The sequence below is a fragment of the Lelliottia sp. 7254-16 genome (assembly GCF_002922995.1).
In the GTDB taxonomy this organism is placed as follows: domain Bacteria; phylum Pseudomonadota; class Gammaproteobacteria; order Enterobacterales; family Enterobacteriaceae; genus Enterobacter; species Enterobacter jeotgali.
Genome location: NZ_PQVS01000012.1, coordinates 57,672 through 160,720, shown reverse-complemented (window position 1 = coordinate 160,720; position 103,049 = coordinate 57,672). Strand labels below are relative to the sequence as shown.

The window sequence follows — 103,049 nt, the reverse complement described above, 5'->3', positions numbered from 1 at the left end:
GCAGGCAGGGTGCGAATGGCAGGTCAGTTAAGCGTTAGCGGGTCGGTACCGGCGATGGCCGGTCATGGAATACAGAAAGGTTACGGTTGCGCAGGGGCGCCGGAGGGACGAAAACACACGGGACAAGGTTTGATACCACAGTACCGTCGCTGGCAGCGGGGGCACGTCCAGCGTGGAGGAATTGTCCATGGCTGAGTACGGCGTCGTTTTTCCATTCAGATATCCCCTCTGCTCAGGCGCCACGGGAATCCGCAACGCGCTGCTGCATCCAGGTTTCGACTTCGCTCTTGCGCCAGCGACTGCTGCGCCCCAGCTTTATCGGTTTAGGGAACTGTCCCTGCTGGATAAGTTTGTAGAACCACTTGTCGGTCATACCGGTGCAGGTGGTGATAAAGGTCATGTCGATGAGCGGGTCGCCTGCGCAAAGCAGCGTGGTAGTGGTGGTGCCGGCATTGTTCGTATTCGGTGTGGTCATGGTCGTTATCTCCCTCTGAGGAATGGTTGTCGGGAGGCGTCCGGTGTCGTTGAATCTCCAACGAGCCGGTTCTCCTCAAAGGATAGGGATTGCCTGTTAAAAATTACCGGCCCATCGCATCAGGCCGGTAGAGTTTGAGCGTGCGGATACGCTCAGCCCCGGCTGCAGCCGAAGTTACGCTCACTGTCGCCGGTGACTTTGGTCTCCAGTTTGGCTAGATAGGCCGCCTGGGACAGCGCCAGTTGAAGCTCTGTGGTATTGCCGCGCGTCAGCCAGGACACCGGGCTTTTGGGGAATCGTGCCAGAACGGCATGCGCCTGTGCATCCACCTGCAGGGCGCTACACCATGCCTGTTTAATCATCCCGGCTAACGTTTCCGGGTCCTTGTAATCCCCCGGCCCACGCCAGGTATCCCGGTTCAGCAGCAACACCACGTGGTAATGCTTCTTCCCTTTGATTTCACCAAACTCTCGTGCCCAGACAAAACGCAGCGTGGTCGGCCAGACGCGTTTGCCCTCGCGACGTTGACGCGTCTGAAGGGCAGCAATGCGGGCTTTCAGGGCATCGGTGAAGCGGGAGATAACAGCGCCATCAGAGGCTGCAGGCGTATCAGGCAGCCTGAGGTCAACGCGCAGTGCCAGTACGCGGGTGTAAGCGTTAAGTGCGCAATTGAAGGTATCGGCGATGCGTTGCTGCCAGTAAGGGTCGTAGGTGTAACTCATTGAAATGGACTCCGGTGGGTTATCGTTCATAACCATTACCGGTGCTGTAAAAAAGTACTTTTCGGGAGGCCTGTCATCACAATACCGGACCAGATTGCCGGGTATCGCACGAAGATATCGGAAGCCTTCATGGCGTTATCCATTCAAGTCCCGCGATAAATCAAACCACCATCAACAAAAATCTTCAGCCGCCAGGTAAGATAATAAACAGGTCATTTGACCGGTTCATCAAAAAGGGAAAAGACATGCTTCTGAAGAGTGTGGCAGTAAAGAATTTCCGCTGTTATGCAGATGAAGTAAGCGTTGAGTTCGATGACCTGACAACCTTTGTCGGACGCAACGATATTGGTAAATTGTAGTGGCACAGTAAATTTGGCCACCTGATTAAAGGTGATATTCTCACCACAACATAAAACAGGTGACTTAATGAACAAGAAAACTAAGCGTACTTTCACCCCTGAGTTCAGGCTGGAATGTGCACAGCTGATTGTTGATAAGGGCTACTCGTATCGGCAAGCCAGTGAAGCGATGAATGTCGGCTCTACCACGCTTGAGAGCTGGGTGCGCCAGCTCAGGCGAGAGCGGCAGGGGATTACGCCCTCTGCAACTCCCATTACTGCAGAGCAGCAACGTATTCGCGAGCTGGAAAAGCAGGTTCGCCGTCTGGAGGAACAGAATACGATATTAAAAAAGGCTACCGCGCTCTTGATGTCCGACTCGCTGAACGGTTCACGATAGCAGCCAGACTGAGTGACAGCCACACGGTTGTCAGCCTCTGCTCCGCTCTGGAAATACATCGCAGCAGTTACCGGTACTGGCGAAAACGACGCGATACTGTCAATCCGGCGCGAGTCAGGTTGTACAGCGAAATACGCCGGGCGTGGAACCAGAGCCAGCATTTCAGCAGGCGCACGCACGCTTGCTGAAATGCTGGCTCAAAATGGCGTTCCGATGACCCGTTACCGTGCCGGGCGTCTGATGAAATACCTAAGCCTGAGCAGTTGCCAGCCCGGAAAACATCAGTACAAAAATGCCCGTCAGGAGCATACCTGCCTGCCGAATCTGCTCGAGCGTCAGTTCGCTGTACCGGAGCCAGACCGGGTATGGTGCGGAGATATTACGTATATCTGGGCAGGAAATCGCTGGTGCTATCTGGCGGTTGTTATGGATCTTTTTGCCCGCAGAATTATCGGCTGGAGTCTGTCAGCGAATGCCGATACCGCACTGGTAAGCAGTGCCCTGCGGATGGCCTGTGAGACGCGTGGTCAACCGCGTGATGTCATGTTCCATAGCGACCAGGGAAGCCAGTATACCGGCCTTAAATATCAACAAGTTCTCTGGCGTTACAGGATAAAGCAAAGCGTCAGTCGGCGGGGGAACTGCTGGGATAATAGCCCCATGGAACGCTTCTTCCGTAGTCTGAAAACAGAATGGGTGCCGACGAATGGTTACGCAGGTAAGGATGAGGCCCGGCGACAAATCGGCGGTTATATCCTGAATTACTACAATAGCGTCAGACCCCATCATTACAACGGGGGGTTAACGCCGGAAGAATCAGAGAACAGATACCGTTCTTACTGTAAAACCGTGGCCAGTATTACTTGACCACTACATTCACATATGCCCTGAATCAGTGGGATGCGCTGTGCTACTACTGTGATGATGGCTTGGCAGAGCATGATAACAACGCCGCAGAGCGTGCACTACGAGCAATCTGCCTTGGGAAAAAGAATTACATCTTCTTCGGTAGCGATCACGGAGGCGAACGCGGCGCTCTGTTGTACGGTCTGATCGGTACGTGCAAACTCAATGGTATCGACCCGGAGGCTTACCTTCGTCATATCCTGAGCGTGCTGCCGGAGTGGCCTTCCAACAAAGTAGCGGATCTCCTGCCGTGGAATGTGGATCTTCCTGCCAAATAAGTGTCAATACGGCGCTGACTTTACGCTTACACACATTTTATCTCCCCGCCCAATATATGCGTACTGTTACGCGCTTGCGTTACGTTAGTAACCAAAGCCCTGCTGGAAAGGCCGCTAACCGGACCAGCACAAAAAAACCGCCAAATATTGGCGGTTTTTTTGTTTATACGTTACATGCACACGGACTAATGTGCTCGTTTGCTCTCAGGATGAGACTTTGCACGCTGATGGGCAGATATTTCAGGACGGGGCACCACCAAGTAACTCCTAGTCCGGCTGTCATCATGGCTTCCATGAGCGCTCTCCCGGGCAGTGATTGTCATTGTCTTCGGTTCAGAGCCCGTCTCCGGCCCCGATGCTAAAGAAGCCTGACATGACCAGTCCGGATAATCTATTTTCATCTCCGCCGATGAACATATAGTGTATGTGAACATCTGGTTTGTGTTTGGATCCTTTGCAGTCATTACTACTGAGAAACCAATACCGAAGGTGTTGGTTGCATTGATTTTCCCGGAGATGGTGTATTCAGGGGTCGTGATAACCCCCCCCTCTTCAGGCTGAACAATACTCATCACCGACGGGTTCACCTTTTCAGGTGCAACGGTAAAAGTAGCGGGTTCACTTTCATACTTCACACTTTCCTCCTCAATCGAGGAAGCCGTAATCGTATATTCACCGTCAGACTTGCTCACTTTGCAGCTCCAGAAACTTTTAACAACATCCGATTCACACAGTGTCAGTCCAGACGTGTCATCTTTAACAATGACATGCCCTGTCGGATTAATAGTGTGTCCACTCACCATAAAGTCGTTCGCATTTACTGTCGTATTTTCTTTCGGCCAGATAATACTGACTGGTTTAACTTCGTCGCTGTTCACAGCAAAATTGCGTGATATCTTCGCGTTAACCTTCCCGTCAGCACCAATATTACTCACTATGCTATGATAGACATTCTTTACCGCCGGGTAATGTTTATCACCACCCGGGCATGACCAGTTTCCGGTCTTACTATCTGCTGTTGTCTGGCACTCAACGACATAACCAAGGCCGCCAACAGAGACTGCGCTCCCGGCTGGCGCACGGCCACTGATAGCGTATTCACTGGTGATAACTTCATTTTCTTTCGGTGAATCAACCGTAAAGGCAGGGGTAATGGTATAGCTGCGTGAAATACTTTCCGATGTTTCGCTGTCAGACACCGTGATTTTTGCAGCATCCTCCGCCGTAACTTCATACGGTCCACACAACCAGTCACCCGCCCGGGTGTCTGCGAAAGTATGACACTCACCCGCTACTGGGATATCGGTCACATCAATACTGTGTCCCGGCTTACCCTTGCCGATAATGCTGTAGGTGTTGCTGGTTACCTTTTCACCTTCTGACGGCGAATCCACTGACAGCGGGGTTGTCACCAGCGGGGAGACTGTATACGTGACGCTCTGGGTATCAGACGCAGCTTTGACGCCTGGCGTCATAACAGCCTGAATCGTATATTTACCCGGTACAGACGTTTGCGCCGGGAAGGACCAGGTGCCATTCTTATCCACAGTAGTCTGGCATGATTTTCCGCAGGTAACATCACCTTTGATTTCAACCTTCGCATCAGGCTGCCCTGTCCCTGTCAGAGGGTATGAGGTATTGATAACCATTTCCCCCATCGCCGGACTGTATATGCTCAGTGGCTTAACGGACACCGTATAGTGGCGCACGGTGGTGACGCCGGGCAGTTCCTCCTGCACGGCGGAAAGTGTGACAGCGCCGGTGACGGCGGGATCCGTACAGGTCCAACTACCATACTCATCAGCGCCTGTACAGTTTAATTTTCCATAGCCCTCTGCAGTGACGGTCACAGCCTTATTCCGTACACCACTTCCATTAATGGGATACGACTGACCCCAGGGAATAACCTGCTGCTCCACAGGCTCATCAATTATGACGGGATGGGTGACAGACAGAGTCCTGCTTCCAAGTTCATGCCCGTCTTTATCTTTATTCACAACTTTCAGCACGTAGCTTTCCGTCGGGTCCGTAATAAGCCCAGCCAAATCCAGCGCCCACTTCCCGTGGTCTGTCCAGTCAGGGGTTATATCATCAATAACCTTCCCCGCAACGGTAATGCCGACGGTTGCAATGGCCCCAGTGGCTGCCCCGGCAGCTCCCGTAATACTGGTAAGACCGGCTGCAGTAGCACCTCCCGCAGCGACAGCTGAACTCAGCAGGGCCCCGTCCGCAGCTGTAGCAGGGAAAATAATATAAGGAGGAGCCATGCCTGCCCCGGTACCTGATTCACCGCCGCCGGTCTTCCCATTCATTCCCCCGCCGTTACCATCGCCACCATTACCCCCCTCCTCTAACTTTTCATCCTTTTGTTGTACAATAAAATGAATGGTATCCCTCAAAATACTGCCGCTAGTTGTGGTTTGAGTGGCAGTTAACATGTAAGGCTGACTGGTTTCAGGAGGCGTTTTCTGTAAACCACAATTCCACGTACCATCATCCAAAACTGTAGTCTTACAGTCAGGATTTCCCTGGATGGGAACCTCGATAGTCGCCTTCGGCGTACCAGTCCCTTTAACCATAAATTCGGGTGCGATGACAACCCAGTACGGACCATTACTTTGGGGGGGGGCTGACTTCAGGTCGAGAAGTTCATACGGTTCTTCGAAAGCGGGCGGTTGCGTATATGTTGCATAAAACAAGCTCATGGCTGAACCAGTAACAAAAGGGTGTGCCGGTGTGGGTATCTGATGTAGGACCTTTACCCCCATCGGTACTGCAGGTACATCCCTCATTTCGTTCTCGAATGCTGGATTGTCTTTGTAGTAATAGCTCAATGTATTGGAAATATTACACGACCAGTTCACATCGCTATCAAAATAAGCTGACACGGTTTGCAGAACATGCGAATTTCCCGACCGATCCCAGTAGAGTACTTCGCACATAATAACGGCATCGTTGCGTAAGGCATGTAGATGTCCGTAAAATGGAATGGCGACCCGATCATCATAAGTAGGAGGTGTCGATTGAGACGAGTCGTTCTCATTTACAATTTTTTTTGGTTCTTCAATAACAAGTCCGGGGCTCAATACAGTATATGAACGCGTAGTGGTTGCACTTTCAATATTACTTCCATTAAGAAATAAAGACACTGTTGAATTATACAACTTATCAGTATTACGTGCATCCGTAAAATCAGTACCCCAATAATCATATGTGATTGGGCCCCATCGACCATTATTATCCTGAGAGCTTAACATGCCCGACACACCTACATTATCAGATGTTAGTTTGATTTTTTTAGTGATACCATTGAGGTACCCCGCATTACTAATAATATTATCCCAACCAAAAATATTAAAGGGGTACATTACGTTATCAGTGCCACCAGGATATTTGGTATTACCAAAATCATAGATTTCAACCTCTGGTTTTTTTGCGTATTTAAAGAGGTATTCAGCCTCAGTCGCCATATCTGGGTTGTCTGTCTGATCGTCGTATAGGGCCATATAGTGAGCAATAAAGGCTTTCCCATCGTTGTCGCTAGGTGGAATGGGCACAGGGATTCTGCACCTCAGATACCCACTTTCAGGTATTGTTGGGTAAGGAACAATGGTCAAATTACGATCATTTACACAACGGCGAATATAAGTTTTTTTCTTCTCTTGATCTATTTCAACCACATTTACTGTCCTACCAGGAAGCCCCTGAATAGTTACCTCAAAAAAACTGCCTGTATGGACATATATAGTTTCATTAGGAAGATTTTCTTCATCATATTCATCCGAATCTAGGGGGGGGGGGGATACCAGACTAAGAGAATGTTTTCCGACGGAATAGGAAAAAAACACGCAATCATATTTATTTTCCCCTGGCGTACAGGATGGTTCATCTGTAACAGTGGTCTGAGCCGTGGCAGCCAGTAATAAGTAATCATCTCCATTATCAGCTTTTACCGCCTCGGTGCGCGACATATCTACGTCGCAATACCACTCATCGCCCTGGCGTTCAATCGTAATCCGGGTGCATATGATCTCCGGGTTTGCTCCCCACCGATCGTTTTTCATGTCCCGCGTAAATAATTTTACAGAAAAAGGTGAATTACCCCAACCACTAAACCTGTAAGTCGAAGTATTTATCACGCTGCCATCAAACGGCGTATTAAAAAGGGAAACGCCACTTTTAATCGCCATTTCTTTCCTTATTTCAGGGTTTATTTCACTAAAAGTGGAGTCGTCCCCGCCGCCGCCTAACAGAACACCAATCATTTTTTGTTTTGTGAGTTTATTTTCAACGGTTTCCCCCATTTGGGGGGTGTCAATCGCACTTAGCAACATCAATGGACCACCAGAGTCTCCGCCGCGCGTTATCCCTGTGCCTCGCTTAACACTGATACCTGTATTTGTAACGCCTGGCGGGTCTTCCCCCAAATTTACTTTCATTATAGTCGCTACTTCGGCCATACCCAGCATTGAGTATGGGTTATTCGGATAAGGGAGTGTGCTGTTTCCGATATCGAAAGACCCATAACCCATAACTGTTGCCTTTTCATCGTGAAAAAAACGAAAGTCATGCATGAGGGGAACCATTGTTGTATTCTGCATTGGAGTATGCAATCGGAGTAATGCTATATCTCCCCACTTCCCCACACGCGTAGCGGGAATGTAGTCTTGACCCACATTCAGTACGTCTTGGCTGCCGCCCCGACCCGGTCCAACCAGCAAAGGATCGTCAGGATTCGTTGTGCAATGTGCCGCTGTTATAACAAAAGAAGGGGACAAAAATTCGCCTGTACATATACTGTACATCCGAGAAAATTCCAGCGTATCCCTCTTTACTTTAGCCATCCACGCTGGCGCGTTCCCGTTATATATATGAGGTTCACTGTCAGATGAAGTAGCAATAGCATGTCCTGCCACAGAAGGTGTCGCCGAAAAAGCAGGAAAATAGCTCCCGGAGATGAGTAAACTCAATCCCATTAATCCGGGAAGGTAACCTTTATTTAATTTGTATTTTTTCATTTATCCTCCTTCTTCATTCCTGTGGCTTCAGAACAAAAATCAGTAAATGTATTTTGTTTATATGAGTGTGGACTGATTACCTTAATAGTGCGGCATGCCGTATTATTGACGTCTGTACCGTATTTGCTTTCTGTCGCGGTATACACGTACGCTCCCCGGCTACTACGGGGTCCATAGATAGACCAATGCCCTGACGCATTTACAGTGGTATGCCAGGTAGCATAAAAATTCATCACCACCTGCACATCAAACCCCGGCTCACCTTCACCCTTAATAGGAAATTGAGTGTTCTCATGGACACTTCCACCTTCAACAGGATCGGTTATAGTGAGCGCTCTGGTAACATAAAAATCATGCCTGTCCTGCCCGAAGGGCTGACCATTAAACTTTTGCGCAACCGTGACGGAATGCTTCCCTGTAACGCCTTTAATATTTAAAGGACAGGAAAAATTCCCTTCTTTAGTTACCAGGTAAGATAAGTCCGTCGGGGTTTCATCCATCTGGCAAACAATTGTCGCCGAAGGGGAAGCTTTTCCGGTAACGGTCAGCGTGTCGGCAAACGGGAGCCACTGATTATTCGCAGGGAATTCAATAACAACAGGGGCCGGATCCACCATAAAGTGTCGGGTTATAACCTCATGAAGAGAGGATCCCGGTTTAGTCGTTAACTGGGCTGTAATAGTGTGATTACCTGGCGGATATTGCGCGGGGTTACCTGCCCACTTATTATCGCTCACTGTGGTTTTAAAAAAAGTATTATCACCATCAATCTGGTATTGAACCGTACTCCCGTTGTTCACCTGACCAGAAGGGGTTATATAATCCGAAGCTGCGTAATGCGCCCCCTCTTTAGGGGTATCGAAAGTAAATAATGAAGTGGTGGGTATCTCTGAGGGAACCACACTGAAACCGGCAGAGGCGCTGTCAATGGAGTTACCGGAATAAGACTGCTGAGCCTGCAGTTTCAGGTCACCCGGGTGCGTCAGGGTGATGTCGTCACCATACCAGTCGCCTGAGCTGTTAACGCTGACAGCGGTGGGCTGGCACCAGGCGTTATCCTCCGGGGTGCACCCGCTGAAACTGTAAGTCACCGTTGCGTCGGGCTGCCCTGTTCCTGATGGTGTCAGAATTTCACTCACATGGTAAACGTTGTTATTTACCGGGGTCGCTATCGTCAGCTTCCGGGCTTGCTGAGTCCCCCGCAGTGATATTTTTATGGAAGGAACTTTCTCATGAGTCGGAACGAAAATATTGAGGCAATTGACATTATCACAGGATGCGGAGTCCACTAAAGAAGACGAAGTGTTAATTATTGTTCCCCAGACACCCTCTCCCGTTCGTCGGTGATGGTCAAATTCAATCGTCGGGTTTCCTTTATTTTGTATAACCCACTTCACTTTTTTTGGTTTGTCCAGGCAGTGATAGAACAAATTATCATTGTCTTTCAGGGAAAAAATATGTGTTTTATGGGGATTAATGGTGAATGGAGCGTCCCCAGGATTTTTCATACATGTATTGTCCAGCGGCTCAATGGTCACTGGGAGATAGTTGCTGGCATTGTAAAATTCAACATTATAATCTGCTTCAAAATTCTGGCGGGGAATATGGGGCGCTTTCCCGTCGGGATGAAGTGTGGATGCGCTGACTCCCCCCGACACGATCAGTAGCAGACCCGCTAAATACTTGTAATACTGACTCATGATTTCATCCTGTGACTGACTGTCCGTTAATGTTTTTGTTTGTCTTCATGTGTTTTCCTGCTGTGGTATACCTCGATGTTTTTTCTGCAGTATCACCGCCCTTCATTAGGGCGCGGAGAATAACCTGCGGCATACATAAACCGGGTGGAATATCTGTTCCCGGGCCAGTTATGGTTTTTTCTGTTAATACCGCAAGATCGCGAGTTTCCGAACGAAAGAGGATGGGGGTCACCGGTAGGTGGATTATTTGTGACAAGGGCGCGCCTTTTTATCTTAATGAAATGTTTCAGACACTATTGCAAAAATCTGGAGGTGATAAACTTATTGCCGCCTCTTGCTGACGGAGCAGCGCATGAATCCATTCAAAGGCCGGCATTTTCAGCGTGACATCATCCTATGGGCGGTACGCTGGTACTGCAAATACGGCATCAGCTACCGTGAACTGCAGGAGATGCTGGCTGAGCGTGGGGTGAATGTCGATCACTCCACTATTTACCGCTGGGTTCATCGTTATGCGCCTGAAATTGAGAAGCGACTGCGCTGGTACTGGCGTAACCGGAGAGCATGAAAAAACGTGGGGCAGTTGTGAGCTAGGCTACCATTGCGGATACCTTCTCGCCCCTCTGATCGCCCATCGAGGGCCCCGGAGATGGGTGGTATTTTAACGTTGTAGTATCTGCTGCCCCATGGTTTTTCATGCTCTCCGTACAGTGGATATCCATTGTACCGGGTGACTTACAGCTTCGGATTGCGCTTCAGGATAGTGAGAATGTAATCCCCGTTCTCTTTTTCAACCGAATACTCCAGAAACCTGATGTCCTTCAACTGCTGCAGGGCTTTTTTGACCGTGGCGTTCTGGTTTCCCAGATGCGAGGTTAACTGCAGGCGTTCCCGCAGGCGGTCAAAGCCAATCCGGTAAAAGGTGCTCGGTAATTCCGCCAGAAACAGATACAAAGCCTGCGATGACTCCTTGCGGGCCAGCTTCTGCAGTGACTTCAGATACAGTCTTGCCATCCACCCGGTACAGTGGTAAGCGTCAAGTGAGTGCCGTATTGACGGCTATTTATAGGTGAGATCTACGTTCCATGGCAGGAGTGCGTATTCCGCTCTGAGCGATCATGGATTGGCATCGAAGTTCGATCAGTGTTTCGCATCTATTCGATCAACCGGGATGCGTTAACTTTTTCTACTGCTTTTTAACCTGTTTTTTCCTCGCTTTCCACTACCAGCGAGTTTTTCCTCATCGACTCACCCTGCAGAACCACCCTGTGCGCGTTATGCGTAACGTTGCGGTGAACTCATCTTGACGCGTTTTTTTTAGTGTGCTCCAGCAGGCGAATGAGCACAGCCAGGCGATAGGGTTTTGTTTCATTGCATTGCGCCGTGGCGATCGCCAGGATGGCAGGTGCTGACGTCAGGCGCCGAAGTACTGAGTTGGGTGATCACGTCAGGTCGCGAAGTACTGACAAGGGTAATGGCACCCGGGGGATTCAGGTACTGACTCTTTGCCAGCCCTCGTGGTTACTGGCTTCCGGTTTCACGTACGGGCAGTACTGTCGCCCGTTACCCGTCAGCATGGCAGTCTGGTGTTCAAACCACGGACGTTCCGTCTGGTATTCAGGATAGTATTGCAGTGCACTGCCGCACAGATGGCAGGTATAGCGGTCATACGGTGCGGCCTGCGCGGTTCTGGCCCCCGTAAGGCGACCGTTGCCATCGAGGGCCATAAAGGATTTTGCATACATCGTGGTGTTCCTCACAACCAGACGACACGCAGGCGTCAGCCGTCCCGGTGCGGGCAGCGCAGGCAGGGTGCGAATGGCAGGTCAGTTAAGCGTTAGCGGGTCGGTACCGGCGATGGCCGGTCATGGAATACAGAAAGGTTACGGTTGCGCAGGGGCGCCGGAGGGACGAAAACACACGGGACAAGGTTTGATACCACAGTACCGTCGCTGGCAGCGGGGGCACGTCCAGCGTGGAGGAATTGTCCATGGCTGAGTACGGCGTCGTTTTTCCATTCAGATATCCCCTCTGCTCAGGCGCCACGGGAATCCGCAACGCGCTGCTGCATCCAGGTTTCGACTTCGCTCTTGCGCCAGCGACTGCTGCGCCCCAGCTTTATCGGTTTAGGGAACTGTCCCTGCTGGATAAGTTTGTAGAACCACTTGTCGGTCATACCGGTGCAGGTGGTGATAAAGGTCATGTCGATGAGCGGGTCGCCTGCGCAAAGCAGCGTGGTAGTGGTGGTGCCGGCATTGTTCGTATTCGGTGTGGTCATGGTCGTTATCTCCCTCTGAGGAATGGTTGTCGGGAGGCGTCCGGTGTCGTTGAATCTCCAACGAGCCGGTTCTCCTCAAAGGATAGGGATTGCCTGTTAAAAATTACCGGCCCATCGCATCAGGCCGGTAGAGTTTGAGCGTGCGGATACGCTCAGCCCCGGCTGCAGCCGAAGTTACGCTCACTGTCGCCGGTGACTTTGGTCTCCAGTTTGGCTAGATAGGCCGCCTGGGACAGCGCCAGTTGAAGCTCTGTGGTATTGCCGCGCGTCAGCCAGGACACCGGGCTTTTGGGGAATCGTGCCAGAACGGCATGCGCCTGTGCATCCACCTGCAGGGCGCTACACCATGCCTGTTTAATCATCCCGGCTAACGTTTCCGGGTCCTTGTAATCCCCCGGCCCACGCCAGGTATCCCGGTTCAGCAGCAACACCACGTGGTAATGCTTCTTCCCTTTGATTTCACCAAACTCTCGTGCCCAGACAAAACGCAGCGTGGTCGGCCAGACGCGTTTGCCCTCGCGACGTTGACGCGTCTGAAGGGCAGCAATGCGGGCTTTCAGGGCATCGGTGAAGCGGGAGATAACAGCGCCATCAGAGGCTGCAGGCGTATCAGGCAGCCTGAGGTCAACGCGCAGTGCCAGTACGCGGGTGTAAGCGTTAAGTGCGCAATTGAAGGTATCGGCGATGCGTTGCTGCCAGTAAGGGTCGTAGGTGTAACTCATTGAAATGGACTCCGGTGGGTTATCGTTCATAACCATTACCGGTGCTGTAAAAAAGTACTTTTCGGGAGGCCTGTCATCACAATACCGGACCAGATTGCCGGGTATCGCACGAAGATATCGGAAGCCTTCATGGCGTTATCCATTCAAGTCCCGCGATAAATCAAACCACCATCAACAAAAATCTTCAGCCGCCAGGTAAGATAATAAACAGGTCATTTGACCGGTTCATCAAAAAGGGAAAAGACATGCTTCTGAAGAGTGTGGCAGTAAAGAATTTCCGCTGTTATGCAGATGAAGTAAGCGTTGAGTTCGATGACCTGACAACCTTTGTCGGACGCAACGATATTGGTAAATCGACGATCCTGGAAGCGCTGGAGATCTTCTTCAATAACAGCGTGGTATCCATTGAAAAAGGAGATGCCTGTATTCACAGTGGCCTGGATAATGTTGAGATCACCTGTGAGTTTACCGAACTACCTCCTTCCCTGACGCTGGACTCCGGCGCTGAAACGGCACTGGCAGAAGAATTTTTACTAAGCAGCACCGGCTCACTTCAAATTCGCAAGATCTACAACTGCAGTAACAAAAAACCCACCGCTGAGGTTTTCGTGATTGCAAACCATCCTGCTGCAGCGGGTTTTCAGAATCTCCTCGAGCTTAAGGAAAAAGAGCTGCAGGCCAGGGTGAAAGAGCTGGGACTCGATGTTTCGCTTAAGGGGAATCCCGGGATGCGGAAAGCCATATGGGCGGCCTCAGCGGATCTGCAACTGACGGAAACGCTACTTCCTGTAAGCAAAGCCAAAGAAGACACAAAGCGTATCTGGGAGCAAATCGAGAGCTGGTTGCCGATGTTTGCACTGTTCCAGAGCGACAGAAGCAGCCGGGATTCCGACGATGAAGTACAAAGCCCGATGAAGGCCGCCATCACGGCCGCACTGGCGGAAGTCCAGGACGACATTGCCAGGATCCAGCTGAAGGTCCAGCAAAAGGCAGAGGAGATTGCCCGAAATACCCATGAGGCGCTGAAAACTATTGAACCCGGTCTGGCGAGAGAACTCACCCCTGAATTTACGCCCCCCACTCCGGCAAAATGGCAAGGGCTGTTCTCCGTCGGGCTCAATACTGATGGGGGGATCCCGCTGAATAAACGCGGGAGCGGCGTCCGTCGTCTCGTGCTGGTGAGTTTTTTTAAGGCCGAAGCGGAACGACGACTTAAGTCCAGCAATCGCCGCAGTATCATCTACGCCATTGAAGAACCCGAAACCTCTCAACATCCTAACTATCAGCGCATATTAATTGAATCGTTTAAATCTCTGTCACTGGAAGCAGGATGCCAGGTCATACTGACGACCCACAGCCCCGGATTTGCCTCAGAGCTACCCGTTGACAGCATTCGCTTTGTTTCCCGGGATGCCGCTACCGGGCGACCCACCATCCAGGCCGGTGCTGACGTTTTCGGCATCGTCACGGATACGCTGGGGGTCACACCGGATAACCGGGTCAGACTGCTGTTCTGTGTCGAGGGTCCGACGGATGTCGTCGCCTTCAAAGCGCTCAGTAAAGCACTGCATGCTGAAGATAATACTCTCCCCGACCTTGATAACGACGAGCGAGTGGCATTTATCGTACTGGGGGGAGGAACGCTCAAGCACTGGGTGAATGAAAATTATCTTCGTGCTCTGAACCGCAGGGAGATACACATTTACGATCGTGACGTTCCTGCCTATGCTGAAGCGGTGAATGCCGTCAACGCCCGGGGTAACGGCTGCTGGGCGGCACAGACGCTGAAACATGAAGTCGAAAGCTATCTTCATCCTGATGCCATTCACGACGCCTTTGGTGTGACAATCGCCGTTACCGACCATCCTGTCGCAGGTAAAGCTACGCCAAAAGTGTTTGCGGAAGCGTATTCACTGGCTCAGCACTTTGATGGCGTGATGAAAGATAATGCCGCCAAGGCCCGACTGGCCGAGCGGGCTTTTCCGTTGATGACTGCGGCCCTGATCCATCAACGCGATCCAGAGGGTGAAGTCGTCGGCTGGATGCGCAGAATACGGGACATGCTTCAGTGACGCAGAGGAGTCCCTGTAGCCTCACCCAGATACATCTGCTGGCAGGTTAGCTGGCAACGTGAAGCCAAAGAGGCACACGGGTTATCCCGGATTAATCGGTATGATGCCGCGTGCCTCTGAAAGCGAAGAGTTATCACCAGTGACTGACAGAATGAAACCTTGCGCCATTGGTTATTTCACTCTGACGCATCTTCTGGCTCCCGGTACAAACTCCCTTGCCCGGCGGCTACGCACGCCCACAGCTCCTCATCGCTGAGAGAGGTTTCAATCAGTTCAATCGGCACGCCACAGTCATCAATAACGGCCACCCGGTAATCATCGATAGGTTCATAGGGCCCCAGGATCACTTTCTCACCCGCTATTGCCTCAGCCAGGCTGCTGACCTTAAACGCCACATGCGGAGCGGTTTTCAGCAACGGATGAAGCGGTGAGTCATCGGTGAAACGATGCCACTGTACCCAAAACTTGCCAGGAGTATCGGTGGTATACATCCCCGCGCTGGCACTGAACTTGCCTGTGGTATCCCCGTCCGGCAGCGGGATACCAAAATAATGAAACGCGTACTGTACGTCTGCTTTTATGGATAACACCTGCCTCCGTTGGATTAAACGCTCGATACATTACCCGGTCAACCGATAACAATGCAGAAACGGATATTAACTTTCTGGTAAACCAACGGGCAGTTTATATGCTCTTCTGAAACGCGCTGTAACGCATCAGGTTCAACGCAATCTATTTGTTCATTGATTTCCATCAATATTAACTCAAACACGGTTTTACGGGCTTACAGAAAGGTTCGGAGATATACAGTATTACAATGTTCACCCCCTGTTTAAATAATATAGGCTTAATGTGATAAGCATCCCTTGCATACTGATTCTGAATATACATTTTGAATCTCCAGTTCTGTATTCAACTTAGCGGGTTATCCTGATGACGGCATATACCCTGACTATCCCCCCGGCCACCCGCCATGACGCCTACCGTTCCCTCAAAATCACTTATCGTGACATTTAATCCACACTCTTTCTGACGTGAGTAAAGCCCAGGTAAATACATACACAAATGGCTTCAGGCCATTCAGTCGTTATTGGGCAAAGAATTACCAGAGATAGTTAGCAATCGTTATAACAAGCCTTAATGGGACGGGGTAATGCCAATATACTCACGACGCATTGCGATCGTACTTACCACGCCACGTTAGCTTTCTCTCTGCCTGATATTTATCACGCTCTCAGCACTGTCGTCAGTCGTATAACATTTACGCATAACTTGCCTGACGTATCCCCCCCTTAACACATCATTATTGACAGTTTAATGCCTTCAGTCTTATCCACTAACGTAATTTTATCTGTAGTAACGACTCACTACTGCAGTCATCAGGGCAATAAATAATAACTCACTCAGAAAACCATCTCACTCTGTCGAACACTCGTTGGTGACGAGTACTTACGGGTTATAACCCTCGATAATGATTGTTTACTGACAATCTCAACTGAGTAATAACTACGAATGGTAATAACTCCGGTTAGTAATAATCACGATTAGTAACACCCTTCTTTATTATATTAATACCAATCCAACATATCCAGCCTGATAGTAACACCAGCCAAAGCAACACCAGACAGTCGTTACATGCAATAAGAACCATAAACACTCACTCTGGAATTATCTTTTTCAATAACCTGAAGAAAAGACACCTCATCATCTTAAATAACCCCAACCAGAATAATCCCCGCATCATAACTGCCCATAGAAGGCCTTAATACTGATTCTGAGCAACGAAACAAAAATATGAAGGGGTGATCCTGTTTGATGCCCGAAATGCATCCAGAAGCGAACCCGGCGCCATGGCGGGGGCAACACAGCGAGCGTGCAGGGGGCTAACGCGAGGGTACAGTGAGTGCATAAAGAGACTGTACTAAAGGTAAAGAACAGGATAATAATGAGAAGTAAAGTGATAAAACACTAAAAATAACGACTGCACAACCATGATAAAACCCAGTAAAAACTGCAATACAACCACAATCCTACCTCAAGATAACTACCAGATGTGTTTTTAACTGACGTAAAAACCATCATCATGGTACGGTGTAACCACGGCAATCACTACAACCACCACTACTGTGTAGTTTAGTAATTTGAGGATTAAATAATGGCAATACACTATAATGACGGAAGAAAAACACCCATTAAAAGTCGTGACATCAGGATATGCAGTTTTTATCTTGACTGGTTAGGTATAAATAAAAACATCAGAACAGAAGGCGTTAATCGTCAGGATGCAGACAGCTGCCATCAGGCAGTGAATCAGCTCATCAATCAGTACTATCCCGATAGAGAACAGCAAGACAGACTTCTGGCAGAAATAAATGCTGCCTGTGACGAAAATATTTTACCGGCTGATCGCTTTGACTGGCTTGAACGCGATGAACGGGCCGCATTCTGGCTGTGGGGTTATCTCTGTGAAGCGAGTGACTATCAACTTGGCATTTCTCAATCAAGAGATGCTCCTTTCGGTCAGAACTGGTATCAGTTCCTTCAGCTCAATAAATCGCCGACAAGTCATCAGGAAAGAATGCAACTTATCTTCAATTTCTTTGACTGGATAATTATCCCTGCTCCACCGGTTAATCGCCTGAAGAGTCAGGTGATGGACAGGCTCAAAGACCAGTGGAAAAATATTTACAACAAACCCGTCCCGCTAAAATGGTTACCTGATGAGGAAGAAGCGGTACTGTGGGCGTGGAATAGCCTTAAATCGCTACAGGAAGAAAAGAACACGCCCAATGGTGGGTTCTCATTCAGTCTGTCATCACCGGGGTTGAGCACCTGGTTTACGCCACTGAGTCATTCTGAACGCTGCCTTGCTCTGCGTGGTGCAATTGATTTATGGGATGATACACCGGATACCAGACGGCTATTTCTGCTGAATCTGAACAAAGCCTGGAACCAGCAAAAACTGCGGCAGTCACGTACCGATAAAAAAGCCCTTAACACCTACCTGAAGAATGAAACCAAAATGCGGCTGGATTTACTGGCTGCCCATCACGATATTCGCATCAGTGATATGCTCGAAAAACTGATTAACGCCCACTACCTGAAAACCTTTTCAGGGGAATAATACCGTTGTGATGTGGCCGGGGAATGAATCCGGCATCGAAAACGCAGCCAGAACTGCATTCAAAAAAATCTCAGACCTATATTACCTCCATGAGAACGGCAGCCACTATCGCTGCCGTTTTGTTATTTTACTCATGGAGGTTAATGTGTCTTTTAAGAACAAACAGGGTTCTGATGCCCTGCCGCTACCTTTGTTCCTTCTCCCCGGTGAACTGCCCTGCAAAATACCCGCGTGCATGTTTCCCCCGTTCCGGCACTACCATCGCCACATTCCCTGCTCCGGTATCAGGGCCGTTTTTATACACGGCCCGCCTGTTTATTCAGGAGGCTTTTATTGCCAGTAATAAGGGAGAAAGAAATGCATTGTCCGAATTGCGGTTCGCAACACATCCAGATGCGCCATATGGGTAAAAAAACAGGAGGGGTGACCGGAGCCATTGCCGGAGGGCTTGCCGGTCTTGAAGGGGCGGCGGCCGGTGCGCTGACAGGTTCAGTCATTCCTGTTGTCGGAACGATAGCCGGAGGGCTCATTGGTTTTCTGTCCGGTGCATGTGCTGGCGCGGTGGCAGGCTCTCTGGCCGGAGAACAACTGGACGGTACCGTCTTTGATGAATACAGCTGCACGCAATGTGAGCATATCTTCAGTGCACCGTAACGTTAACAAGGTCAAGCCCCTTCCAGCACAAAGCCTGAGCTGCTGACCGTACTCGCTACGGCACGACTGATGACAGGGCGTGTCAGCGTGCTGTCATAATTTCAGCGACCAGGCACTAACCCTTTGTTAATTCTTCTGTTTACTGAAAGATGAATTTTACTTTTTCTTTTCCGCCATTACGGGGGATGGACATAACGTGTCCATCCCCTCCCACATAATAACCGCATGAAATATCAACCTATTTATCGCACACGGAGCGTCCATGCAACGACCCGATGAAGAGGCCCGCTACGACCGGCTGGCCGTCAGATTGTCGGTCATTATCAGCCGGTTAATGGCCGGAGAAACGCTGACCCTTCAGACACTGTCCGGTGAGTTTGGTGTATCGATACGCACCCTGCGTCGTGACCTCCATCAGCGTCTGGTCCACCTCGACATTATCGGGGAGAACGGCACATATCGGCTCAGTGAGAGCGCCACGCGTGATCACTCTCCGGGGGCCATTTCCTTTGCCCGCAGTACCGGTATCGCACGCATTATCCCGTCGCAGAACCGGCAACTGATGCACCTGCTGATGAATGAAACGGGCACCTCACCCTGCTTTATCTGGCACGACTTACCGTCAGCATGGACACAGGCTGACAGTTTTCATCGCCTGGCCGAAGCCATTTGTCATCACCGGATGGTCAGTCTGCTGGTCGGCGATGTCCGTCACGATGAGCAGGAACCTTACCGTCTGATTTACCGGCATCAGCACTGGTATCTGGTCGTCTGCTGCCGGGGGAGCCTCCGGGTGTTCCGGCTGGAAGACATTATCTCCGCCTCACTCTCAGAGCAAACCTTCCGTCGCCGGAGCGAAATCAGTTCACTCATTACTGAAGAGGGATTTATCAGCGCACTGCCCCACTTTCGCTTTATCAGTGATGTTATTCACACCTTCAGGGAACAACACCCTGAACATCCATCCAGACCCAAAGGAGTCAAATCGTGAAACCTGTCGCAGCCCCTCTGCTGCTCTTCACCCTGCTGTTGTCTGCCGCAACCCTGAGCGGCTGTGGCGACAAAAATGAACGCAAGTTTATCCAGGGATGCAAGTCCGCCGGTGGTACTACCGCCGTCTGCAGATGTATCTGGGATGACCTCAAAACGAAATACACGCACGGGGAGCTGGAGAAAATGAACCAGCAGTACGGTTATGTTCCTCCACGTTTCATGGACAACATGCTGAGTGCCGCTCGGCAGTGCAGAAAATAAGGACAGAAGGAAAAATGGTACTTGTTATTAAATATTTCGCGATTGCCTTCGCCATCGCGCTTGTGGTCGTGCTGTTTAACGTGTTCGGGAGCACCGGCGAGATACGCAGTTTTGGGCAGGGGATTGGGTACTTGTTCTGGATGACCCTGGGCCCGGGTGCAGGGATGACCATTGGCGCAGCGTTGCGTCTCTGGCTGATGCCGGATGCAGTTTATACCCGTGAAGGCATGACCGGATTGCTGAAAGCCCGTCTGTTCTGGCTTGTGGGACCACAGTGTATCGGCTGGCTGGCCGGACTTATCGCCGTGGGTAAACAACTCATGTAACACGGCTGACCCTCAACAACATTTTTGACTCAGAAGGAAAAACACCATGCGATTCATGCACGCCATCCTGTCAGCAGGATTACTGGCCTTTGCCATCACAGCACAGGCGGTCCCCAATATGTGGAACAGTGGCTTCGGTATGGGCGTCACCGAGTACATCATCACCAGCCCGGAAAACGTCATGCTGAATCTCAACTGCACCGGCACCCCTGACGAACAGAACATCCTGCAGCATCACGTCATGCTCACCCTGCCTGACGGCAGCGGTGCCGATTCGCAGGATGAGAAAACCGCCATCACCGTCGTCACCGATGACAAGCCGTTCCCGCTGCCGTCCTCTCTCGGCTGGCGTAACGGCGACAACACCTGGCTGTCGTTTATTGATGCCATCAGAAAGGCAACGTCGTTTGAGATTTACGTCAACGACAAAAAGGTGGGGCATTTTTCCCCTTCTGCCGGAAACGTTCACAAGGTTCTGGCTGATATGCCCGAATGCACGACACTCACCGCCGGGTAACCCCGCCCCCCCCTGTTTACAGCAAAATCAATCAAGGACAATGCAATATGACCGACATCTCGACACTCAGCCAGCGACTGGCAACACCAACGCTCACTTTTGTGCTGCTCACCATCGCCACCTGCGGCATCTGGCCGTTACTGTGGTTGTATAAAAAGCAGGACATTATCAGCGACACCTCCGGGTATCCGGTTTGCGGCAACCTGTTTATCATCTGGCTGGCCGTCTGTTTTGGCCTCAGTCGACAGTTTGGGGTGATGGCCTCACCGGACCTCGCCGGCTACGACACGGGCAGTGACACGCTGCTGGTACTGAGCGCCATACTGTCGTTCGCCACCAGCGTGATGTATATCGTCTGGGCTTTTAAGGCCAGAGCTGCACTGCGCCACTATGCGCTGAACACCTTCCGCTTCGACCTCAGAATGAATGCGTTCTACACCGTACTGTTCAACGTCTTCTACATTACGTACTGCATCAATGACATGCCACAGGCACTGGCGAAACACCAGATTATTCATGGTCAGGTCCCCGTGCCGCCGGAGTCTCCGTCACCGCAGTAACTCAGTTCTCCTCTATTTATCCGGCAGGGGCATCCGTGAATGCCCCCATTCGTCCGGGTCCCCTCTGAGATTTAACTCAATGACATTACTCAACATACTGGTCTCTGCACTGGGCCAGATACTGACATGGTGCGCCAGCAGCCGGGCACAGCAGTTTGTGGAAGACCACTTTCGCGAAGAAGGCTACGACGAAGACAGCATTTATATTGTCAGACAGACGGCAGCCCTGCTGGCAGGTACCTTAATCGCAGCGCTGATAGAGCAGATACTGCAGTTTATCGCCACACCAGGATCCTCCCATTGATGCCCTGCTCACTGAGCGGGGCATTTTGTTTTATGTCATTAATCAGGAGATGACGATGCACAACACCGACGATACCCCACTACCGTCCGGCCCGTTTACCCGCAGGCATGCGGTTGCTGTGGTAGCGGCATACCAGAACGTCGCCATAGAAGATGACCAGGGGACGCATTTTCGGCTGGTCATTCCCGACCACGAGGGACAATTACTCTGGCGGGCGTGGAATTTTGAAGCCGGTGCCGGGGAATGGCTTAACCGTTATCTGGTGAGCCACGGGATCCCCCCAACACTAACTCGCCACAAGCCCTGACCACCAGCAACCACACCAACAGGCCATGTTCCCTCCGGGGCACATGGCCTTTTGTTTATGCCGTTAAATCAGCCAACGAAGGAAATTAACCATGCGTTTAGCCAGCCGCTTCGGACGTATAAACCAGATACGCCGCGACAGACCGTTGACCCGTGAAGAACTGATGCAGGTCGTTCCAAGCGTCTTCAGTGAAGAGCGCCACGAATCCAGAAGCGAAAAATACGCTTATATCCCCACCATCACTCTGCTCGAAAATCTTCAGCGCGAAGGCTTTGAACCCTTCTTCGCCTGCCAGTCATGCGTTCGAGACCCGGGCCGCCGGGAGCACACCAAACACCTGTTGCGCCTGCGTCGTACCGGCCAGATAACCGGCCAGCAGGTACCGGAGATCATTTTGCTCAACTCGCATGATGGCTCCAGCTCATACCAGATGCTGCCTGGGCTGTTCAGAGCCATCTGCACCAACGGGCTCGTCTGCGGGCAGTCGTTCGGTGAAATTCGCGTACCGCATCGTGGCGATGTGGCCGGGAAAGTGATTGAGGGGGCGTATGAAGTGCTCGGCATTTTTGACCGAGTGGAAGAGAAACGCGATGCCATGCAGTCGTTACACCTGCCGCCACCGGCACAACATGCCCTGGCGAACGCTGCGTTGACGTACCGCTTTGGGGAAGAGCACCATCCTGTCACAGCAACACAGATACTGGTGCCGCGACGGTATGAGGACCGTCAGAACGACCTGTGGACCGTTTATAACCGCATTCAGGAGTCCTTGCTCAAAGGTGGCCTGCCGGGGCGCACTGCACAGGGTAAACGTACCCGTGCGGTTAACGGCATCGACGGCGACGTAAAGCTCAACAGAGCACTTTGGGTCATGGCCGAAGAGCTGCAGCAGGCTCTGAGCTGATGCAGCATGTTCCGGATGATGCCCGACAGGCAGAAGTTTATCCGCTTTCCCTGAATGAGGTGCCGGGTTGCCACTCCCTCTCTGATGACGACCTGTACGCCTGGTGCACGCATCTGCTCTACCGCCCCGGCGAGTTCAGTCTCAGCCCATTAAGCCTGGTTGACGGTATATGGTCCTCACACTGCGATGAGAACGGCTATGCGCAGCCCTGCCCGTCACTTCGGTTGAAACAGCATCACCAACCCCATAAATAAACAAGGAAAAACTAACATGACCGACATTATCAACCTTAACGATACCCTCCCGTTACAACCACAACCTGCCGGTACCGGTTCTGCACCCGCACTGACCGCCACCCTCGTACAGGACGAGCAGCGCATCGGCTTCTGGCTGCAGCACTTCGGGCTCATACCGCAGTGGATAATCCTTGAGCCAACTGTCTTCGCCTGGATGGACCGCTTCTGTGCAGACTACTGCGGGGGCATCTGGAACTTTTACACGCTGAGTAACGGGGGCGCGTTTATAGCACCGGAAGGTGAGAACAATGAACCCTGGTCGCTGTTCAATACCATGAGCGGCAATGGCGGTGAACTCAGCAGCGAGGCCGCCGGGATTGCCGTCTGTCTGATGACTTACAGCCACCACGCCATGCGCACCGAATGCGACGCCATGACCGAACACTATTATCGCCTGCGGGATTACGCGCTCAGTCGCCCGGAATGTAACGCCATTATGCACATCATCGACTGAGGCCAACGTTATGGAACAACAGTTACCGCTGTTTGCTGCCGAGTTACCGGCATCCGCACAGCACACCATCCGGGAGGCGTTAACCCTGCTGAAGCGCCAGTTACGCGAACCCGGCGCGTCATTTACCTCCAGCCATGCCGTCCGTGACTGGCTGCGTCTTCAGCTCGCTTCACTGGAGCGCGAAGAATTTACCGCACTCTTCCTCGATAACCAGCATCGCCTCATAGCCCACGAAACGCTCTTCACCGGCACCATCAACCATACGCAGGTCCATCCCCGTGAAGTGGTGAAAGCGGGGCTGAAGCATAATTGTGCCGCCGTGATTGTGGCGCACTGCCATCCGTCAGGGGTTGCCGAACCCAGCAATGCCGACCGTCAGGTCACTACGCGTATTCAGCAGGCACTGGGACTGGTTGATATTCGTCTGCTGGACCACCTGGTGGTTGGCGGCATGGAAATCGTCTCCTTTTCTGAGAGAGGCTGGCTTTGAAAATCATCAGTAAACGCCAGGCAATGACGATTTACCGCCAGCATCCACAGTCCCGGTTGTTTCGCTACTGTACCGGGAAAGACAAATGGTCCGGCAGCGTCTGCCACTACGCCGGTCGGGAAGTACAGGATATCAGCGGTGTGCTCGCTGTCTTCGCAGAACGCCGGCAGGACCGCAACGGTCCGTATGTCGTATTGCGCAGCGTCACAATCATTTAACACCTGTTTAAGGAGTGCTTCAATTGTCGAATAAAACACCCACAACAACGCACGATATCGCTGAGCCCTGGTGGGGGCTTAAATGCAACAACACGCCCTGTTTTGGCGCGAAACTGGTACAGGAGGGCAACCGGCTGCATTACCTGAACGACCGCGCAGCATCACCGGGACCTTCAGCGAAGCAGATTTACGCCATCTGGACCAGGCATTTCCGCTGCTGTTGAAGCAACTTGAACTGATGCTCACCAGTGATGAACTCACTCCACGCCATCAGCACGGCGTCACGCTCTACGCAAAAGGGTTGACCTGCAACGCGGATACACTCGGCAGTTGCGGATATGTCTATATTGCGATTTACCCGACACCTGCAACAACCGAATAAACCTCCCGACATTTTTGCTTCATTTAACTAGCCAATAAAGGTTTCCATTATGCAAACACAACCTGTTCCCCCGACACGGGAGGTTTCACCACGCCCGTCACCCGTGGAAATCTGGCAGCGCCTCCTGAGCCACCTGCTGGACCGTCACTACGGTCTGGCGCTCAACGACACGCCGTTCGGCAACGATGGCGTGATTCAGGAGCATATCGACGCTGGTATATCACTGTGCGACGCCGTGAATTTTATCGTGGAAAAGTACGATCTGGTACGTACCGATCGCCGTGGTTTTAACGCAGAAACACAGTCGCCGCTTCTCACTAGTATCGATATTCTCCGCGCCCGGAAAGCTACCGGGTTGATGGCTCGCAACGGTTACAAAGTGGTGACCGATATCACCACCGGAAAATACCGAGAGGTGCAACCATGAAGCTATCCCTGACGGTAGAAACCGATACCGTCAATATACTGGCCCTCAACATGGGCCGGATCGCCGTGGATATTGACGGCATTGAACTGGCCGAACTGATTGATGTGGTGAACCAGAACGGTTATTCGCTTCATGTTGCTGACGAGCCCGGAAAACTGGTTGTTGAAGATCCGCTCCCTCCTAATACCCGCCCGTCACCCGCCTTAACGGCATCCAGTGTAGTACCACCCATATCTCCGAAGCTGACAACAACCTGCTATTCGCTCTTTCGCATCAGCATGAAGACTTTGGTGACAGCGAGTGGATAAGCTATACCAGCTCAGGATATATGATATATCTTGATGTGTGGCAGTACCCGGTGCTTCAGTTTAAGAAGCGGGGCCTGTCAAAAGCCTGTCGTCACCTAGTGGTAACACTTATGTGTCGTTATTCCGCCAGCATAATCCATTTTGATGCTTCAGGTGAACTGCTGCCCGGCTTTGCCAATTTTGACTGGTAACTCATACCACCAATCCTCACAAGTATTCGCATGCCTAAATTCACCACGGAAACAGCCCTCAATATTCTGATTGACTGGCTGCTGGACGTTCGCGATCTGCAGCTTCTGCTACACCCCAGAACAAATTAGCCACCGAACCCCACTCATCACACTCGCATAAGCGCCAGTCCTCACCGGCTGGCGAGTTGCTTTATATAAAGGAAAGAAATGATGTCGGAACTTACCCTCACCAAACCCGAAGTTTTAACCGGCCACACCGATGTGATTTGCTCGACCAGTATTGAACGTATCGTCACAGGACGTAACGCCGCACTGACGCAGATTGAAGCGCTGATCCGCCAGCTTGACGATATTTCGACACTGACCCGCAGTATCGGCGGCAAAACCGCCCTGGACTGGGCCATGAAGCAGGACTTCCGCTGCGGCTGCTGGCTAATGGAAAAAAGAGAAGCGGCGATGAAAGCCATTAACCGCAATCTCGATCGCAGTATATGGCGGGATTTGATGAAGAAGTCGGGGATGCTGAGCCTGATGGACGCTCAGGCGCGTGACCAGTGGTACTACAGCCTGGAAAAGGAGGATATTCCGGCTGTCAGTGAAGAGAATATCCTGAGCACCTTTGAGCAACTGCATCAAAGTAAAGGTGACGTGTTTGAACGGGGCGTCATTAACGTCTTCAAAAGCTTATCGTGGGATTTTAAGACGAACTCGCCCTGCAAATTTGGCAGGAAAATCATCGTGACAGGGCTGGTAAAATGTGACCGATGGGGATTTGGGCTTAACTGGGGCCGGCAACGTGACCGGTTAGCGGACCTTGAGCGCATGCTGATGATTCTCAATGGTAAGCCGGTTCCCGACAACCGTGCTGACGTTACCCGTCGATTAGGGGACCATATCCATGAGAACAGGCACAGCAACCGGTATGAGGATGAGATGTTTGCGATTAAGTACTTTCAGAAGGGAACAGCACACATTACGTTCAAACGTCCAGAACTAGTTGATAAGTTGAATGGGATCATTGCCCGGCACTATCCTGGAATGTTATCTGCAAGAAAATGAAATATGCTAAAAGACAGTTGATTATTTCTGTTCAGATTTCCAAATCTAGGGTAATGCATTCGGGGGCCCTTTTGGGGGCCCAATTAAATATTGAACAGTAAAATAATCATATTTTACAATAAACATACACACCAAGTGCGATTTCTGCAGGGGACACTTTACACCTCTTCACCACTCTTACTCGTCACAAAATAAAGCCATCACCCCTCTTCTTTTATTCCATAATATAAATGGTCCCAGAGCGGCATAATTTCATGAAAAACAAGTCATAGCACAGATTGTATAAGGGTGCTACTCTACGCAACCCGCCTTATCTCGGCAGTGGTCTGGCAACGCCGTAAAGTTGGGTAAGGCCTGAAACCATCACCCTAAACTACGGTCTAAATCAGTATGTTGTAACGCAACGTTTGCGCTACCTTCTCAGGTTTTATATAGGTCCACTATTTTGTCTCAATGCAAATTTGAACGTGCATTTCTTCACCCACGTTACTGGCTCACATGGTTCGGTCTTGGTCTGCTCTGGTTGCTCGTTCAATTGCCCTATCCCGCTATACAAGTGCTTGGCTCAAGTTTAGGCAGCGCTTCACGTTACTTTTTGAAACGCCGTGAATCCATCGCCCGCAGAAATCTGGAATTATGTTTTCCTCAATATACTGCTGAGCAGCGTGACAAACTGATCGCCGAGAATTTCAAATCCATTGGCATGGCGCTGCTGGAGACCGGCATGGCCTGGTTCTGGCCGGACGCGCGCGTGCGCAAATGGTTTGATGTCGAAGGCCTGGAAAACCTGCAGCAGGTGCAGGCACAGAATCGTGGCGTGATGGTCATCGGCGTACATTTTATGTCACTCGAATTGGGCGGCCGCGTCATGGGGCTGTGTCAGCCGATGATGGCAACCTACCGTCCGCATAACAATCGGCTGATGGAATGGGTGCAAACACGTGGCCGTATGCGCTCGAATAAAGCGATGATCAGCCGCAACAATCTGCGCGGTCTGGTCAATGCCCTGAAGAAAGGTGAAGCGGTGTGGTTCGCGCCCGATCAAGATTACGGACGCAAAGGCAGCAGTTTTGCGCCCTTCTTCGCGGTGAAAGATGTCGCCACCACCAACGGCACGTTTGTGATTTCACGCCTGTCCGGATCGCCAATGCTCACGGTCACCATGATCAGAAAAGCGGATAAGTCGGGCTATCGTTTGTTTATCTCGCCAGAACTGCATAATTACCCGCAGGATGAGCAAGCCGCAGCGACCTACATTAACAAAGTTATCGAAAACGAAATCATGCGCGCACCCGAACAATATCTCTGGGTACATCGCCGCTTTAAGACTCGCCCTGTGGGTGAAACCTCGCTCTACATCTAGCCTCTTCGAACGGTTAGTTTCGCTAAGAAACTAACCTTTTCAGTCACCTGTAATCACCTGCCGAAATTGTCTTATTACCCCTTCGCTCAACGTTATTTATTCCGCTGTGAAATTATACTGTCGCCGTTCCACGACAGTCGTAAGCTACGGAAATAATGAGAAAAAATGCCCCTTGCTCCCCCCTGTATTTAGGCGTACATTAGCGCCGTCTGGCAACGGGAACGCACAGAATTCTGAGCTGGAGTCATCGACGTTACGGGATAATTCTTATTTCCGGTTTGGTCTGATTTCAACTCTCTATACTCAGTTGGACTTTGTTTTTAAGGCGTATCTTTTGATGCGCGGAGCGATGAACGTGAAATATTTCTTTATGGGCATTTCGGTGATTGTTTTAGTCTGGGCCGGAACCTTTGCCCTGATGATCTGAGCGAAGAAAATACAGTTAAAAAAACAGGAGCCATTAGGCTCCTGTTTTTTTATGCACACATTTTTACGGGCACATTGCCTATTCCGATTTTCTCTCTACCGGCAACAACCCGTCTGCGCGGAACATCCCTTTAATGCCTCTTATCGCCTGGCGAATGCGATCGCTGTTTTCGATCAGCGCAAAGCGTACGTGGGTATCACCATAGTCACCGAAACCGATGCCCGGAGAGACGCACACTTTTGCATCCTGCAGCAGCTTTTTGGCAAACTCCAGAGACCCCATTGCAGCGTAGTGCTCAGGAATTTTGGCCCAGACGTACATCGAGGCTTTCGGCATCTCAACCATCCAGCCCGCCTCGTGCAAGCCTTTTACCAGCACATCGCGGCGACGTTTGTACTGCGCTGCGATGTCATGTACGCATTGCTGATCGCCTTCCAGCGCGGCAATTGCGGCGACCTGGAGCGGCGTAAAGGTGCCGTAATCGTGGTAACTCTTGATTCTCGCCAGGGCGTTTACCAGCGTTTTATTACCGACCATAAATCCGATACGCCAGCCCGCCATGTTGTAGCTTTTTGATAGCGTAAAGAACTCAACGGCGACGTCGCGCGCACCCGGCACCTGCATAATAGACGGCGCTTTCCAGCCGTCATACACGATATCGGCATACGCCAGATCGTGCACCACCAGCACGTCGTAGCGCTTCGCCAGCGCCACGACTTTCTCGAAGAACTCCAGCTCGACGCACTGCGCCGTAGGGTTCGACGGGAATCCGAGGATCATCATTTTCGGTTTTGGATAGCTTTCACGAATTGCGCGTTCGAGTTCGTTGAAAAAGTCGACGCCCTCCACCAGCGGGACGGAGCGAACCTGCGCCCCGGCGATCACCGCGCCATAGATATGGATCGGGTAGCTCGGGTTTGGCACCAGCACCGTGTCACCGTGATCCAGCGTCGCCAGCATCAGGTGCGCCAGCCCTTCTTTCGAACCGATGGTCACGATGGCTTCGCTTTCTGGGTCGATTTCTACGTGATAGCGATCCTGATACCAGCGAGAGATCGCCCGACGTAAACGCGGAATACCGCGCGACGTGGAGTAACCGTGAGTATCCGGGCGCTGCGCCACAGTGCAGAGCTTTTCAACAATATGCGGCGGCGTGGGGCCATCAGGATTACCCATGCTGAAATCGATAATGTCTTCGCCGCGCCGACGCGCAGCCATTTTCAGTTCAGCAGTGATATTAAAAACATAAGGGGGGAGACGATCGATACGCGTAAAACGGCGTTCAGGACTGGATTCAGCCATAGATTCCTCAGATTCACGTGAGCGCCCGGACCGTCCGAGCGACGCTGCCACGATTGTGGCATGCTTAGAAAATAGCCTGATTGAAAAGCCGCTGTCGAGAGGGTAACGAAAAAATATTTATCCCGCTAAAACCGGAAGCGTGCTGGTATGAAAAGCGGAAGTCATCTCTCCAGAACATTTATATGACGCCATTTTTTTAACGCCGCGATATCAATGAAGTAACACCCAAAGAGAGCATAAAGGCTAAATAGTCGGTATTAAGGTCATCAAAAATCAATCCCCTTTGAAGGAAGTGGTTTTTCCTCATTTGATAATTAAGCCAGATGTCTGGTCATTGTGCGCCAGGTTTCCTATCATAGATTTTTCCCGTTTTCCCAGGTTTACTCGTGCACGAAATATTCAATATGCTGCTGGCGGTCTTTGATCGTGCGGCATTAATGCTGATTTGTCTGTTCTTCCTGATCCGCATCCGGCTCTTTCGCGAACTTCTGCATAAATCCGCACACTCGCCAAAAGAACTTCTGGCCGTCACTGCCATCTTCTCGTTGTTTGCCCTGTTCAGCACCTGGTCCGGCGTGCACGTTGAAGGCTCGCTGGTCAACGTGCGTATTATCGCAGTGATGTCTGGCGGTATTTTGTTCGGTCCGTGGGTGGGCATTATCACCGGGATTATTGCCGGGACACATCGCTACTTGATTGATATCGGTGGCGTTACGGCGATCCCCTGTTTCATCACCAGTATTATCGCGGGTATTTTGTCCGGCTGGATTAACCGTAAAATTCCAAAAAAACAGCACTGGAGAGCGGGTATCGCCGCCGGAATGGTGTGCGAAACGCTGACCATGATTCTTGTGGTGGCCTGGGCGCCAAGCATTGAGCTTGGGCTGGATATCGTATCCAAAATCGGTATTCCGATGATCCTCGGCAGCGTCTGTATCGGCTTTATCGTGCTGCTGGTGCAAAGCGTTGAGGGTGAAAAAGAGGCCAGCGCCGCGCGTCAGGCGAAGCTGGCTCTAGATATTGCCAATAAAACCCTGCCGCTGTTCCGCCATGTGAACGCCGAATCCCTGCGCCAGGTTTGCGATATTATTCGTCGCGATATTCACGCCGATGCAGTTGCCATCACCAACATCGACCACGTGCTGGCGTATGTCGGCGTGGGCGAACATAATTATCGCGACAATGATGATACCGTCAGCCCAACAACTCGCCAGGCCATTAATTACGGTAAAATCATCATTAAAAACAATGATGAGGCCTATCGTACGCCCGAGATCCACTCGATGCTGGTGATCCCGCTGTGGGAGAAAGGCATCGTTACAGGCACCCTGAAAATCTATTATTGTCACGCACACCAGATAACCTCATCGCTGCAAGAGATGGCCATTGGATTGTCGCAAATCATCTCTACTCAACTGGAGGTTTCTCGCGCTGAGCAATTGCGTGAGATGGCAAATAAGGCAGAACTGCGCGCCCTGCAAAGTAAGATCAATCCCCATTTCCTGTTTAACGCTCTGAACGCTATTTCATCGTCGATTCGCATGAATCCAGACACCGCTCGCCAGCTGATTTTTAATCTGTCGCGCTATCTGCGCTACAACATTGAATTGAAGGACGACGAGCAGATCGACATCAAAAAAGAGCTGTATCAGATTAAAGATTACATTGCGATTGAGCAGGCGCGCTTCGGCGATAAGCTCACGGTTATTTATGATATTGACGAAGAGGTTCACTGCGTGATCCCGAGTCTGTTGATCCAGCCGCTGGTCGAGAACGCTATCGTCCACGGCATCCAGCCGTGCAAGGGCAAAGGCGTGGTGACCATCAGCGTGGCAGAGTGTGGGAATCGCGTGCGGGTGGCAGTACGGGACACCGGGAATGGCATCGATCCCAGCGTGATTTCACGGGTGGAATCAAACGAGATGCCAGGCAATAAAATCGGCCTGCTGAATGTCCACCACCGCGTAAAATTGCTATATGGCGAAGGGCTGCATATCCGCCGCCTGGAGCCTGGCACTGAAATCGCTTTTTATGTCCCCAATGAACGGCTGCCCGTTCATACGCAGACGCTGTTGTTGCCTTGAGTCGGAGTGACGCATGAAAGTCATCATTGTGGAAGATGAGATCCTCGCCCAACAGGAATTAAGCTGGCTGATTAAAGAGCACAGCGAGATGGAGATTGTGGGCACGTTTGAAGACGGGCTGGATGTGCTGAAATTTTTGCAGCATAACCGGGTCGATGCCATTTTTCTGGATATCAATATCCCGTCGCTGGACGGTGTGTTGCTGGCGCAAAACATTAACCAGTTCGCCCACAAGCCGTTTATTGTGTTTGTCACCGCATGGAAAGAACACGCTGCTGAAGCTTTTGAACTGGAAGCCTTCGACTACATTCTGAAACCTTATCAGGAATCGCGCATCATCAGTATGTTGCAGAAGCTGGAACTGGCCTTCCGACAGCAAAACAGCTCGGCAGTCGCGCCTGCGCCCACTGCCACGCGCGAGAATGACACCCTGAATCTCATCAAAGATGAGCGGATCATCGTGACAAAGATGGACGATATTTATTATGCCGAAGCGCACGAGAAAATGACGTTTGTCTATACCCGTCGCGATTCGTTTGTGATGCCGATGAATATTACCGAGTTTTGCGCCAAGCTTCCGGCGTCTCACTTCTTCCGCTGCCACCGCTCGTTTTGCGTCAATCTGAATAAGATCCGCGAAATAGAGCCGTGGTTTAACAACACCTATATTTTACGGCTGAAAGATCTGGAGTTTCAGGTGCCGGTGAGTCGCAGCAAAGTGAAAGAGTTCAGGCAGTTGATGCATTTCTAATGCCCTCTTCGGATGAAGAGGGCGGTGTGGAATCAGAGATATTGTCCCAGGGTTTGGCGCAGATGTGCGCCAGCCCCGAGCAGGCCAGGATTGTCATGCACGATCAGGTAAACCGGAATATCCTGCACGTAGGATTTGAAGCGTCCTTTGTCTTCAAAACCACCACGGAAACCGGATGCTTTGAAGAATTCAAGGAATCGCGGCACAATTCCGCCGGCGATATAAACGCCGCCAAAGGTGCCTAAATTCAACGCCAGGTTGCCGCCAAAACGTCCCATGATCACGCAGAACAGCGACAGGGCGCGACGGCAGTCGGTGCAGCTATCCGCCAGCGCACGCTCGGTGACGTCTTTCGGTTGCAGGTTTTCAGGCAGGCGACCGTCTGATTTCACAATCGCGCGATACAAATAGACCAGCCCAGGACCGGACAGCACGCGCTCTGCCGAAACGTGCCCCAGTTCGGCGCGAAGCTCCTGCAGAATAATGCCCTCTTCTTCGCTGTTCGGTGCGAAATCAACGTGACCGCCTTCGCCCGGCAGACTGACCCAACGTTTATCCACGTGAACCAGATGTGAAACCCCGAGCCCAGTGCCTGCACCGTAAACGGCAATCGGTTTGCCCTCGACCGGTTTATCCCCGCCAAACTGAATCAGATGTTCCGGTTTGAGCATCGGGATCGCCATCGAGACCGCCGTAAAGTCGTTAATAATTTCCAGATGCGCGAAACCGAGGTTCTTTTTCATTTCGGCAATCGAAAATGCCCAGGTGTGGTTGGTCATCGCCACCCAGTCGCCGGTTATCGGACAGGCAATGGCGATACAACCATCCTCTACGCTGACCTTATGCTCATCCAAATAGACGCGCACTACCGCCTCAAGACTTGGGAAATCCAGCCCTGAGTAAGCTTTTGCCTGAGAGATTTCACCGGTATTAATATCACATAGCGCCAGTCGGGCGTTGGTGCCGCCCACATCGCCTACTAAAGCATACTTTGTCATTCTTCTACTGCTCCGCTAAAGTCAGAATAAATCTTTGGGACACTGTAAGTTTAAGGCGGGATAACAACAACGACCCGAATGCGTGTGGCCCAGGATAATCGATCTACGTCACAGAATAACTTTACCGTTTCAGCAGCTTTTGCACTATTGCCGTCAAACTGATTGTGCAAAACCACGCTTACTATTTTTGTACAAGGAAATCATCATGCTTCATCCGCGCGCCCGAACCATGCTGCTGTTAGCGACGCCTGCGCTAATCATCGGTATTGCGTCAAGCCTGGTGTTAATCGTGGTGATGAAAGTCGCCTCGGTGCTGCAAACGTTATTATGGACCTCTCTTCCGGGAAAATTCGGTATCGATGCGGCCTCTCCGGTCTGGATTATCCTGATGTTAACGCTAACCGGTATTGCGGTGGGTCTGGTGATTCGCTTTAGTCCAGGTCACGCAGGCCCCGACCCTGCACTTGAGCCACTGATTGGCGCCCCCGTTAACCCGGCGGCCCTTCCGGGGCTGATTCTGGCTCTGGTAATTGGCCTGGCGGGTGGTGTGAGCCTCGGGCCAGAACATCCGATTATGGCGGTGAATATTGCCCTCGCGGTGTATCTCGGGTCGCGCGTTTTACCACGAGTGGGTGCACTCGACTGGACCATTCTGGCGTCGGCAGGCACGATTGGCGCGTTGTTTGGCACGCCCGTCGCCGCCGCGCTGATCTTTTCTCAAACGCTCAGTTCCGATAACGACGTTCCGCTGTGGGATCGGTTGTTCGCCCCGCTGATGGCAGCGGCTGCCGGTGCGCTGACCACCAGCCTGTTCTTCCAGCCGCATTTTTCGCTACCTATCCCGCACTATGGACACATGCAGCTGGCGGATATTTTCAGCGGAGCCATTGTCGCCGCTATCGCCATTGCACTCGGTATGGTTGCTGTGTGGTGCTTACCGCGCCTGCACCTGTTGATTCATAAGCTAAAACACCCGGTATTGATTCTGGGCGTCGGCGGATTTTTGCTCGGTATTTTGGGCGCCATTGGCGGGCCAATCACCCTCTTCAAAGGCCTGGATGAGATGCAGCAGATGTCGTTTAGTCAGGTCTTTAGCGTGTCGGACTATTTCATGTTCGCGGTAGTAAAACTGGCTGCCGTAGTGGTGGCAGCGGCGTGCGGTTTTCGTGGCGGGCGTATCTTCCCGGCGGTGTTCATTGCCGTGGCGCTGGGCCTGATGTTGCATGAACACGTCGATGCGGTTCCGGCGGCCATTACCGTTTCTTGTTCAATTCTGGGACTGGTACTGGTGGTGACGCGTGATGCCTGGCTGAGCCTGTTTATGGCCGTGGTGGTGGTCCCGGATACTAATCTGCTGCCGTTGCTGTGTATTGTGATGTTGCCCGCCTGGCTCCTGCTGGCGGGCAAACCGATGCTGATGGCCTGGCGACCAAAGAAATAGTCAGGCGTTATTTCGCGCTTCCAGCGCCTGGGTGATGGCGCTCAACAGCGGAGGGATGTCCTCTTTGGGCAGCATCACCTCAATCAACGACAGCTTTTCGCTGTGCGCGACTTTCTCCAGAACCTCTGCGAGCTGCACCGTTTCGCTCACTCGCCAGCACTCTGCCTGATTATTCTGGCTCAGCGCCTGCGGGATTTGCGTCCAGTTCCACAGGGCGATGTCATTGTAGCGCTGCTTCGGCCCATGAATCGCCCGCTCAACCGTGTAGCCTTCGTTATTCAGTACCAGAATCACCGGATGCTGTTTATCCCGCAGCATCGACCCCATTTCCTGGATCGTTAGCTGCGCTGCTCCGTCGCCTGTCAGGACAATCACCCGTCGCTCAGGACAGGCGGTTTGCGCACCAAATGCCGCCGCCAGGGTGAAACCAATTGAACCCCACAGCGGCTGAACGATAAAGTTCACATCGGTTGGCAGGCGCAATGCAGCTGCGCCAAAAGCGGAGGTTCCCTGATCGGCAAGAATGATATCGCCGGGGCGGATAAAGGGTTGCAGGGTATGCCAGAAATTATCCTGGGTAAGGGTTTCATCGTGATGCTGATGGGTAAGCGGTGCCTGCCGGGCCGGAGTTGTCTGGCTCACGAGATGCTGCTGACATAGCGAAGAGAGAATATCGACGGCTTTAGCCATCGGTACCCCGGTGAACCAGCGGTCCCCAACACGCGTCGCGTGTGGCTGGACTTCAATCGTTTTTCCAGCAGGGAGTTTATGCGTAAAACCGGCGGTGAGCGTATCGGTGAAACGCGTGCCGACACAAATGACAGTATCCGCCTCTTCTATGGCTTCTCTGACTTGCTCTGCGCTGGCCGCGCCGCTGTAGGTGCCGTAAAAACCGGGCTGGCGCTCATCAAAGATCCCTTTGCCCATCAGCATCGTCGCATGAGCCATCGGTGAATCATTAACCCATTTCTGCAATTGATCTTTCAACCCATAACGCAGAACCAAAAAATCAGCCAACAGCGCGGTACGTTTGCTGATGACGAGGCGTGATTCCGCGGCATCGCGAAACGCTTTCAGGCAAGCGCTGTCGGCGTGAGATGTACGTTCTGTGAGAGCGTTTACAGGCGGTATCGCCGGTTTTTTTGCCACATCTGCGGGTAACATCAAATACCCCGGACGCCGCTCTCGCAGCATGACCGACAACACCCGATCGATTTCATAGCAGGCATTTTGTTCGGTGAGAATAGCCTGTGCCACCGTCACGGGTTCACTCATGCGGTAAAAATGATGAAACTCACCGTCTCCCAGCGTGTGGTGCAAAAGCTCGCCTTTCTGTTGAGCGGCACTCCCCGGCGCCCCGACGATATGCAGCACTGGAACGTACTCTGCAAAGCTGCCAGCGATGCCGTTCATTGCGCTTAACTCCCCGACCCCAAAGGTCGTCAACAGCGCGGAAAAGCCCTTGCAGCGGGCATATCCATCAGCAGCATAGGCCGCGTTCAGTTCGTTTGCACAGCCCACCCAGCGAATGTCGGGACTGTCGATAACATGGTCGAGAAACTGCAAATTATAGTCGCCCGGCACGCCGAACAAATGTTCAGCGCCACAGTGTTTTAGTCGTTCAAGCAGATAATCAGCGACGCAGTATGGGGTTCGCATAGCAGGTGTCCTTCTGACGTTGACCTCACCTTGAGTATTAAAGAAGCGTGATGGCTGTCCAGAAACGGCGACAAGATGGCTCTGGAAAGAATGCTTTACGAAAAATGGCGGTGTAATCTGATTTACAGCGCCACGGTGTAAACGTATACACTGCTGGAATATTTCAGGTCAGAGGGGTTAAGCAATGGTTTTTCAGGCGGATAAAATGCGTTATCAGTCAATGCAGTATCGTCGTTGTGGCCAGAGTGGTTTAAAGCTGCCCGCCATTTCACTGGGTTTATGGCACAACTTTGGTGATACCACGCTCATTGACACCAGTCGCCAACTTTTACAGCGGGCATTTGAACTGGGGATTACCCATTTCGATTTGGCCAACAACTATGGTCCGCCTCCAGGCTCGGCGGAAAGTAATTTTGGCCGTATTTTCCGGGAAGATTTTCATCCCTATCGCGATGAACTGATTATCTCGACCAAAGCGGGCTATACCATGTGGGAGGGTCCCTATGGCGACTGGGGTTCGCGTAAATACCTGATCTCAAGCCTCGATCAAAGTCTCAAACGTATGGGACTGGAATACGTTGATATCTTCTATCATCACCGCCCGGACCCGGAAACGCCGCTGCGCGAGACAATGAAAGCGCTCGACCACGTGGTGCGTCAGGGGAAAGCCCTGTACGTCGGGTTGTCGAATTACCCGGCCGAGCTGGCGCGCCAGGCGATTGAGATCCTGGAAGATTTGGGTACGCCGTGTCTTATCCATCAGCCTAAATATTCCATGTTTGAACGTGCGCCGGAGCAAGGGTTGCTGTCTGTTTTGCAGGAGAAAGGCGTCGGCTGTATTCCGTTCTCTCCGCTGGCCGGGGGCCAACTGACCGACCGTTATCTGAACGGAATTCCGGCGGATTCTCGCGCAGCCAGCGGGAGCCGCTTCCTCAATCCGGATCAAATTACGGAAGAAAAAATCAGCCAGGTGCGCGCGCTAAACGCGCTGGCTGAAGGTCGTGGTCAAAAACTCTCACAGATGGCGCTGGCGTGGGTATTGCGCCATGACGCGGTCACTACGGTGCTAATTGGTGCCAGTAAGACCGCACAAATTGAAGACGCCGTGGGTACGTTAACTAACCTTTATTTCAGCGCCGATGAGCTCAGTGCCATTGACGCGATCCTGAATCGGACAAAATAAATGCACTTTTAGCAAAACGTGCTCCCCTTGACGAATTAGGAGTTGAGGCGATTAAACGGGGCTTTACGGCCCCGTAATATTGCGTTAACAGGCCGTCTAAGGCCCCGATCGTGAAGGAGAAGAACAATGTTCAGGTCACTGATTCTTGCAGCAGTACTCTTGGCTTCAGCCCCGCTGATCGCTAATGCTGGCGAAATCACCCTGTTGCCATCAGTAAAATTACAAATTGGCGATCGTGACAATTATGGTAACTACTGGGACGGCGGTGGCTGGCGCGACCGTGATTACTGGCACCGCAACTATGAATGGCGAAAAGACCGCTGGTGGAGGCATGATAATGGCCGCCATCGTGGCTGGGATAATCGCAAAGCGTACGAGCGTGGCTACCGTGAAGGCTGGAGTGACCGGGACGATCGTCGCGGACCACACGGTCATGGACGCGGCCACGGACACGGCGGTCATCGCCACTAAATACAAAAAGGAGCCAAATGGCTCCTTTTTTCATGCATGGGCTCTTAAAGACCCAGCGCCGTCCCGATCAACAGCCATAGGTTCAACGCCACCACCAGCACCACGATAATCCACCCGATGCGTCTGACCAGCGTAGTGTTCACCAAATCGCCCATCAGGGTTTTATTGCTGGTAAAGATCAGCAGTGGAACCAACGCCAGCGCGATACCAAAGCTCAATAAAACCTGGCTCATCACCAGAATGCGCGTCGGATCCAGCCCCATCAGAATGACAATAAACGAAGGCAGCATCGTGACGGAGCGGCGCACCCACAGAGGAATGTGGAAACGCACGAATCCCTGCATGACCACCTGCCCTGCCAGCGTCCCGACGACCGTTGACGACAACCCTGCCGCCACCAGACTCAGGCCAAAAATGGTTGCCGCCGCGTGGCTCAGAAGAGGTTCCAGCGTCAGGTAAGCCTGATCGAGATCGGCAATCCCCGTGTGACCGTTAAAGTGGAACGCAGCCGCCGCCGTCGCCATCATCGCCAGATTAACGAACCCGGCGATGGTCATGGCGATCCCGACATCCCATTTGGTGGCCGAATAACGCTCCTGGCGCGAACCTTCATGGGCGTGCTGCGTCAGGGAAGAGTGAAGATAAATGACGTGCGGCATGATGGTCGCACCCAGCACACCAGCCGCCAGGAATACCGCTTCCGACGTCGGCAAGCTTGGGATAATCATTCCTTTACTGAGCTGCACCAGATTCGGTTGAGAGAAAATCAGCTCGACAATGTAAGCCGCCGCGACAAACAGCAGCAGACCGCCAATCACCAGCTCAAGAGGCTTTTGCCCTCGCCGTTGCAGCATCAAAATCAGGAAAGTGGCAATCCCGGTCAGCACGGCGCCTTGCAGGAGCGACACGCCCAGGATCAGCTTGAAGCCGATAGCCGCGCCGATAAACTCCGCCAGGTCGGTCGCCATCGCAATGATCTCTGCCTGCACCCAATAAAACCAAACCACCGGACGCGGATAGTGATCGCGAATCTGTTCTGCGAGATTTTTCCCCGTCGCGATGCCGAGCTTTGCAGACAGCACCTGAATGAGCATCGCCATGAAATTGGCCCACACCACGACCCACAGTAATTTATAGCCAAAGCTGGCCCCGGCCTGAATGTTGGTCGCAAAATTGCCCGGATCGATATAGCCGATGGCGGCAATGAACGCAGGTCCCATTAATGCAAACCTCAGCTTGCGCGCTGCTCTGCCACTGCTACCCTCTACGCGACTGTTAGTCATTTCTGCCTCTGGAAATATAGCCTTTGCTATGTTTCATGCTATCAAAATGAGAATGATTATCAAGATCATTTAAGATGTTTATAGTGATTTCTCTGATAGCAAAGAACGATAGCTGGGGCGGGTGCAATGAAACGATCTCACAGGAGATGAAATCGACAGTCATTTGTGAAGCGTAGCACACAAACGTAACTTTTCACTCATTTACATAACATAACAGAAGTGTATGGTTGATCACTATTTTTGAGACTCGTCACAGGATGTAACTATAGTGTGGTCTTGATCTCGTTTTCTTTGTGCTTGTTACATAGAATGTGCACGGAAATTAAACCTGCCTCATATTTGGAGCAAATATGGACCGCGTCCTTCATTTTGTCCTGGCACTTGTTGTCGTTACTGCACTTGCATTGCTGGTCAGCACAGACCGCAAAAACATTCGTATTCGTTATGTTGTACAGCTGCTCGTCATTGAAGTTTTACTTGCGTGGTTCTTCCTGAACTCCAACGTAGGCCTGGGCTTCGTGAAAGGCTTCTCCGAAATGTTCGAAAAACTGCTCGGATTTGCTAACGAAGGGACGAACTTTGTCTTCGGCAGCATGAACGATCAAGGCCTGGCATTCTTCTTCCTGAAAGTGCTTTGCCCAATCGTCTTTATCTCTGCGCTGATTGGTATCCTGCAGCACATCCGCGTTCTGCCGGTTGTGATTCGCGCGATCGGTTTCCTGTTATCCAAAGTGAACGGCATGGGTAAACTGGAATCTTTCAACGCAGTCAGCTCCCTGATTCTGGGTCAGTCTGAGAACTTTATCGCGTATAAAGATATCCTCGGCAAAATGTCCCGTAACCGCATGTACACCATGGCGGCTACCGCAATGTCTACTGTTTCCATGTCTATCGTGGGCGCATACATGACAATGCTGGAACCAAAATACGTGGTCGCCGCGCTGGTTCTGAACATGTTCAGCACCTTTATCGTTCTGTCGCTGATCAACCCTTATCGTGTTGACGCCAGCGAAGAAAACATTCAGATGTCTAACCTGCACGAAGGCCAGAGCTTCTTCGAAATGCTGGGTGAATACATTCTGGCAGGCTTCAAAGTGGCGATCATCGTTGCTGCGATGCTGATCGGCTTCATCGCCCTGATCGCTGCGCTGAACGCACTGTTCGCTGCGGTGCTGGGTATCTCCTTCCAGGGCATCCTGGGCTACATCTTCTATCCAATTGCCTGGGTGATGGGTGTTCCTGCTCACGAAGCGCTGCAAGTGGGCAGCATCATGGCCACCAAACTGGTTTCCAACGAATTCGTTGCAATGATGGATCTGCAGAAAATTGCCAGCACGCTTTCTCCGCGCGCAGAAGGCATTCTGTCTGTGTTCCTGGTTTCCTTCGCTAACTTCTCTTCCATCGGTATCATCGCCGGTGCGATTAAAGGTCTGAACGAAGAACAAGGCAACGTGGTTTCTCGCTTCGGCCTGAAACTGGTTTACGGTTCTACTCTGGTGAGCGTACTGTCCGCGTCTATCGCTGCGCTGGTACTGTAATCCAAATAAAAAACCGGGGGTTTGCGCCCCCGGTTTTTTTACGCCTGCAGTTCGTCAAGCGGCTGAGGTTTTCCCAACAAATAACCCTGCAAATAATCCACGCCGATATCCAGTAACATCTGTCGCTGCTCAGGCGTTTCGACAAATTCCGCCACCACACACAACGATTTAGTCTTCGCCAGATTACAAATCGACTTCACAATCGTCGCATCCATGCTGTCCGTACAGATATCTTTCACGAAGCAACCATCGATTTTAATGATGTCAGCCTGCAGTCGTTTAAGCCGCTCATAGTTGGCGTATCCCGTACCAAAATCATCGATCGCAATTTTGAAACCATACTCACGCAGCTGCTGGATATTCTGAATACTGGACTCTGAATCTGAAAAAGCCTGTTCTTCAGTGACTTCAATGATGACCGCCTGAGGGACAACCGCGTAGCGTTTAAACAGTCCCACAATTTCAGCGGCCACCTCTTTTTGATTGAGCGTCATCGGCATCAGATTGACGGAGAAACGGGCTCCGCAATTCGTCGTGGGGTGATCGCGGAGCCACTTAAGCAGGTTCTCGAGTACACACAGATCGAAACGGTGGCTGAGGTTAAACTGTGCAATCAGAGGGATGAACCGATCCGGGGTAATGATTTCACCATCGCTCTCCAGACGGGTTAGAATTTCATGGTAGCCCTCACCTGCTGCGTTCTGAATTGGTTGAGCATATAAACGCACGCCTCCCTCATCAAGGGCCCGTTTTACACGGCTGAGCATTAATACCCGATCGGTTGTTTGCCCCGCGACCGTCTCAATGCTGTTAGTCAGCGCCAGCACTCTGTGCGTTACGCAAGATTGCTCAGAAAGCCAGCTCAGTTGCCCCAGCGTGTGGTGAAGGTTTTCGCCATCATGCCCTTCCAGCTCTCCCCAGGACGCCCCAAATTCGATGTCCAGCCCGGTATTGTTCCAGTAGATTTTACGGCTGTTCAACCGATCGACGATGTGCTGTAAACGCTCACCGGTATCTGGCCCTGAGAGTACTAAAATCAATTCGCTGCCCGGCAGCTGGAAGAATTTTTCATTCGCCTGCAATAAAGGCTGCACCGCCGACGTGATGGCGCGCTTGCAGTGGATGCGCATCAACATGCCGTAATGGCGGCTGAGAAAGCCCAGATTCCCCATGCGCAGACAGCAGATTTTGGCATCCGGGTGCCGCAGCAAATAGTCTTCCAGCGCCCGCATATTAGCGAGGCCCGTGAGCGGGTCGGTCAATGCCCTTTCATGCCAGCCCTTCTTTAGCCATTCGCTGCGGTGGTAAATCCGCGACATGTACATCAGGCAGATGGCAAAGGAAATCAGCACCGACAGGACGAACGCCAGCGCATAGCCCGTCTGTACACCGTTGAGGAAATTTTTGTTGTAAGACAGGAGCAGAAAAGCGGAAATCGCCCAGCTCAGAGAAACAAGGGCGTAGCTCAAGCGACTTATAGCAACCGTGAAAAGGATAAAGATTACCGGAACCAGATAGCCGGCGATAAAACTGGCCTCAATCGGTGAGCATAAAACCACTAACCCCAGCGTCAGACATATCAGCCAGCCGAATGTAAATACGGAATGTTTATGAATAAGATAGGGCTTAACGCTGCGTAACCAGAAGGTTCTGGCATAGCGCGGATTAATTATCATTCTTAACGGATAATAGAACATCATCGTAAATATCAGGCTGGCACAAATCAGGCTCTGAATATCAACAATATTATAAATCGCGGTGCCATCGCCAAAGAAGTTAGAAATTGAAAGCGGGAAATCAAAGAAATATCCAGCCAGATACATCGACAACTTTATACCCAGGGGAATGACAAATCCCAGCCAGAAAATGCGTAATCCGATCTGCCGGTTCGGCAGCCCATAGCGCCAGCGCTTACCCATCGTGAAGCCAAGGATCGCGCAGACCGCAAAGACAGAAAACGTCTGGCAAAAAAGCACAACAGCGTGCTGCAGAGGAGTGAGCTGGAAGTAATATAAATTGGTTAAGGCAAAACTCAAGACAACAGGAAGAACCGCGCGGCGACCAAACAATAACATCATTGCCAGCATCACGCTTAAGGGAAGCCAGGCTAAATAGACGTAATGGCCGTCAAGAATGGAGCGAGGGGAAATAAAACGAGAGAAAGGCACCGCCAGCAGACATAAAATGAATGCCAGCATAAATATTCGTAAATTATTTGTAAGGTGACTTTTTGCTCGCAACAAGGGGCTATTTCCCAGTCGAATCATTGGTTGAAGAAATGGTAAGTTTATTAATTGAGCGAATCAAGTTCCCGGTTTTTAAATGAATGCTTTTCTTGATTTCGATTGAGGTCAGATTGATAAACATACACGGATGGCAACAAAAAAGGCAGGAGATGATAACAAATGCATAAAAAAACCCCCGCCTTTCGGCGAGGGTCTGAATTTTGGTGGAGCTAAGCGGGATCGAACCGCTGACCTCTTGCATGCCATGCAAGCGCTCTCCCAGCTGAGCTATAGCCCCACAGTGTTTTACGTTCCAAACTCTCCTGGATAAGAATTTGGTGGAGCTAAGCGGGATCGAACCGCTGACCTCTTGCATGCCATGCAAGCGCTCTCCCAGCTGAGCTATAGCCCCAACGTAAAGCTGTCGTGTTGACGGGCGGCATAATATGAATTCCATTGCAGAGTGTCAACGGCAAAATCAACGCAGCCCTTTCAATCGTCGAAAAATCATGCAAATGAATCACAATGCGAAGCTGCTCGCAGCCAGTAGTTAAACCTGTCACATTTTCGCATAAAAGGGTGCTATAACATGAACCACTCATTAACCCTACTGATATTCAGGTAATTGCATGATCAAGGAACGAATGACGCCAGAGGAGTTGTCGCGACTCACTGGCTATAGCCGACAGACCATCAATAAATGGGTACGCAAGGAGGGTTGGAAAACATCTCCAAGACCAGGTGTTCAGGGTGGTAAGGCGCGTCTGGTTCACGTTAACGAAAAAGTGCGAGAGTTTATCCGCAGCGCATCCAGGATGACGGATGAACCTCAGCTCATTGAAAGCACAGCCAATAATAGCTCACTTAACGCTCTACTTCTGACACTGGCAAATGAAATGACCCCGGATGAGCAAAAACAGCTGACGACGTTGTTACTGCGGGAAGGGATTACCGGATTGTTACAACGTTTAGGGATACGCGAACAGAGCTGATATGAAAAAATTACGGAGCAAAATGACCACGGAAGAGTTGTCCGATAGCCTTGGCGTCGCCAAACAAACGATTAACCGCTGGGTGCGTAAGCAAGGGTGGAAAACCGAAAGTTTGCATGGTGTAAAAGGCGGACGAGCACGATTGATCCATATCGACGCCCGCGTGCGCGAACACATTATGAATATCCCCGCGATACGTAACCGACAGGCTATTTATCAGCTTGCAGAAACGTCCGCCGAATATGAGGGGGCGAACACCACCAGCTTGTTACGCCAGGTGACCGGCGCACTGGAAAGTATGACACTCATTGAGCAAGAAAAACTTGCCGTGCTGCTGGCCCGCGAAGGTATTCAGGGCTTCCTCGCCCGCCTCGGTATTGCTGAAGAACAGGCATAAAAAAACGGCAGGATAGCCTGCCGTTTTTGCTCTTCGTCTGCCCGACGTATTTACTGTTGGCTTTCGCGCTCAGTAATAAAATCCAGAGCTTTGTTAATGCGCGCAACGCTGCGCGTTTTGCCAATTGCATGAACGGTGACATCAAGTCCTGGGGATTGCCCAGCACCAGTCACGGCAACACGCAGTGGCATACCAACTTTCCCCATACCGACTTCCAGTTCGTCTGCCGTGGCCTGAATCGCGTTGTGAACATTTTCCGCAGTCCAGTCAGTCAGTGCAGACAGTTTATCACGCACGACTTCGAGCGGCTGACGAGCAACCGGACGCAGGTGTTTTTTCGCTGCGTCAGGATCAAACGCCTCGAACTCTTCGTAGAAATAACGGCAGCTTTCCGCAATCTCTTTAAGCGTTTTGCAGCGTTCACCCAGCAGTTTCACCAGATCCGCCAGCTCTGGGCCAGTGCGGGTATCGATGTTCGCCTGCTCAATGTGCCATTGCAGGTAGGTTGCAACGTATTCCGGCGGCATGGTGTTGATGTAGTGATGGTTCAACCACAGCAGTTTATCGGTGTTAAATGCACTGGCGGATTTGCTCACTGCATTCAGGGAGAACAGTTTGATCATCTCTTCGCGGCTGAAGATCTCCTGGTCACCGCTGGACCAGCCCAGACGGACTAAATAGTTCAGCAACGCTTCCGGCAGATAACCGTCATCGCGGTATTGCATCACGCTGACAGCGCCGTGACGTTTAGACAGTTTTTTACCGTCATCGCCATTAATCATCGATACGTGCGCATAAATAGGCACCGGCGCATTCAGCGCTTTCAGGATATTAATCTGACGTGGTGTGTTGTTGATATGATCTTCACCGCGAATAACATGGGTGATTTCCATGTCCCAGTCATCAACCACAACGCAGAAGTTGTAGGTCGGTGAACCGTCAGTACGACGAATGATCAGATCGTCCAGTTCCTGGTTGCTGAACTCAATCGGGCCACGGATCTGGTCGTCGAAGATAACAGAACCTTCCTGCGGGTTAGCGAAACGCACAACGCAGGGTTCGTCATCGGCATGGTGCTCGTGGCTGTGGCGGCAGCGGCCATCGTAACGAGGCTTATCACCGTTCGCCATTTGCTCTTCACGCAGAGCTTCCAGACGCTCTTTGGAGCAGTAGCATTTATACGCGGTACCCGCGACCAGCATGTCGTCGATGACGGCGTTGTAACGGTCAAAACGTTTCGTCTGGAAGTACGGGCCTTCATCCCACTCCAGATTCAGCCAGTTCATCCCATCCATAATGGCTTCGATTGCTTCCGGTGTGGAACGTTCGAGATCGGTGTCTTCAATACGCAGCACGAACTCACCGTCGTGGTTACGTGCAAAAAGCCAGGAATAGAGAGCAGTACGTGCACCACCGACGTGCAGATAGCCTGTCGGGCTGGGCGCGAAGCGAGTTTTGATTTTCATGAAATGGCCTTACGTTATAAAGATGCCGACGACCGGCAAATGCTGGGATAAAAACAATGGGCAATATTCTATCACTGTGGGCCGATTCCTCAATGATGTTGCCTTATTGACGTGCAGGTTTACTAAATTTGTTTAGAAATCATGCTGCGCGGGCCATTTTGTGATCCGTTTGTTTAATTTTACGACGAACAAACAAAATCTTTAGAAAAGGCGTTGACTCATTTTCAACTCTCCCTATAATGCGACTCCACACAGCGGGGGTGATTAGCTCAGTTGGTAGAGCACCTCCTTTACACGGAGGGGGTCGGCGGTTCGAGCCCGTCATCACCCACCATTCATTTGTGAGTGATACCGCAGTGTAGCAAGAGATAAGATTTGGGTGATTAGCTCAGTTGGTAGAGCACCTCCTTTACACGGAGGGGGTCGGCGGTTCGAGCCCGTCATCACCCACCATTATCTTCTCTTGTAATAGCAGTACCGAAGTTTGGGTGATTAGCTCAGTTGGTAGAGCACCTCCTTTACACGGAGGGGGTCGGCGGTTCGAGCCCGTCATCACCCACCATTCGGGGCGTTAGCTCAGTTGGTAGAGCAGTTGACTTTTAATCAATTGGTCGCAGGTTCGAATCCTGCACGCCCCACCAATGTAAAAAAGCGCCCTAAAGGCGCTTTTTTGCTATCTGCGATATTCAAGATTCGAACCTGGAGCAGGTTCGAGCCGAACGCAGTGAGGCAACGGAGCCGTAAGGCGACGGCCCGAAGGGCGAGCGAAGCGAGTCATCCTGCACGCCCCACCAATGTAAAAAAGCGCCCTAAAGGCGCTTTTTTGCTATCTGCGATATTCAAGATTCGAACCTGCAGCAGGTTCGAGCCGAACGCAGTGAGGCAACGGAGCCGTAAGGCGACGGCCCGAAGGGCGAGCGAAGCGAGTTATCCTGCACGCCCCACCAATGTAAAAAAGCGCCCTAAAGGCGCTTTTTTGCTATCTGCGATTCCTGAATTTTCTCCCTCCCAGATCTGGCAGGTCCCCTCAAGCTATGGGTTTATTTGCCGATATGCTTGTTTTATGGCGAGAGGATTTAAAATGACAACAATACAGACATCAACTCCTTCAGTGCAGACCGGCAGCAGCGGTGGCAGCAGTTCCGGTGCAAGCGGTATCGCTTCGCAGATTAGCCGCCTGACATCGCAAATCACTAAGCTGACTCAGCAACTTAAGGATGTCGCGAACGGTAGCGGCAGCACCGAGGATAAGAAAAAACAGCAGGAGCTGCTTCAGGCTCAGATCAAAATGCTGCAAGCCCAACTGGCACAATTACAGCGCCAGCAGGCTGAAGAAGCCCAGCAAAAACAAGATCAAAAACAGGGCAAAATAGAAGGCGTTAATTCACCTTCCGCCGATCACCAGATTGATATCTACATCTAATCCTCTGGAGCATTAAATAACGGATCGCGTATGCGGGCCTCCATCAATCGCTGTGCCTGCATACGTACTACCTCCCAAAGCGCATGAGCCGCACCAGAAAGCGAGCGATTTTTACGCCGCGCCAGCATCAGTTTACGTTCTATGCACGGCGTGAAACGCCTGACAACAAGCCTACTCCCCTGCGGCAACGGCAGCGCCAGCGCGGGTAACACGCTGATGCCAATCCCGGCCTCCACCATTGGGAAAAGCGTCGCGGGATGTCCAATCTCCTGCACAATTGTCGCGTTCACCCTCTGCTGAGCAAGTGCCGCATCTATCAGCGGTCGGCTTCCCGATGCATAATCCTGTAATACCAGATTTGCGCCCTGCAACGACTGCCATGTCACCTGAGACACCGATGCAAGAGGATCATCTTCGCGGCACAAGAGTAAAAATGGTTCTGACAGCACGACTTCACATTCGAGATCTGTCACTGGACCGGGATCGATAACAATGCCGAAATCAACGTCACCTTGCCTGATACTCTCCAGAACCCACTGCTGCGGCCTGTCGTGTAGTACAAAATCAATATCGGGATAGCGGCGATTACTTTCGGCAATGCATTGCGGAATCAAATGTGCAGAAATCGTCTGACTGGCCGCAACGCGGACTGTCCCGGAAAGCTGCTTCCCCACCCTGCCCACGTCACGCAGCGTACTGTTGAGTTCATCCAGCAGGCGCTCCAGACGCGCAGCCAGCTGCTGCCCCGCCTCGGTGAGTACCACTTCACGCGTGGTACGATCCAACAGGCGCACGCCGGTCTGTAATTCCAGTTCTTTTACGCTATGACTCACTGCCGACTGGCTCAGTCCGATCATCTCCCCGGCACGGCTAAAGCTGCGGGCCTGGGCGACGGTGACAAAAACACGAAGCTGACGAAGGGAATAATTCATCTGTTTTATTCATGAATGGATGCAATAAATCGATTTTATTTCTCAAACGGAACAAAGCACAATAGCGAAATCTGATTTCAGGAGCGTTTATGAAACTGTTTCGTGTTCTCGATCCCTTTACCCTTACGCTGATTGCCGTTGTCCTGCTGGCCTCTTTCTTCCCGGCGCGCGGTAGTTTTGTTCCGTTTATCGAAGGCCTGACAACGGCAGCTATTGCCCTGCTGTTCTTCATGCACGGGGCGAAGCTGTCTCGTGAAGCGATCATCGCCGGGGGCTGCCACTGGCGACTTCACCTGTGGGTAATGTGCAGCACCTTCATTCTGTTCCCGATCCTCGGCGTGCTCTTCGCCTGGTGGGCACCGGTGAACGTCGATCCGGCGTTGTATACCGGCTTCCTGTACCTGTGCATTTTGCCCGCGACCGTCCAGTCGGCCATCGCGTTTACGTCACTGGCAGGCGGCAACGTTGCGGCAGCAGTCTGCTCTGCATCAGCCTCCAGCCTGTTGGGGATTTTTGTCTCGCCGCTGTTGGTTGGCCTGCTGATGAATATGCATGGCGCAGAGGGTAACCTTGAGCAAGTTGGTAAAATCTGCCTGCAACTGTTGCTGCCGTTCGTGCTTGGGCATCTTTCTCGTCCGTGGACCGGGGATTTCGTCGCGCGAAACAAAAAGTGGATTGGCAAAACCGACCAGACCTCGATTCTGTTAGTGGTTTACTCCGCCTTTGGCGAAGCCGTAGTGAATGGGATCTGGCACAAGGTCGGGATTGGTTCGCTGCTGTTTATCGCGCTGGTGAGCATCGTGTTACTGGCGATTGTGATCGCAGTGAATACTTTTGCCGCCCGTAAATTTGGCTTCAATAAAGCGGATGAAATCACCATTGTGTTCTGCGGCTCGAAAAAGAGTCTCGCCAACGGTATCCCGATGGCCAATATTCTCTTCCCGACGTCGGTGATTGGCATGATGGTGCTGCCGCTGATGATCTTCCACCAGATTCAGCTGATGGTCTGTGCGGTGATGGCGCGTCGTTACAAGCGCGAGACAGAGAAGCTGGCGCAGGAAGAGACCCGCGCCGCGAAAGCTTAAGGACGCTTGAGGGGCTGAACCAGATGGCTCAGCCCTTCGCTTTTAATGAGCAGTGTGATAGCCATCAGCTCGCCGAGTCGCCCGGCAGGGAATTGATCCTTACGCGCAAACCACAGAAAATACTCTTCCGGCACGTCAATCAATCGACGTCCCTTGTATTTTCCGAATGGCATTTCGGTATTGGCAATCTCGATGAGCTGTTCTTTCTCCACATTACTCTCCCAGTAGCCTAATCATTTCGGCTTCGTCGATAACTTCAATGCCCAGCTCCTGCGCTTTCGCCAGTTTCGAGCCTGCCGCTTCACCGGCAATCACCAGATCGGTTTTCTTCGATACGCTGCCCGCCACTTTTGCACCCAGCGCCACCAGACGCGCTTTGGCGTCGTCACGGGACAACTGACTCAGGCTGCCGGTGAGTACCACGGTTTTGCCCGCAAACGGGCTGTCGATCTCTTCGACGTTGACGACAACCGGTGCGGGCCAGTGAATGCCCTCTTCCAGCAATTTACCGATCACTTCGCGGTTGCTCTCTTCCGCAAAGAAGTTAAAGACGTGAGTGGCAACGACGATACCGACGTCCGGCACTTTTTGCAGATCGTCAATCGAGGCCTTTTCGAGCAGCTCAAGCGTACCGAAATGAGCAGCCAGTCCGGCAGCGGTCGCCTCACCGACTTCACGAATACCCAGAGCATACAAGAACCGTGCGAAGGTCGTTTCTTTGGCTTTCTCCAGCGCATTCACCACGTTTTGCGCGGATTTTGGCCCCATGCGATCCAGTCCTGTCAGCTTTCCAGCCGTCAAGTGGAACAGATCAGCAGGCGTGTGGACATACTCTTTCTCGACCAACTGATCGATAATTTTATCGCCCATCCCGTCGACATCCATCGCCCGACGGGAGACGAAGTGTTTGAGCGCTTCTTTGCGCTGCGCCCCGCAGATTAACCCGCCAGTGCAGCGCGTCACGACCTCGCCCTCTACGCGCTCAACGTCGGAACCACATACCGGACAGTGGGTCGGAAATTCAATGGCACGAGTGTCATCAGGGCGTTCAGATTCGACAACGTTCACCACTTGGGGGATCACATCACCCGCGCGACGAACAACGACTTTATCGCCAATCCGCAGGCCCAGACGTGCAATTTCATCAGCGTTATGCAGAGTCGCATTGCTGACCAATACACCCGCGACCTGAACAGGTTCCAGACGTGCGACCGGGGTAATCGCCCCGGTACGGCCTACCTGAAATTCCACGTCGCGCACGAAGGTCATCTGTTCCTGAGCGGGGAATTTAAAGGCCACCGCCCAACGCGGTGCACGCGCCACAAAACCTAACTGTTCCTGAAGCGCCAGCGAGTTCACTTTGATGACCACGCCATCGATATCAAACCCGAGTGACGGACGGTCCGCTTCGACCTGATGATAAAATGCCAGCACCGCTTCCGGTGAGTCGCAAAGTTTCACCCGATTACTGACCGGCAGTCCCCACTCTTTAAATTGCAGCAGGCGACCCAGATGGGTATCAGGCAGTTCTCCGCCCTCAAGAATACCCACGCCGTAGCAGAAGAACGTCAGTGGGCGCTTCGCCGTTATCCGTGGATCAAGCTGACGCAGCGATCCTGCCGCAGCATTACGCGGGTTAGCAAACAGCTTTCCACCGGTGCGACGCGCTTCATCGTTAATCTTTTCAAAGCCAGCCTGCGGGAGGAACACTTCACCGCGCACTTCGAGGCGTGCGGGAATGTTCTCGCCGCGCAGCTTCAGTGGTATTGCGCGGATGGTCCGCACGTTGGTGGTGATGTCTTCACCAGTTGTGCCATCGCCGCGCGTGGCGGCGCGCACCAGCACGCCATTTTCATACAGGATACTCACCGCCAGACCGTCGAGCTTCAGCTCACAGCACCATGTCAGCGTTTCAGCGCTTTTCAGTCGGTCCTGGACACGCTTGTTAAACGCGAGAAAACTGTCTTCGTCGAAAACGTTATCCAGTGACAGCATCGGCACTTCATGACGCACCTGGCTGAAAGAGGCCAGCGGAGCCGCACCCACGCGCTGCGTCGGCGAATCCGGGGTGATGAGATCGGGGTGTTGTGTTTCCAGCTCGCGCAGTTCGCGCATCAGGCGGTCATACTCCGCATCCGGGATTTCCGGTGCATCCATCACGTGATACAAATATTCATGATGGCGAAGTGTGGTTCGTAGCTGTGTGAGTTGTTGTTCGATTGAGTCCATATCGCACCATCAATGAGAAAAACCCCCGACAGGCGGGGGTTGAGGAGGAGTGGAAGAGAACGTAGCGTTTACGCGTTAGCTTCCTTTACTTCGCGGATGCGATCCTGATACTCGCGCAGTTTCTGCGGCGTCATCATGCGACGCTGATCGTCGAGTACCACACCACCGACTTCATCGGCGATATGCTGGGCGGATTGCAGCATCAGCTTAAAGTTTTGCAGTTCATCGCCGTAAGAAGGCACCTGCATAAAGATAGTGATACCAGGCGTGGTGAAATCACCGCTCATTTCCGGGTCGAAAGTCCCCGGATTGACCATATTGGCCAGGCTAAACAGCGCGGGGCCGCTGCCGTCCGGGCTCAGATGGCGGTGGAAAATGTTCATGTCGCCAAACTTGAAACCCGCCTGCTGGATGCTGTTAAGCAACACTTCACCGTTGAGCTGAGTGCCATGATGAGCAGCCACGTTCATGATGATCACCGTTTCTTTACGCTGCGGCTTTTCAGTCACTGGCGCTTCTTCAACAACCGGCTCCGGCTCAAAGACCGGCTCAGGCTGCGGGGCTGGCTGCGTGTGAACAGGCTGCGGCGGTGTTTCTGGCGGCAGTGGCTGAACAGGACGCGGCGCTTGCGGCGCGGGCTGTGGCACAGGTTGCTGTTGCACAGGCGGCTGCTGTGGCTGGCGCACCGGCTCTTCAACCGGCTGCGGAGCAACAGGCTGGCGCGGCTGTGCAGACGCGTAAGGCGGCTGGTACTGGTGCTGTGGAGGCTGACGAGGCGCTTCATGCTCCCCATGACCTGCAGCAGGCGCAGTTGTATTGACCCGATGAACGCGGACTTCACCCACGCCTTCGTCGTCGGTATCTTCGATGTCGTCATCACCGTCATCGTCGTTACGACTGGACTTCATGCGCTTCAGTGGGCGATCGCGAAACATCGAGGAGCGTTCTTTACGGCTGGTCCAGAAACCATGTACCAGTAAAGCGAGTATGGCGATCGCGCCAACAATGATTAATATCAGACGCAAATCCTGCATCATTATATTCTCTGTTGTTCTAACACCTTGCCACCACGGCAAACATTTACTCACTAAGAGTATTTGCCGATTACGTCAAGTGCAAGTGTGTGCAGAGCATTCAAAGCATAAAGATGAACGAAATCGTGCTTTTTGCTGTTTTTTCGAACATTTCCGAACTGGTCATTGGTCCATAACTCGATAATATAGGCGTGCAATTCCACTGGTTGTGAAAAAAGGAGTACAGCCTGGTTATGGTTTCAACATCAACAACGACTCCGCGCAGCGGTATCTGGTACTTTTCTCAGGGATGGAAACTGGTCTCCCTGCCAGGCATTCGCCGTTTTGTGATCCTGCCCCTGCTGATCAACATTCTGCTGATGGGTGGTGCTTTCTGGTGGCTGTTTACGCAACTCGAAAGCTGGGTACCGGCCATCATGAGCCACGTCCCCGACTGGCTGCAATGGCTGAGCTATTTGCTGTGGCCGATTGTGGTCATCTCCGTCCTGTTAGTTTTTGGCTATTTCTTCTCAACGATAGCCAACTGGATCGCCGCCCCGTTTAATGGGCTGTTGGCAGAACAACTCGAAGCACGACTGACGGGGGCCACACCGCCTGATACCGGCGTACTCGGCATAATGAAAGATGTGCCGCGCATCATGAAGCGCGAATGGCAAAAGTTTGCATGGTACCTGCCACGCGCGATTGTCCTGCTGATCCTCTATTTTATCCCCGGCATTGGCCAGACCGTTGCGCCGGTGCTGTGGTTCCTGTTTAGCGCCTGGATGCTGGCGATTCAGTATTGCGACTATCCATTCGACAACCATAAAGTGCCGTTTAAAGAGATGCGCACGGCGCTGCGCTCGCAAAAGGTCATCAATATGCAGTTTGGTGCCCTGACCAGCCTGTTCACAATGATCCCTTTCCTTAACCTGTTCATCATGCCGGTCGCCGTCTGCGGCGCGACCGCGATGTGGGTGGATTGCTACCGTGCTAAGCACGCGTTATGGAAGTAATGCAAAACTGTGTAAATGGGGGGCGGCTTATGCCCTCCTTATTCCATACTGATAGCCATTATTTCCTTGCAGCATATAGATATGCGATTTCCTTACTTCCGCATACTTATCCAACGGGTATGCTGGGACGGTATCCCAATTTCATACAGTTAAGGACAGGCCATGAGTAAGATTTACGAAGACAACTCGCTGACTATCGGTCATACGCCACTGGTTCGACTGAACCGTATCGGTAATGGACGCATTCTGGCGAAGGTAGAATCACGTAACCCGAGCTTCAGCGTAAAATGCCGTATCGGTGCAAACATGATTTGGGATGCCGAAAAACGTGGCGTTCTGAAGCCTGGCGTTGAACTGGTTGAACCGACCAGCGGCAACACCGGTATCGCTCTGGCCTACGTTGCCGCTGCGCGTGGCTACAAATTAACGCTGACGATGCCAGAAACCATGAGCATTGAGCGTCGCAAGCTGCTGAAAGCACTGGGCGCGAATCTGGTTCTGACCGAAGGCGCGAAAGGCATGAAAGGTGCCATTCAGAAAGCAGAAGAAATTGTCGCCAGCGACCCGGCCAAATACCTGCTGCTGCAGCAGTTCAGCAACCCGGCAAACCCGGAAATCCACGAAAAAACCACCGGCCCTGAAATCTGGGAAGATACGGATGGCCAGGTTGACGTGTTTATCTCCGGCGTCGGCACTGGCGGGACGCTGACCGGCGTGAGCCGCTATATTAAAGGCACGAAAGGCAAAAAGGATCTCATCACCGTTGCCGTTGAGCCAACCGACTCCCCTGTCATCGCCCAGGCGCTGGCTGGCGAAGAGATAAAACCAGGCCCGCACAAAATTCAGGGCATCGGCGCAGGCTTTATTCCGGGCAACCTCGATCTCAAGCTGATTGATAAAGTGGTCGCCATTACCAATGAAGAAGCCATCTCTACGGCGCGTCGTCTGATGGACGAAGAAGGTATTCTGGCCGGTATCTCTTCCGGTGCAGCAGTGGCTGCTGCGCTTAAGCTTCAGGAAGATGAAACCTTTACCAATAAGAATATTGTGGTTATCCTACCGTCCTCGGGTGAGCGTTATTTAAGCACTGCACTGTTTGCCGATCTGTTCACGGAAAAAGAACTGCAACAGTAATGCCAGCATGTTAAGAACGCGTAAAAAAGCACCCAAAAGGGTGCTTTTTTGTGGCCTGCATCAAACTTTTACTCCTCCTGGCATTGATTCACCCCGTCGGGTCTGGTATTTAACCTGACAATTATTTTGAAGCGCGAAATTAATCAATGTCGGAAATAGCGAAGCTGAATCGATTTTATGATTTGGTTCAAGTCTTGCTTTCACTGCATAATGTTTAATGACGAGCGAAACGTCAGCGCTAACAAGACAGGCTAAAGTTAAGCCGCCAGGCTAGACTTTAGTTCCACAACACTAAACCTATAAGTTGGGGAAATACAATGTTCCAGCAAGAAGTTACCATTACTGCTCCAAACGGTCTGCACACCCGCCCTGCTGCTCAGTTTGTTAAAGAAGCAAAAGGCTTCACTTCTGAGATCACTGTGACCTCCAACGGCAAAAGCGCTAGCGCAAAAAGCCTGTTTAAGCTGCAAACTCTGGGCCTGACTCAGGGTACCGTTGTCACCATCTCTGCGGAAGGTGAAGACGAGCAGAAAGCAGTTGAGCATCTGGTTAAACTGATGGCTGAGCTCGAGTAAGTTCCGGGTTCTTTTTAATATCAGTCACAAGTAAGGTAGGGTTATGATTTCAGGCATTTTAGCATCCCCGGGTATCGCTTTCGGCAAAGCACTTCTGCTGAAAGAAGACGAGATCGTCATCGACCGGAAAAAAATTTCTGCCGACAAGGTTGATCAGGAAGTTGAGCGTTTTCTGAGCGGTCGTGCCAAGGCATCAGCGCAGCTGGAAGCGATCAAAACTAAAGCTGGCGAAACTTTCGGTGAAGAAAAAGAAGCCATCTTCGAAGGGCACATCATGCTGCTCGAAGATGAGGAGCTGGAGCAGGAAATCATAGCCCTGATTAAAGATAAGGGCATGACGGCCGACGCGGCTGCACATGAAATTATCGAAGGCCAGGCTACTGCCCTCGAAGAACTGGATGATGAATACCTGAAAGAACGTGCGGCTGACGTACGTGATATCGGTAAGCGCCTGCTGCGCAACATCCTGGGTCTGGCGATTATCGACCTCAGCTCTATCCAGGACGAAGTTATCCTGGTTGCCGCTGACCTGACGCCGTCTGAAACCGCACAGCTGAACCTCAAAAAGGTGCTGGGTTTCATCACCGACGCCGGTGGCCGTACTTCCCACACCTCAATCATGGCGCGTTCTCTGGAATTGCCAGCCATCGTGGGTACCGGTAGCGTCACCTCTCAGGTGAAAAACGACGACTATCTGATTCTGGATGCCGTAAACAATCTGGTTTACGTCAACCCAACCAACGAAGAAATCGAACAACTGCGTGCCGTTCAGGAGCAAGTCGCTTCTGAAAAAGCGGAACTGGCCAAACTGAAAGATCTGCCAGCCATTACGCTGGACGGTCATCAGGTGGAAGTTTGCGCGAACATCGGTACCGTCCGTGACGTTGACGGCGCTGAGCGCAACGGCGCGGAAGGCGTGGGTCTGTATCGTACTGAGTTCCTGTTCATGGACCGTGACTCACTGCCAACTGAAGATGAGCAGTTTGCGGCGTACAAAGCGGTTGCTGAAGCCTGTGGCTCACAAGCGGTTATCGTACGTACTATGGATATCGGTGGCGACAAAGAGCTGCCGTACATGAACTTCCCGAAAGAAGAAAACCCATTCCTGGGCTGGCGTGCAGTGCGTATCGCGATGGATCGTAAAGAGATCCTGTACGCGCAGGTACGTGCAATCCTGCGTGCTTCTGTATTCGGTAAATTGCGCATCATGTTCCCAATGATCATCTCTGTTGAAGAAGTGCGTGCACTGAAAGCTGAGATCGAAATCATGAAGGCGCAGCTGCGTGAAGAAGGTAAAGCCTTTGATGAAACTATCGAAGTGGGCGTGATGGTGGAAACACCAGCGGCAGCAACGATTGCTCGTCATTTGGCCAAAGAAGTCGACTTCTTTAGTATTGGCACCAATGATTTAACGCAGTACACCCTGGCAGTTGACCGTGGTAATGATATGATTTCACATCTCTACCAACCAATGTCACCGTCCGTACTCACGCTAATCAAGCAAGTTATTGATGCTTCTCATGCTGAAGGTAAATGGACAGGCATGTGTGGTGAGCTTGCAGGCGACGAACGTGCTACACTTCTGTTGCTGGGTATGGGTCTGGACGAATTCTCTATGAGCGCCATTTCCATCCCGCGCATTAAGAAGATTATCCGTAACACGAACTTCGAAGATGCGAAGGTGTTAGCAGAGCAGGCTCTTGCTCAACCGACAACGGACGAGTTAATGACGCTGGTTAACAAGTTCATTGAAGAAAAAACAATCTGCTAATCCACGAGATGCGGCCCAAATTACTGCTTAGGAGAAGATCATGGGTTTGTTCGATAAACTGAAATCTCTGGTTTCTGATGATAAGAAAGACACCGGAACTATTGAGATTATTGCTCCGCTGTCTGGCGAAATCGTCAATATCGAAGACGTGCCGGATGTAGTATTTGCCGAAAAAATCGTTGGTGATGGTATTGCTATCAAACCAACTGGTAACAAAATGGTTGCGCCAGTTGACGGCACCATCGGTAAAATTTTTGAAACCAACCATGCGTTCTCTATCGAATCTGATAGCGGTATCGAACTGTTCGTACACTTCGGTATCGACACCGTTGAGCTGAAAGGCGAAGGCTTCAAGCGTATCGCTGAAGAAGGCCAGCGTGTGAAAGTTGGCGACCCGGTGATCGAATTCGATCTGGCGCTGCTGGAAGAGAAAGCCAAGTCTACCCTGACTCCGGTTGTTATCTCCAACATGGACGAAATCAAAGAACTGATCAAACTGTCTGGCAGCGTGACCGTGGGCGAAACCCCGGTGATCCGCATCAAGAAGTAATTCTTGCCGCACAGAAAAATGGCGCCTTCGGGCGCCATTTTTGTTTATGCGGGGAGGATTAGCTCGTCAAAGCCCTTTTCCTGGGTGTACTTCATCACCTCAGTGACCCGATCGCCTGCACAGCGGATTGCATCGGCCACGTCCTTGCCCTGCACAATGCCGCTTACCAGCTCTGAACAGAACAGATCGCCGGTTCCTTTCAGGTCAGTCGCAACACGCGGATGATCCGTTACCGTCACAGCGTCTTTCGTCACCAGAACCACGTGAATGTTCTCCGGGTCAGACTCCACCGGCGCGCTAGTAATCGCTACCCATTTCAGCGTGTCGGACAGCAAACTTTTTGCCGCAGCCACAGCGCTCTCCGGGGTGCGGCACGGTTGATCGCTTAGCACTTCCAGCTCAAAAACATTCGGCGTAATTCCCTGCGCCAGCGGCAGTAAATGCTGGCGATAGGCTTCAGGAATTTCAGGCTTCACGTAGATACCGCTGTCGATATCGCCAATCACCGGGTCGACCAGTACCAGCAAATCCGGGTGTTTTGCTTTGATCGCGACAAGCCACTGGGCCAGGATTTTAATCTGGCTGGCGCTGCCCATATAGCCGGTGGTCACCGCTTTAAGCTCGCGCAACACATCGCGTTCTTCCAGCGCTTGCAGGTAGCCGCTGAACCAGTCGTCGGGGATCACGCCGCCGTAAAACGTGTCGTAATGCGGGGTATTGCTGAACAGCACCGTTGGAACTGCCGTAACGGTCAACTGATGTTGTCTGATATTCGGCACCGCAATGCTGTTGCCCACGCTGCCGTAAACCACCTGCGACTGCACAGCCACGATATCCGTCTGCTGCGCACGGGTTTTATCCCGAAATAAAATCATCTCCATGACGCTTAAATCCCCGCCCCCTGCGAATAACTCTCTTCACCAAAGACCCCGGTAGACAGATAACGATCGCCGCGATCGCAGATAATTGCGACCACCACCGCGCCCGGATTCGCCTGCGCCACGCGCAACGCTCCAGCTACCGCGCCACCCGAACTGACGCCACAGAAAATGCCTTCACGCACCGCCAGTTCACGCATGGTATTTTCCGCCTCACGCTGATGAATATCCAGCACCTGGTCCACAAGCTGGGCATTAAAAATCCCCGGCATGTATTCCGCAGGCCAGCGCCGAATACCCGGAATGCTGCTCCCCTCTTCCGGTTGCAGGCCAACAATCGTCACCTTGCTTTGCTGTTCGCGCAAAAAACGCGACACGCCAGTAATGGTTCCGGTAGTCCCCATGCTGGAGACGAAATGACTGATGCGTCCGTCAGTTTGACGCCAGATTTCGGGGCCAGTGGTGGTGTAGTGCGCGTAAGGGTTATCGGGATTATTGAACTGATCCAGCAGTTTTCCTTCGCCGCGCTGGGCCATTTCGAGTGCCAGATCGCGCGCCCCTTCCATCCCCTGCTCTTTGGTCACGAGAATCAGTTCCGCACCGTAAGCACGCATCGCAGCACGACGCTCCTGGCTCATGTTGTCCGGCATCAGCAGCTTCATGCGATAGCCTTTCAGCGCCGCAATCATCGCCAGCGCAATGCCGGTGTTGCCGCTGGTCGCTTCGATCAGCACGTCGCCGGGTTTGATTTCCCCGCGCTTTTCAGCTTCTACAATCATCGACAGCGCCGCCCTGTCTTTAACAGAACCCGCAGGATTATTGCCTTCCAGTTTGACCCAAATTTCGCTGCCGTTACCGGGATGCATACGCTGTAGTTTGACCAGAGGGGTGTTGCCGATGGTGTGTTCTAATGTGTTCACGAATTCTGTCCAATAAAAAGCCCGGTGGCGCTTTCGCTTACCGGGCCTACAGGGATCGTTTTGTAGGCCGGGTAAGCGCTGCGCCACCCGGCAAATACCACGTCTAATTAACCTATCAGGCCGACTCCGCCAGAGCAAGACTCTCGCGCGACTCGATACGCTCGTTGCCGTGATAGATTCGGGCATGTTGTAAGCCGACAAACAGACGATCGCCGCGTGACGGAGCCTCTTCATCACGCATCACCACCGTCAACGGCTCGGTATACCAGCCCAACGGTTGTACCACCAGATGGGTGTAGTGACCTTTAGGGCTCGCTTCCAGTACTTGTACCGGCAGCGGGGAATCGAGGCTGGTGCGGCGGCTAACGTCCACTTCCCACGGGCGCAGGAACAGATCGACCGGTCCCTGATGGGCAGGCGTGTAGCCCAGCGGCCAGCGGTGCGCGCCGACATGGAACTGTCCGCCGCGAATGTTACCCTGCATGCGGTTAACTTCGCCCATAAACTCCAGCACGAAGCGGGTCGCTGGCTCGCGCCACAGCTGTTCAGGCTCATCAACCTGTTCGATATTCCCCTGGCTCATCACGACCACGCGATCGGCGACTTCCATCGCCTCTTCCTGATCGTGGGTCACGAAGACGCTGGTGAATTTCAGCTCTTCATGCAGCTGACGCAGCCAGCGCCTAAGCTCTTTACGCACCTGGGCGTCCAGCGCACCAAAAGGTTCGTCGAGCAGCAGAATTTGCGGCTCAACAGCCAGGGCACGCGCCAGCGCCACGCGCTGTTTCTGCCCACCGGAAAGCTGCGCCGGGTAGCGATCAGCGAGATGGGCCAGCTGCACCATTTCCAGCAGTTTGGTCACTTTCGCTTTGATGGTCGCGGCATTTGGGCGCTCGCGGCGCGGCAATACGGTCAGGCCAAAGGCGATGTTATCGAACACCGTCATATGGCGGAACAGGGCGTAATGCTGGAACACAAAACCGACTTTACGATCGCGAGCATGCAGGCGGCTGACATCGGTTCCGTGGAAACGAATGTGCCCGCTGGTCTGATGCTCGAGACCGGCAATAATACGCAGCAGCGTGGTTTTACCGGAACCGGATGGCCCAAGCAGCGCCACCATCTGTCCGGAAGGGATATCCAGCGAGATATCGTTCAGCACCTGGGTGCGACCAAAAGACTTCTTAATATTGGCAATCTCAATGCTCATGATTTCCCTCCTGCTGCAGGCGTTTTTCCTGATTCTCTAAACGCCACTGCACCACACTCTTTAAAAACAAGGTCAAAATAGCCATCAGCGTCAGCAGGGCTGCGGCGGTAAAGGAACCGACGGTGTTATAATCCTGCTCCAGCAATTCAATTTGTAGCGGTAGCGACAGGGTTTCGCCGCGAATCGAGCCGGACACCACCGACACCGCGCCAAACTCACCGATCGCGCGCGCGTTGGTCAGCACCACGCCGTACAGCAGTGCCCAGCGGATGTTCGGCAGCGTCACACGCCTGAACATCTGCCAGCCGGATGCGCCCAGCAGGATCGCCGCTTCGTCTTCGTGGCTGCCCTGGCTTAACATCACCGGCACCAGCTCACGCACCACAAACGGACAGGTCACGAATACCGTCACCAGCACCATGCCCGGCCAGGCGAACATAATTTGCAGGTTGTGCTCGTCGAGCCAGCCGCCGAGCGGCCCGTTGGAGCCGTAAAACAGCAGATAAATCAGACCGGCAACCACCGGTGAGACCGCAAACGGAATATCCAGCAGGGTCAGCAACAGCTGACGGCCCGGAAAGTCAAAGCGCGTCACCAGCCACGCCAGCAAAATCCCGAACACCAGATTCACCGGCACGGAAATCAGGGCGATCATCACCGTCAGCCAAATCGCGTGCAGCATGTCCGGGTCGGCCAGGTTTTGCAGCGCGGGCATAATCCCCTTGCTGAACGCCTGCACGAAGATGTAAACCATCGGCACCACGAGAATAAAGGCGGATACCAGTATTCCGGTGCCAATCAGAAACCATTTTCCCCAGTTGATGCGGGGGGCGTCGTAGCGCTTCAATTGAGTAACTTCCGCCATCAGTGACCTACCACACGCCGACCAAAGCGACTTTGCAGAGTGTTAATCGAGAACAGCAGCAGCAGTGACGCGGCGAGGATCACCGAGGCAATCGCGCTTGCCGCAGGATAGTCAAACTCCTGCAAGCGCACAAAAATCATCAGCGAGGTGACTTCGGTTTTCCACGCAATATTCCCGGCGATAAAAATGACCGCGCCAAACTCGCCGAGGCTACGGGTGAACGACAGCGCCACGCCGGCCAGCAGCGCCGGAGAGAGCTCCGGTAATACCACTTTGCAGAAGCTCTGAATGCGCGTCGCACCCAGCGTTTCGGCGGCTTCTTCGTATTCCGGTCCTAACTCTTCGAGAACGGGCTGCACGGTACGTACCACAAACGGGATGCTGGTGAAAGCCATCGCCACCGCGATCCCAAGCCAGGTATAGGTCACTTTGATGTCGAACTGCGCCAGCCACTGGCCGTAAAATCCGTTCACCGAAAACAGCGACGCCAGAGTCAAACCGGCGACCGCCGTCGGCAGCGCGAAAGGTAAATCCATCAGCGCGTCGAGCAGTGTGCGGCCCGGAAAGCGATAGCGGGTTAAGATCCACGCCATCAGCAGGCCGAATACGCCGTTGAAAATCGATGCCACAAACGCCGACAGCAGCGTCACTTTATAGGCCGCCACCACCTGCGGGTTGGTGATGACTTCCCAGTACTGCGCCCAGCTCATCTGCGCCAGCTGCATCACCAGCGCACTTAACGGCAACAACAAAATCAGACAGACGAACAGCAGGCTGGTCCCGAGGCTTAAGGTAAAGCCCGGCAGCACACGTCTGGAGGAGACGGCTAACATTACTTACGCCCCGCCGCCAGCAGTTTGTCCAGCTCACCGCCGGTGGTGAAGTGGGTTTTCATCACTTCAGGCCAGGAGCCAAACTGGTCTTCCACGCGGAACAGCTCGGTCTGCGGGAATTTGTCTTTCAGCTTGTCCATCACGTCCGGATTCGCCACGCGATAGTAATAGTCGGTGATGATGGTTTGCGCCTGTGGGCTGTAGAGATAGTTCAGGTACGCTTTCGCCGCTTTCTCGGTGCCGTTGGATTTGACGTTTTTATCCACCCACGCCACCGGGAATTCCGCAAAGATATTGACCTTCGGCACCACCACTTCGAAGCCCTGCGCTTCATACTGTTTACGGATGTTGTTCACTTCCGATTCGAAGCTTATCAGCACATCCCCCAGACCGCGCTCCACGAAGGTGGTGGTCGCCCCGCGACCGCCGGTATCGAACACTTCGACGTTTCTCAGGAACTGGGTCATGAACTGTTCGGTTTTGGCTTTATCGCCGCCGTCGGCTTTATCGGCTGCACCCCAGGCCGCGAGATAGGTATAACGCGCGTTACCGGAGGTTTTTGGATTCGGGAAGATCAGCTTCACGTCAGAACGCACCAGATCGTTCCAGTCGTGGATGTTCTTCGGGTTACCCTTACGCACCAGGAACGCCATTGTGGAGTAGAACGGCGAGCTGTTGTTCGGCAGACGGCTCTGCCAGTCCGCCGGGATCAGGTTGCCTTTGTCATGCAGGATCTGCACGTCGGTAATCTGGTTGTAGGTCACCACATCGGCTTTCAGGCCCTGCAAAATCGCCAGCGCCTGCTTGGAAGAGCCCGCGTGAGATTGCTTGATGGTCAGCTTGTCGCCGTTATTGTCTTTCGCCCACTGCTGTTCAAACGGCGGGTTCAGGGCGGCAAACAGTTCGCGGGAAACATCATAGGAACTGTTGAGCAGCTCAGTCGCCTGCGCCTGTGCAACCAGCAGCACGGAAGCTGCCAGCGCCAGATATCCTTTTTTCAGTACAGTAACGGCCATTGCGCACCCTTATAAATGTGATGACTAACTTATTGCCATAATATTTATAACGGGTACGAAAGGAGTAACGGTTTTATATACCGTTTGGTGATTTAGCAGCAGAAAAGGGAATAAGGGTACCAGGCGGGGTGCGGCCTGATGCCCTCACCCCGGCCCTCTCCCACAGGAAGAGGGAGAAAAACAATTACAGAGCCATTAGACGCTCAACGGACGGCGCGAAGTAGTAGCCGCCGGTCACCGGTTTGGTGAAGCGCAGCATGGCGTCGCGTTTACCGTCGGTGTCACCGAACATGCTCAGCAGCTGCTGTTCGATGTTGTACAGACGCGCACAGTAGGCGCAGAAATACAGACCGTGGGTGCCGCTCGCCGTGCCGTACGGCAGGCTCTGGCGGACAATCTTCAGACCTTTGCCATCTTCTTTCAGATCGACACGGGTCAGGTGAGACGTTGCCGGACGCTCGTCGCCGTCGATCTCTTCGTTGGCTTCTTTGGTACGACCGATCATCATCTCCTGATCGTGCACGCTCATGCGGTTCAGCTGCTTGAGGTTGTGCTCCCAGCGCTGCACAAACACGTAGCTGCCGCCCGCGTCCACGCCATCTTTGATAACAGCCACATCGCGACGGGTTTCTTCGCCTGCCGGGTTCTCGGTACCGTCGACGAAGCCGCTCAGGTCACGTTCTTCCACCCAGCGGAAACCGTGAACTTCTTCCTGCACTTCAATGCTGTCGCCAAAGGCTTCAATTGCCGCCTGAGCAACCGAGAAATTCACGTCATGACGCAGAGAGAGGATATGGATCAGCACGTCGTACTGAGTCGCCGGGGCCAGGCCTTTACCGTAAGGGATAAAGTCTTTCAGCTCGGTTGCGCCTTCGCCACCGCTCAGCTGGCGCCAGACGTTGTTGCCAAAAGCCACCACTGCGCCAAGATGGGCATCCGGGAATTTGGCCTCGAAGGTCGCCAGTTTATCGATAAATACTTTGCTGGCCGCACGCAGGGCATCCACATCCCCTTTTACATTGGCTTCAATCCAAATCGCCGCGCGGCAATGTTCTGGCAAAATGCCACTCTGAACCTGAGACATCGCTCCTCCTGAAAAAAAGATGCCACGCGTTCGTGGCATTGATGGCGGCTATTATACCTGGATTTCAGCGAGGCGGTTTGTTCAGGCGCAAATTACTGCGTCCAGATAATCTTGCTGACTTTCCAGTTTTTGAGGGTGTCATCAGCAGGCATCAACCCTTCCGGACCGCTCCATTCGCCGGTGAAAACATAGCGAATATGCTGGCTGTCTTTGGCTTTACACTCCACGGCGACTTTATCGTCCGCCACCGCGCTTTCGCAGTTGCCGAATGCTTTCTGATACAGGTCGCTAAACGGCGTGCCCACTTTGACGCCGCTGTCGGTTTCCACATCGCTGTCCAGCACCTCAACGCGGTTCACGGTGCCTTTATCGCCGGTGATAATCAGCGCCAGTTTGTCGTCTTTCAGCGCTTCGAAGTAATGCACGATGGTGCCGTTCTCGGTTTTCATACCGCTGCGCAGGCGGTAGTCGCTGCTGAGCTCTGACTGGATGGCATCCTGGTCCAGGGCGGTTGTCGCGTTGATATTCCCGACGCCCTTTTCGGTCACTTCAAATGAGGAACCAAACCAGTTCCACGGATAAGCCGCCGACCAGTTGATGGAGGAGATTGACGAGAGCGTTGAACACCCGGTTAATACCAGCGGCAAAGCGCATAAAACTAAACGCAGCGATTTCATTGAAACGTCCTTTCTTGTTAATTCAACGCTTGTTGGAGTGCAGCATCGATAAAAAGTGCCTTTAATCTTTTTCGATGGCGAAACTGGCGCGCAGACGCGGATGGGTCAGCAGCCACAGCAGTGCAACAATATCCGCCACCACCAGCGCAATGCCAATACCGCTCATTGGCTCACCGTAAAACCACAGCAGCGGTTGCCAGCATAACAGCACCACTTGGGCCAGAATCAGCAGCCAGCGCAGGCTGTACCACAGGCGTGGAAAAAGTTGCCTACGACCGCTGAGTAAAAACGCCAGCACTGCCGGGACGCCAGGCAACAGTCCGAGCCAGAAGTTATCGTGGTCGGGATAGAACAGATTCAGCAGCGTACTGCCCTGATCGCGGGATGCTCCCGCTACCACAAACAGTACCCAGGTTCGTGCCTGTAAGAGCAAAACGCACCAGAACAACAACGGCAATTTGACGCGGCCCTGGCTGTCATAGTGGGCCGGGTGAAACTCAATATTCTTCATCTTCGATCAGGCGCTTACCGAGGTTCAGGACATCAGCATGTTCATAGCCCAGACGCTCGTACATGCCGAGCACCACGTCGTTGTCTTCGCGCACCATTATCTGAATTTTCGGACAGCCGCGCGCGATCAGCTTCTTTTCCAGACGATTGAGTAGCGCGTTGGCAATGCCGCGCGCGCGATATTCCGGGTGTACGCCCAGATAATACGCCGAGCCGCGATGTCCGTCGTAACCGCCCATCACCGTGCCCACGACTTCGCCGTTCACTTCAGCAACCAGGAACAGGCTCACGTCGTGATTCACCTTACGTTCGATATCCATTTCCGGATCGTTCCACGGACGCAGCAGATCGCAGCGTTCCCAAAGGGTAATCACCTCTTCGAAATCTTCCTGGCGAAAAACGCGTATCTCCATGGTATTAACCGCCTTTTTGGGTTTAAAAACAGTGATTATGGCGCGAACGCCGCCATTAGCCAATAAGCGGCGAAAAATGTGCAAAAATTTGGCATAATGTCACTCTGTCACGTATTGAAATGAAAAGTAAAACAATTCTCAACAAGGACTGTCGTCACGCGAAACGCGATACGATATAACACCAGGACCCCCAATTTTTTACAATTCAGGCCGCATGAGCACATTCAAACCTTTAAAAACACTCACATCGCGTCGTCAGGTTCTCAAAGCGGGGCTGGCGGCCTTGACGTTAACGGGCATCGCTCAGGCGCAGGCTAAAGACGATAGCACCCTGAAAACCAGTAACGGCCACAGCAAACCGAAAGCCAAAAAAGCGGGTGCTAAACGCGTGGTGATGCTCGATCCGGGCCACGGCGGGATTGACACCGGCGCGATTGGTCGCAACGGCTCGAAAGAGAAACATGTGGTGCTGGCGATTGCCAAAAACGTGCGCTCGATTTTACGCGCCAACGGAATCGACGCGCGCCTGACGCGCAGCGGCGACACCTTTATCCCGCTGTACGATCGCGTGGAAATCGCTCATCAGCACGGCGCAGATCTGTTTATGTCGATCCACGCCGACGGCTTTACCAACCCAAGCGCCGCGGGTGCATCAGTCTTTGCCCTCTCCAACCGTGGCGCAAGTAGCGCGATGGCAAAATACCTGTCCGATCGTGAAAACCGCGCGGACGAAGTGGCCGGTAAAAAAACCACCGATAAAGACCATCTGCTGCAACAGGTGCTGTTCGATCTGGTTCAGACCGACACCATCAAAAACAGCCTGACGCTCGGCTCGCACATCTTAAAGAAGATTAAGCCGGTGCATCGTTTGCACAGCAAAGGCACAGAACAGGCGGCGTTTGTGGTACTCAAGTCGCCGTCGATTCCGTCTGTGCTGGTCGAAACGTCATTCATTACCAACCCGGACGAAGAGCGCCTGCTCGGCACTACGGCATTTCGCCAGAAAATCGCCAATGCCATCGCTTCCGGGGTGATCAGTTACTTCAACTGGTTTGATAATCAAAAAGCGCATTCGTCGAGACGTAAATGAAACCGAATACTGAGCAGGTCAAAGCGTTTCTGCTGCAATTACAGGACACAATTTGCCAGCAACTGGCTGCCGTTGACGGCGGTGAGTTTCAGGAAGATAACTGGCAGCGCGAGGCCGGCGGCGGCGGACGTAGCCGCGTTCTGCGTAACGGCGGCGTGTTTGAGCAAGCGGGCGTCAATTTCTCTCACGTCCACGGCGACGCAATGCCTGCGTCTGCCACCGCGCATCGCCCGGAACTTGCCGGACGTAGCTTTGAAGCGATGGGCGTGTCACTGGTGGTGCATCCGCACAGCCCGTTTGTGCCGACCAGCCACGCCAACGTGCGCTTTTTCATCGCCGAGAAGCCGGGTGCCGATCCGGTGTGGTGGTTTGGCGGCGGATTCGATTTAACGCCTTATTACGGTTTCGAAGAAGACGCCATTCACTGGCACCGCACCGCGCGCGACCTGTGTCTGCCGTTTGGCGAGGACATTTATCCAAAGTACAAAAAGTGGTGCGACGACTATTTTTATCTCAAGCACCGGGATGAACAACGTGGGATTGGCGGGCTATTTTTCGACGATCTGAACACGTCGGATTTTGATACCGCGTTTGCCTTTATGCAGGCGGTGGGTGAAGGCTATACGGAGGCCTATCTGCCGATTGTTGAACGACGCAAAGACACCGATTACGGCGTGCGCGAGCGTGAGTTTCAGCTGTATCGTCGCGGGCGTTACGTAGAATTTAATCTGGTGTGGGATCGCGGAACGCTGTTTGGCCTGCAGACCGGCGGGCGCACGGAGTCGATTCTGATGTCGATGCCACCGCTGGTGCGCTGGGAATACAATTTTGAGCCAAAAGAAGGCAGCCCGGAGGCTGCCTTGAGTGAGTTTCTGAAAGTTCGGGACTGGGTTTAACGCCGGGCGGCGCTACGCTTGCACCGGCCTACAGGTATTGTAGGTCGGGTAAGCGAAGCGCCACCCGACAACACAACCGAACCCGTAGGTCGGGTAAGCGCAGCGCCACCCGACAACACAACCGAACCCGTAGGTCGGGTAAGCGCAGCGCCACCCGACAACACAACCGAACCCGTAGGTCGGATAAGCGCAGCGCCACCCGACAACACAGACGACTCCTCTCTTACAACGGCTGCGTCTGCGCCTCAACCACCGCTAATGCAACCATGTTGACGATACGACGCACGGACGCAATCGGCGTTAACACATGCACCGGTTTCGCCACACCCATCAGCACCGGCCCGACGGTCACCCCTTCAGAACTCGACACGCGCAGCAGGTTATAGCTGATACGCGCCGCTTCCACGTTCGGCATAATCAGCACGTTCGCTGAGCCTTTCAGCGGGCTGTCCGGCATCCGCTCGTTGCGGATACTCTCCACCAGCGCCGCGTCGCCGTGCATCTCACCGTCAATCATTAGCTCTGGCGCACGTTCACGCACCAGCTCCAGCGTCTGGCGCATTTTGCAGGCCGCCGCTGATTTGGACGAGCCAAAGTTCGAGTGCGACAGCAGCGCCACCTTCGGTTCGATACCGAAACGACGCACCGTTTCCGCCGCCATCACGGTTATTTCCGCCAGCTGTTCCGGCGTCGGATCGTCGTTAACGTAGGTATCGGCGATAAAGGTGTTGCCGCTTGGCAGCAGCAGCGCGTTCATCGCCCCCGCCGTATGCACGCCGTCACGATAGCCAAAGATCTCCTGCACCACGCTGAAGTGCTCATGATAGTCACCCACCGTCCCGCAGATCAGCGCATCCGCTTCACCGCGATGGACCATGATCGCGCCGATCACCGTGGTGTTACTGATCACTGCTTTCTGCGCCTGCTCCTGGGTTATCCCACGGCGTTTCATGATCGCGTAGTACTCGCTCCAGTACTCTTTGAAGCGTGGATCGGATTCGTTGTTCACGATTTCAAAATCGACGCCCGCCTTGATTTGCAGGCCGAGTTTCTGGATGCGCATCTCGATCACGCTCGGACGACCAATCAGGATCGGCTTCGCCAGACCTAAGGTGATCAACTCCTGCGTCGCATGCAATACGCGCGCCTCTTCGCCTTCGGCCAGCACCACGCGTTTCGCGTCGGCGCGTGCCTGGGAGAAGATCGGCTTCATGAACAGGTTGGTTTTGTAGACAAACTCGGTCAGCTTATCGATGTAAGCGTCAAAGTCTTCAATCGGGCGCGTCGCCACGCCGGAATCCATCGCCGCTTTCGCCACGGCTGGCGCGATTTTGACGATCAAACGCGGGTCGAACGGTTTTGGAATGATGTAATCCGGGCCAAAGCTCAGATCCTGATCGCCATACGCCGAGGCCACCACTTCGCTCTGCTCCGCATGAGCCAGCTCAGCAATCGCATGGACCGCCGCCAGTTTCATCTCTTCGTTAATTGCTGTCGCCCCCACGTCGAGCGCACCGCGGAAGATGAACGGGAAGCACAGCACGTTGTTGACCTGGTTCGGATAGTCGGAGCGACCGGTACAGATAATCGCATCTTCACGCACGGATTTTGCCAGCGGCGGCAGAATTTCCGGTTCTGGGTTCGCCAGCGCCAGAATCATTGGCGCACGCGCCATTTTCTTGACCATTTCCGGAGTCAGCACTTTCGGGCCAGAACAGCCGAGGAAGATATCTGCACCGTCGATCACGTCGTCCAGCGTGCGTTTGCCGTCGTCCTCCACCGCGTAGGCGGCTTTGGTTTCCGCCATGTTCGGCTCGCGATCTTTATAGATAACGCCTTTAGAGTCGCAGACCACGATATTGTGCTTCTGCATGCCCAGCGCCACCAGCAGATTCATACAGGCAATCGCCGCCGCACCCGCACCGGACACCACCATGCGCACATCGGAGAGGTTTTTCTCGACCACGCGCAGGCCGTTCAGAATGGCTGCCGTACTGATGATCGCCGTTCCGTGTTGATCGTCGTGGAACACCGGAATGTTCATGCGTTCGCGCAGTTTCTGCTCAATGTAGAAACATTCCGGCGCTTTGATATCTTCAAGGTTAATGCCGCCAAACGTCGGCTCCAGCGCGGCGACGACGTTGATAAACTTATCCGGGTCCAGCTCATCCACTTCAATATCAAACACGTCGATACCGGCGAATTTCTTGAACAGTACGCCCTTCCCTTCCATCACCGGTTTACCGGCCAGCGCGCCGATATTGCCCAGCCCCAGCACCGCGGTACCGTTGGAAATCACCGCTACCAGGTTGCCACGCGCGGTGTATTTGTAAGCGGCCAGCGGATCTTTTTCGATCTCAAGGCACGGCGCGGCGACGCCCGGTGAATAGGCCAGTGCCAGGTCGCGCTGCGTGGCGAGTGGCTTAGTGGGGGAAACCTGGATTTTGCCCGGTACAGGGAATTGATGAAAATCGAGGGCACTCTGTCTTAACTGATCATCCATCTTATTGTTCCTTTCACGTATCGATCAAAAAGGGTGGCGTACTCACGTTCCTGATGCTCACCCTGGAGTGGCGCTTAGTATCACCCCTGCTGACGGCGCAAACTTTGAAGGCTGCCAAACTCTCACCATCGCGGGGCAAAATTTGTTATCAATTTATAACAACCATGTTACCCACTCCCGAAAGCAATGCCTCCCCCGTCTGCTATGCTTTTTTGTTAAGTACGTCATGTATTTCGCAGAAGTGTGAACCAACGCACTCGCCTGAGTTTTTCATGTACATACCCTAAATAATTCGAGTTGCAGGAAGGCGGCAAGCCTGAGAATCCTCAGGAGCTTACTCAAGTAAGTGACTGAGGTGAGCAGGCGCAGCCAACGCACATGCAACTTGAAGTATGACGGGTATGAAGGAGTCATTTCTATGAACCAGTTAGACGGCATCAAAAAATTCACCACGGTCGTCGCCGACAGCGGCGATATCGAGTCCATCCGCCATTATCAGCCGGAGGACGCGACCACCAACCCGTCACTGCTGCTAAAAGCGGCCGGCCTTGCGCACTTTAGCCACCTGATCGACGACGCTATCGCCTACGGCAAACAGCGCGGCAAGACCCAGGAGCAGAAGGTGGCGGAGGCCAGCGACAAACTGGCGGTCACTATCGGTGCGGAAATTCTGAAAAGTATTCCTGGTCGCGTATCGACGGAAGTGGACGCCCGTTTATCGTTCGACAAAGAAAAGAGCATTGCCAAAGCGCGCCGCCTGGTCGAGCTGTACCAGGAGCAGGGCATCGATAAATCGCGCATTCTGATTAAGCTCGCCTCCACCTGGGAGGGTATCCGCGCCGCCGAAGTGCTGGAAAAAGAGGGGATCAACTGCAACCTGACGCTACTGTTCTCCTTTGCCCAGGCGCGCGCCTGCGCCGAAGCGGGCGTGTTCCTCGTCTCGCCGTTTGTCGGGCGTATCTACGACTGGTATCAGGCCAAACAGCCGATGGACCCGTACGTGGTGGACGAAGATCCGGGCGTGAAATCGGTACGTAATATCTACGATTACTTCAAGCAACACCGCTACGACACCATCGTGATGGGCGCCAGCTTCCGCCGCACTGAGCAGATCCTCGCTCTGGCGGGCTGCGACCGTCTGACCATCTCGCCAAACCTGCTGAAAGATCTGCAGGATAAAGAAGAACCGGTGGTGCGCAAACTGATCCCGACGTCCACCGTCCTGCCAAAACCGAAACCGCTGACCGAAGCTGAGTTCCGCTGGGAACATAATCAGGACGCGATGGCCGTAGACAAACTGGCCGAAGGCATCCGCCTGTTCGCCGTTGACCAACGCAAACTGGAAGATCTTCTCGCCGCTAAACTTTAATCATGCATGGAGTGAACTATGTCCCGTAAAGAGCTAGCCAATGCCATTCGCGCCCTCAGCATGGATGCGGTACAAAAAGCCAATTCTGGCCACCCCGGCGCGCCGATGGGCATGGCCGATATCGCCGAAGTGCTGTGGAATGACTTCCTGAAACACAACCCAACCGACCCGACCTGGTATGACCGCGACCGCTTTATTCTCTCCAACGGCCACGCCTCGATGCTGCTCTACAGCCTGCTGCATCTCTCCGGCTACGACCTGCCGTTAGAGGAGCTGAAAAACTTCCGTCAGCTGCACTCCAAAACGCCGGGCCACCCGGAGCTGGGCTATACGCCGGGCGTCGAAACCACCACCGGGCCGCTCGGACAAGGGCTGGCGAACGCGGTTGGGCTGGCGATTGCCGAACGCACGCTGGGCGCGCAGTTTAACCGCCCGGATCATGAGATTGTCGATCACTTCACCTACGTCTTTATGGGTGACGGCTGTCTGATGGAGGGGATTTCCCACGAGGTCAGCTCGCTGGCGGGGACGCTGGGATTAGGCAAACTGATCGGTTTTTACGATCACAACGGCATCTCGATCGACGGGGAAACTGACGGCTGGTTCACCGACGATACGGCAAAACGCTTCGAAGCCTACCACTGGCACGTGGTACATGAAATCGACGGCCACGACCCGGAAGCGATAAAAAAAGCGATTCTCGAAGCGCAGAGCGTGACGGACAAACCGTCGCTGATTATCTGTCGCACGGTGATTGGCTTCGGCTCGCCAAACAAAGCGGGTAAAGAAGAAGCGCACGGCGCGGCGCTGGGCGAAGAGGAAGTGGCCCTGACGCGACAAAAATTGGGCTGGAAATACCCGGCCTTTGAGATTCCGAAAGAGATCTATAAAGCCTGGGATGCGCGCGAGGACGGCGACAAAGCGCAGCAGACGTGGAACGAAAAATTCAGTGCTTACAAAAAAGCGCATCCTGACCTGGCGGCAGAGTTCTCCCGCCGTATGAGCGGGGAATTACCGCAAGAATGGGAAGCGAAAACACAGGCACTGATTGAAGATTTACAGGCCAATCCGGCGAAAATCGCCACCCGTAAAGCCTCGCAAAACACGCTCAACGTGATCGGCCCCATCCTGCCGGAACTGCTCGGCGGCTCGGCGGATCTGGCCCCGAGTAACCTGACTATCTGGTCCGGCTCGAAATCGCTCAAAGAGGATATCTCCGGGAACTACATCCACTACGGCGTGCGTGAGTTCGGGATGACGGCGATTGCCAATGGTCTCGCCCATCACGGCGGATTTGTGCCTTATACCGCCACCTTCCTGATGTTTGTCGAGTATGCCCGCAACGCGGCGCGTATGGCGGCGCTGATGAAGGCGCGGCAAATTATGGTTTATACCCACGACTCCATCGGGCTTGGCGAAGATGGGCCGACGCACCAGGCGGTTGAACAGCTTGCCAGCCTGCGCCTGACGCCGAACTTCAGCACCTGGCGTCCGTGCGATCAGGTGGAAGCCGCCGTTGGCTGGAAGCTAGCGGTTGAGCGCCACACCGGCCCGACGGCGCTGATCCTCTCGCGACAGAATCTGGCGCAAATTGAGCGCTCGCCGGAGCAGGTGAAAAATATCGCCCGTGGCGGCTACATTCTGAAAGACAGCGGCGGCAAGCCGGATGTGATTTTGATTGCCACCGGCTCGGAGATTGAAATTACCGTCAAAGCGGCAGAAAAACTCACCGCCGAAGGACACGCCGTGCGCGTGGTTTCTCTGCCTTCAACGGATATTTTTGATGCGCAGGACGAGGCGTACCGGGAATCGGTGCTGCCGTCGAACGTGGCAGCGCGGGTGGCCGTGGAAGCCGGGATTGCCGACTACTGGTACAAATACGTCGGCCTGAAAGGGGCGATTGTCGGGATGACCGGCTACGGTGAATCCGCACCTGCCGATAAGCTGTTCCCATTCTTTGGCTTTACGGTGGAGAACGTGGTTGAGAAGGCGTTAGGCGTGATGTAGCGCTATGTTGGCCCTCCCCTCTCCGAAATGAGAGGGGATAGTTCAGTGCTCACTTTCCCTGCTTTTCCCCTTCTCCTCGGGGAGAAGATTGGGATGAGGGCGCCACTGAAATTTTGCGGACTGGCATTAAGGTGGCGTAATCATTCAAACTTTGCCATTGCACCTGGCAGGTCGCATTTTTGTGACACCCAGGTACTTTTAGCGCACTAAAGGGGGCGACCATCGTGTTTTGTTCCGCAGGCTGTTCATCAATTTTAAGCTGACTGAGCGTGACATAATAAGGCGTAGGATTACTGACCTGTAGCACCCCGTCATTCATTTCCCACTGCACTTTCTGATAGGCCAAATCTGCCCCTTTATTTAACCCCGCAGGGCGATAAAAGAGTTTCATCCGCGATTTCACCGCAATTTGCAGACTGTTGGCGCCGGGCCTGCCCGCCGGAATCGCCGCTATGGTCAGGTAAAACAGGCTTTCACGATCGGCGGGTAAAATACCGCCAGTGCGGATGATGCGGATCTTTCCTGCATGTCCACCTTCAACCATCACCAATGGCGGTGTGGCGACAAAAATCGTTTTCCCCTCAAGCAAGCTGATTTTGGTCTGTACCAGATAATCTGCGCTGGTGGTGTTTTTCATATCGACAGTGATGGACTCTGCCGCCTCCGGGAAAACAAACCGCGTGCCGCCAATCACGATCCCCGCGTGGGCGGTGAAACTGCAGGATAACGCTAAAACCAGAAGGGGAATTTTCATCTTACTGATAGGTCAGGTTAAACGTCACGCTAGCCGATGCCGGACCGGAAGTGACGGTGTCAGTGAAAGAGGTGTACTGCGCGAAGAAGTCCAGCGAAGCGGTAGGCGACGACGCCGCCAGCGGATAGTTACGGCTACTGCTGTTCACCGGGATGGTGTGTTGCTGGTCATCGAGCAGGGCAATGCCGACGCCCTTGGCCGCACCGGGGTTATCATCCACAGCGATAAGTGGGCTGCCGGGCGCAGGCGCGGTGCCGATAAACGTGACGGCGACGTTGCTGGCGGCACTGCCACAGTCTTTCAGGCCAATGGTGAATTTCACTTGGTTGCCGCTTTTACCCGCAGGCTCCAGCTGCTTATCAGAAATATTCCCCATTGTAATTTGCAGATCGGTGGTACTGACGGTGCAGGTGTTGTCATGGATAAATCCGGTGATATTGACGGTGCCAAGGCCATCGTCCGAGGCGAAACAATGGGGCGCGAAACCGAGCAGCAAGACGGCGCAGAGCATTTTCATCATTCATAGTCCATCGCAAAATAGAGCACGGCGGAGGCATTGCCCGGCGTGACCGGGTGCGCGGTGGCCTTGTAGCGCAGGGCAAAGTTCAGGCTGTTACTGCCGCCATGCAGGGTGTAACGAATGGGTGAGAGGCTGTTCACCGCCAGCGGCTCACCGTGTTCGTCCAGTAGCTGAACCGCCACGCCTTTTGCCATATTGCCGGTGCCGCCGGTGTCGGACAGCGCCAGCAGCGACGGGTCTGAACCGCCGTCCTGCGCGCCGGTAAACGTGATCGCCGCGTTGATAATATCCGGCGAGCATTTGGTCAGCTCAATGGTGAAGGCCGTTTGGGTGCTGACCGCGCCGATCGCCTTGAACGCGTTTTCTGAAAAATCGCCCAGATGCACGGTCTGATTTTTACTTCCGGCGTCGATATCGCAGCTCTCTTTTAAAATGGTGCCCGTCATGATGAGGTTAAAGTGCGCCAAATCCGCCCCCGCCAAAGGGGAGAATAATACGCAGAAGAGAAGCCACGTTTTCATCGGAATATCCCTCATGCGAAATCGACGCGAATATAGGCCAGCGCCTTAAACTGCCCGGCGGTGGGCACATTCCCGGTAGTGCTGACCGGAGCAACCTGGAAGCTGACTGTCGCTTCGTAATTGTCGTCAATGTGGAACGGCATTAACCCGGTATTAGGCAGGATCAGCTTGCCGTTTTCGTCAAAGAGTTCCACGCCCACGTCGGGATTATCGGTTTTAATGGCGTCCGGGTAATTTGGTGACACTTCGCTTTCAAAGCGCAGCGTTAAATTGGTATAGGCGGCTATGTTATTACACTTCATCGAAGCCTTAATTTGCTTGTTCACATAGCCTGCGGGCTTCTGTCCTATGGTGGTGATATCACCGGACCATATTTTCCCGAAGTCCACGGTGATGAGTTGTCCGGCATCGATGATGCAGTTTTGGGGGACGGTGATTTGACCCGTCAGATAGACTGAGGATAGTGGAATAGCTGAATAATTGCCTGCTATTTGCGTGGCATAAACATTGACAATGTTCATTTTTGAAATATAGCTAACTCCAACAAAAGGCTTAGAAATATAGAGCGAGACATTGCCTGATCCGCCCGATTTCCAGTTTTTATGATTGGTATAATCAGGGTCGGTTGTACAAGCTTTGGAGGCATAAAAATTGCTGACATCGGTGAAAGGTACACTTTGATTGTTATAACTATATCCTTTGATAACAACTATACTCGTGACTTCAAGATAGTCATTTACTTTGAAAAACTGTCGTTCTCCATCATTATGCCCAAGAGGGAGTGGTGTATCGCCTTTAAAAAATGTCTGTTGTTGACTTACATTAGGATCACAATCACATGAAGCAGCATAATCCTGTCCGTAATTCCATTGGTAAGGTCTTTGAAAAAGATAACCGGGGCGGTTTCGTGCTTGATCGATGACGGTAATGTTTCCAATATTATAGTTATATTCCATCGTTCCATTATCCGGTGTGCAAACACCGGAATAGGCCATAGCGAACTGTGTTCCGCAAAGTAATAAAACAACCAGAAGAAATATCTTTCGAAAAATAGAACTAAATGCATTGTTAAATTTCATCACTGACACTCAACTTTAAACAAACTGATCGGTTTATTCATTTCACTGTCGGCAAGCTGATATTTCGCTTTGCACTGCTGGTCGCTTTCATCGCCCCACTGCACGGTTAATTCCCCCATCAACTGTAGCCCCATCAAATAGGCCTGGCCCTCATCGCCGACAATCGTGGAGGTTCCGCCGTCGCTGCGACTGACGGTGGCACCAAACGGCACCGGCTTGTTGCGATACATCAGCGTAACCAGCGCGCGCAGGCCGGTATGGGCTTTGAAATCGGCCACTACCAGTGCACCTTCGCTTGGCACCACGTCTACCACGGCGTTGTCGATATCAGTTTTATCACCGAGGGTATCGGTGTTCAGCGCGATGCGGTTCTGGCGATAGGTGGTGGCATAAGGCACCACGGCGTAACCGCGCCAGTCGGTTTTCACCCCGGTGCTGTTTTCAATATCCACGCCCGCCGCACCCGGCGCTTTGATCAACACGTTGGTGCTGCCGAGCGGCTGGCTCAGCGTGATGCCGTTGGCATGGGCGACGATGCCGCCGCTCAGGCCATAGTTCACCTGCTGATAGCCCGAGCTGTAGTTGTAGCCGATATTGCTGTTGCCAAGCCCGCCCTGATAATCCAGCGACGCATTGCCGTTAGCGCCGTCGCCTTTATTGGCATAACCCTGCTGCACGGTGTAGCTGAGGTTGTTATCGCGAAGCAAAGTGCCGCTTACACCCGCCGCCTGGGTCATTTTGCCGTGGCTGTCGGTGCTGTTGTTGTAGGTGGCGTAGGCGTTGTTCGGTGAGTTGCCCATCTCACTGTTGTCGCCGCCGGTGGAGAGCCATTTACCGAGCGGCAGGGAGATACTCAGCGCGAACTGCTGGTCTGAATCTGGCTGGCCTTGGGCTTTGTTGTAGCTGAAGCTCAGGTTATAGCTGACGTCATGCAGGTTACCGCTGTAGCCCACCTGAAACAGCGAATCGGTTTCGCTGGTGTTCCAGTAGCTTTGCTGGCTGCCGGTGACGTATACCGAGCCGACGCTGCCGACCTGCTGCGAAATGTTGACCTGAATTTTGCCGCGCTTGTTGTAGTAAAGATCGTAGTAATCGGTCCAGTTCGCCGGGTCGTCTTCGTTGTCATTCCCGGATTCGTCCAGCGTATCGACATGATGCCCGCTCATTCGCGTATAGGTGGTATCACTCAGGGTGTAGTAACCCTGCGTGGAGTAGCGATAGCCCAGCAGTTGGAAGTTGGTGCCGGTGGCGCTCAGCGATTTCGCATACAAAAAACGCAGCGACTGGCCGGTATGTTTGCTGTCATCGGCAAGCGTACTGTTGGCCTGGGTCAGGTCGGTTGAGAAGGCGCCATAATCACCCAGGTTCAGCCCGAGCCCAAGGTTTTCCGCCTGATAGTTGTCGGCGTGCTGTACGCCACCGTAGGCGGTTAACCCGTACGGCAGCCCCCAGATGATGGTGCCCTGGGCGAAATTCTCGTCGTCCTGATTGTCGGTGTTGGTGTGGTACTGCCCGCCGGTGAAAGCATATTTAATCCGGCCTTCGCGCTGTAACAGCGGCACGGCGGAATAAGGCACTGAAAAGGTGGTGTGAGTGCCGTCGGTTTCGGCAATGTCCACGTCCATATCACCGCTCGATGACGTCGGATACAGATCGTTAATCTCAAACGCGCCCGGTGAAACATAGGTCTGATAAATCACATAGCCGTTCTGCTTGATGGTCACTTTGGCGTTGCTTTTGGCGATGCCGCGCACCGTCGGCGCGAAGCCGCGCAGGCTGTCGGGCAGCATGTTGTCATCGGAGGCAAGTTGTACCCCGCGAAAGCCGACGCTGTCGAAAACGTCTGACGGGGTATAGCTGTCGCCCACCGTTAGCTCGCCTTTCAGTGGAATGATGCTGCGTTGCAAATAGGTGCTGACGTGATCCCAACGGCTGGCGCTGCCGCTGTCTTGCCCGCCGCTGTAGGTGCCGGATGAGTAGTCGTGCAGCCGCCACGGCCCGACGTTCAGGGTGCTTTGCAGGTTGAGGTAATAGTTATTGCTGACGCTGTCGCCCCAGCTGTTGCTGCCGGTGAAATCGTAGTTCAGCAGCAGCGCAGTGATACCGTCATCCCACTGCTCCGGGGGAATGTAGCCGCGCGCGCTCTGTTTCATCGCCGCCTGCGGCAGGCTGATTTTCAGCTGCTGTTGCTCAAAATCAAAATCGGTACGTGCGCCGGGGATCATGGTCGTCAGAGGAACACAGTCGTCCGGCGAGAGGGCCGCGATGTCGGGAAAGGCTTTCATCTCCACGCCGAGCGCGTCCAGGCGCACGCGTGTCAGACAGGGAATCACATCACCTTTCTTCTCAGCGGGCGCTTTGAACTCGATATCTTCTGTCGAGATGAAGTTTTCATTCAGGTAGAGATCGACGCGGTATTTTCCGGGGCCGTGCCCGCTGCCTTTTTCAAAGCGTTTTAGGCTGGCAACCGCCGACGGATCGTCCGACAAAAACGCCGGATTGAAGTAGCCCGCCGCACGCGTCGCGGGTGAAAGCGCCAGCGTCAGCAGCATCATATGCCGCCAGCGCAGGGCGTGACAGATAGCCCGCGTGAGCAGCGTCAACTGAGTGTCCTTGCTCATCCGCATCACGCTATTCCATTATGCCTTTTTGCCCGGCTGAGTTAGCGCCGAAGTCGCTGACCGTCTGGAAGGTTATCTCACCCGGAGCGTTGTCGGGCACCGGAACCGTCAGGCTGTCTTTCGGCGGTACCATCGTGTTTGGCAGTTTTTTACCGCCGACAGTGAATTGCACCAGCGTCACGTAATAAGGACTGGGGTTTTTGATGGTCAGCTGTGGGCCAGTGCGATGAAAACGCAGCAGCGCCGGAGCCTCCACCGATTTCATCGGCAGATTTTTCGGGCGTACGAACAGCTTGATTCGGCTCAGCACCGCCAGCTGGAGGGTGTTTTTGGCTTTGCTGTTATCCGGCGCAGACGGCACGGCTTTCATGTTCAGCCAGTACACGCTTTCGCGATCGGCGGGCAGGGTTTTCTGACCGATGTACATCACCCGCAGGGTATTTTCCTTCTGCGGCTGAATGACAAACAGCGGTGGAGTGATCGCAAAATCTGAGCTTCTCTCGCCGTTCTCGTTCTCCACCCAACTCTGAATTAAAAACACGGCGTCATCATCGCTGTTGTTGACACTCATAGAGACCTGGCTGCTGCCTGCCGGATAGATAAGCCGCGTGCCGCCCAGGGAAATTCCCCCGGCAGTAGCATGCTGGCTGAAGCAGAGCATCAGGGCTGTTAACGCGAAGGGCCGAATAAAACGATGAGTCAACACATTCACCTCAGTAGCTACGGATAGATAACAATAAAATTGGCCACCACGCTGGCATCCCCGGCGACGATGCGCGCCGTGGCACGGTATTTGGCGAGAAAATGCAGCACGTTTTCGCCGTCAATCAGTGTTTTGTAAGAGCGAGGGGCACTGTTAGGGACCACCAGGTTGGTTTGCTCGTCGTAGATACCGAGGCCGACGCCAATGGCGGAGCCTGGCCCATCGGTGACTGCGAGCACCATCGGATCGTGGCTGTCGGTGCCCCCCTGGAAGGCCACGCCTGCAGACTGGCTGACCGTACTGTCGCAGTCTGTAATGGTCAGGGTGAAGCCGATAGGATCGGCCCAGCTGCCGACGCCGTTAAAGGCATCCTTCCGTACCTGGCCCATGTTGATGGTTTGGTCAGTACTGCGAGCGTCGACAGCACAGCCTGAATTCACCGCGCTACCGCCGAAGTGGATTTGCCCTCCGGTCTCAGCCGCCGGGGCGAAACGAGTCATCAAAAGCAGCCCGACAATAAGAAAAGGCTGCCAGGTATATGCCTGATACGTCATCTTCAGATCCTTGAAACGAAGCATCATTACGCCATCCGTGGCGTCTCATTCATCCCTGAATCATGTTTTCAGGATCAGGAGTAGGTCACGTTAAATGTGGCTGTCGCCTGCACATCACCTGCTTTGACGGTGTCACCGGTAGAAATGTAATCCGCAGCGAAGATCAGTGAGTTTTCACCATTGATCAGGGTATAGGCCGGAGAAGCGGTACCCAGACCCAGCGCTTTGCCTACGTTGTCATACAGCTGGATGCCAATGCCCACCGCAGAACCGGCACCGGCGGTGTTGTCCAGCGCCGTTGGCATGGCGGCTGGGGCGTTGCCGCTGAAGGTGATAGAGGCGTTGGTGGAAACCGATGAATCGCAGTCAGACAGTTTGATAGTGAACGGACGCTTCTGGTTAGCCGCGGTACCTGCTGCGACTTTACCGTCCGCACCCGCGAATTTAGCGGTGCGAACCTGGCCCATGTCGACGTTAAAATCGACAGAGTCTTCATCCACTGAACACGCAGCATCCACAACAGTTCCGTTAAAATGCACCTGCCCACCGGTCACTGACGTGGTTCCCGCTGCCAGTGCAGAACCGGATAAAGCCAATAGGGTTGCTGCGAATAAAGTGTTCAGTTTTTGTGAAGTAGTCATGTATATCTTCCTTTATCATTTAAATAAGCTATCGTCTAATAGCCCGGAAACATTGTTAAATAATTGATGACAAATAACCCGTCACATGAATATGTAGGAATTCATGTTATTTGAGCATGACGAAGATTATTTGTTACGCCGACAATTATGCAGACATTTATTTTTAATTAAATAGAAAATTCACACCTTTTCTGGATAGTGCAATATCCAATTATAGACACTTTACCAAACACTCCTGGACACTTTATTTTAATTGATCGATGCGTTTAAAATAATCCGCATTCATATGACAATCAAAATATTGAATCATTTTTACATTGGTTGCTTGTTATTTCAGCAGAGAACTTTTACCTGGCATTGTGATATTATAAACTGTTATCTGGAGAGAGTTATGAAATCAGTATTACATAATAGTGCTTCTGTTTATCAAGATCCCTACTTTAACCTGGAAAAACCCGTAGCAGAGGTGAAACGCATCATTGAGAGTTTGCTTCCGGCAGCGACGCCGGTCTTCATGCAGGAAGGTGGAGGGGTTATCAACCTGCAGCTTCTCAATAAAAATGAGGGAGGGCTATCGGTCATTTTGTTATTAAAGGGAAAAATTAATTTTATAAGAAAATCCTCTGGGGGAATACTCTTTGGTACTGCCGATGCACCCTCTGTATTTGGATTATTGGGCTCCAGCTTCAAAGCAGAGGTTTTCAAATATGTCGCGGTGGGTGACTGTGATGTCTACGTTCTACCCAGAGATATGGCAATAGATATAATTAATGAGCACAATCTGTGTCGTGACGTTTTCAACTATCACGCCTATATTTCTGATATGGAAGTAAAATACAGTAACCGTCTAATCAATCAAACGCCCTATGGTATTGTGTGTGCGATTCTCTGCGAACTTGCTGCATTACCTGAATCGATAAGATTAAAAACAGGCATTGCGAAATTCATCATTGAAAGAAGTCATATAAGGCGCAGTACGATGATGAAAATTTTGGCTGATTTGCGTGATGGAGAGTATGTGGATATCCAGTATGGAAAACTTATAAGAATTATAAAGAATTTCCCGAAATTTTATTGAGTCTATAGAAAAGCAGATAGAGGCTGTAAATAAAAGTTCGGTGACCGTCTGAGCAATCACCTTTAACAGGGTGGCCGTTACACAGAATGATGACAGGCGCGCACAGCCGCCACCCGACAAAACGTTAGCGCGTGATCCACAACGTCGGCCATGCGTCTGGACCGTGCCAGTTATCGCAGCTCGGCTCCTCTGCATATCGCACCAAACGAAAACGCTGGCCGTCAAAACGCCAGCGCGTCTGGATACCGCAATCCGCCATGCCGCGTCCTAACGCCAGCGTCGTCAGCTCGCGCGTTTTCTCGTCAAAGCGGGCGTTCATCAGCTCCATATCGCTGTTCTCGCTCGACGAAACAAACGGCAGGCGCAACCGCACGGTTCTGGCGGCGAACGGTTTTTTACGCGACACCAGCCACGCCAGATCCACCGTATTGTAAGCCCCCGCTTCACAGCTGATCATCAGCAGCGCTTTGTCATCCGTTAAGGCGGTAACTCGCACTTCGCGGCGGTTGGGGTCGAGAGAACACTGGCTGTTATTCATCCGCCAGCTGCCGTAATCCAGCAGATCGTTGAGTTCTTCATGCGTCAGCGGCGTCGGCGTCGGGTTAACCACCGCCACCTCTTTGAGCGCCGGGGCCGGCGGCACGCTCAGCGGCGGATCGTCGCCCTTTTTAATCCACGCGGTTTCGCTGCCCACACGCTTTTGCTGAGAATCGATAAACAGCAGCGCCGCCTTCAGCCCAGCCAGCGAAATAATCTGTTTGCCGTCTTTGAGCTCGAGCGCCTCCCCTTCCTGAATGGTTTTCAGAAACGCGGTGATGGTGGCAGTGTCATCGGTTGTCAGATGCCACGGCGTCAGTTTCCAGTGCAGCGCATCCAGCGTGAGCGGTGCGCCGTCCAGCATAAGGCGTGGCGCGATGGGTGCCTCTTTTACCGGCGACGATTCCAGACCACCCAGATCAATACGCAGATTGGCATCCGTTTTTGCGCCCGCGCTGCGGCTCAACGTCATCACCAGACCGTGATGCTCACCGGTGTTACGGGCCACGCAAAAGTTCTGATTATTGCAGGTCACCTGCCAGTCGGAGAACGATTGCTGTGCAGGTGCCGCCCAGACCAGAGGCACTGGCAGCACGCTGAGGAATAAAATAAGAAGTACGCAGTGACGCATGAAAGGCACAATCCCGGAAACAGAAACTCGAAAACTGGCGGTATCTTCGGGTTCTGCCCGGAATTGCTCAATCGGATTTATCGGATAGATTTATCTGAAAGGCATTCTACCGATGATTTAAAAATCAAGACATTAGGCCTGACAGCTGTAAATACTGAAGCAGTATCAACGTTTTACCGTCGCGGATTTCACCCGTTTTGACCATTTCCAGCGCCTGAGTGAACAGAATTTCCAGCACATCGATGGCCTCATCTTCCACGCCACCACCGGCATTGCTGCGCTGCGCGTCGGTATATTCAGCGATGAAGAAGTGGATAAGCTCCGTCACCCCGCCCGGCGACATATACAGCTCGAACAGCTTCGTGACGTTGCCCACTTCAAAGCCGGTCTCTTCAATGGCTTCTTTGCGGATGCACACTTCGGGTTCGTCGTTATCCAGTAGACCGGCGCAGGTTTCGATCAGGCGTCCGTCGGCGTTGCCGTTCACCCAGGTTGCCACCCGGAACTGGCGGATTAACACCACGGTCTGCTTTTCACGGCTGTATAAGAGGATGGTTGCGCCATTGCCGCGATCGTAGACCTCGCGCTTGTGGCGGACGACTTCGCCTTTATGGCTTAAATCGTAGGTAATGTTACGCAGGACAAAGTAATTTTCAGAGAGGATTTTATCTTTGATAATCTCAATTTTCAGACTCATACGGGCTCCAGGACGTAATGAGCTATTCATAGTACGCCGTGAAACCCGCTTTGTCGCCCCGCTGATTTAATGGATTTTTGGCGCTGCGATTTCCAGCCAGTCCATCATGCCCTGCGCGGCATGACGCCCTTCCGCCATCGCCGTGACCACCAGATCCGCCCCGCGCACCGCGTCACCTCCGGCAAAAATCTGCGGATGACTGGTCTGATAGCGATAGCGGTTTTCCACGCTGGCGACGATCCGCCCCCAGTCATCGACGTTGACGCCCTGCGCCTGTAGCCACGGCATAGAATGCGGATTAAAACCAAACGCCATAATCACCGCATCGGCCGGCATCACAAACTCACTGCCTGCGACAGGCACCGGACGACGACGGCCCTGCGCATCGGGCTCACCCAGCGCGGTGCGCAGCAGGCGAATGCCGTTGACCTTACCCGCCTCGTCCAGCACCAGTTCGACGGGCTGGACGTAAAACTCAAAGTGCGAGCCCTCTTCTTTGGCATTTTTGACCTCTTTTTTCGAGCCCGGCATGTTGGCCTCATCCCGACGATAGGCACAGGTGACTTTTGCCGCGTGTTGGCGCAGCGCGGTGCGCACGCAGTCCATCGCCGTATCGCCCCCGCCCAGCACCACCACGTTTAATCCTGCGGTGTCGATAAACGGCTCGGATTCCAATGACGGCAGCCCCATCAGATGGCGAGTGTTAGCCACCAGGAACGGTAACGCGTCATGTACGCCCGGCGCATCTTCGTGCGGGATGCCCGCTTTCATTGAGCGATAGGTACCGACGCCGATAAATACCGCGTCATACTCGCTCAACAACTGAGTCATCGGCAGGTCTTTACCCACTTCGCAGTTGAGCTCGAAGTGAATGCCCATCGCGGTGAAAATCTCACGGCGTCGCGCCAGCAGCGATTTATCCAGCTTAAAGGCCGGAATGCCGAAGGTGAGTAATCCGCCGATTTCCGGGTGTCTGTCGTAGACCGTAACGCTCACGCCGTGGCGAATCAGCACATCCGCACACGCTAGCCCCGCCGGACCTGCACCGATAATCGCAATACGGTTATCAACGGGCGTGACGCCGCTCATATCGGGCCGCCAGCCTTTACTCAGCGCCTGGTCGGAAATGTAGCGTTCAATATTGCCAATCGTCACCGCGCCAGATTCATCGCGAACCGTGCAGGCACCTTCGCATAAACGGTCCTGCGGGCAGACGCGTCCGGTGATTTCCGGCAGACAGTTCGTTTGATGAGAAAGCGCGACGGCCGCGTCAATATCTCCGGCTTTGACACGCTCAATCCATTGGGGAATGTGGTTGTGCAGCGGGCAGGTCCATTCGCAGATGGAATGTTCGCCGCATTTCAGGCAACGCGCCGCTTCGCGGTTGGCCTGATCCGCGCTGAACGGTAAATAGATCTCGTCGAAATTATCGGCGCGCGCGGCCGGGCTGAGTTTGTCCGGTTCGCCGCGCGCTGGCAGAGCCTGCATCTGCTGAATTTTACTCTGTCGTGATTCGACTGCTGTCGCCGCGCGGTGCCACGGCTGCGCCTCCTGGCAAGCCGTGCGCAGACGCCGCATTTTGGCCAGGCGATTGAGTACTTCTGGCGTCACCAGCGTCAAGGCATCAGCCGGACAATTCTCCACACACGCCGGGCCATTCTGCCGGTCACGGCAGAGATCGCATTTATGCGCCGTGGCTTTGACGTGACCGTTAGATATCGGCGTCACCACGATCTCCATCGTGCCAAAAGGACAGGCAACAACGCAGGCTTTACAACCAATGCATTTTTGCTGATTCACCTGTACGCTATCGTGGCTTTTGGCAATCGCGCCGTTTGGGCAGCTTTGCGCACAGGGCGCATTTTCACAGTGGTGGCAGGTCACCGCGCTGCGCCGCGTGCCCTCTTTGAGCACCGTTATGCGCGGAACAAACTGGCGCTGGCTTAACACGTGTTGCTCATTATTGTGCGCCATCACGCAGGCCACTTCGCAGGCGTGACAGCCGATACATTGCAGGTTATCGGCCATAATAAAACGATTCATAGAAGCACCTGTTCTGGTAGCATTAACCCTGTTTTTTATAAGCATATGGTATTTACCGACCCCGGGGGTTCCAGGCAATGTTCAAATGCCCAAAAACCGGGACTAATTACGACTTACCTGTGGCAGATCAATTTATTTCATCGCAGGTGAAATTGCGTTTCAATAACGTTCTGGAAACCGTGTCATGATCGTTAAACGTCCTGTATCAGGAAGCCTGGCCAGGGCTTTTATCTCGATTATTTTGCTCTCCGTTCTGACCAGCGGGATTGCGTTGATGACGCTCGCCAGCAGCCTGCGGGATGCTGAAGCGATTAATATCGCGGGTTCTTTGAGGATGCAGAGCTATCGACTCGGCTACGATCTTGAGCGCAACAGCACTGCTTTCTCCGAACATCGCCAGCACTGGCAAAGCACCCTCAACTCTCCGGTACTGAAAGAGCTCGATCGCTGGTACGTGCCGGAATCGGTGAAAACGGGCTATCAGCAGTTACAAACAGCCTGGGCCGAGATGGACAGTCATCTTGAAACGGGAGATAAAGCCTGGTATCAGGACCATATTCAGCAATATGTCGAACGTATCGACACCTTCGTGCTCGCGCTCCAGCACTACGCGGAACATAAAATGCAGCTGGTGGTGGCGATTTCTCTGGCGGGCGGTGTGGGGATTTTACTGCTGGTGTTTATGACCCTGCGCGGGATCCGCCGTCAGGTGGTCGCGCCGCTCAATCATCTGGTGAACGCCAGCCAGCACATGGAACAAGGCCGATTTGACATTCAGGCTCAGGACACCCACCTGCCGAACGAACTTGGGTTGCTGTCGCGCACCTTCAATCACATGTCAGCCGAGCTGCATAAGCACTACCGCTCGCTGGAAATTTCGGTCGAAGAGAAGACTCGCCATTTAAACGAAGCCCACCAGCAGCTCGAAATGCTGTTCAAGTGTTCACAGGCGCTGAACACCAGCCAGATAGATGCGCATTGTTTCCGCCATATCATCCAGATCGTTCAGGAATACACGGGAATGAGCTACCTGGAACTGCAGGCGAGCGACAACTGGCAGCTTTGCGAAGGGGTGAAAAAACCAGAACAAGAGACGTTCTCCCTGCCGGTGGTAATGCAGGAAACACGCTTTGGCGATCTGCGCTGGCAGAGCGAAAGCGTGGTGCCGGAGCCCCTGATGAAAAGCGTGGCGACGATGCTCGGACGCGGCCTCTATTTTAATCAGGCACAGAAGCACTTCCAGCAGCTGCTGTTAATGGAAGAACGCGCGACCATCGCCCGCGAACTGCACGATTCCCTGGCGCAGGTGCTTTCCTATTTGCGCATCCAGTTGACGCTGCTCAAGCGCGCGGTGCCGGACGATAACGTTCCGGCGCAAACCATCATCACCGACTTTTCACGCGAGCTGAATAACGCCTGGCGCCAGCTGCGAGAACTGCTGACCACTTTCCGCCTGACGCTAAATCATTCCAATCTTCCTGCGGCCTTGCAGGAAGCGCTGGAAGGTCTGCAAAGCCAGACCCGCGCGAAGCTGGATCTCGACTGCCGGTTATCGTCCCTGGCGCTGGATGCGCAAAAGCAGGTCCATCTGCTGCAAATTGTGCGCGAAGCGGTGCTGAACGCCATCAAACATGCCGAGGCGACCGAAATTACGGTGAGCTGCGTCACCGCGCCGGACGGCGAACATACGGTATATGTACGGGATAATGGCATTGGTATTGGCGACGCCAGCGAACCGCCGGGGCACTACGGTCTGAACATCATGCGCGAGCGCGCCGAACGGCTAGGCGGTACGCTGGGCTTTTCACAGCCGCAGAACGGCGGGACGCAGGTGTGCATTCGTTTTCGCACCCCGGAACCGGATGTCGGTAAATAACGGTAAATTGCGGGAAGTCGTCATACCCATGCGACGCCACCAGGCAATAATCGACAGGGCGGAAAGTTAACAAGGCGCTGTAAATGCGCATGATAATTTACACTATCTCCTTTTTTTCTCCACGTTTGGCATCCGCCTTGCCGCTAGAGTTAAGCGGGCAATAAACAATAACGATTCGAAGCGAAACGAGGTCTTATTTTCATGGCGAATTTCTTCATTGATCGCCCCATTTTTGCCTGGGTGCTGGCAATTATTTTATGTCTGACGGGCACTCTGGCTATTTTGTCACTTCCCGTTGAGCAATATCCCGATCTGGCCCCGCCGAACGTGCGCATCACCGCGAACTATCCGGGCGCGTCGGCACAAACGCTGGAAAACACCGTCACGCAGGTCATTGAACAAAACATGACCGGGCTGGATAACCTGATGTACATGTCGTCGCAGAGCAGTGCAACTGGCCAGGCGACCGTTACGCTGAGCTTTACCGCCGGTTCCGATCCCGATGAAGCGGTGCAGCAGGTGCAGAATCAGCTGCAATCTGCGATGCGAAAACTGCCGCAGGCAGTGCAAAACCAGGGCGTGACGGTGCGTAAAACCGGGGATTCCAACATCCTGACCATTGCCTTCGTCTCAACCGACGGGTCGATGGATAAGCAGGATATTTCGGACTACGTCGCGAGTAATATTCAGGACCCGCTGAGCCGTATTAACGGCGTCGGCGATATCGACGCTTACGGTTCACAGTATTCAATGCGCATCTGGCTGGACCCGGCCAAGCTGAACAGCGTCCAGATGACCGCTACAGACGTCACCAACGCCATCAAATCTCAGAACGCTCAAATTGCCGTCGGGCAACTGGGCGGTACGCCGTCAGTGGACAAGCAGGCGCTGAACGCCACCATTAACTCCCAGTCGCTACTTCAGACGCCGCAGCAGTTCCGTGATATCACTTTGCGAGTGAATCAGGACGGTTCAGAAGTGCGTCTCGGCGACGTCGCGACCGTCGAAATGGGTGCGGAAAAGTACGATTATCTGAGCCGCTTTAACGGCAACCAGGCGTCTGGTCTGGGTGTGAAACTCGCGTCCGGTGCGAACGAAATGGCCACCGCGAAACTGGTCATCGACCGCCTCGATGAGCTGTCGCAGTATTTCCCGCATGGGCTGGAATACAAGGTGGCTTATGAAACCACCTCGTTCGTAAAAGCCTCGATTGAGGACGTGGTCAAAACGCTGATCGAAGCCATCGCGCTGGTGTTCCTCGTGATGTATTTGTTCCTGCAAAACTTCCGCGCCACGCTGATTCCGACCATCGCCGTTCCGGTGGTGCTGCTTGGGACGTTCGCCGTGCTGTACGCCTTTGGCTACAGCATCAACACCCTGACCATGTTCGCAATGGTACTGGCGATCGGCCTGCTGGTGGACGATGCCATCGTGGTGGTTGAGAACGTCGAGCGCATCATGAGCGAAGAGGGTTTGTCGCCGCGTGAAGCGACGCGAAAATCGATGGGACAAATTCAGGGCGCACTGGTGGGTATCGCGATGGTGCTTTCCGCCGTCTTTGTGCCGATGGCCTTCTTTGGTGGCACCACTGGCGCGATTTATCGCCAGTTCTCCATCACTATTGTCTCGGCGATGGTGCTGTCGGTGCTGGTGGCAATGATACTGACGCCAGCGCTCTGCGCCACACTCCTTAAGCCGTTACACAAGGGCGAACAGCACGGACAAAAAGGCTTCTTCGGCTGGTTTAACCGCATGTTTAACCGCAATGCGGCGCGTTACGAAGCGGGCGTGGCCAGAATCCTGCACCGCAGCCTGCGCTGGATGTTGATTTACGTCCTGCTGCTGGGCGGCATGGTCTTCTTATTCCTGCGCCTGCCGACATCATTTTTACCACTGGAAGACCGGGGAATGTTTATCACCTCCGTTCAGCTTCCGAGCGGCGCGACCCAGCAGCAGACGCTGAAAGTGGTTGAGAACGTTGAATCATATTTTTTCACTCATGAGAAAGACAACATCGTGTCGGTGTTCTCCACCGTCGGTTCTGGCCCTGGCGGGAACGGGCAGAACGTCGCGCGAATGTTTGTGCGCCTGAAAGACTGGGATGAGCGCGACAGTAAAACCGGCTCCTCCTTCGCCATTATTGAGCGGGCGACAAAAGCCTTTAGCCACATCAAAGAGGCGCGCGTCTTTGCCAGTAGCCCGGCGGCAATCAGTGGTCTCGGCAGTTCGGCGGGCTTTGATATGGAATTGCAGGATCACGCCGGGGCCGGACACGATGCGCTGATGGCCGCGCGCGATCAGCTGCTTGAGCTGGCGGGTAAAAACCATGAGCTGACCCGCGTGCGTCACAACGGCCTGGATGACAGCCCGCAGCTGCAAATCGATATCGACCAGCGTAAGGCGCAGGCATTGGGTGTTTCCATTGACGATGTGAACGATACCCTGCAAACCGCCTGGGGCTCCAGCTACGTAAACGACTTCATGGATCGGGGCCGCGTGAAGAAGGTCTACGTTCAGGCCGCCGCGCCGTATCGCATGTTGCCGGACGATATTAATCTTTGGTATGTGCGGAATAACTCCGGCGGAATGGTGCCATTCTCCGCCTTTGCCACTTCCCACTGGGAGAGCGGTTCACCGCGACTGGAGCGTTATAACGGTTATTCCGCGCTGGAAATCGTCGGTGAAGCCGCGCCGGGCGTAAGCACCGGGACGGCGATGGATATTATGGAACAACTGGTTCAGCAGCTCCCTGCCGGTTTTGGCCTGGAGTGGACGGCAATGTCCTATCAGGAAAGGCTCTCCGGCGCGCAGGCCCCTGCCCTGTATGCCGTCTCACTGCTGGTGGTGTTCCTGTGTCTGGCTGCGCTGTATGAAAGCTGGTCGGTGCCGTTCTCGGTAATGCTGGTGGTTCCGCTCGGGGTGATTGGTGCGCTGCTCGCCACCTGGATGCGTGGGCTGGAAAATGACGTCTACTTCCAGGTCGGGCTGTTAACGGTTATCGGGCTATCGGCGAAAAACGCCATTTTGATCGTCGAGTTTGCCAATGAGATGAATTCGAAGGGACACGATCTGCTGTCATCTACCCTGCACGCCTGTCGTCAGCGTCTGCGTCCCATTCTGATGACTTCACTGGCGTTTGTGTTTGGTGTTCTGCCGATGGCGACCAGTTCCGGCGCCGGGTCAAGCAGCCAGCACGCGGTCGGGACCGGTGTGATGGGCGGGATGATCTCTGCAACCATCCTTGCTATTTACTTCGTTCCGCTGTTCTTTGTGCTGGTGCGTCAACGCTTCCCGCTAAAAGAGCGGCCAGAGTAACAGCCATAAAAAAGGCGGCTCCAGGGCCGCCTTTTTAGCGTGTGATTTATTTAGGGTCAATCACATCATTTTTATAACTAAATTAAGTGCTCTTGCAGTTCTTCCTGAATGTCATTTACGAAGCATGTCTTCGATAAAATCTTTCCAGTTCCCCAGTTCACGTTCAATCATAACAACCTCTCTTATTATTATGCGTATTCTATGAGAATATATTGACATTGTGAAGATAATTTAATCAATGACTCCGATTGCCTCCCCCTACTGCTGTGCTGGCCCTGAGACAAATATGGTCCTATCTCCTTTAATTTTATGTGACCAATCGCAATATTTAGAAACAACCATACTCGCGGGTGATAATCTTATTTTGGACTGACTTTAAAGGAGATTTAAGGTGACTGGACATTTATGCGTAAAAGATGAAACACTATTCAGCTAACAGCTGTAAGTTGAATTAACCCGCATAGTCGATTCAGTCATAATGCGAATGTGTTATATTTCTCAAAACAATTTAAAATCGAAAATATTGAACATTTCGGATAAATAAAGACAAAAGGATTCACCATGATTGTGATGTACGGCATTAAAAATTGCGACACCATCAAGAAAGCGCGTCGCTTCCTGGAGGCTAATAATATCGAGTATCGCTTTCATGACTATCGCGCGGACGGCCTTGACGCAGAATTTCTGCATAGCGCTATCGCGGAACTCGGTTGGGAAGCGCTGCTGAATACGCGCGGGACCACCTGGCGTAAACTGGATGAATCTGTGCGCAATTCCATCACTGACGCCGCCAGCGCAGCAAAATTGATGCTCGAAATGCCCGCGATCATCAAACGCCCATTGCTCTGCGCGCCAGGGCAGCCTATGCTGCTGGGTTTCAGTGAATCCAGTTATACACAAATCATTTGAGGTGTAGTCTATGTCTTGCCCGGTCATTGAGCTGACTCAGCAGCTTATTCGCCGTCCTTCCCTTAGCCCGGACGACGCAGGTTGTCAGGCATTAATGATTGAGCGCCTGCGCGCCATTGGTTTTACCGTCGAGCGTATGGATTTTGGCGACACCCAGAACTTCTGGGCATGGCGCGGCCAGGGCGAAACGCTGGCCTTCGCCGGACACACCGACGTGGTGCCTGCGGGCGACGCTGACCGCTGGATTAATCCCCCTTTCGAACCGACTATCCGCGACGGCATGCTCTTTGGCCGAGGTGCGGCTGACATGAAAGGTTCGCTGGCGGCAATGGTCGTGGCCGCTGAGCGCTTTGTCGCCCAGCACCCGAACCACAAAAACCGCCTCGCGTTTTTGATTACCTCCGACGAAGAAGCCAGCGCCAAAAACGGCACGGTGAAAGTCGTCGAAGCGCTGATGGAACGTCGCGAACGTCTCGATTATTGCCTGGTCGGCGAACCGTCGAGCACTGAGATCGTCGGTGACGTGGTGAAAAATGGTCGTCGCGGTTCCCTGACCTGTAATCTGACCGTTCACGGCGTTCAGGGCCACGTGGCGTATCCGCATCTGGCCGATAACCCGGTTCATCGCGCCGCGCCAATGCTGAACGAACTTGTGGGCATTGAGTGGGATAAAGGCAACGAATTTTTCCCGCCGACCAGTATGCAGATTGCCAACGTTCAGGCAGGCACCGGCAGCAATAACGTCATTCCGGGCGATTTCTTCGTACAGTTCAACTTCCGTTTTAGTACGGAACTGACCGACGAGATGATCAAATCTCGCGTTATTGCCCTGCTGGATAAATATGAAATGCGCTACACCCTGGACTGGTGGCTTTCTGGCCAACCGTTCCTGACGCAGCGCGGCAAGCTGGTTGATGCGGTGGTTAACGCTATCGCGCACTATAATGAAATTAAACCGCAACTCCTGACCACCGGCGGGACATCAGACGGACGCTTTATTGCCCGAATGGGTGCGCAGGTTGTCGAACTGGGCCCAGTGAACGCCACCATTCATAAAATCAATGAATGCGTGAACGCGGCTGATTTGCAGCTACTGGCTCGTATGTATCAACGCATTATGGAGCAACTCGTCGCCTGACGACTGCTCTGAGAAGGAATAGCGAATGGACTGGCTGGCTAAATATTGGTGGATTCTGGTACTGGTGTTTCTGGTAGGCGTGCTGCTGAACGTTATCAAAGATCTGAAGCGCGTGGACCACAAGAAGTTTCTCGCCAACAAACCTGAACTTCCCCCGCATCGTGACTTTAACGATAAGTGGGATGATGACGACAACTGGCCGAAGAAAGATCAGAAAGATCAGAAGTAATCGTCAAACTCCGCACCCAACTGTCCCCTCTCCCCTATGGGGAGAGGGTCTGGGTGAGGGGTAATAACTCACATAAACTCAACGATATCGTCATCGTTCGGTTTACTGCCGCTTAATGCCTCATCAAAATAGTGCTTCGGCACGGTAAATTGCAGGTGATTCAGGGCGAACTGCATGCTGCGATCGTCAATGGCATGACCCAGTTCATCAACAATATCCAGCGTCACATCTCCCCCTTCACGAATCAGCGCTTCCTGAGCGGCCACCGCATGGGAAAGCTCAATCACGCGATCTTCCCCGCCGTGGATCAGGTGAATCGTCGTCGCTGTCGTCGCGCTCTGCGGTAACGTCGCGAAGCGTCCGTTAAAGGCAATCACGCGCGACACCAGCCCTGGCTGCGCTTTCACGCTCTCCAGCGACATAATCGCCCCCTGCGAAAAACCAATCAGCGCGGTAGCTCCGGCACCCACACCGCTCTGTTTTTGCCAGTAGCGCACGGTATCGATAAAGGTCGGCATGATGGCATCGATGCGCGCCTGACGATTATCTTCCGTTACGCCCTGTACGGAAAACCACTGACGCCCTTTGGGGCCACAAGGTTCTACGCCACCGATACTGACGATGAGCGCGTCCGGAAAAATCGGCGCAAACCAGCTGCCAATTTGCCCCATATTCGCCGCATTATCACCGACGCCATGAAACAGCAGCAGCAATTGCTGCGCAGGGCTGGAAGGGCTTTGGACAACAAAATGGTCGTGTTTCATGGCAGTCTCCTTAATTGATAGTCAGGATTTTACGCCTCTGGGGGGTAATGACCATGCCACTTCATTGAAGAAGTCATTGAAAAAATTGCCATTGCAAAATATCAGTTTTGAGCTGCTGGGAGCGGCGACTATCAATAAAATCAAGCGCCTGCTCGGCTTCGCTGCGCTGTTGTGCCAGCAACGCTTTGCGACCGGACAGCGCGCGATCGTTGTCGTTTTCAAGCTTCCCGCGCAGTCCCTGAAGCGGCAAATCCACCGCCAGCAAAAGCCGCGTGAGCGCCGCCGCAGAGGTAGAAAGCGGACGATGCGCAAAGGCGAAACCACCCAACTCCAGCCAGTCATCATCGTTAAGGGTAGACTCCCAGCAATCGTCCACCGGGATCTTTTCGGCGTTCCATTTTTCAATTATTCGCGCATCGCGACACAGCCGTTGATGTTCCTGCGCACAAAGCGCCTGCCCCGCCTCGCTGATGGGCTTCAGTGCCATCGCCGTGTAACACCCGCTGCTGGCCTCACGGTGAGTGCCCATTCGCACCAGAACAAAACCGCAGCGCTGCCAGAAGCGCCATAGCTCTTGCGTGTAGCCAAAGCTAACGGAAAGATAATCCTGCTGCGCATGATGACTTGCGCCGAGGACTAATGACTGACCGATGCCTTCTCGCTGACGCGCCGGATGAACGGCTACCCGCGTGACGCGCCTCCCTATCAGGGTAGCCGCCAGCGGCGATCCCCCGTGAGCAGCCAGAGATTGCGCCACCAGATTGCCGCGTGGGCGTCGGTAACCCGCCCATACCGCCTGACTCAACTGAGGTGCTAACCCGCCTTCATCGACCAGCCACAGCGCACCCACCAGGCCATCACCCGCGCGGGCGACGGCAAAATGCTGGCCCGGCGCGTCCATCATGCGACGTAAATCCAGCGGTGAGGTTCGATAATGGGCAGAGCAGAGTAGCGTGTAAATGTCTGCCGCGAGCTGCGGCTGACTCTCCCACGCATTTTGTTCCAGCGGGATAATTTCTGGCGAATCAACGGCGGTCTCATCGACGACGTCATCAAATAGCAGTGCGTTTGCCACGACGCGCTCCAGCGGACACCCCGCCGCCCAGCGAATGGGCGCAGAGAGCGTGAAGTGTTTCAGCCCGCTAAAGCGTGCACAGAATTTGAGTAAAAAACCGCGCCCGGTGCCTTCGTAACCTTGTACGGTCGTGGTCAGCAATACGCGCGGAAAACGCGACACCAGCTGTTCCAGCAGCGGACCTGGAATGGCGGCGGCTTCATCGACAATCAGCCAGTCGGCCTGTTGATCAGAGGCCAGCAGCGCGTCAGGTGCCATAAAGTGATAGTTATCTGCCGCGAAACGGGCGATCACTTCCGTCGCCCCTTTCGCTGGCGCGGTGACGATAGCGCGGCCCGGAATGCGGCTTAACAACATTCCCGCGAGGGCAGATTTGCCGCGGCCACGCGGTGCAGTCACCACCGCCACGCCTGCATTCATCTCAAGTAATGCCGCCAGGATCTCAGCCTGTTCGCGCTGCGGCTCGCCGCTGGCAGGCTGCCAGTCAGGTGCGGGAGGGAGAGTAAAATCGGGGAAAGGCTGATGCTGTTGCCAGACCAGCATGTCGGGATCGTGGCTCACCGTTCGGCAAAAGTGGCGGACAAAATGCGGGGTCGCTATCGGTTTTTCGCTGTCACTCCAGCGCACAGAATCGCTGTCGGGTTTTTCAGGCCAGACAGAAAAAGGCGGCGTGAGTAACACCAGCAGACTTCCGGCGCGTAACGTACCGCTGAGTGCGGCAAAAGCGGAGACATCAAAGCCGCGACGGGCATCGAAAATGGCGTGGTGGTATTCCCGCCCGAGCAGGTTTTTTAACGCCTGCGGTGCGCAGCTCGGGTCGACAGGCGCGTCGTTTCCAACCCACAGCCAGTCACCGACTAGCACGTCGCGCAGCGATAAAGCCTGCGTCTGTGACCACGTATCATCACCGCTTATTACCAGCAGTCGACGATGCCCTTCGCGCTGTAGCCGAGCCGCCAGACGTTCAACCATCACGACACTCTCATCCCTGAGGCTCAGATTCACATGGTTTTACCGAAGGTGTTGCACTGGGCCGGATCGCCGCTCGCAAACCCGCGTTTGAACCAGGTGTAACGTTCTTCGGATGTGCCGTGGGTGAAGCTGTCCGGCACCACGCGGCCCTGACTCTGCTGTTGCAGGCGATCGTCACCGATGGCCTGAGCGGCATTCAGCGCCTCTTCCAGATCGCCCGACTCCAGCACGCCCTGCTGCTGCATACTGTGACCCCAGACGCCAGCGAAGCAGTCGGCCTGCAGTTCCATACGCACGGACAGGCGGTTGATTTCAGTCTGAGAGGCGTTTTGCTGCAGCTGACGCACTTTCGGCTCGATGCCGAGCAGTTTCTGTACGTGGTGGCCGACTTCATGGGCAATCACATAGCCCTGGGCGAAATCGCCGTCAGCGCCGAGCTTGCGTTTCATGTCGTCATAGAAGGAGAGATCGATATAGACGGTGCTGTCCGCCGGGCAGTAAAACGGGCCCATCACGGATTGTCCGGTGCCGCATCCCGTGCGCGTCGCGCCACGGTACATCACCAGTTTTGGCTGCTGGTAGGTGCGACCCATTTTTTCGAACTGCTGGCTCCACGTATCTTCAGTGGTCGCCAGAATCACTGACGTGAATTTAGCTGCTTCATCTTCGTTCGGGCTGATGGAGCGCTGAGATTGTTGCTGCTGTTGTTGAATGGGTTCGCCGGTCATTAAACCGGTCAGGTCGACGCCGTAGTAGCCCGCCACCAGTACGATAATCAACAGAACGATGCCGCCTTTACCGCCGGGAAGCCGCATTCCACCGCCACCCATAGAAGGCCCCATGCCGCCGCTACTGCTGCGCCTGTCTTCTACATTGTCACTTTCACGACGCCCTTGCCAGCGCATAACCACCTCGAAACTATCTCGTCATCAATAGAGTGATCGTAGGCGGTTAACGGGCGGATTACCATAGGAAACAAAGGTAAGAAGCCAAAGGATACGCTGATCCTTTGGCCTGCAAGGGAATTAATCGAGTTTAACGCCCAGACGATGCGCGACGGCTTCGTAGGCTTCAATCAGGCCACCCAGGCTCTGACGGAAACGGTCTTTGTCCATTTTATCGAGGGTTTCTTTGTCCCACAGGCGGCTGCCGTCCGGTGAAAACTCATCACCCAGCACCACTTCGCCTTTGTACAGACCGAACTCCAGTTTGAAATCGACGAGGATTAAGCCTGCATCGTCAAACAGCTTTTTCAGTACGTCGTTGGCTTTGTAGGTCAGTTCCTGCATACGCGCCAGATTCTCTTTGCTCACCCAACCGAAGGTTTCGCAGTAAGATTCGTTGACCATCGGATCGTGCATTTCGTCATTTTTCAGGAACAGATCGAACAACGGCGGGTTCAGCTCGATGCCTTCTTCAATACCCAGACGCTTCACCAGAGAGCCAGCAGCACGGTTACGCACCACGCATTCCACCGGAACCATATCCAGTTTTTTCACCAGACATTCCGTATCGGACAGCAACGCTTCCATCTGAGTTGGGATACCGGCTTCGGCAAGTTTGCTCATAATGAAATGGTTGAACTTGTTGTTCACCATGCCTTTACGGTCGAACTGCTCAATGCGTGCGCCATCCCCTGCTGACGTATCATTGCGGAACTCGAGCACCAACAGATCCGGGTTTTCGGTGCTGTATACGGTCTTCGCTTTGCCACGATACAACTCAGCTTGCTTCTGCATCTTCATTACTCCTGGTGTGATGATATGGTCAAAATCTCGGGATATTATGCCACGCACACGTTTGCGTGACACTAAAATAAAAAGGGCTGGATTAACCAGCCCTTCTTTTTATTTGCTGAATGCAGCCTGGAAGACCGCTACCAGCGCATCGTTCTGCGACTGGGTCAGCGTGTGACCTTTCGGATCGATGAACTGCAAGCTGCTGCGGTTATCGAGGTCACCGACCTGAATTTTATAATCGCCGGAAGCAAGGCCCGGATCGCTGGCACCCAGATCTTTCCATGCGCTATCGGAAAGCGGCTTATAGGTGGCCGTGATGCTGCCCGTAGAACGGGTGCTGTCGGTCACTTTCATACCGGCTTTTTCAAGCACAGCTGGCAAACGCTGCCAGGTCTGCTGGAACGGTGCACGCACCACCAGCATTGGCAGACCGGTGTCATCGGCTGCGCTCTGCACATCAAATGTCACGCCGCTGCGGCTCTGCGCAGAGTTCGCGGCATCGGTCGCGTTTTTATCCAGACCAGACGCAATCACGTTCAGCATTTCGGTGCTGTAACGCTGCAGAGAAGCTGCATCCGCTACTGGCTTACCCGCCTGCTCCAGGTTCAGCAGCTTGACCGTAACGGCCTGCTGATAACCCTGTGGTTTGACAGAGACTTGATAACGACCACGGTACTGCTGATCTTCATCCAGACGGTTCCATTCGATCCAGTCGGTGGTCAGGGTCTGACCCGCGTCGTCGCGCTTATCAATCGTGTAGTTCTTCGACTGAATTACACTGACGACCTGCGGCCACAGCGTGTTGTTACGACCGTTTTCGACCAGCAGCGTTGCGGTGTCACCCGTAAACTGGGTGCGCGCACCGCTCACCAGAGCCAATGGCTGCGCCGGTGGGCGAATATCCAGCGCTTTACCGACAGCGCCACTGCCATTGGTGACAGGAATGTTGTAATCGCCGTTTTGAATCGGCAGGATCATACCCGCTGGCGCATGAAGTTCAGCAAGCGGAGCTGCATCCAGATAGGATTCATCACCGCTCACCTGGCGCTTGTAGCGCGAGTCTGAACTACAGGCAGCGAGCAGCATAACAAGCGAAACACCCGCAACCTTCGCCAGGCGCGTCTTCTGTACTGAGTAAGCCATCAAATCTCCCTAAACTCTACAGCAAACCGGCATGCTTCAGCGCCCCGGTGACCACTTCACGACCGTGGTCGGTGATGGGGGTCATCGGCAGACGCAGCGTGTCGGTCGCTACAAGTCCCAACTCCTTACATGCCCATTTCACTGGGATCGGATTGGGTTCGACAAATAATTTTGTGTGCAGCGGCATCAGACGCTGGTTAATCAAGCGAGCTTCGTCGAAATGACCCGCCGCAGCCAGTTTGCACATTTCGGCCATATCACGCGCCGCGATGTTAGACGTCACGGAAATCACGCCGTGACCGCCGAGCTGCATGAAGTCCAGCGCGGTCGCATCATCACCACTGAGCAGGATAAAGTCGTCTGAAACCAGCTCTTTGATCTGGTGAACGCGGCTTAAGTTCCCGGTCGCCTCTTTAATTGCGATAATATTTTTAACTTTCGAGAGACGGCCTACGGTTTCCGGCAGCATATCGCAGCCAGTGCGCGACGGCACATTATACAGAATTTGTGGCAAGTCAGTATGTTCAGCGATGGCTTTGAAATGCTGGAACAGACCTTCCTGAGTAGGACGGTTGTAGTACGGAGTTACCGTCAGGCAGCCGACAATACCGCTGTTGTTGAAACGCTGGGTCAGGCTGATGGCCTCTGCGGTTGCATTTGCACCCGTCCCGGCGATAACAGGAATACGCCCGTCAGCCAGTTCGACGGTCATCATCACCACATCGCCGTGTTCTTCATGGCTCAGGGTGGCGGATTCACCGGTAGTCCCTACCGAAACGATCGCCGCAGTCCCGTTGGCGACATGGTAATCAATCAGTTTTTTCAGGCTTGACCGGCAGACATTACCTTTCTCATCCATCGGCGTAACAAGCGCAACAATACTTCCCGTGAACATGGGCCATCCTCTGTGCAAACAAGATTCTCAATGGTACGTTTGGAACTGTAATAAAAGCAAGCGACGTAAGGTGTCCAGGCTGTTGTATGCACGTTTTTTTTATGCTTTCCTTATGATGACTTAACCACGCAAAGGAAGAACAGGTTTGACAACCTCATCACAACATTACCTGGTTATCACTGCGCTGGGTGCCGACAGAGCCGGTATTGTGAACACCATCACCCGCCACGTCAGCAGTTGCGGCTGTAATATCGAAGACAGCCGCCTTGCGATGCTGGGCGATGAGTTCACGTTTATCATGCTGCTGTCCGGGACATGGAACGCGATTACGCTCATTGAATCCACTTTACCGCTTAAAGGCGCGGAGCTGGATTTGCTGATCGTGATGAAACGCACAACTGCACGCCCGCGTCCGGCCATGCCGGCGACCGTCTGGGTGCAGGTTGAAGTCACCGACTCCCCGCATTTAATCGAACGTTTCACCGCACTTTTTGACAGCCATCAGATGAACATCGCGGAACTGGTGTCACGTACACAGCCTGGTCCAACGTCAACCCTGTTTATTCAGATAACGGCACACAGCCCTGCTTCACACGATGCATCAAATATTGAGCAAGCGTTCAAAGCACTCTGTACAGAACTCAATGCGCAAGGCAGTATAAACGTCGTCAATTATTCGCAGCACGAACAGGATGGAGTTGAGTAATGAATCCACTGAAAGCCGGTGACATCGCACCGAAATTTAGCCTGCCCGATCAAGACGGCGAGCAAGTAAATTTGACCGACTTCCAGGGACAGCGTGTTCTGGTCTATTTCTACCCGAAAGCCATGACGCCAGGGTGTACCGTACAAGCGTGCGGCTTACGCGATAACATGGATGATTTGAAAAAAGCAGGCGTAGACGTGCTGGGTATCAGCACCGATAAGTCAGAAAAACTGTCACGCTTCGCTGAAAAAGAGTTGCTGAACTTTACCTTGCTCTCCGATGAAGACCATCAGGTGTGCGAACAGTTTGGCGTCTGGGGTGAGAAGTCTTTCATGGGCAAAACCTACGACGGTATTCATCGCATCAGTTTCCTGATCGATGCCGACGGAAAAGTTGAGCATGTGTTTGATGATTTCAAAACCAGCAACCACCACGACGTGGTGCTCGACTGGCTGAAAGCGAACGCCTGAGCCACTTGATCCGTCTGCTGCCCGGCGGCAAAATAAAGGCAAAACGGCAACCTTCGGTTGCCGTTTTTTATGTGTTCACCCTCTCCCGTGGGAGAGGACCGGGGTGAGGGCATCAGGCAGCACAAAGCGCCACCCGGCAAATTTACTCTTCGACAGCTGGGACATCCGGCCACGCGTGAACCACGGCTTTGATGAGCGTCGCCAGCGGAATCGCAAAGAATACGCCCCAGAATCCCCACAGGCCGCCGAAAATCACCACCGACAGAATAATCACCAGCGGATGCAGGTTTACCGCTTCCGAGAACAGCACCGGCACCAGAAGATTGCCGTCCAGCCCCTGAATAATCAGATATACCGCGAAGCAGCTCCAGAACTCCGTTCCAAGACCAAACTGGAACAATGCCACGCCGACCACCGGAATCGTCACCACGAATGCGCCGATATAGGGAATGAGCACCGAGAAGCCCACCAGCACCGCCAGCAGCAGCGAATAGTTCAGGCCGAAAATGATGAAACCAATCCAGGTCGCAACACCAACCACAATCATCTCCAGCACTTTGCCGCGAATGTAGTTGGTTATCTGCTGGTTCATCTCCTTCCACACCTGCCCTGCCAGACCACGATTGCGCGGTAAAATGCGGCGCACGGCGTTAAGCATCTGCTCTTTATCTTTTACCAGGAAGAAGACCATCAGCGGGACCAGCACCAGATAGACCGCCAGCGTCAGCAGCCCGACCAGCGAGGCGAGAGAATATTTCACCACTGAATCGCCCATCGTCATGATGCGGGCGCGCATGTTTTCCGCCATCGCATCAATAATGCCCGCGTCCATCAGCGCCGGATAACGTCGCGGCAGCGTAGCGGCAAAATCGGAGAGTTTATTGAGCATGCCGGGCATATCGCGAATCAGATAAATCCCCTGCTGCCAGGCAACAGGCATTACCACAAACGACATCAGCAGCAGAATACCCACGAACAGGATCAGCACGATGCTGGTCGCCCAGCGGCGTGAGCAGCCAATATTTTCCAGACGAACCGTTGGCCATTCGAGAAGATAAGCCAGCACGAGAGCCACCAGCAAAGGCGCCAGTAGGCCGCTGAAGAAGAACAGGATACAGAACCCGGCAACCAGGATAACCAGCAAAGCAATAGCTTCGGGATCGCTGAAACGACGCC

General features: G+C 53.2%; 95 protein-coding genes, 6 tRNA genes, 2 other RNA genes and 7 pseudogenes (1 of these 110 only partly in view). 58 read left to right on the top strand and 52 right to left on the bottom strand.

All coding sequences use genetic code 11. The features are described 5' to 3' along the window. Nucleotides 1-232: 232 nt before the first annotated feature. Both C3708_RS16505 and C3708_RS16500 read right to left on the bottom strand, forming a co-directional pair. Nucleotides 233-475 (bottom strand): AlpA family transcriptional regulator, encoded by a 243-nt coding sequence (locus tag C3708_RS16505; protein WP_103948188.1) that lies wholly within the window; start codon nucleotides 473-475, stop codon nucleotides 233-235. Between the two features lie 152 nt (nucleotides 476-627). Next, the gene (locus C3708_RS16500) at nucleotides 628-1,197 is read right to left on the bottom strand and encodes an inovirus Gp2 family protein (protein WP_103948189.1); all 570 of its coding nucleotides are present in this window, start codon (nucleotides 1,195-1,197) and stop codon (nucleotides 628-630) included. Nucleotides 1,198-1,442: 245 nt separating this feature from the next. Between C3708_RS16500 and C3708_RS24065 the strand changes: the two genes are divergently transcribed. From C3708_RS24065 to C3708_RS16480, 3 genes and pseudogenes are all read left to right on the top strand, one after another. Beyond that, nucleotides 1,443-1,556: an AAA family ATPase gene (locus tag C3708_RS24065; RefSeq protein WP_103949742.1), complete on the top strand. Its 114-nt coding sequence runs from the start codon at nucleotides 1,443-1,445 to the stop codon at nucleotides 1,554-1,556. Between the two features lie 31 nt (nucleotides 1,557-1,587). Next, nucleotides 1,588-2,802 (top strand): annotated as a pseudogene (locus C3708_RS16485) (IS3 family transposase). An 8-nt stretch (nucleotides 2,803-2,810) separates the two neighbouring features. Beyond that, nucleotides 2,811-3,119, top strand: a pseudogene (locus C3708_RS16480) (transposase domain-containing protein); the annotation flags it as partial. 185 nt (nucleotides 3,120-3,304) lie between these two features. On the opposite strand, the gene C3708_RS16475 reads toward C3708_RS16480, so the two are convergent. Then, a complete protein-coding gene (locus C3708_RS16475; protein WP_103949741.1) occupies nucleotides 3,305-8,137 on the bottom strand; it encodes a trypsin-like serine protease in 4,833 nt (1,610 codons plus the stop codon). Continuing rightward, nucleotides 8,134-9,837 (bottom strand): hypothetical protein, encoded by a 1,704-nt coding sequence (locus C3708_RS16470; RefSeq protein WP_103948191.1) that lies wholly within the window; start codon nucleotides 9,835-9,837, stop codon nucleotides 8,134-8,136. Before C3708_RS16470 ends, C3708_RS16475 begins: the two co-directional genes overlap by 4 nt. Nucleotides 9,838-10,189: 352 nt before the next feature. Between C3708_RS16470 and C3708_RS16465 the strand changes: the two are divergent. Continuing rightward, a pseudogene (locus C3708_RS16465) lies at nucleotides 10,190-10,393 on the top strand (IS6 family transposase); the annotation flags it as partial. A 179-nt stretch (nucleotides 10,394-10,572) separates the two neighbouring features. Here C3708_RS16465 and C3708_RS16460 read toward each other — a convergent pair. The 5 genes and pseudogenes from C3708_RS16460 to C3708_RS16435 all read right to left on the bottom strand — a co-directional run bounded on the left by C3708_RS16460 (nucleotide 10,573) and on the right by C3708_RS16435 (nucleotide 12,837). After that, entirely contained in the window at nucleotides 10,573-10,851 is a 279-nt protein-coding gene (locus C3708_RS16460) for a hypothetical protein (protein WP_233210427.1), read from the bottom strand. Nucleotides 10,852-11,033: 182 nt separating this feature from the next. Continuing rightward, nucleotides 11,034-11,123 (bottom strand): annotated as a pseudogene (locus tag C3708_RS24060) (AAA family ATPase); the annotation flags it as partial. Between the two features lie 243 nt (nucleotides 11,124-11,366). Further along, nucleotides 11,367-11,582: pseudogene (locus C3708_RS16445) on the bottom strand (putative zinc ribbon protein); the annotation flags it as partial. Nucleotides 11,583-11,872: 290 nt separating this feature from the next. Beyond that, the gene (locus C3708_RS16440) at nucleotides 11,873-12,115 is read right to left on the bottom strand and encodes an AlpA family transcriptional regulator (RefSeq protein ID WP_103948188.1); all 243 of its coding nucleotides are present in this window, start codon (nucleotides 12,113-12,115) and stop codon (nucleotides 11,873-11,875) included. 152 nt (nucleotides 12,116-12,267) lie between these two features. After that, nucleotides 12,268-12,837 carry an inovirus Gp2 family protein gene (locus tag C3708_RS16435; RefSeq protein WP_103948189.1) on the bottom strand — a complete coding sequence of 190 codons (570 nt, stop codon included), beginning with the start codon at nucleotides 12,835-12,837 and terminating at the stop codon, nucleotides 12,268-12,270. A 245-nt stretch (nucleotides 12,838-13,082) separates the two neighbouring features. Here C3708_RS16435 and C3708_RS16430 point away from each other — a divergent pair, with 245 nt between their 5' ends. Beyond that, a complete protein-coding gene (locus tag C3708_RS16430) occupies nucleotides 13,083-14,909 on the top strand; it encodes an ATP-binding protein (RefSeq protein WP_103949740.1) in 1,827 nt (608 codons plus the stop codon). A 176-nt stretch (nucleotides 14,910-15,085) separates the two neighbouring features. On the opposite strand, the gene C3708_RS16425 is transcribed toward C3708_RS16430, so the two are convergent. Continuing rightward, on the bottom strand, nucleotides 15,086-15,499 hold the full coding sequence (locus C3708_RS16425; RefSeq protein WP_233210426.1) for a VOC family protein: 414 nt from the start codon (nucleotides 15,497-15,499) through the stop codon (nucleotides 15,086-15,088). Between the two features lie 1,565 nt (nucleotides 15,500-17,064). Between C3708_RS16425 and C3708_RS16420 the strand changes: the two genes are divergently transcribed. From C3708_RS16420 to ypdK, 20 genes and pseudogenes are all read left to right on the top strand, one after another. Next, nucleotides 17,065-18,033, top strand: coding sequence for a hypothetical protein (locus tag C3708_RS16420; protein ID WP_103949739.1), 969 nt, complete (start codon nucleotides 17,065-17,067; stop codon nucleotides 18,031-18,033). A gap of 357 nt (nucleotides 18,034-18,390) precedes the next feature. Further along, a complete protein-coding gene (locus tag C3708_RS16415; RefSeq protein ID WP_103949738.1) occupies nucleotides 18,391-18,687 on the top strand; it encodes a hypothetical protein in 297 nt (98 codons plus the stop codon). Nucleotides 18,688-18,949: 262 nt separating this feature from the next. Continuing rightward, entirely contained in the window at nucleotides 18,950-19,678 is a 729-nt protein-coding gene (locus tag C3708_RS16410; RefSeq protein ID WP_103949737.1) for a YafY family protein, read from the top strand. Next, entirely contained in the window at nucleotides 19,675-19,941 is a 267-nt protein-coding gene (locus tag C3708_RS16405; protein WP_103949736.1) for a hypothetical protein, read from the top strand. Before C3708_RS16410 ends, C3708_RS16405 begins: the two co-directional genes overlap by 4 nt. Nucleotides 19,942-19,955: 14 nt before the next feature. Further along, entirely contained in the window at nucleotides 19,956-20,267 is a 312-nt protein-coding gene (locus C3708_RS16400; protein WP_103949735.1) for a hypothetical protein, read from the top strand. 46 nt (nucleotides 20,268-20,313) lie between these two features. Next, the gene (locus C3708_RS16395) at nucleotides 20,314-20,784 is read left to right on the top strand and encodes a hypothetical protein (protein ID WP_103949734.1); all 471 of its coding nucleotides are present in this window, start codon (nucleotides 20,314-20,316) and stop codon (nucleotides 20,782-20,784) included. Nucleotides 20,785-20,831: 47 nt separating this feature from the next. Next, nucleotides 20,832-21,344, top strand: coding sequence for a DUF4234 domain-containing protein (locus tag C3708_RS16390; RefSeq protein ID WP_103949733.1), 513 nt, complete (start codon nucleotides 20,832-20,834; stop codon nucleotides 21,342-21,344). A 79-nt stretch (nucleotides 21,345-21,423) separates the two neighbouring features. Further along, nucleotides 21,424-21,648 (top strand): hypothetical protein, encoded by a 225-nt coding sequence (locus C3708_RS16385; protein ID WP_103949732.1) that lies wholly within the window; start codon nucleotides 21,424-21,426, stop codon nucleotides 21,646-21,648. Nucleotides 21,649-21,703: 55 nt separating this feature from the next. After that, a complete protein-coding gene (locus C3708_RS16380; protein WP_103947354.1) occupies nucleotides 21,704-21,955 on the top strand; it encodes a DUF905 domain-containing protein in 252 nt (83 codons plus the stop codon). Nucleotides 21,956-22,046: 91 nt separating this feature from the next. Beyond that, complete coding sequence (locus C3708_RS16375; protein WP_103949731.1) at nucleotides 22,047-22,859, top strand: DUF932 domain-containing protein; 813 nt, start codon at nucleotides 22,047-22,049, stop codon at nucleotides 22,857-22,859. Continuing rightward, the gene (locus C3708_RS16370) at nucleotides 22,859-23,113 is read left to right on the top strand and encodes a hypothetical protein (protein WP_103947352.1); all 255 of its coding nucleotides are present in this window, start codon (nucleotides 22,859-22,861) and stop codon (nucleotides 23,111-23,113) included. The genes C3708_RS16375 and C3708_RS16370 overlap by 1 nt, the downstream gene beginning before the upstream one ends. 16 nt (nucleotides 23,114-23,129) lie before the next feature. Continuing rightward, entirely contained in the window at nucleotides 23,130-23,609 is a 480-nt protein-coding gene (locus tag C3708_RS16365) for an antirestriction protein (RefSeq protein ID WP_233210425.1), read from the top strand. 10 nt (nucleotides 23,610-23,619) lie between these two features. Then, nucleotides 23,620-24,099 (top strand): DNA repair protein RadC, encoded by a 480-nt coding sequence (radC, locus tag C3708_RS16360; protein ID WP_103947351.1) that lies wholly within the window; start codon nucleotides 23,620-23,622, stop codon nucleotides 24,097-24,099. Continuing rightward, the gene (locus C3708_RS16355) at nucleotides 24,096-24,317 is read left to right on the top strand and encodes a DUF987 domain-containing protein (RefSeq protein ID WP_103947350.1); all 222 of its coding nucleotides are present in this window, start codon (nucleotides 24,096-24,098) and stop codon (nucleotides 24,315-24,317) included. Before radC ends, C3708_RS16355 begins: the two co-directional genes overlap by 4 nt. Before the next feature lie 14 nt (nucleotides 24,318-24,331). Beyond that, nucleotides 24,332-24,699, top strand: a pseudogene (locus C3708_RS16350) (type IV toxin-antitoxin system YeeU family antitoxin). 49 nt (nucleotides 24,700-24,748) lie between these two features. Beyond that, entirely contained in the window at nucleotides 24,749-25,126 is a 378-nt protein-coding gene (locus tag C3708_RS16345) for a TA system toxin CbtA family protein (RefSeq protein WP_103947349.1), read from the top strand. After that, nucleotides 25,123-25,625, top strand: a pseudogene (locus tag C3708_RS16340) (DUF5983 family protein). Before C3708_RS16345 ends, C3708_RS16340 begins: the two are co-directional and overlap by 4 nt. 210 nt (nucleotides 25,626-25,835) lie before the next feature. Further along, nucleotides 25,836-26,684: a DUF4942 domain-containing protein gene (locus C3708_RS16335; RefSeq protein ID WP_103947348.1), complete on the top strand. Its 849-nt coding sequence runs from the start codon at nucleotides 25,836-25,838 to the stop codon at nucleotides 26,682-26,684. Between the two features lie 442 nt (nucleotides 26,685-27,126). Beyond that, a complete protein-coding gene (lpxP, locus tag C3708_RS16330) occupies nucleotides 27,127-28,047 on the top strand; it encodes a kdo(2)-lipid IV(A) palmitoleoyltransferase (protein WP_095282804.1) in 921 nt (306 codons plus the stop codon). A 355-nt stretch (nucleotides 28,048-28,402) separates the two neighbouring features. Beyond that, nucleotides 28,403-28,474 carry a membrane protein YpdK gene (gene ypdK / locus C3708_RS16325; RefSeq protein WP_099458937.1) on the top strand — a complete coding sequence of 24 codons (72 nt, stop codon included), beginning with the start codon at nucleotides 28,403-28,405 and terminating at the stop codon, nucleotides 28,472-28,474. A 78-nt stretch (nucleotides 28,475-28,552) separates the two neighbouring features. Here ypdK and alaC read toward each other — a convergent pair whose 3' ends face one another. Next, the gene (gene alaC, locus C3708_RS16320) at nucleotides 28,553-29,776 is read right to left on the bottom strand and encodes an alanine transaminase (protein WP_095282805.1); all 1,224 of its coding nucleotides are present in this window, start codon (nucleotides 29,774-29,776) and stop codon (nucleotides 28,553-28,555) included. A gap of 386 nt (nucleotides 29,777-30,162) precedes the next feature. Here alaC and C3708_RS16315 point away from each other — a divergent pair, with 386 nt between their 5' ends. Then, nucleotides 30,163-31,860 carry a sensor histidine kinase gene (locus C3708_RS16315; protein ID WP_095282806.1) on the top strand — a complete coding sequence of 566 codons (1,698 nt, stop codon included), beginning with the start codon at nucleotides 30,163-30,165 and terminating at the stop codon, nucleotides 31,858-31,860. Nucleotides 31,861-31,873: 13 nt separating this feature from the next. Beyond that, the gene (locus C3708_RS16310) at nucleotides 31,874-32,611 is read left to right on the top strand and encodes a LytTR family DNA-binding domain-containing protein (RefSeq protein WP_095282807.1); all 738 of its coding nucleotides are present in this window, start codon (nucleotides 31,874-31,876) and stop codon (nucleotides 32,609-32,611) included. Between the two features lie 32 nt (nucleotides 32,612-32,643). On the opposite strand, the gene glk is transcribed toward C3708_RS16310, so the two are convergent. Beyond that, the gene (gene glk / locus C3708_RS16305; RefSeq protein WP_103949730.1) at nucleotides 32,644-33,609 is read right to left on the bottom strand and encodes a glucokinase; all 966 of its coding nucleotides are present in this window, start codon (nucleotides 33,607-33,609) and stop codon (nucleotides 32,644-32,646) included. Nucleotides 33,610-33,814: 205 nt separating this feature from the next. Between glk and C3708_RS16300 the strand changes: the two genes are divergently transcribed. Further along, nucleotides 33,815-35,050 (top strand): ion channel protein, encoded by a 1,236-nt coding sequence (locus C3708_RS16300; RefSeq protein WP_103949729.1) that lies wholly within the window; start codon nucleotides 33,815-33,817, stop codon nucleotides 35,048-35,050. Here C3708_RS16300 and ipdC read toward each other — a convergent pair whose 3' ends face one another. After that, a complete protein-coding gene (ipdC, locus tag C3708_RS16295; protein WP_103949728.1) occupies nucleotides 35,051-36,709 on the bottom strand; it encodes an indolepyruvate decarboxylase in 1,659 nt (552 codons plus the stop codon). 184 nt (nucleotides 36,710-36,893) lie between these two features. Here ipdC and mgrA point away from each other — a divergent pair, with 184 nt between their 5' ends. Both mgrA and ypeC read left to right on the top strand, forming a co-directional pair. Continuing rightward, a complete protein-coding gene (mgrA, locus tag C3708_RS16290) occupies nucleotides 36,894-37,892 on the top strand; it encodes an L-glyceraldehyde 3-phosphate reductase (protein WP_103949727.1) in 999 nt (332 codons plus the stop codon). A gap of 126 nt (nucleotides 37,893-38,018) precedes the next feature. Continuing rightward, nucleotides 38,019-38,363 carry a DUF2502 domain-containing protein YpeC gene (gene ypeC / locus C3708_RS16285; protein WP_095282812.1) on the top strand — a complete coding sequence of 115 codons (345 nt, stop codon included), beginning with the start codon at nucleotides 38,019-38,021 and terminating at the stop codon, nucleotides 38,361-38,363. 44 nt (nucleotides 38,364-38,407) lie between these two features. On the opposite strand, the gene C3708_RS16280 is transcribed toward ypeC, so the two are convergent. Beyond that, nucleotides 38,408-39,646 carry an Nramp family divalent metal transporter gene (locus C3708_RS16280; RefSeq protein ID WP_095282813.1) on the bottom strand — a complete coding sequence of 413 codons (1,239 nt, stop codon included), beginning with the start codon at nucleotides 39,644-39,646 and terminating at the stop codon, nucleotides 38,408-38,410. Between the two features lie 350 nt (nucleotides 39,647-39,996). Between C3708_RS16280 and nupC the strand changes: the two genes are divergently transcribed. After that, nucleotides 39,997-41,184, top strand: coding sequence for a nucleoside permease NupC (gene nupC, locus C3708_RS16275; protein WP_010433166.1), 1,188 nt, complete (start codon nucleotides 39,997-39,999; stop codon nucleotides 41,182-41,184). A 38-nt stretch (nucleotides 41,185-41,222) separates the two neighbouring features. On the opposite strand, the gene C3708_RS16270 is transcribed toward nupC, so the two are convergent. The 3 genes from C3708_RS16270 to C3708_RS16260 form a co-directional block, all read right to left on the bottom strand. Next, complete coding sequence (locus C3708_RS16270; RefSeq protein WP_095282814.1) at nucleotides 41,223-43,382, bottom strand: EAL domain-containing protein; 2,160 nt, start codon at nucleotides 43,380-43,382, stop codon at nucleotides 41,223-41,225. Nucleotides 43,383-43,631: 249 nt separating this feature from the next. After that, nucleotides 43,632-43,707 (bottom strand) — tRNA-Ala (locus tag C3708_RS16265). A gap of 38 nt (nucleotides 43,708-43,745) precedes the next feature. Next, nucleotides 43,746-43,821 (bottom strand) — tRNA-Ala (locus tag C3708_RS16260). A gap of 217 nt (nucleotides 43,822-44,038) precedes the next feature. On the opposite strand from C3708_RS16260, the gene C3708_RS16255 reads away from it, so the two are divergent. Further along, nucleotides 44,039-44,401 carry a YfeC-like transcriptional regulator gene (locus C3708_RS16255; RefSeq protein WP_095282815.1) on the top strand — a complete coding sequence of 121 codons (363 nt, stop codon included), beginning with the start codon at nucleotides 44,039-44,041 and terminating at the stop codon, nucleotides 44,399-44,401. Nucleotide 44,402: 1 nt separating this feature from the next. Further along, nucleotides 44,403-44,798 carry a YfeC-like transcriptional regulator gene (locus C3708_RS16250; RefSeq protein ID WP_095282816.1) on the top strand — a complete coding sequence of 132 codons (396 nt, stop codon included), beginning with the start codon at nucleotides 44,403-44,405 and terminating at the stop codon, nucleotides 44,796-44,798. Nucleotides 44,799-44,848: 50 nt separating this feature from the next. Here C3708_RS16250 and gltX read toward each other — a convergent pair whose 3' ends face one another. Then, nucleotides 44,849-46,264: a glutamate--tRNA ligase gene (gene gltX, locus C3708_RS16245; protein ID WP_095282817.1), complete on the bottom strand. Its 1,416-nt coding sequence runs from the start codon at nucleotides 46,262-46,264 to the stop codon at nucleotides 44,849-44,851. A gap of 258 nt (nucleotides 46,265-46,522) precedes the next feature. On the opposite strand from gltX, the gene C3708_RS16240 reads away from it, so the two are divergent. From C3708_RS16240 to C3708_RS16210, 7 genes are all read left to right on the top strand, one after another. After that, nucleotides 46,523-46,598, top strand: a tRNA-Val gene (locus tag C3708_RS16240). Nucleotides 46,599-46,641: 43 nt separating this feature from the next. Continuing rightward, a tRNA-Val gene (locus C3708_RS16235) sits at nucleotides 46,642-46,717 on the top strand. A 33-nt stretch (nucleotides 46,718-46,750) separates the two neighbouring features. Further along, a tRNA-Val gene (locus tag C3708_RS16230) sits at nucleotides 46,751-46,826 on the top strand. Between the two features lie 3 nt (nucleotides 46,827-46,829). Then, a tRNA-Lys gene (locus tag C3708_RS16225) sits at nucleotides 46,830-46,905 on the top strand. Nucleotides 46,906-46,934: 29 nt separating this feature from the next. Then, a non-coding RNA gene (locus C3708_RS16220) (RtT sRNA) lies at nucleotides 46,935-47,058 on the top strand. A gap of 29 nt (nucleotides 47,059-47,087) precedes the next feature. Next, nucleotides 47,088-47,211: non-coding RNA, RtT sRNA (locus C3708_RS16215), on the top strand. 134 nt (nucleotides 47,212-47,345) lie between these two features. Continuing rightward, the gene (locus tag C3708_RS16210; protein WP_158251372.1) at nucleotides 47,346-47,687 is read left to right on the top strand and encodes a FlxA-like family protein; all 342 of its coding nucleotides are present in this window, start codon (nucleotides 47,346-47,348) and stop codon (nucleotides 47,685-47,687) included. Here C3708_RS16210 and C3708_RS16205 read toward each other — a convergent pair. Further along, nucleotides 47,684-48,619: a LysR family transcriptional regulator gene (locus C3708_RS16205; protein ID WP_103949725.1), complete on the bottom strand. Its 936-nt coding sequence runs from the start codon at nucleotides 48,617-48,619 to the stop codon at nucleotides 47,684-47,686. The two genes, C3708_RS16210 and C3708_RS16205, sit on opposite strands and share 4 nt — an antisense overlap. 89 nt (nucleotides 48,620-48,708) lie before the next feature. Here C3708_RS16205 and C3708_RS16200 point away from each other — a divergent pair, with 89 nt between their 5' ends. Next, nucleotides 48,709-49,704: a bile acid:sodium symporter family protein gene (locus C3708_RS16200; RefSeq protein WP_103949724.1), complete on the top strand. Its 996-nt coding sequence runs from the start codon at nucleotides 48,709-48,711 to the stop codon at nucleotides 49,702-49,704. On the opposite strand, the gene C3708_RS16195 is transcribed toward C3708_RS16200, so the two are convergent. The 3 genes from C3708_RS16195 to zipA form a co-directional block, all read right to left on the bottom strand. Continuing rightward, entirely contained in the window at nucleotides 49,701-49,916 is a 216-nt protein-coding gene (locus tag C3708_RS16195) for a DUF3820 family protein (protein ID WP_095282821.1), read from the bottom strand. The two genes, C3708_RS16200 and C3708_RS16195, sit on opposite strands and share 4 nt — an antisense overlap. Before the next feature lies 1 nt (nucleotide 49,917). Next, nucleotides 49,918-51,933 (bottom strand): NAD-dependent DNA ligase LigA, encoded by a 2,016-nt coding sequence (gene ligA / locus C3708_RS16190; RefSeq protein WP_103949723.1) that lies wholly within the window; start codon nucleotides 51,931-51,933, stop codon nucleotides 49,918-49,920. A gap of 68 nt (nucleotides 51,934-52,001) precedes the next feature. Further along, nucleotides 52,002-52,970 (bottom strand): cell division protein ZipA, encoded by a 969-nt coding sequence (zipA, locus tag C3708_RS16185; protein ID WP_095282823.1) that lies wholly within the window; start codon nucleotides 52,968-52,970, stop codon nucleotides 52,002-52,004. Between the two features lie 230 nt (nucleotides 52,971-53,200). Here zipA and cysZ point away from each other — a divergent pair, with 230 nt between their 5' ends. The 5 genes from cysZ (at nucleotide 53,201) to crr (ending at nucleotide 57,992) form a co-directional block, all read left to right on the top strand. Next, complete coding sequence (cysZ, locus tag C3708_RS16180) at nucleotides 53,201-53,962, top strand: sulfate transporter CysZ (RefSeq protein WP_103947338.1); 762 nt, start codon at nucleotides 53,201-53,203, stop codon at nucleotides 53,960-53,962. Nucleotides 53,963-54,124: 162 nt separating this feature from the next. Then, entirely contained in the window at nucleotides 54,125-55,096 is a 972-nt protein-coding gene (gene cysK / locus C3708_RS16175; protein ID WP_095282825.1) for a cysteine synthase A, read from the top strand. 317 nt (nucleotides 55,097-55,413) lie between these two features. Beyond that, nucleotides 55,414-55,671 (top strand): phosphocarrier protein Hpr, encoded by a 258-nt coding sequence (gene ptsH / locus C3708_RS16170; protein ID WP_000487600.1) that lies wholly within the window; start codon nucleotides 55,414-55,416, stop codon nucleotides 55,669-55,671. A gap of 43 nt (nucleotides 55,672-55,714) precedes the next feature. Next, on the top strand, nucleotides 55,715-57,442 hold the full coding sequence (ptsI, locus tag C3708_RS16165; RefSeq protein WP_095282826.1) for a phosphoenolpyruvate-protein phosphotransferase PtsI: 1,728 nt from the start codon (nucleotides 55,715-55,717) through the stop codon (nucleotides 57,440-57,442). Nucleotides 57,443-57,482: 40 nt separating this feature from the next. Then, nucleotides 57,483-57,992, top strand: a complete 510-nt coding sequence (gene crr / locus C3708_RS16160) for a PTS glucose transporter subunit IIA (protein ID WP_049841435.1) — start codon at nucleotides 57,483-57,485, stop codon at nucleotides 57,990-57,992. A gap of 44 nt (nucleotides 57,993-58,036) precedes the next feature. Here crr and pdxK read toward each other — a convergent pair whose 3' ends face one another. The 10 genes from pdxK to C3708_RS16110 form a co-directional block, all read right to left on the bottom strand. Continuing rightward, entirely contained in the window at nucleotides 58,037-58,873 is an 837-nt protein-coding gene (gene pdxK / locus C3708_RS16155; RefSeq protein WP_103949722.1) for a pyridoxine/pyridoxal/pyridoxamine kinase, read from the bottom strand. 5 nt (nucleotides 58,874-58,878) lie between these two features. Continuing rightward, complete coding sequence (gene cysM, locus C3708_RS16150) at nucleotides 58,879-59,790, bottom strand: cysteine synthase CysM (RefSeq protein WP_103949721.1); 912 nt, start codon at nucleotides 59,788-59,790, stop codon at nucleotides 58,879-58,881. Between the two features lie 115 nt (nucleotides 59,791-59,905). Next, entirely contained in the window at nucleotides 59,906-61,000 is a 1,095-nt protein-coding gene (gene cysA, locus C3708_RS16145; RefSeq protein WP_103947335.1) for a sulfate/thiosulfate ABC transporter ATP-binding protein CysA, read from the bottom strand. Then, a complete protein-coding gene (cysW, locus tag C3708_RS16140) occupies nucleotides 60,990-61,865 on the bottom strand; it encodes a sulfate/thiosulfate ABC transporter permease CysW (protein ID WP_103949720.1) in 876 nt (291 codons plus the stop codon). Before cysW ends, cysA begins: the two co-directional genes overlap by 11 nt. Further along, nucleotides 61,865-62,698 (bottom strand): sulfate/thiosulfate ABC transporter permease CysT, encoded by an 834-nt coding sequence (gene cysT, locus C3708_RS16135; RefSeq protein ID WP_095282831.1) that lies wholly within the window; start codon nucleotides 62,696-62,698, stop codon nucleotides 61,865-61,867. Before cysT ends, cysW begins: the two co-directional genes overlap by 1 nt. After that, entirely contained in the window at nucleotides 62,698-63,714 is a 1,017-nt protein-coding gene (locus C3708_RS16130) for a sulfate ABC transporter substrate-binding protein (protein ID WP_103949719.1), read from the bottom strand. The genes cysT and C3708_RS16130 overlap by 1 nt, the downstream gene beginning before the upstream one ends. A gap of 184 nt (nucleotides 63,715-63,898) precedes the next feature. Further along, the gene (locus tag C3708_RS16125; RefSeq protein ID WP_103949718.1) at nucleotides 63,899-64,798 is read right to left on the bottom strand and encodes a Dyp-type peroxidase; all 900 of its coding nucleotides are present in this window, start codon (nucleotides 64,796-64,798) and stop codon (nucleotides 63,899-63,901) included. 92 nt (nucleotides 64,799-64,890) lie between these two features. Further along, entirely contained in the window at nucleotides 64,891-65,475 is a 585-nt protein-coding gene (locus C3708_RS16120; protein WP_095282834.1) for an RpoE-regulated lipoprotein, read from the bottom strand. Nucleotides 65,476-65,536: 61 nt separating this feature from the next. After that, a complete protein-coding gene (locus C3708_RS16115) occupies nucleotides 65,537-65,986 on the bottom strand; it encodes a DUF2919 domain-containing protein (RefSeq protein ID WP_103949717.1) in 450 nt (149 codons plus the stop codon). Next, on the bottom strand, nucleotides 65,973-66,398 hold the full coding sequence (locus tag C3708_RS16110) for a GNAT family acetyltransferase (RefSeq protein WP_041689485.1): 426 nt from the start codon (nucleotides 66,396-66,398) through the stop codon (nucleotides 65,973-65,975). The genes C3708_RS16115 and C3708_RS16110 overlap by 14 nt, the downstream gene beginning before the upstream one ends. Nucleotides 66,399-66,612: 214 nt before the next feature. Between C3708_RS16110 and amiA the strand changes: the two genes are divergently transcribed. After that, nucleotides 66,613-67,488, top strand: coding sequence for an N-acetylmuramoyl-L-alanine amidase AmiA (gene amiA, locus C3708_RS16105; protein WP_095282836.1), 876 nt, complete (start codon nucleotides 66,613-66,615; stop codon nucleotides 67,486-67,488). Next, nucleotides 67,485-68,384 carry an oxygen-dependent coproporphyrinogen oxidase gene (hemF, locus tag C3708_RS16100; RefSeq protein ID WP_103949716.1) on the top strand — a complete coding sequence of 300 codons (900 nt, stop codon included), beginning with the start codon at nucleotides 67,485-67,487 and terminating at the stop codon, nucleotides 68,382-68,384. The genes amiA and hemF overlap by 4 nt, the downstream gene beginning before the upstream one ends. Before the next feature lie 223 nt (nucleotides 68,385-68,607). Here the strand turns inward: hemF and maeB are convergent, their stop codons facing one another. After that, the gene (gene maeB / locus C3708_RS16095) at nucleotides 68,608-70,887 is read right to left on the bottom strand and encodes an NADP-dependent oxaloacetate-decarboxylating malate dehydrogenase (RefSeq protein WP_103947331.1); all 2,280 of its coding nucleotides are present in this window, start codon (nucleotides 70,885-70,887) and stop codon (nucleotides 68,608-68,610) included. A gap of 418 nt (nucleotides 70,888-71,305) precedes the next feature. Between maeB and tal the strand changes: the two genes are divergently transcribed. Both tal and tkt read left to right on the top strand, forming a co-directional pair. Next, nucleotides 71,306-72,256, top strand: a complete 951-nt coding sequence (tal, locus tag C3708_RS16085) for a transaldolase (protein WP_095282841.1) — start codon at nucleotides 71,306-71,308, stop codon at nucleotides 72,254-72,256. 18 nt (nucleotides 72,257-72,274) lie between these two features. Next, nucleotides 72,275-74,263 carry a transketolase gene (tkt, locus tag C3708_RS16080; protein ID WP_103949714.1) on the top strand — a complete coding sequence of 663 codons (1,989 nt, stop codon included), beginning with the start codon at nucleotides 72,275-72,277 and terminating at the stop codon, nucleotides 74,261-74,263. Nucleotides 74,264-74,312: 49 nt separating this feature from the next. Here tkt and C3708_RS16075 read toward each other — a convergent pair whose 3' ends face one another. The 8 genes from C3708_RS16075 to C3708_RS16040 form a co-directional block, all read right to left on the bottom strand. Then, complete coding sequence (locus C3708_RS16075) at nucleotides 74,313-75,017, bottom strand: molecular chaperone (protein WP_103949713.1); 705 nt, start codon at nucleotides 75,015-75,017, stop codon at nucleotides 74,313-74,315. Nucleotide 75,018: 1 nt separating this feature from the next. Continuing rightward, nucleotides 75,019-75,537 carry a fimbrial protein gene (locus tag C3708_RS16070; RefSeq protein WP_103949712.1) on the bottom strand — a complete coding sequence of 173 codons (519 nt, stop codon included), beginning with the start codon at nucleotides 75,535-75,537 and terminating at the stop codon, nucleotides 75,019-75,021. Continuing rightward, a complete protein-coding gene (locus C3708_RS16065) occupies nucleotides 75,534-76,058 on the bottom strand; it encodes a fimbrial protein (RefSeq protein ID WP_157738413.1) in 525 nt (174 codons plus the stop codon). Before C3708_RS16065 ends, C3708_RS16070 begins: the two co-directional genes overlap by 4 nt. Before the next feature lie 11 nt (nucleotides 76,059-76,069). After that, nucleotides 76,070-77,137 carry a fimbrial protein gene (locus C3708_RS16060; RefSeq protein WP_103949711.1) on the bottom strand — a complete coding sequence of 356 codons (1,068 nt, stop codon included), beginning with the start codon at nucleotides 77,135-77,137 and terminating at the stop codon, nucleotides 76,070-76,072. Beyond that, nucleotides 77,137-79,758 carry a fimbrial biogenesis usher protein gene (locus C3708_RS16055; RefSeq protein WP_103949744.1) on the bottom strand — a complete coding sequence of 874 codons (2,622 nt, stop codon included), beginning with the start codon at nucleotides 79,756-79,758 and terminating at the stop codon, nucleotides 77,137-77,139. The genes C3708_RS16060 and C3708_RS16055 overlap by 1 nt, the downstream gene beginning before the upstream one ends. Nucleotides 79,759-79,768: 10 nt before the next feature. Further along, on the bottom strand, nucleotides 79,769-80,419 hold the full coding sequence (locus C3708_RS16050) for a fimbria/pilus periplasmic chaperone (protein WP_158251373.1): 651 nt from the start codon (nucleotides 80,417-80,419) through the stop codon (nucleotides 79,769-79,771). A gap of 59 nt (nucleotides 80,420-80,478) precedes the next feature. Continuing rightward, nucleotides 80,479-81,015: a fimbrial protein gene (locus C3708_RS16045; RefSeq protein WP_158251371.1), complete on the bottom strand. Its 537-nt coding sequence runs from the start codon at nucleotides 81,013-81,015 to the stop codon at nucleotides 80,479-80,481. 74 nt (nucleotides 81,016-81,089) lie between these two features. Then, the gene (locus C3708_RS16040; RefSeq protein ID WP_095282849.1) at nucleotides 81,090-81,656 is read right to left on the bottom strand and encodes a fimbrial protein; all 567 of its coding nucleotides are present in this window, start codon (nucleotides 81,654-81,656) and stop codon (nucleotides 81,090-81,092) included. A 391-nt stretch (nucleotides 81,657-82,047) separates the two neighbouring features. Here C3708_RS16040 and C3708_RS16035 point away from each other — a divergent pair, with 391 nt between their 5' ends. Continuing rightward, a complete protein-coding gene (locus C3708_RS16035) occupies nucleotides 82,048-82,734 on the top strand; it encodes a helix-turn-helix domain-containing protein (RefSeq protein ID WP_103947325.1) in 687 nt (228 codons plus the stop codon). A gap of 124 nt (nucleotides 82,735-82,858) precedes the next feature. On the opposite strand, the gene C3708_RS16030 is transcribed toward C3708_RS16035, so the two are convergent. From C3708_RS16030 to aegA, 3 genes are all read right to left on the bottom strand, one after another. After that, a complete protein-coding gene (locus C3708_RS16030; protein ID WP_103949708.1) occupies nucleotides 82,859-83,902 on the bottom strand; it encodes a DUF1176 domain-containing protein in 1,044 nt (347 codons plus the stop codon). A gap of 124 nt (nucleotides 83,903-84,026) precedes the next feature. After that, nucleotides 84,027-84,599: a GDP-mannose pyrophosphatase NudK gene (nudK, locus tag C3708_RS16025; protein WP_103949707.1), complete on the bottom strand. Its 573-nt coding sequence runs from the start codon at nucleotides 84,597-84,599 to the stop codon at nucleotides 84,027-84,029. Nucleotides 84,600-84,665: 66 nt separating this feature from the next. Beyond that, complete coding sequence (gene aegA, locus C3708_RS16020; protein ID WP_103949706.1) at nucleotides 84,666-86,642, bottom strand: formate-dependent uric acid utilization protein AegA; 1,977 nt, start codon at nucleotides 86,640-86,642, stop codon at nucleotides 84,666-84,668. Nucleotides 86,643-86,826: 184 nt separating this feature from the next. Between aegA and narQ the strand changes: the two genes are divergently transcribed. Further along, the gene (narQ, locus tag C3708_RS16015) at nucleotides 86,827-88,518 is read left to right on the top strand and encodes a nitrate/nitrite two-component system sensor histidine kinase NarQ (RefSeq protein WP_103949705.1); all 1,692 of its coding nucleotides are present in this window, start codon (nucleotides 86,827-86,829) and stop codon (nucleotides 88,516-88,518) included. Nucleotides 88,519-88,719: 201 nt separating this feature from the next. Continuing rightward, nucleotides 88,720-91,833 carry a multidrug efflux RND transporter permease AcrD gene (gene acrD, locus C3708_RS16010; RefSeq protein ID WP_103949704.1) on the top strand — a complete coding sequence of 1,038 codons (3,114 nt, stop codon included), beginning with the start codon at nucleotides 88,720-88,722 and terminating at the stop codon, nucleotides 91,831-91,833. A gap of 111 nt (nucleotides 91,834-91,944) precedes the next feature. Here the strand turns inward: acrD and ypfM are convergent, their stop codons facing one another. Then, on the bottom strand, nucleotides 91,945-92,004 hold the full coding sequence (gene ypfM / locus C3708_RS16005) for a protein YpfM (RefSeq protein ID WP_100780840.1): 60 nt from the start codon (nucleotides 92,002-92,004) through the stop codon (nucleotides 91,945-91,947). Nucleotides 92,005-92,394: 390 nt separating this feature from the next. Between ypfM and C3708_RS16000 the strand changes: the two genes are divergently transcribed. The 3 genes from C3708_RS16000 to C3708_RS15990 are packed head-to-tail and all read left to right on the top strand — an operon-like array spanning nucleotide 92,395 to nucleotide 94,109. Continuing rightward, entirely contained in the window at nucleotides 92,395-92,742 is a 348-nt protein-coding gene (locus tag C3708_RS16000) for an ArsC family reductase (protein ID WP_103949703.1), read from the top strand. 10 nt (nucleotides 92,743-92,752) lie between these two features. Further along, on the top strand, nucleotides 92,753-93,880 hold the full coding sequence (gene dapE, locus C3708_RS15995; RefSeq protein WP_103949702.1) for a succinyl-diaminopimelate desuccinylase: 1,128 nt from the start codon (nucleotides 92,753-92,755) through the stop codon (nucleotides 93,878-93,880). A 25-nt stretch (nucleotides 93,881-93,905) separates the two neighbouring features. Then, entirely contained in the window at nucleotides 93,906-94,109 is a 204-nt protein-coding gene (locus C3708_RS15990; protein ID WP_095282858.1) for a YpfN family protein, read from the top strand. A gap of 68 nt (nucleotides 94,110-94,177) precedes the next feature. Here the strand turns inward: C3708_RS15990 and ypfH are convergent, their stop codons facing one another. The 6 genes from ypfH to dapA all read right to left on the bottom strand — a co-directional run bounded on the left by ypfH (nucleotide 94,178) and on the right by dapA (nucleotide 100,697). Then, nucleotides 94,178-94,873: an esterase gene (ypfH, locus tag C3708_RS15985; protein ID WP_103949701.1), complete on the bottom strand. Its 696-nt coding sequence runs from the start codon at nucleotides 94,871-94,873 to the stop codon at nucleotides 94,178-94,180. A gap of 73 nt (nucleotides 94,874-94,946) precedes the next feature. Continuing rightward, nucleotides 94,947-96,920 (bottom strand): tRNA(Met) cytidine acetyltransferase TmcA, encoded by a 1,974-nt coding sequence (locus C3708_RS15980; RefSeq protein WP_103949700.1) that lies wholly within the window; start codon nucleotides 96,918-96,920, stop codon nucleotides 94,947-94,949. Between the two features lie 29 nt (nucleotides 96,921-96,949). Further along, complete coding sequence (locus tag C3708_RS15975; RefSeq protein ID WP_095282861.1) at nucleotides 96,950-97,825, bottom strand: neutral zinc metallopeptidase; 876 nt, start codon at nucleotides 97,823-97,825, stop codon at nucleotides 96,950-96,952. A 120-nt stretch (nucleotides 97,826-97,945) separates the two neighbouring features. Next, on the bottom strand, nucleotides 97,946-98,659 hold the full coding sequence (gene purC / locus C3708_RS15970) for a phosphoribosylaminoimidazolesuccinocarboxamide synthase (protein WP_095282862.1): 714 nt from the start codon (nucleotides 98,657-98,659) through the stop codon (nucleotides 97,946-97,948). Nucleotides 98,660-98,767: 108 nt separating this feature from the next. Beyond that, nucleotides 98,768-99,802, bottom strand: a complete 1,035-nt coding sequence (gene bamC / locus C3708_RS15965) for an outer membrane protein assembly factor BamC (RefSeq protein ID WP_103949699.1) — start codon at nucleotides 99,800-99,802, stop codon at nucleotides 98,768-98,770. Between the two features lie 16 nt (nucleotides 99,803-99,818). Next, entirely contained in the window at nucleotides 99,819-100,697 is an 879-nt protein-coding gene (gene dapA / locus C3708_RS15960; RefSeq protein ID WP_095282864.1) for a 4-hydroxy-tetrahydrodipicolinate synthase, read from the bottom strand. A gap of 145 nt (nucleotides 100,698-100,842) precedes the next feature. On the opposite strand from dapA, the gene C3708_RS15955 reads away from it, so the two are divergent. Together C3708_RS15955 and bcp are read left to right on the top strand one after the other, a co-directional pair. Then, entirely contained in the window at nucleotides 100,843-101,403 is a 561-nt protein-coding gene (locus C3708_RS15955; protein WP_103949698.1) for a glycine cleavage system transcriptional repressor, read from the top strand. Beyond that, nucleotides 101,403-101,873 carry a thioredoxin-dependent thiol peroxidase gene (gene bcp, locus C3708_RS15950; RefSeq protein WP_095282866.1) on the top strand — a complete coding sequence of 157 codons (471 nt, stop codon included), beginning with the start codon at nucleotides 101,403-101,405 and terminating at the stop codon, nucleotides 101,871-101,873. Before C3708_RS15955 ends, bcp begins: the two co-directional genes overlap by 1 nt. 142 nt (nucleotides 101,874-102,015) lie before the next feature. Here bcp and C3708_RS15945 read toward each other — a convergent pair whose 3' ends face one another. After that, on the bottom strand, nucleotides 102,016-103,049 hold the 3' portion of the coding sequence (locus tag C3708_RS15945; protein ID WP_103947319.1) for an AI-2E family transporter. 28 nt of this gene lie beyond the right edge of the window; 1,034 of the gene's 1,062 nt are visible here — the last part of the coding sequence; its start codon lies off the right edge, out of view — the gene reads right to left on this strand; the stop codon is at nucleotides 102,016-102,018.

Coding starts and splice junctions, on each gene's coding strand:
- ipdC (WP_103949728.1), bottom strand. CDS start 36,709: ATGCGAACCCCATACTGCGTCGCTGATTATCTGCTTGAACGACTAAAA.
- C3708_RS16410 (WP_103949737.1), top strand. CDS start 18,950: ATGCAACGACCCGATGAAGAGGCCCGCTACGACCGGCTGGCCGTCAGA.
- narQ (WP_103949705.1), top strand. CDS start 86,827: ATGATCGTTAAACGTCCTGTATCAGGAAGCCTGGCCAGGGCTTTTATC.
- hemF (WP_103949716.1), top strand. CDS start 67,485: ATGAAACCGAATACTGAGCAGGTCAAAGCGTTTCTGCTGCAATTACAG.
- cysZ (WP_103947338.1), top strand. CDS start 53,201: ATGGTTTCAACATCAACAACGACTCCGCGCAGCGGTATCTGGTACTTT.
- C3708_RS16075 (WP_103949713.1), bottom strand. CDS start 75,017: ATGAAAATTCCCCTTCTGGTTTTAGCGTTATCCTGCAGTTTCACCGCC.
- bamC (WP_103949699.1), bottom strand. CDS start 99,802: ATGGCTTACTCAGTACAGAAGACGCGCCTGGCGAAGGTTGCGGGTGTT.
- purC (WP_095282862.1), bottom strand. CDS start 98,659: ATGCAGAAGCAAGCTGAGTTGTATCGTGGCAAAGCGAAGACCGTATAC.
- C3708_RS16460 (WP_233210427.1), bottom strand. CDS start 10,851: ATGGCAAGACTGTATCTGAAGTCACTGCAGAAGCTGGCCCGCAAGGAG.
- C3708_RS16130 (WP_103949719.1), bottom strand. CDS start 63,714: ATGGCCGTTACTGTACTGAAAAAAGGATATCTGGCGCTGGCAGCTTCC.
- C3708_RS16125 (WP_103949718.1), bottom strand. CDS start 64,798: ATGTCTCAGGTTCAGAGTGGCATTTTGCCAGAACATTGCCGCGCGGCG.
- C3708_RS16030 (WP_103949708.1), bottom strand. CDS start 83,902: ATGCGTCACTGCGTACTTCTTATTTTATTCCTCAGCGTGCTGCCAGTG.
- C3708_RS16120 (WP_095282834.1), bottom strand. CDS start 65,475: ATGAAATCGCTGCGTTTAGTTTTATGCGCTTTGCCGCTGGTATTAACC.
- zipA (WP_095282823.1), bottom strand. CDS start 52,970: ATGATGCAGGATTTGCGTCTGATATTAATCATTGTTGGCGCGATCGCC.
- C3708_RS16210 (WP_158251372.1), top strand. CDS start 47,346: ATGACAACAATACAGACATCAACTCCTTCAGTGCAGACCGGCAGCAGC.
- C3708_RS16115 (WP_103949717.1), bottom strand. CDS start 65,986: ATGAAGAATATTGAGTTTCACCCGGCCCACTATGACAGCCAGGGCCGC.
- C3708_RS16045 (WP_158251371.1), bottom strand. CDS start 81,015: ATGACGTATCAGGCATATACCTGGCAGCCTTTTCTTATTGTCGGGCTG.
- ypeC (WP_095282812.1), top strand. CDS start 38,019: ATGTTCAGGTCACTGATTCTTGCAGCAGTACTCTTGGCTTCAGCCCCG.
- cysK (WP_095282825.1), top strand. CDS start 54,125: ATGAGTAAGATTTACGAAGACAACTCGCTGACTATCGGTCATACGCCA.
- C3708_RS16430 (WP_103949740.1), top strand. CDS start 13,083: ATGCTTCTGAAGAGTGTGGCAGTAAAGAATTTCCGCTGTTATGCAGAT.
- C3708_RS16200 (WP_103949724.1), top strand. CDS start 48,709: ATGAAACTGTTTCGTGTTCTCGATCCCTTTACCCTTACGCTGATTGCC.
- C3708_RS16035 (WP_103947325.1), top strand. CDS start 82,048: ATGAAATCAGTATTACATAATAGTGCTTCTGTTTATCAAGATCCCTAC.
- aegA (WP_103949706.1), bottom strand. CDS start 86,642: ATGAATCGTTTTATTATGGCCGATAACCTGCAATGTATCGGCTGTCAC.
- C3708_RS16250 (WP_095282816.1), top strand. CDS start 44,403: ATGAAAAAATTACGGAGCAAAATGACCACGGAAGAGTTGTCCGATAGC.
- acrD (WP_103949704.1), top strand. CDS start 88,720: ATGGCGAATTTCTTCATTGATCGCCCCATTTTTGCCTGGGTGCTGGCA.
- nupC (WP_010433166.1), top strand. CDS start 39,997: ATGGACCGCGTCCTTCATTTTGTCCTGGCACTTGTTGTCGTTACTGCA.
- C3708_RS16370 (WP_103947352.1), top strand. CDS start 22,859: ATGCAGCATGTTCCGGATGATGCCCGACAGGCAGAAGTTTATCCGCTT.
- tal (WP_095282841.1), top strand. CDS start 71,306: ATGAACCAGTTAGACGGCATCAAAAAATTCACCACGGTCGTCGCCGAC.
- C3708_RS16310 (WP_095282807.1), top strand. CDS start 31,874: ATGAAAGTCATCATTGTGGAAGATGAGATCCTCGCCCAACAGGAATTA.
- C3708_RS16205 (WP_103949725.1), bottom strand. CDS start 48,619: ATGAATTATTCCCTTCGTCAGCTTCGTGTTTTTGTCACCGTCGCCCAG.
- C3708_RS16470 (WP_103948191.1), bottom strand. CDS start 9,837: ATGAGTCAGTATTACAAGTATTTAGCGGGTCTGCTACTGATCGTGTCG.
- C3708_RS24065 (WP_103949742.1), top strand. CDS start 1,443: ATGCTTCTGAAGAGTGTGGCAGTAAAGAATTTCCGCTGTTATGCAGAT.
- C3708_RS16375 (WP_103949731.1), top strand. CDS start 22,047: ATGCGTTTAGCCAGCCGCTTCGGACGTATAAACCAGATACGCCGCGAC.
- C3708_RS15990 (WP_095282858.1), top strand. CDS start 93,906: ATGGACTGGCTGGCTAAATATTGGTGGATTCTGGTACTGGTGTTTCTG.
- C3708_RS16055 (WP_103949744.1), bottom strand. CDS start 79,758: ATGAGCAAGGACACTCAGTTGACGCTGCTCACGCGGGCTATCTGTCAC.
- C3708_RS16000 (WP_103949703.1), top strand. CDS start 92,395: ATGATTGTGATGTACGGCATTAAAAATTGCGACACCATCAAGAAAGCG.
- tkt (WP_103949714.1), top strand. CDS start 72,275: ATGTCCCGTAAAGAGCTAGCCAATGCCATTCGCGCCCTCAGCATGGAT.
- cysA (WP_103947335.1), bottom strand. CDS start 61,000: ATGAGCATTGAGATTGCCAATATTAAGAAGTCTTTTGGTCGCACCCAG.
- bcp (WP_095282866.1), top strand. CDS start 101,403: ATGAATCCACTGAAAGCCGGTGACATCGCACCGAAATTTAGCCTGCCC.
- C3708_RS16435 (WP_103948189.1), bottom strand. CDS start 12,837: ATGAGTTACACCTACGACCCTTACTGGCAGCAACGCATCGCCGATACC.
- ypfH (WP_103949701.1), bottom strand. CDS start 94,873: ATGAAACACGACCATTTTGTTGTCCAAAGCCCTTCCAGCCCTGCGCAG.
- C3708_RS16345 (WP_103947349.1), top strand. CDS start 24,749: ATGCAAACACAACCTGTTCCCCCGACACGGGAGGTTTCACCACGCCCG.
- C3708_RS16390 (WP_103949733.1), top strand. CDS start 20,832: ATGACCGACATCTCGACACTCAGCCAGCGACTGGCAACACCAACGCTC.
- C3708_RS16335 (WP_103947348.1), top strand. CDS start 25,836: ATGTCGGAACTTACCCTCACCAAACCCGAAGTTTTAACCGGCCACACC.
- crr (WP_049841435.1), top strand. CDS start 57,483: ATGGGTTTGTTCGATAAACTGAAATCTCTGGTTTCTGATGATAAGAAA.
- cysT (WP_095282831.1), bottom strand. CDS start 62,698: ATGTTAGCCGTCTCCTCCAGACGTGTGCTGCCGGGCTTTACCTTAAGC.
- C3708_RS16475 (WP_103949741.1), bottom strand. CDS start 8,137: ATGAAAAAATACAAATTAAATAAAGGTTACCTTCCCGGATTAATGGGA.
- cysW (WP_103949720.1), bottom strand. CDS start 61,865: ATGGCGGAAGTTACTCAATTGAAGCGCTACGACGCCCCCCGCATCAAC.
- radC (WP_103947351.1), top strand. CDS start 23,620: ATGGAACAACAGTTACCGCTGTTTGCTGCCGAGTTACCGGCATCCGCA.
- C3708_RS15980 (WP_103949700.1), bottom strand. CDS start 96,920: ATGGTTGAACGTCTGGCGGCTCGGCTACAGCGCGAAGGGCATCGTCGA.
- C3708_RS16365 (WP_233210425.1), top strand. CDS start 23,130: ATGACCGACATTATCAACCTTAACGATACCCTCCCGTTACAACCACAA.
- C3708_RS16300 (WP_103949729.1), top strand. CDS start 33,815: ATGCTTCATCCGCGCGCCCGAACCATGCTGCTGTTAGCGACGCCTGCG.
- C3708_RS16065 (WP_157738413.1), bottom strand. CDS start 76,058: ATGAAAACGTGGCTTCTCTTCTGCGTATTATTCTCCCCTTTGGCGGGG.
- mgrA (WP_103949727.1), top strand. CDS start 36,894: ATGGTTTTTCAGGCGGATAAAATGCGTTATCAGTCAATGCAGTATCGT.
- C3708_RS16255 (WP_095282815.1), top strand. CDS start 44,039: ATGATCAAGGAACGAATGACGCCAGAGGAGTTGTCGCGACTCACTGGC.
- ptsH (WP_000487600.1), top strand. CDS start 55,414: ATGTTCCAGCAAGAAGTTACCATTACTGCTCCAAACGGTCTGCACACC.
- C3708_RS16040 (WP_095282849.1), bottom strand. CDS start 81,656: ATGACTACTTCACAAAAACTGAACACTTTATTCGCAGCAACCCTATTG.
- C3708_RS16505 (WP_103948188.1), bottom strand. CDS start 475: ATGACCACACCGAATACGAACAATGCCGGCACCACCACTACCACGCTG.
- C3708_RS16395 (WP_103949734.1), top strand. CDS start 20,314: ATGCGATTCATGCACGCCATCCTGTCAGCAGGATTACTGGCCTTTGCC.
- nudK (WP_103949707.1), bottom strand. CDS start 84,599: ATGAGTCTGAAAATTGAGATTATCAAAGATAAAATCCTCTCTGAAAAT.
- C3708_RS16270 (WP_095282814.1), bottom strand. CDS start 43,382: ATGCTGGCATTCATTTTATGTCTGCTGGCGGTGCCTTTCTCTCGTTTT.
- C3708_RS16380 (WP_103947354.1), top strand. CDS start 21,704: ATGCACAACACCGACGATACCCCACTACCGTCCGGCCCGTTTACCCGC.
- ligA (WP_103949723.1), bottom strand. CDS start 51,933: ATGGACTCAATCGAACAACAACTCACACAGCTACGAACCACACTTCGC.
- C3708_RS16050 (WP_158251373.1), bottom strand. CDS start 80,419: ATGCTCTGCTTCAGCCAGCATGCTACTGCCGGGGGAATTTCCCTGGGC.
- C3708_RS16440 (WP_103948188.1), bottom strand. CDS start 12,115: ATGACCACACCGAATACGAACAATGCCGGCACCACCACTACCACGCTG.
- C3708_RS16420 (WP_103949739.1), top strand. CDS start 17,065: ATGGCAATACACTATAATGACGGAAGAAAAACACCCATTAAAAGTCGT.
- ptsI (WP_095282826.1), top strand. CDS start 55,715: ATGATTTCAGGCATTTTAGCATCCCCGGGTATCGCTTTCGGCAAAGCA.
- C3708_RS16500 (WP_103948189.1), bottom strand. CDS start 1,197: ATGAGTTACACCTACGACCCTTACTGGCAGCAACGCATCGCCGATACC.
- C3708_RS16280 (WP_095282813.1), bottom strand. CDS start 39,646: ATGACTAACAGTCGCGTAGAGGGTAGCAGTGGCAGAGCAGCGCGCAAG.
- C3708_RS15975 (WP_095282861.1), bottom strand. CDS start 97,825: ATGCGCTGGCAAGGGCGTCGTGAAAGTGACAATGTAGAAGACAGGCGC.
- dapE (WP_103949702.1), top strand. CDS start 92,753: ATGTCTTGCCCGGTCATTGAGCTGACTCAGCAGCTTATTCGCCGTCCT.
- C3708_RS16400 (WP_103949735.1), top strand. CDS start 19,956: ATGGTACTTGTTATTAAATATTTCGCGATTGCCTTCGCCATCGCGCTT.
- glk (WP_103949730.1), bottom strand. CDS start 33,609: ATGACAAAGTATGCTTTAGTAGGCGATGTGGGCGGCACCAACGCCCGA.
- maeB (WP_103947331.1), bottom strand. CDS start 70,887: ATGGATGATCAGTTAAGACAGAGTGCCCTCGATTTTCATCAATTCCCT.
- C3708_RS16070 (WP_103949712.1), bottom strand. CDS start 75,537: ATGATGAAAATGCTCTGCGCCGTCTTGCTGCTCGGTTTCGCGCCCCAT.
- dapA (WP_095282864.1), bottom strand. CDS start 100,697: ATGTTCACGGGAAGTATTGTTGCGCTTGTTACGCCGATGGATGAGAAA.
- C3708_RS16385 (WP_103949732.1), top strand. CDS start 21,424: ATGACATTACTCAACATACTGGTCTCTGCACTGGGCCAGATACTGACA.
- amiA (WP_095282836.1), top strand. CDS start 66,613: ATGAGCACATTCAAACCTTTAAAAACACTCACATCGCGTCGTCAGGTT.
- alaC (WP_095282805.1), bottom strand. CDS start 29,776: ATGGCTGAATCCAGTCCTGAACGCCGTTTTACGCGTATCGATCGTCTC.
- C3708_RS16110 (WP_041689485.1), bottom strand. CDS start 66,398: ATGGAGATACGCGTTTTTCGCCAGGAAGATTTCGAAGAGGTGATTACC.
- C3708_RS16415 (WP_103949738.1), top strand. CDS start 18,391: ATGCATTGTCCGAATTGCGGTTCGCAACACATCCAGATGCGCCATATG.
- gltX (WP_095282817.1), bottom strand. CDS start 46,264: ATGAAAATCAAAACTCGCTTCGCGCCCAGCCCGACAGGCTATCTGCAC.
- pdxK (WP_103949722.1), bottom strand. CDS start 58,873: ATGGAGATGATTTTATTTCGGGATAAAACCCGTGCGCAGCAGACGGAT.
- C3708_RS16060 (WP_103949711.1), bottom strand. CDS start 77,137: ATGAAATTTAACAATGCATTTAGTTCTATTTTTCGAAAGATATTTCTT.